General features: G+C 64.5%; 101 protein-coding genes, 1 tRNA gene and 1 pseudogene (2 of these 103 cut by a window edge). 51 read left to right on the plus strand and 52 right to left on the minus strand.

What is annotated here, in order from left to right; all coding sequences use genetic code 11:
* The 5 genes from allB to RF638_RS02050 form a co-directional block, all read left to right on the plus strand.
* Positions 1 to 837, plus strand: the 3' portion of a protein-coding gene (gene allB / locus RF638_RS02030; RefSeq protein ID WP_344223728.1) for an allantoinase AllB. 516 nt of this gene lie to the left of the window's left edge; only the last 837 of its 1,353 coding nucleotides appear in the window; its start codon lies off the left edge, out of view; the stop codon is at positions 835 to 837.
* 159 nt (positions 838 to 996) lie between these two features.
* A complete protein-coding gene (locus RF638_RS02035) occupies positions 997 to 1,800 on the plus strand; it encodes a metal-dependent transcriptional regulator (RefSeq protein ID WP_368841310.1) in 804 nt (267 codons plus the stop codon).
* Positions 1,801 to 2,185: 385 nt separating this feature from the next.
* Positions 2,186 to 3,451, plus strand: a complete 1,266-nt coding sequence (locus tag RF638_RS02040; RefSeq protein WP_368841311.1) for a M24 family metallopeptidase — start codon at positions 2,186 to 2,188, stop codon at positions 3,449 to 3,451.
* A 4-nt stretch (positions 3,452 to 3,455) separates the two neighbouring features.
* Positions 3,456 to 4,742: a PLP-dependent aminotransferase family protein gene (locus tag RF638_RS02045; RefSeq protein ID WP_368841312.1), complete on the plus strand. Its 1,287-nt coding sequence runs from the start codon at positions 3,456 to 3,458 to the stop codon at positions 4,740 to 4,742.
* 127 nt (positions 4,743 to 4,869) lie between these two features.
* On the plus strand, positions 4,870 to 6,084 hold the full coding sequence (locus RF638_RS02050) for a M20 family metallopeptidase (protein WP_368841313.1): 1,215 nt from the start codon (positions 4,870 to 4,872) through the stop codon (positions 6,082 to 6,084).
* Positions 6,085 to 6,101: 17 nt separating this feature from the next.
* Here RF638_RS02050 and RF638_RS02055 read toward each other — a convergent pair whose 3' ends face one another.
* The gene (locus tag RF638_RS02055; RefSeq protein WP_031272991.1) at positions 6,102 to 7,493 is read right to left on the minus strand and encodes an MFS transporter; all 1,392 of its coding nucleotides are present in this window, start codon (positions 7,491 to 7,493) and stop codon (positions 6,102 to 6,104) included.
* Between the two features lie 171 nt (positions 7,494 to 7,664).
* Between RF638_RS02055 and RF638_RS02060 the strand changes: the two genes are divergently transcribed.
* A complete protein-coding gene (locus RF638_RS02060) occupies positions 7,665 to 8,327 on the plus strand; it encodes a GntR family transcriptional regulator (RefSeq protein WP_368841314.1) in 663 nt (220 codons plus the stop codon).
* A gap of 116 nt (positions 8,328 to 8,443) precedes the next feature.
* Here the strand turns inward: RF638_RS02060 and RF638_RS02065 are convergent, their stop codons facing one another.
* From RF638_RS02065 to RF638_RS02075, 3 genes are read right to left on the minus strand one after another with little or no spacing between them, the layout of a single operon-like run.
* A complete protein-coding gene (locus tag RF638_RS02065; protein ID WP_368841315.1) occupies positions 8,444 to 9,934 on the minus strand; it encodes an NAD-dependent succinate-semialdehyde dehydrogenase in 1,491 nt (496 codons plus the stop codon).
* A 33-nt stretch (positions 9,935 to 9,967) separates the two neighbouring features.
* A complete protein-coding gene (locus tag RF638_RS02070) occupies positions 9,968 to 13,102 on the minus strand; it encodes an FAD-binding and (Fe-S)-binding domain-containing protein (protein WP_368841316.1) in 3,135 nt (1,044 codons plus the stop codon).
* A gap of 8 nt (positions 13,103 to 13,110) precedes the next feature.
* Entirely contained in the window at positions 13,111 to 14,388 is a 1,278-nt protein-coding gene (locus RF638_RS02075) for an aspartate aminotransferase family protein (RefSeq protein WP_368841317.1), read from the minus strand.
* A 225-nt stretch (positions 14,389 to 14,613) separates the two neighbouring features.
* On the opposite strand from RF638_RS02075, the gene RF638_RS02080 reads away from it, so the two are divergent.
* The 3 genes from RF638_RS02080 (at position 14,614) to RF638_RS02090 (ending at position 16,752) form a co-directional block, all read left to right on the plus strand.
* Complete coding sequence (locus RF638_RS02080; protein WP_368841416.1) at positions 14,614 to 15,564, plus strand: D-2-hydroxyacid dehydrogenase; 951 nt, start codon at positions 14,614 to 14,616, stop codon at positions 15,562 to 15,564.
* Positions 15,565 to 16,057: 493 nt separating this feature from the next.
* On the plus strand, positions 16,058 to 16,237 hold the full coding sequence (locus tag RF638_RS02085) for a hypothetical protein (protein ID WP_095797624.1): 180 nt from the start codon (positions 16,058 to 16,060) through the stop codon (positions 16,235 to 16,237).
* Positions 16,238 to 16,278: 41 nt separating this feature from the next.
* Positions 16,279 to 16,752, plus strand: coding sequence for a peroxiredoxin (locus RF638_RS02090; RefSeq protein ID WP_303381815.1), 474 nt, complete (start codon positions 16,279 to 16,281; stop codon positions 16,750 to 16,752).
* A 192-nt stretch (positions 16,753 to 16,944) separates the two neighbouring features.
* Here the strand turns inward: RF638_RS02090 and RF638_RS02095 are convergent, their stop codons facing one another.
* The 4 genes from RF638_RS02095 to RF638_RS02110 all read right to left on the minus strand — a co-directional run bounded on the left by RF638_RS02095 (position 16,945) and on the right by RF638_RS02110 (position 20,867).
* Positions 16,945 to 17,889: a glycine betaine ABC transporter substrate-binding protein gene (locus tag RF638_RS02095; protein ID WP_368841417.1), complete on the minus strand. Its 945-nt coding sequence runs from the start codon at positions 17,887 to 17,889 to the stop codon at positions 16,945 to 16,947.
* 110 nt (positions 17,890 to 17,999) lie between these two features.
* Entirely contained in the window at positions 18,000 to 18,677 is a 678-nt protein-coding gene (locus RF638_RS02100; RefSeq protein WP_368841418.1) for an ABC transporter permease, read from the minus strand.
* 101 nt (positions 18,678 to 18,778) lie between these two features.
* Positions 18,779 to 20,164 (minus strand): ABC transporter ATP-binding protein, encoded by a 1,386-nt coding sequence (locus RF638_RS02105; protein WP_368841318.1) that lies wholly within the window; start codon positions 20,162 to 20,164, stop codon positions 18,779 to 18,781.
* Positions 20,165 to 20,168: 4 nt separating this feature from the next.
* Positions 20,169 to 20,867: an ABC transporter permease gene (locus tag RF638_RS02110; protein WP_344223725.1), complete on the minus strand. Its 699-nt coding sequence runs from the start codon at positions 20,865 to 20,867 to the stop codon at positions 20,169 to 20,171.
* A gap of 351 nt (positions 20,868 to 21,218) precedes the next feature.
* Between RF638_RS02110 and RF638_RS02115 the strand changes: the two genes are divergently transcribed.
* Complete coding sequence (locus tag RF638_RS02115; protein WP_344223672.1) at positions 21,219 to 21,773, plus strand: type 1 glutamine amidotransferase domain-containing protein; 555 nt, start codon at positions 21,219 to 21,221, stop codon at positions 21,771 to 21,773.
* A gap of 143 nt (positions 21,774 to 21,916) precedes the next feature.
* Here the strand turns inward: RF638_RS02115 and RF638_RS02120 are convergent, their stop codons facing one another.
* Together RF638_RS02120 and RF638_RS02125 are read right to left on the minus strand one after the other, a co-directional pair.
* Positions 21,917 to 23,014: an alanine--glyoxylate aminotransferase family protein gene (locus tag RF638_RS02120; protein WP_344223671.1), complete on the minus strand. Its 1,098-nt coding sequence runs from the start codon at positions 23,012 to 23,014 to the stop codon at positions 21,917 to 21,919.
* 48 nt (positions 23,015 to 23,062) lie between these two features.
* Positions 23,063 to 24,301 (minus strand): MFS transporter, encoded by a 1,239-nt coding sequence (locus RF638_RS02125; protein ID WP_368841319.1) that lies wholly within the window; start codon positions 24,299 to 24,301, stop codon positions 23,063 to 23,065.
* 207 nt (positions 24,302 to 24,508) lie between these two features.
* On the opposite strand from RF638_RS02125, the gene RF638_RS02130 reads away from it, so the two are divergent.
* The gene (locus RF638_RS02130; RefSeq protein ID WP_368841320.1) at positions 24,509 to 24,928 is read left to right on the plus strand and encodes a hypothetical protein; all 420 of its coding nucleotides are present in this window, start codon (positions 24,509 to 24,511) and stop codon (positions 24,926 to 24,928) included.
* Between the two features lie 257 nt (positions 24,929 to 25,185).
* Positions 25,186 to 25,410 carry a hypothetical protein gene (locus RF638_RS02135; RefSeq protein ID WP_368841321.1) on the plus strand — a complete coding sequence of 75 codons (225 nt, stop codon included), beginning with the start codon at positions 25,186 to 25,188 and terminating at the stop codon, positions 25,408 to 25,410.
* Positions 25,411 to 25,575: 165 nt separating this feature from the next.
* Here RF638_RS02135 and RF638_RS02140 read toward each other — a convergent pair whose 3' ends face one another.
* The 4 genes from RF638_RS02140 to RF638_RS02155 form a co-directional block, all read right to left on the minus strand.
* Positions 25,576 to 26,040: an SRPBCC family protein gene (locus RF638_RS02140; RefSeq protein WP_368841322.1), complete on the minus strand. Its 465-nt coding sequence runs from the start codon at positions 26,038 to 26,040 to the stop codon at positions 25,576 to 25,578.
* Between the two features lie 79 nt (positions 26,041 to 26,119).
* Positions 26,120 to 26,887 carry a glycosyltransferase family 2 protein gene (locus RF638_RS02145; RefSeq protein WP_368841323.1) on the minus strand — a complete coding sequence of 256 codons (768 nt, stop codon included), beginning with the start codon at positions 26,885 to 26,887 and terminating at the stop codon, positions 26,120 to 26,122.
* Entirely contained in the window at positions 26,884 to 28,221 is a 1,338-nt protein-coding gene (locus RF638_RS02150) for a bifunctional PIG-L family deacetylase/class I SAM-dependent methyltransferase (RefSeq protein WP_344223663.1), read from the minus strand. The genes RF638_RS02145 and RF638_RS02150 overlap by 4 nt, the downstream gene beginning before the upstream one ends.
* Positions 28,215 to 29,282, minus strand: a complete 1,068-nt coding sequence (locus RF638_RS02155) for an acyl-CoA dehydrogenase (protein ID WP_368841324.1) — start codon at positions 29,280 to 29,282, stop codon at positions 28,215 to 28,217. Before RF638_RS02155 ends, RF638_RS02150 begins: the two co-directional genes overlap by 7 nt.
* A gap of 115 nt (positions 29,283 to 29,397) precedes the next feature.
* Between RF638_RS02155 and RF638_RS02160 the strand changes: the two genes are divergently transcribed.
* Positions 29,398 to 29,784 (plus strand): GntR family transcriptional regulator, encoded by a 387-nt coding sequence (locus RF638_RS02160; protein ID WP_344223660.1) that lies wholly within the window; start codon positions 29,398 to 29,400, stop codon positions 29,782 to 29,784.
* A 126-nt stretch (positions 29,785 to 29,910) separates the two neighbouring features.
* Here RF638_RS02160 and RF638_RS02165 read toward each other — a convergent pair whose 3' ends face one another.
* Positions 29,911 to 30,525, minus strand: a complete 615-nt coding sequence (locus RF638_RS02165) for a TetR/AcrR family transcriptional regulator (protein WP_368841325.1) — start codon at positions 30,523 to 30,525, stop codon at positions 29,911 to 29,913.
* Positions 30,526 to 30,621: 96 nt separating this feature from the next.
* Between RF638_RS02165 and RF638_RS02170 the strand changes: the two genes are divergently transcribed.
* Both RF638_RS02170 and RF638_RS02175 read left to right on the plus strand, forming a co-directional pair.
* Complete coding sequence (locus RF638_RS02170; protein WP_368841326.1) at positions 30,622 to 31,575, plus strand: NtaA/DmoA family FMN-dependent monooxygenase; 954 nt, start codon at positions 30,622 to 30,624, stop codon at positions 31,573 to 31,575.
* 11 nt (positions 31,576 to 31,586) lie between these two features.
* On the plus strand, positions 31,587 to 31,943 hold the full coding sequence (locus RF638_RS02175) for a hypothetical protein (protein WP_368841327.1): 357 nt from the start codon (positions 31,587 to 31,589) through the stop codon (positions 31,941 to 31,943).
* A gap of 159 nt (positions 31,944 to 32,102) precedes the next feature.
* Here RF638_RS02175 and RF638_RS02180 read toward each other — a convergent pair whose 3' ends face one another.
* The 5 genes from RF638_RS02180 to RF638_RS02200 form a co-directional block, all read right to left on the minus strand.
* Complete coding sequence (locus RF638_RS02180; protein WP_368841328.1) at positions 32,103 to 33,356, minus strand: nitrate/nitrite transporter; 1,254 nt, start codon at positions 33,354 to 33,356, stop codon at positions 32,103 to 32,105.
* A gap of 93 nt (positions 33,357 to 33,449) precedes the next feature.
* Entirely contained in the window at positions 33,450 to 34,256 is an 807-nt protein-coding gene (narI, locus tag RF638_RS02185) for a respiratory nitrate reductase subunit gamma (protein ID WP_344223656.1), read from the minus strand.
* Positions 34,253 to 34,948 (minus strand): nitrate reductase molybdenum cofactor assembly chaperone, encoded by a 696-nt coding sequence (gene narJ / locus RF638_RS02190; protein WP_344223724.1) that lies wholly within the window; start codon positions 34,946 to 34,948, stop codon positions 34,253 to 34,255. Before narJ ends, narI begins: the two co-directional genes overlap by 4 nt.
* Positions 34,948 to 36,690, minus strand: coding sequence for a nitrate reductase subunit beta (gene narH / locus RF638_RS02195; protein WP_344223655.1), 1,743 nt, complete (start codon positions 36,688 to 36,690; stop codon positions 34,948 to 34,950). The genes narJ and narH overlap by 1 nt, the downstream gene beginning before the upstream one ends.
* Positions 36,690 to 40,421, minus strand: coding sequence for a nitrate reductase subunit alpha (locus RF638_RS02200; protein ID WP_368841329.1), 3,732 nt, complete (start codon positions 40,419 to 40,421; stop codon positions 36,690 to 36,692). Before RF638_RS02200 ends, narH begins: the two co-directional genes overlap by 1 nt.
* Positions 40,422 to 40,704: 283 nt before the next feature.
* On the opposite strand from RF638_RS02200, the gene RF638_RS02205 reads away from it, so the two are divergent.
* From RF638_RS02205 to RF638_RS02215, 3 genes are read left to right on the plus strand one after another with little or no spacing between them, the layout of a single operon-like run.
* Positions 40,705 to 41,097: a hypothetical protein gene (locus RF638_RS02205; protein ID WP_344223653.1), complete on the plus strand. Its 393-nt coding sequence runs from the start codon at positions 40,705 to 40,707 to the stop codon at positions 41,095 to 41,097.
* On the plus strand, positions 41,098 to 41,679 hold the full coding sequence (locus RF638_RS02210; RefSeq protein WP_344223652.1) for an NTP transferase domain-containing protein: 582 nt from the start codon (positions 41,098 to 41,100) through the stop codon (positions 41,677 to 41,679).
* Between the two features lie 22 nt (positions 41,680 to 41,701).
* Positions 41,702 to 43,078 (plus strand): molybdopterin molybdotransferase MoeA, encoded by a 1,377-nt coding sequence (locus tag RF638_RS02215; RefSeq protein WP_368841330.1) that lies wholly within the window; start codon positions 41,702 to 41,704, stop codon positions 43,076 to 43,078.
* 129 nt (positions 43,079 to 43,207) lie between these two features.
* On the opposite strand, the gene RF638_RS02220 is transcribed toward RF638_RS02215, so the two are convergent.
* Entirely contained in the window at positions 43,208 to 43,711 is a 504-nt protein-coding gene (locus RF638_RS02220; RefSeq protein ID WP_344223650.1) for a DUF456 domain-containing protein, read from the minus strand.
* A gap of 74 nt (positions 43,712 to 43,785) precedes the next feature.
* Here RF638_RS02220 and RF638_RS02225 point away from each other — a divergent pair, with 74 nt between their 5' ends.
* Entirely contained in the window at positions 43,786 to 46,551 is a 2,766-nt protein-coding gene (locus tag RF638_RS02225; RefSeq protein ID WP_368841331.1) for a multicopper oxidase domain-containing protein, read from the plus strand.
* A 250-nt stretch (positions 46,552 to 46,801) separates the two neighbouring features.
* On the opposite strand, the gene RF638_RS02230 is transcribed toward RF638_RS02225, so the two are convergent.
* From RF638_RS02230 to RF638_RS02245, 4 genes are all read right to left on the minus strand, one after another.
* Positions 46,802 to 47,593 (minus strand): LysM peptidoglycan-binding domain-containing protein, encoded by a 792-nt coding sequence (locus RF638_RS02230; RefSeq protein ID WP_368841332.1) that lies wholly within the window; start codon positions 47,591 to 47,593, stop codon positions 46,802 to 46,804.
* Positions 47,594 to 47,718: 125 nt separating this feature from the next.
* Positions 47,719 to 52,770, minus strand: coding sequence for an NAD-glutamate dehydrogenase (locus RF638_RS02235; protein ID WP_368841333.1), 5,052 nt, complete (start codon positions 52,768 to 52,770; stop codon positions 47,719 to 47,721).
* Positions 52,771 to 53,225: 455 nt separating this feature from the next.
* On the minus strand, positions 53,226 to 53,696 hold the full coding sequence (locus tag RF638_RS02240; protein ID WP_368841334.1) for a histidine phosphatase family protein: 471 nt from the start codon (positions 53,694 to 53,696) through the stop codon (positions 53,226 to 53,228).
* Between the two features lie 180 nt (positions 53,697 to 53,876).
* A complete protein-coding gene (locus RF638_RS02245) occupies positions 53,877 to 54,320 on the minus strand; it encodes a YsnF/AvaK domain-containing protein (RefSeq protein ID WP_368841335.1) in 444 nt (147 codons plus the stop codon).
* 106 nt (positions 54,321 to 54,426) lie between these two features.
* Between RF638_RS02245 and RF638_RS02250 the strand changes: the two genes are divergently transcribed.
* The 3 genes from RF638_RS02250 (at position 54,427) to RF638_RS02260 (ending at position 56,766) form a co-directional block, all read left to right on the plus strand.
* Positions 54,427 to 55,080 carry a DUF2225 domain-containing protein gene (locus RF638_RS02250; protein WP_344223643.1) on the plus strand — a complete coding sequence of 218 codons (654 nt, stop codon included), beginning with the start codon at positions 54,427 to 54,429 and terminating at the stop codon, positions 55,078 to 55,080.
* Positions 55,077 to 56,033 (plus strand): aldo/keto reductase family oxidoreductase, encoded by a 957-nt coding sequence (locus RF638_RS02255; protein ID WP_368841336.1) that lies wholly within the window; start codon positions 55,077 to 55,079, stop codon positions 56,031 to 56,033. The genes RF638_RS02250 and RF638_RS02255 overlap by 4 nt, the downstream gene beginning before the upstream one ends.
* A 178-nt stretch (positions 56,034 to 56,211) precedes the next feature.
* A complete protein-coding gene (locus RF638_RS02260) occupies positions 56,212 to 56,766 on the plus strand; it encodes a DUF2617 family protein (RefSeq protein ID WP_368841337.1) in 555 nt (184 codons plus the stop codon).
* Between the two features lie 95 nt (positions 56,767 to 56,861).
* On the opposite strand, the gene RF638_RS02265 is transcribed toward RF638_RS02260, so the two are convergent.
* Positions 56,862 to 57,338 (minus strand): acyl-CoA thioesterase, encoded by a 477-nt coding sequence (locus RF638_RS02265; protein WP_368841338.1) that lies wholly within the window; start codon positions 57,336 to 57,338, stop codon positions 56,862 to 56,864.
* 106 nt (positions 57,339 to 57,444) lie between these two features.
* On the opposite strand from RF638_RS02265, the gene RF638_RS02270 reads away from it, so the two are divergent.
* The 10 genes from RF638_RS02270 (at position 57,445) to RF638_RS02315 (ending at position 65,955) form a co-directional block, all read left to right on the plus strand.
* A complete protein-coding gene (locus tag RF638_RS02270) occupies positions 57,445 to 58,074 on the plus strand; it encodes a YdcF family protein (protein ID WP_344223638.1) in 630 nt (209 codons plus the stop codon).
* 7 nt (positions 58,075 to 58,081) lie between these two features.
* The gene (locus RF638_RS02275; RefSeq protein ID WP_368841339.1) at positions 58,082 to 58,405 is read left to right on the plus strand and encodes a hypothetical protein; all 324 of its coding nucleotides are present in this window, start codon (positions 58,082 to 58,084) and stop codon (positions 58,403 to 58,405) included.
* A gap of 96 nt (positions 58,406 to 58,501) precedes the next feature.
* Positions 58,502 to 59,344 (plus strand): metal-dependent hydrolase, encoded by an 843-nt coding sequence (locus RF638_RS02280; RefSeq protein ID WP_368841419.1) that lies wholly within the window; start codon positions 58,502 to 58,504, stop codon positions 59,342 to 59,344.
* A gap of 103 nt (positions 59,345 to 59,447) precedes the next feature.
* Positions 59,448 to 59,534: transfer RNA gene (locus RF638_RS02285), tRNA-Leu, on the plus strand.
* A gap of 96 nt (positions 59,535 to 59,630) precedes the next feature.
* Positions 59,631 to 60,530, plus strand: coding sequence for a macrolide 2'-phosphotransferase (locus tag RF638_RS02290; protein WP_368841340.1), 900 nt, complete (start codon positions 59,631 to 59,633; stop codon positions 60,528 to 60,530).
* 11 nt (positions 60,531 to 60,541) lie between these two features.
* On the plus strand, positions 60,542 to 61,321 hold the full coding sequence (locus tag RF638_RS02295) for a hypothetical protein (RefSeq protein WP_368841341.1): 780 nt from the start codon (positions 60,542 to 60,544) through the stop codon (positions 61,319 to 61,321).
* 273 nt (positions 61,322 to 61,594) lie between these two features.
* Positions 61,595 to 62,323 carry a trypsin-like serine protease gene (locus RF638_RS02300; protein WP_368841342.1) on the plus strand — a complete coding sequence of 243 codons (729 nt, stop codon included), beginning with the start codon at positions 61,595 to 61,597 and terminating at the stop codon, positions 62,321 to 62,323.
* Positions 62,324 to 62,516: 193 nt separating this feature from the next.
* Complete coding sequence (locus RF638_RS02305) at positions 62,517 to 63,224, plus strand: DUF899 family protein (RefSeq protein WP_368841343.1); 708 nt, start codon at positions 62,517 to 62,519, stop codon at positions 63,222 to 63,224.
* 68 nt (positions 63,225 to 63,292) lie between these two features.
* Entirely contained in the window at positions 63,293 to 63,958 is a 666-nt protein-coding gene (locus RF638_RS02310) for a hypothetical protein (RefSeq protein WP_368841344.1), read from the plus strand.
* A 125-nt stretch (positions 63,959 to 64,083) separates the two neighbouring features.
* On the plus strand, positions 64,084 to 65,955 hold the full coding sequence (locus RF638_RS02315) for a BCCT family transporter (RefSeq protein WP_368841345.1): 1,872 nt from the start codon (positions 64,084 to 64,086) through the stop codon (positions 65,953 to 65,955).
* 150 nt (positions 65,956 to 66,105) lie between these two features.
* Here RF638_RS02315 and RF638_RS02320 read toward each other — a convergent pair whose 3' ends face one another.
* Positions 66,106 to 67,509 carry a hypothetical protein gene (locus RF638_RS02320; protein WP_368841346.1) on the minus strand — a complete coding sequence of 468 codons (1,404 nt, stop codon included), beginning with the start codon at positions 67,507 to 67,509 and terminating at the stop codon, positions 66,106 to 66,108.
* Positions 67,510 to 67,718: 209 nt separating this feature from the next.
* The gene (locus RF638_RS02325; protein WP_158222955.1) at positions 67,719 to 68,546 is read right to left on the minus strand and encodes an arylamine N-acetyltransferase; all 828 of its coding nucleotides are present in this window, start codon (positions 68,544 to 68,546) and stop codon (positions 67,719 to 67,721) included.
* 191 nt (positions 68,547 to 68,737) lie between these two features.
* On the opposite strand from RF638_RS02325, the gene RF638_RS02330 reads away from it, so the two are divergent.
* Positions 68,738 to 70,942, plus strand: coding sequence for a multicopper oxidase family protein (locus tag RF638_RS02330; RefSeq protein ID WP_368841347.1), 2,205 nt, complete (start codon positions 68,738 to 68,740; stop codon positions 70,940 to 70,942).
* A 266-nt stretch (positions 70,943 to 71,208) separates the two neighbouring features.
* Here RF638_RS02330 and RF638_RS02335 read toward each other — a convergent pair whose 3' ends face one another.
* On the minus strand, positions 71,209 to 71,487 hold the full coding sequence (locus tag RF638_RS02335; RefSeq protein ID WP_368841348.1) for a chorismate mutase: 279 nt from the start codon (positions 71,485 to 71,487) through the stop codon (positions 71,209 to 71,211).
* A gap of 105 nt (positions 71,488 to 71,592) precedes the next feature.
* Here RF638_RS02335 and RF638_RS02340 point away from each other — a divergent pair, with 105 nt between their 5' ends.
* On the plus strand, positions 71,593 to 72,333 hold the full coding sequence (locus RF638_RS02340; protein ID WP_368841349.1) for a DNA alkylation repair protein: 741 nt from the start codon (positions 71,593 to 71,595) through the stop codon (positions 72,331 to 72,333).
* Positions 72,334 to 72,361: 28 nt separating this feature from the next.
* Here the strand turns inward: RF638_RS02340 and RF638_RS02345 are convergent.
* The 5 genes and pseudogenes from RF638_RS02345 to RF638_RS02365 all read right to left on the minus strand — a co-directional run bounded on the left by RF638_RS02345 (position 72,362) and on the right by RF638_RS02365 (position 77,017).
* Positions 72,362 to 73,585 (minus strand): annotated as a pseudogene (locus tag RF638_RS02345) (amidohydrolase).
* A gap of 12 nt (positions 73,586 to 73,597) precedes the next feature.
* Positions 73,598 to 74,341 (minus strand): hypothetical protein, encoded by a 744-nt coding sequence (locus tag RF638_RS02350; protein ID WP_368841350.1) that lies wholly within the window; start codon positions 74,339 to 74,341, stop codon positions 73,598 to 73,600.
* 31 nt (positions 74,342 to 74,372) lie between these two features.
* Positions 74,373 to 75,125 carry a DUF5058 family protein gene (locus RF638_RS02355; protein ID WP_368841351.1) on the minus strand — a complete coding sequence of 251 codons (753 nt, stop codon included), beginning with the start codon at positions 75,123 to 75,125 and terminating at the stop codon, positions 74,373 to 74,375.
* 139 nt (positions 75,126 to 75,264) lie between these two features.
* Positions 75,265 to 76,350: a DUF808 domain-containing protein gene (locus RF638_RS02360; RefSeq protein ID WP_368841352.1), complete on the minus strand. Its 1,086-nt coding sequence runs from the start codon at positions 76,348 to 76,350 to the stop codon at positions 75,265 to 75,267.
* A 55-nt stretch (positions 76,351 to 76,405) separates the two neighbouring features.
* Positions 76,406 to 77,017: a class I SAM-dependent methyltransferase gene (locus RF638_RS02365; protein ID WP_368841353.1), complete on the minus strand. Its 612-nt coding sequence runs from the start codon at positions 77,015 to 77,017 to the stop codon at positions 76,406 to 76,408.
* A gap of 203 nt (positions 77,018 to 77,220) precedes the next feature.
* Here RF638_RS02365 and RF638_RS02370 point away from each other — a divergent pair, with 203 nt between their 5' ends.
* Genes RF638_RS02370 through RF638_RS02410 form a run of 9 tightly spaced genes read left to right on the plus strand, consistent with a single transcriptional unit; the run spans position 77,221 to position 84,316 of the window.
* A complete protein-coding gene (locus RF638_RS02370) occupies positions 77,221 to 77,523 on the plus strand; it encodes an urease subunit gamma (protein WP_368841420.1) in 303 nt (100 codons plus the stop codon).
* 10 nt (positions 77,524 to 77,533) lie between these two features.
* Entirely contained in the window at positions 77,534 to 77,842 is a 309-nt protein-coding gene (locus RF638_RS02375; protein ID WP_368841354.1) for an urease subunit beta, read from the plus strand.
* A 12-nt stretch (positions 77,843 to 77,854) separates the two neighbouring features.
* Positions 77,855 to 79,582 (plus strand): urease subunit alpha, encoded by a 1,728-nt coding sequence (ureC, locus tag RF638_RS02380; RefSeq protein ID WP_368841355.1) that lies wholly within the window; start codon positions 77,855 to 77,857, stop codon positions 79,580 to 79,582.
* A gap of 60 nt (positions 79,583 to 79,642) precedes the next feature.
* Positions 79,643 to 80,128 carry an urease accessory protein UreE gene (gene ureE, locus RF638_RS02385; RefSeq protein ID WP_368841356.1) on the plus strand — a complete coding sequence of 162 codons (486 nt, stop codon included), beginning with the start codon at positions 79,643 to 79,645 and terminating at the stop codon, positions 80,126 to 80,128.
* Between the two features lie 8 nt (positions 80,129 to 80,136).
* The gene (locus RF638_RS02390) at positions 80,137 to 80,871 is read left to right on the plus strand and encodes an urease accessory protein UreF (RefSeq protein WP_368841357.1); all 735 of its coding nucleotides are present in this window, start codon (positions 80,137 to 80,139) and stop codon (positions 80,869 to 80,871) included.
* A 57-nt stretch (positions 80,872 to 80,928) separates the two neighbouring features.
* Entirely contained in the window at positions 80,929 to 81,540 is a 612-nt protein-coding gene (gene ureG / locus RF638_RS02395) for an urease accessory protein UreG (RefSeq protein WP_016996236.1), read from the plus strand.
* A complete protein-coding gene (locus tag RF638_RS02400; protein WP_368841358.1) occupies positions 81,537 to 82,457 on the plus strand; it encodes an urease accessory protein UreD in 921 nt (306 codons plus the stop codon). Before ureG ends, RF638_RS02400 begins: the two co-directional genes overlap by 4 nt.
* 31 nt (positions 82,458 to 82,488) lie before the next feature.
* The gene (locus tag RF638_RS02405) at positions 82,489 to 83,556 is read left to right on the plus strand and encodes a HoxN/HupN/NixA family nickel/cobalt transporter (protein ID WP_368841421.1); all 1,068 of its coding nucleotides are present in this window, start codon (positions 82,489 to 82,491) and stop codon (positions 83,554 to 83,556) included.
* 10 nt (positions 83,557 to 83,566) lie between these two features.
* The gene (locus tag RF638_RS02410; protein ID WP_368841359.1) at positions 83,567 to 84,316 is read left to right on the plus strand and encodes a TSUP family transporter; all 750 of its coding nucleotides are present in this window, start codon (positions 83,567 to 83,569) and stop codon (positions 84,314 to 84,316) included.
* Positions 84,317 to 84,383: 67 nt separating this feature from the next.
* Here the strand turns inward: RF638_RS02410 and RF638_RS02415 are convergent, their stop codons facing one another.
* The 13 genes from RF638_RS02415 to RF638_RS02475 form a co-directional block, all read right to left on the minus strand.
* Entirely contained in the window at positions 84,384 to 85,592 is a 1,209-nt protein-coding gene (locus RF638_RS02415) for an MFS transporter (RefSeq protein WP_368841360.1), read from the minus strand.
* Complete coding sequence (locus RF638_RS02420) at positions 85,589 to 86,200, minus strand: GntR family transcriptional regulator (RefSeq protein WP_368841361.1); 612 nt, start codon at positions 86,198 to 86,200, stop codon at positions 85,589 to 85,591. The genes RF638_RS02415 and RF638_RS02420 overlap by 4 nt, the downstream gene beginning before the upstream one ends.
* Positions 86,201 to 86,268: 68 nt before the next feature.
* Positions 86,269 to 87,063, minus strand: a complete 795-nt coding sequence (locus tag RF638_RS02425; RefSeq protein WP_368841362.1) for a rhomboid-like protein — start codon at positions 87,061 to 87,063, stop codon at positions 86,269 to 86,271.
* 83 nt (positions 87,064 to 87,146) lie between these two features.
* Positions 87,147 to 88,628, minus strand: a complete 1,482-nt coding sequence (locus RF638_RS02430; protein ID WP_368841363.1) for an aldehyde dehydrogenase — start codon at positions 88,626 to 88,628, stop codon at positions 87,147 to 87,149.
* An 8-nt stretch (positions 88,629 to 88,636) separates the two neighbouring features.
* Positions 88,637 to 89,284, minus strand: coding sequence for an HD domain-containing protein (locus RF638_RS02435; protein ID WP_368841364.1), 648 nt, complete (start codon positions 89,282 to 89,284; stop codon positions 88,637 to 88,639).
* On the minus strand, positions 89,281 to 90,561 hold the full coding sequence (locus tag RF638_RS02440) for an NAD(P)/FAD-dependent oxidoreductase (protein WP_368841365.1): 1,281 nt from the start codon (positions 90,559 to 90,561) through the stop codon (positions 89,281 to 89,283). The genes RF638_RS02435 and RF638_RS02440 overlap by 4 nt, the downstream gene beginning before the upstream one ends.
* 2 nt (positions 90,562 to 90,563) lie before the next feature.
* Positions 90,564 to 90,884, minus strand: a complete 321-nt coding sequence (locus RF638_RS02445; protein ID WP_368841366.1) for a 2Fe-2S iron-sulfur cluster-binding protein — start codon at positions 90,882 to 90,884, stop codon at positions 90,564 to 90,566.
* 44 nt (positions 90,885 to 90,928) lie between these two features.
* Positions 90,929 to 91,684, minus strand: coding sequence for an SDR family NAD(P)-dependent oxidoreductase (locus tag RF638_RS02450; RefSeq protein ID WP_368841367.1), 756 nt, complete (start codon positions 91,682 to 91,684; stop codon positions 90,929 to 90,931).
* Complete coding sequence (locus RF638_RS02455; RefSeq protein WP_368841368.1) at positions 91,681 to 93,555, minus strand: PEP-utilizing enzyme; 1,875 nt, start codon at positions 93,553 to 93,555, stop codon at positions 91,681 to 91,683. Before RF638_RS02455 ends, RF638_RS02450 begins: the two co-directional genes overlap by 4 nt.
* 50 nt (positions 93,556 to 93,605) lie before the next feature.
* On the minus strand, positions 93,606 to 94,685 hold the full coding sequence (locus tag RF638_RS02460) for a PEP/pyruvate-binding domain-containing protein (RefSeq protein ID WP_368841369.1): 1,080 nt from the start codon (positions 94,683 to 94,685) through the stop codon (positions 93,606 to 93,608).
* A gap of 3 nt (positions 94,686 to 94,688) precedes the next feature.
* Complete coding sequence (locus RF638_RS02465; protein ID WP_368841370.1) at positions 94,689 to 95,960, minus strand: cytochrome P450; 1,272 nt, start codon at positions 95,958 to 95,960, stop codon at positions 94,689 to 94,691.
* Between the two features lie 134 nt (positions 95,961 to 96,094).
* Entirely contained in the window at positions 96,095 to 96,892 is a 798-nt protein-coding gene (locus RF638_RS02470) for an IclR family transcriptional regulator (RefSeq protein ID WP_368841371.1), read from the minus strand.
* Between the two features lie 38 nt (positions 96,893 to 96,930).
* Positions 96,931 to 97,641 carry an HD domain-containing protein gene (locus RF638_RS02475; RefSeq protein WP_368841372.1) on the minus strand — a complete coding sequence of 237 codons (711 nt, stop codon included), beginning with the start codon at positions 97,639 to 97,641 and terminating at the stop codon, positions 96,931 to 96,933.
* A 148-nt stretch (positions 97,642 to 97,789) separates the two neighbouring features.
* On the opposite strand from RF638_RS02475, the gene RF638_RS02480 reads away from it, so the two are divergent.
* From RF638_RS02480 to RF638_RS02505, 6 genes are all read left to right on the plus strand, one after another.
* Positions 97,790 to 98,827 carry a LacI family DNA-binding transcriptional regulator gene (locus RF638_RS02480; RefSeq protein WP_368841373.1) on the plus strand — a complete coding sequence of 346 codons (1,038 nt, stop codon included), beginning with the start codon at positions 97,790 to 97,792 and terminating at the stop codon, positions 98,825 to 98,827.
* Positions 98,828 to 98,888: 61 nt separating this feature from the next.
* Complete coding sequence (gene uxaC / locus RF638_RS02485; RefSeq protein ID WP_368841374.1) at positions 98,889 to 100,298, plus strand: glucuronate isomerase; 1,410 nt, start codon at positions 98,889 to 98,891, stop codon at positions 100,296 to 100,298.
* Positions 100,295 to 101,719, plus strand: a complete 1,425-nt coding sequence (locus RF638_RS02490) for a mannitol dehydrogenase family protein (RefSeq protein ID WP_368841375.1) — start codon at positions 100,295 to 100,297, stop codon at positions 101,717 to 101,719. The genes uxaC and RF638_RS02490 overlap by 4 nt, the downstream gene beginning before the upstream one ends.
* A 262-nt stretch (positions 101,720 to 101,981) precedes the next feature.
* Positions 101,982 to 103,514, plus strand: coding sequence for a glycoside-pentoside-hexuronide (GPH):cation symporter (locus RF638_RS02495; RefSeq protein WP_344223607.1), 1,533 nt, complete (start codon positions 101,982 to 101,984; stop codon positions 103,512 to 103,514).
* Positions 103,515 to 103,555: 41 nt separating this feature from the next.
* Positions 103,556 to 104,785 carry a D-mannonate dehydratase ManD gene (manD, locus tag RF638_RS02500; RefSeq protein WP_344223606.1) on the plus strand — a complete coding sequence of 410 codons (1,230 nt, stop codon included), beginning with the start codon at positions 103,556 to 103,558 and terminating at the stop codon, positions 104,783 to 104,785.
* Entirely contained in the window at positions 104,782 to 105,330 is a 549-nt protein-coding gene (locus RF638_RS02505; protein WP_368841376.1) for a gluconokinase, read from the plus strand. Before manD ends, RF638_RS02505 begins: the two co-directional genes overlap by 4 nt.
* 167 nt (positions 105,331 to 105,497) lie before the next feature.
* On the opposite strand, the gene rlmC is transcribed toward RF638_RS02505, so the two are convergent.
* Positions 105,498 to 106,637 (minus strand): 23S rRNA (uracil(747)-C(5))-methyltransferase RlmC, encoded by a 1,140-nt coding sequence (rlmC, locus tag RF638_RS02510; protein WP_368841377.1) that lies wholly within the window; start codon positions 106,635 to 106,637, stop codon positions 105,498 to 105,500.
* Positions 106,638 to 106,761: 124 nt separating this feature from the next.
* Between rlmC and RF638_RS02515 the strand changes: the two genes are divergently transcribed.
* Complete coding sequence (locus RF638_RS02515; RefSeq protein ID WP_368841378.1) at positions 106,762 to 107,715, plus strand: hypothetical protein; 954 nt, start codon at positions 106,762 to 106,764, stop codon at positions 107,713 to 107,715.
* A 215-nt stretch (positions 107,716 to 107,930) separates the two neighbouring features.
* Positions 107,931 to 109,682, plus strand: coding sequence for an alpha/beta hydrolase (locus RF638_RS02520; RefSeq protein WP_129699745.1), 1,752 nt, complete (start codon positions 107,931 to 107,933; stop codon positions 109,680 to 109,682).
* Between the two features lie 162 nt (positions 109,683 to 109,844).
* On the opposite strand, the gene RF638_RS02525 is transcribed toward RF638_RS02520, so the two are convergent.
* The 4 genes in view from RF638_RS02525 to RF638_RS02540 are tightly spaced (at most 5 nt apart) and all read right to left on the minus strand, a layout consistent with a single transcriptional unit that may run on beyond the window.
* Positions 109,845 to 112,610, minus strand: a complete 2,766-nt coding sequence (locus tag RF638_RS02525; RefSeq protein WP_238663033.1) for a glycoside hydrolase family 2 protein — start codon at positions 112,608 to 112,610, stop codon at positions 109,845 to 109,847.
* A 5-nt stretch (positions 112,611 to 112,615) separates the two neighbouring features.
* Positions 112,616 to 113,725 (minus strand): DUF1839 family protein, encoded by a 1,110-nt coding sequence (locus tag RF638_RS02530; protein WP_129699749.1) that lies wholly within the window; start codon positions 113,723 to 113,725, stop codon positions 112,616 to 112,618.
* The gene (locus RF638_RS02535; RefSeq protein ID WP_368841379.1) at positions 113,722 to 114,663 is read right to left on the minus strand and encodes a hypothetical protein; all 942 of its coding nucleotides are present in this window, start codon (positions 114,661 to 114,663) and stop codon (positions 113,722 to 113,724) included. Before RF638_RS02535 ends, RF638_RS02530 begins: the two co-directional genes overlap by 4 nt.
* Positions 114,660 to 115,343: the 3' portion of an acyl-CoA dehydrogenase family protein gene (locus tag RF638_RS02540; protein WP_098053639.1), read on the minus strand. Its footprint extends 522 nt past the window's final position; the window shows 684 of its 1,206 coding nt (coding positions 523–1,206); its start codon lies off the right edge, out of view; the stop codon is at positions 114,660 to 114,662. The genes RF638_RS02535 and RF638_RS02540 overlap by 4 nt, the downstream gene beginning before the upstream one ends.

Consider the following 115,343-nt stretch of genomic DNA (forward strand, 5'->3'; position numbering starts at 1 on the left):
GAAATGGAAGAGGCGCTGGCCGAGGTCAAGACCTTCGACTCGCTACTGATCGTGCACGCTGAGGACTCGCGCACCATCGACAAGGCCCCGCAGCCCAACGGTGACGTGTACGAACACTTCCTCAAGTCCCGTCCGCGCGGTGCCGAAAACATCGCGATCGCCGAGGTCATCGAGCGCACCCGCTGGACCGAGGCGCGCTCGCACGTCCTGCACCTGTCTTCCTCGGATGCGCTGCCCATGATCGCCTCCGCCAAGCGCGACGGTCTGGACATCACCGTGGAGACCTGCCCGCACTACCTGACCCTGCTCTCCGAGGAGATCCCCAACGGTGCCACCGCGTTCAAGTGCTGCCCGCCGGTGCGCGAGGTCTCCAACCGGGAGAAGCTGTGGGAGGGCTTGCTGGACGGGACCATTGACTTCATCGTCTCGGACCACTCGCCGTCGACCCTGGACCTGAAGGACCTGGGCAACGGTGACTTCGGCGTGGCATGGGGCGGCGTCTCATCACTGCAGTTGGGCTTGTCACTGATCTGGACCGAAGCACGACGCCGCGGTGTTGGCCTGGACAGGGTCCTGCAGTGGATGTCCACGCGCCCGGCCGAGCGCGTTGGCCTGCGCTCCAAGGGTCGCCTGTCCCTGGGCTACGACGCCGATATGGCCGTCTTCGCACAGGACGAGAGCTTCGTGGTGGACGCCAAGTCCCTTAACCACAAGAACCCCATCACCCCGTATCAGGGCAAGGTGCTCTCCGGTAAGGTCCGCAAGACCTTTGTGGGCGGCAAGGAAGTCGACTACAAGAAGCCCTCGGGTCGCCTGCTCAACCGCGGCCAGGTGTGATTCACACGCGTTAGTGGCCCGTTGGTCGCTCGTTAGTGGCTTGCCCGGGTTTCACGGTTCATACTGTGAAGCCCGGGCACACTATTGATATTTTCCACGTATGACCCGTCCGGCAGGTTTGGACACGGGAAGGAACGGTTCCGCAGTTAGGAGCGCGCCATGACTGATTTGATCGATACCACCGAGATGTACCTGCGCACCGTGCTGGAGCTCGAAGAGGAGGGCATCCCTGCCCTGCGCGCTCGCATTGTGGAGCGCCTGGGCCACACCGGCCCCACCGTGTCCGAAACCGTTCAGCGACTGTGTCGCAAGGGGCTCACGGAGCTCTCCGAGGGAGACATTCGGACCCGCACCGTGTCCCTGACCGCGGAGGGTCGCGAACAGGCCACATCCGTGATGCGCAAGCACCGGCTGGCCGAGCGCTTGTTGTCTGATGTCATCGGTCTGGAACTGCCCTACGTGCACGAAGAAGCCTGCCGCTGGGAACACGTGATGAGCGACCGCGTGGAAGTCCTGCTCGAGAAGCTGCTGGCCTCCCCCACGACATCCCCCTACGGCACCCCGATCCACGGGGCATTCACGCAGAACCCGGAAGGTGTCTCGTTACTGGATGCGGTGGCACAGGCCAGCGCTACTTCTGATACTGCCGGGTCGGGTACTGCCGGGGCTGATTCGGTTCAGCCCGGGGACCCGGGTGCCGGTGCCGGGGCATCCCGCCCCAACGGCGAGCGCCAGTACACCTTGGAGCTGATCCCGGAGTCGGTACAAACCCATGCGGACGTGCTGCGTTCCCTCTACGACGCCGGGTTGATGCCGGGCGCCACCGTGGTCATCAGTGGCTCAGCTCCCGCTGACACGGATGCCCACTCGGCTCACCCCGGCCCCGTGACCCTGCGCTGCTCGGACCGCTCAGAGTCCGTAGAACTACCCGCCGAGCTGGCGGCGTCGATCTTGGTGTCCTGACCGACATAGGGGCAGGGGCCGACACGACAGCAAGCTTGTCTAGCCGACCGGGTGTCCGTCATGTATCCGTGGCGCAGCCTGATAGCCCGGCCTATCCACTCTGGTGTAAGGAACCTGCAGCACGGGAGTCTCATGTGATGAGAATGCGGAAAACGTGCCCACTTCTTACCTTTCCCTCCCCTGAGACTTCGCTCCTGCTTTTCCCTCACATGAGGCTCCCCGGCCGGCCATCCTGCCCCGCCTCATCCGGTCCGATGTGCCATGACCCGCAACACCCCAACTGCGCGTCAATGTCTCACGCACGCTATTGATCGCGTGACCACCCCGCCTTTCGCACAGATCGCTTGATTGTTGACAATAAGCGGATTTCCTTCAATCATGAACCATGAGCACATGGGACGTGTCTGAGGGTCATCCCTCCCCCGATCCGGCCCCCGCAACGGAGGCCGTGCCCGACCCTGCGGATGTCCGCTCGCCGCTTTTCACGGCCCTGGAGTACGAGCAACGGTTGAGATGCGTCCGCGAGAAGATGGCTCAGCAGGGGTTGTCCGCGCTGATCGTGACGGATCCGGCCAATCTCTTCTACCTGACCGGCTACGACGCCTGGTCGTTCTACGTTCCGCAGATGCTGTTCATCCCCGCCGAGGGAGACATCCTGCTGTTCCTGCGCGAAATGGATGCCCAGGGAGCCTTCCGCACTTCGTGGCTGCCTCCGCATCAAATCATCGGCTACCCGGAACGCTACGTTCAGCGCCCGCACCTGCACCCCTTCGACTGGGTGGCCTTCGCCCTACGACGGCGCGGTCAGGTCGCCCCGGCCGCCCACGGGTGCGTGGGATTGGAAATGGATGCGCACTTCTTCTCGCCCAAGGGCTATCGCTCCTTGATCAACGCCCTCCCCGAATGGCTCCTGGTCGACTGCTTCGAACTGGTCAACTGGGTGCGCTCCGTGAAGTCGGAGGCCGAGATTTACTACATGCGTCTCGCAGCGAGGGTAACCACCGCGGCCATGCAAGCGGCGATCGATGCCATCGAACCCGGTGTCCCCCAGAACAAAGTGGCCGCCCGAATCGCCGCGGCGCAGGCTGAGGGCGACGACGACGCCTGGGGTGACTTCCCGGCGATCGTCCCCATGATGCCCACCGGCGCCTCCGCAGACACACCTCACTTGACGTGGTCGGACAGGATCTTGAAATCCGGCGACGCCGTGGTGGTCGAGTTGAGCGGCGTCCATCGGCGCTACCACGTACCCCTGGCCCGCACCGTGACCCTGGGCGAACCCAGTGCGGAGATGCTCCGGCTGGAAGAAGCAGTGGCCGCAGGTTTGCAGGCCGTCTTGGACGCGATCGCCCCGGGGGTGCCCGTCCGCGAACTGGCCAGTGCCTGGAACTGGAAACTGGCCGCCTACGGGCTCGAGAAACACAGTCGTCTGGGCTACTCCGTGGGCATCGGTTACCCGCCCGACTGGGGCGAACGGACCATCAGCATTCGCTCCGAGGACGAGACCGTCCTCGCGGAAAACATGACCTTCCACCTCATCTGCGGCATGTGGATGACGGGGTACGGCTACGAAGTTTCGGAGACCATCCGAGTGACCAGCACGGGGGTGGAAACGTTCACATCCTTCCCCCGCCAGATCATCAGGAAGTGAGCTCATGACCAGCGCCACGCCACACATCACCACCGTCCGTTCCTTGGACCCCAACCCCACCGCGGGTATCTCCGGCCCGGCCGACGAGGGCTTGTTCCCCCTGGCCTCCCGCGCCGACGGACTCGTGGGGTCTGTGATTGATTCCTCCACGTCCTTGCTCGCGGCACAGACCCACGACATCGTGCGCTTTGCGATGGGCGCGCCCGCCGCGGAAGTGATTCCCACAGAAGAGTTCCGGCAGATCGCTGGCGAGGTACTCACGGACGCGAGCTTCACCTACGGTGCCACCGAGGGAGAACCGGATCTGATCACCACGGTCACCGAGCAGTTCTCGAGTGGGTCCACCGACCCCGAGCGCATCGTGATCACCTCCGGTGGCATGCAGGGACTGGACCTGGCGTTCAAACTGTTCACGGATCCCGGTGACCTGGTGGTCGTGGAGAGCCCCACCTACACCAACGGCTCCGGCACCGCTCTGAGCTACGGCGCGGACGTCCTGGAAGTCCCCGTGGACGACAACGGCATGGACATCGACGCGCTCGAGACCCTGGTCGCGGAGACCGGCCGCACGCCCCGCATGATCTACACGATTCCCAACTTCCAGAACCCGTCCGGCACCACTCTGAGCGAGGACCGGCGACGCCGCTTGCTCGACCTCGCGCACCGATGGGGCGCCATGATTCTCGACGACGATCCGTACGGAGCCCTTCGCTTTTCAGGAGACCCGGTGCCCGGCTTCCGAGAGATCAACCCGGATGACCCCTTGGTCTTCTCGGTGCGGACCTTCTCCAAGATCCTGGCCCCGGGCCTGCGCGTGGGCTGGATCAACGCGGATCCCCGCCTGCGCAATTTGCTGATCGCCGGCAAGCAGGCCATGGACACGTGCGCCAATGTCCCGGCCCAGCACATCATCAACGCCTACATCGCGCGCGGCGGCTACGGCGAGCACCTGGCCGGGCTGCGCACCGAGTACAAGCGGCGCAAGGAAGCCATGGACGCATCCATCGCCAGGCACCTGGGCGATCGCGTGCGCACCACCGATCCCGACGGCGGCTTCTTCCTGTGGGTCACTCTCCAGGGCGACGACGCTCGGGTGTCTTCCTCGCGCTTGTTCGAGATTGCGCTGGCCGAGGGCGTTGCGTTCATCCCCGGTCCCGCGCTCTCGCCTTCGGGACAGTTCGAGGACGCGTTCCGCTTGTGCTTCGCCTCGAGCACCCCGGAACGCACGGAAGAAGGCTTGCAACGACTCGCTCGAGCCCTCGACATCGCCCGCCAGGAGGTCGACGGGTAAACCTGCCCCGACCGCTCACAGGCAAACCGCCGCCGTGACCGGAGCCGAGCGCGCACAGAATCAGGGATCCACGAGACTACGAATCGACGCGGCCCCGGATAGGCACCACATATGAACGGAGATCCTCATGACCAGTGACGATGTTCAGTGCACCCCGCAGGAACGGGCCGTGCTCGATCTCATCGACCCCGATGAGCTGATCGCGCTCACGTGCACCCTGGTGAACACCGCCGGTGAGAATCCCGGGGGCAGTGAGGAACCGACCGCCCAAGCCTTGGAGCGCGCAGCCGAGGAGCGAGGGTTACTGGCCCGCAGCGACGTCGTCGCCCCTGGGCGACCCAATGTGGACGTGGACCTGCCCGTGGGCGGCCCCGTAGCAGATGGGCCAGGGTTGTTGTTCCTGGGCCACTCCGATGTGGTGCCCGCCGGACCCGGGTGGACTCGGCAGCCCTACAACGCGGAGGTCGAGGGCGATCGGCTGTACGGCCGCGGCGCCACGGACATGAAGGGTGGATTGGCTGCGGTACTCGTCGCGATGGACGCGCTGCGCCGTTCGGGTGCGGAGCTCTCCGGGCCGGTGCGGTTGTCGTCCACCGTGGATGAGGAGGATCTGGGCCTCGGAATCCGTCACCTCACCGCGCGCGGGCTGGGCCGTGAATTCCGCGGCTGCATCGTGGCCGAACCGACCGATCTGCAGACCGTGATTGCGTGCCGTGGGGATTCCTACCTCAAGGTCGAGATCACCGGCGTCCCCGCCCATTCGGGGCGTCCCGCCGATGGACGCAACGCGATCGACGCCGCCGCGGCTCTCCTCACGCTGATCAAGCAGGACCACGAGAAACACATCCGCGAGCTGGATCCATTACTGGGATCCCCCACGTGGAACGTGGGCAAGATCGAGGGTGGCCGAGCTACGTCCATGGTGGCGCCGTCGTGCCACGTGTGGCTGGACCGACGGCTCATGCCGGGCGAGGACCCGGAGCAGATCGTCTCCCAACTCCGCACCGCCGTGGACCAGGCCGGAATCACCGGCGACGGGATTTCCATGGACATCGAGATCACCATGTCCATGCCGGGCTTCCGCACCGACCGCGATCATGTGCTGGTCAGCACCGTGCACGGAGCGGTCGCGGACGTGGGCGGAGCGGCGTCGATCGGCGGCTGGACGGCCGCGTGCGACGGCGGATTCATCGCCCGCGACCACGGAGTACCCACGGTGGTCATGGGCCCGGGCGGACTCAACGACCAGGCCCACCAGGTGGATGAGTCCGTGAGCGTTCGCGAGTTAACGCAAGCGGCCAGGGCATACACCCTGGCCGCGTTGCGATTGCTGTCGCGCTGATGTCTCCGCGAGAGCGCTTACCTGTTGACCACGGGCATCTTGCCCGTCTCCGGGATCTCCGTACCGCGCAGTGACGCGCCCACGGTCTCCTTCATGAACTTGGCGGCGATCAAACCGATGACACACGCACCCATCATGTAGAACGCGGGGATCAGCGGGTTGCCGGTGGACTCGATCAGTGCCTCGTTGACCAGCGGTGCGGTGCCGCCGAAGATCGCGGTGGACACGTTGTAGGTGATCGCGAAGCCGGCGTAGCGGACCTGCGTGGGGAACATCGCCGGGAAGGTGGCCGAGATGCAGGCCAGCTGCGGGATGTAGAGCAGACCCAGCACCGCGAAGCCCAGCAGCGCCCACCAGAAGCCGTTGGCCATGAGCATATACATGGGGATCGACATCACGATCAGGCCGATGAGCGAGAAGTACCACATGGGTTTACGGCCGAACTTGTCGGACAGCGTTCCGGCGAACGGAATCACGAGCATCATGGCGAACTGCGCGATGAACATGATGGTCAGCACCGTCTGTGCGGACATCTCCGTCTGCCCCTCCAGGTAGGTGGGCATGTAGCTGAGCAGGGTGTAGTTGACCACGTTCACGGACACGACCAGTCCGGCCATGATCAGCATGGGCTGCCAGTAGGTGGTGATGAGTTCCTTGAGGGCCATGCCCGCGGATTCCTCCGAGTGACCGGCCTCTTCCAGTTCCAGGAACACGGGCGAGTCGGCCAGCTTGGACCGCAGGTACAGACCGATCAGACCCATGGGTCCAGCCAGCAGGAACGGAATGCGCCAGCCCCACTCCATCATGGCCTCGTTGCCGAGGATGACCTCGCCCATCAGCACGATCAGCGAACCAAGGGCGAAGCCACCCAGGGTGCCGAACTCCAGGAAGCTGCCCAGAAAGCCTCGCTTCTTGTCCGGGGCGTACTCGGCCATGAACGTGGCCGCACCGCCGTACTCACCGCCGGTCGAGAAGCCCTGGATCACACGCAGCAGCACCAACAGGATGGGGGCCGCCAGGCCGATGGTCGCGTGAGTGGGCAGGATGCCGATACAGAACGTGGCACCGGCCATCAGGATGATGGTCAGCGCCAGGATCTTCTTGCGGCCCAACCGGTCACCGAGCGGGCCCCAGAACAAACCACCCAGGGGGCGGACCAGGAAGGACAGGGCGAACGTACTCAGCGCCAGCAGGGTGCCGGCTTCACCCGGGAAGAAGTTCTGGGTGATGTAGACGACCGACACTGCATACACGCCGTAGTCGAACCACTCGGTGGCGTTACCGATCGCAGAGGCAGCCACCGCACGGCGAACCGTCTGGGCGTCCGGTTCCGGGTGGTGGGCGGCTCCGTCTGGAGTATTGGCGCCGCGTGGATCGTGCGGCGGATCAGCCTGGTGTTGCGAATTCATGGAACCCTCCATGGTGAATTCAGCGGGCACCTGATGGCGCACCGGCGCTCTACGGCCGTGACGCAAAAGACGCCCAAACCGTTTGATTGTCGACAATCCTACCCCTAGGCTTATCGGTACGTAAGACGTTGACCTGCAAACCCTTGTGTTTGCCCCGGACCGGAGGCCGCCATGCCCGGCAATCTGCTACGACCCGTGGTGCAAGAAACCACACCGTCACTGATCGCCCGGCAACTGCGACGAGCCATCGGTGACGGCGAACTGGCACCCGGCCAGCAGCTCAATGAAATGGAATTGAGCCGCTCCCTGGGCGTGAGCCGCGGCCCACTGCGCGAAGCCATGCAGCGCCTCACACAAGAAGGTCTCCTGCTCAGCGTGCGTAACCGCGGCGTGTTCGTCATCGAGGTCACCGACGACGACGTTCGCGACCTCTATCTCGCTCGGAACGCCGTGGAGCGCGCGGCCGCCGCGCGGGTCATCGCGGGCGACCCCGAGGCCGGTGCGAATCGACTGCTGGAAAAGGTCGACGAGATGTCCGCGGCCATCGAACGCGGAGACACTGCCGCGTTGACCGAGGCGGACGTCGCGTTCCACGAACTGCTCGTGGAGCTGTCCGAAAGTCCCCGTCTGATTCGCATGCACGACACCCTCATGGTGGAAACGCGCATGTGCATGACCGCGCTCGAAACCCGGTACGTGTCCCACAGTTTCCGCCTGGACGAGCACCGAGAGATCACCGAAGCCATCCGCGCGGCGGACGAGGCCCGAGTGGACCTGTTGCTGCTCGATCACATGCGCGACGCCGTGATGCGCCTGACCACCGAGGATGCCTAGCTCGCAAGCCTCGAGGCGCTCACCATGCACAGGAGCTACACCCCATAATCCACGCATGACCCGACGCTGCCCCGCGGTTTCGGGGCCCAGCGCCCCGGAACCGCAGAGCACCAGCCTCAGGTGCGCGGCGCAGCCACGTACTTGTACTCCAGGAACTCTTCGATACCTACACGGCCACCTTCGCGGCCGAGCCCGGAAGCCTTCACACCGCCGAACGGCGCGGCGGGGTTGGAAACGATGCCCGTGTTGAGCCCGACCATACCGACCTCCAGAGCGTCGCTCACGCGGAAGCTGCGGTCCACGTCCTGTGTGAACAGGTAACCCACGAGTCCCCACGGGGTGTCGTTGGCCATCTCAACCACTTCATCCTCTGAGTCGAAGGGGATCATGGGCGCCACGGGGCCGAAGATCTCCTCGGTCATCAACTGCGATCCCGGGTCCACGCCGGAGAGCACGGTGGGGCTGTAGAAGAACCCGGGGCGATCCGGGCGGGAGCCACCACATTCCACGGTGGCTCCCTTGGCCACGGCGTCGTCCACGAGTTCTTGAACCTTGTCGAGCGCCTTGGCTTCGGCCAGGGGCCCCACGTCGGTGCCGTCCTGAGCGCCGTCGCCCACCGACAACCTGCCCAGTCGCTCCGCGAGCTTTCTGGAGAACTCGTCCATGACCGAACTGTGGACGAACAAGCGGTTGGCCGCGGTGCAGGCCTCACCCATGTTCCGCATCTTGGCGGCCACTGCGCCGTCGACCGCGCGATCCAGGTCAGCGTCCTCGAAGACGATGAACGGCGCGTTACCGCCTAGTTCCATGGAGGAGCGCATCACGTGCTGCGCTGCTTGTTCCAGCAGGCGGACGCCCACATCTGTGGAACCCGTGAAACTGACCTTCCGGGCAATGCCGCTGGCCATCCACGGGCTCACCACCGAGGAGGCCTTCTTGGTGCACACCACGTTGAGCACACCGGCCGGAAGCCCCGCCTCGACCAGAATGTCGACCAGCGCCAGAGAGGACAGCGGCGTAAGGTTCGCGGGTTTGAACACCATGGTGCAGCCGGCGGCGATGGCCGGCCCGATCTTGCGCGTACCCATGGCCAGCGGGAAGTTCCACGGCGTGACCAGCACGCACGGACCCACGGGTTGTTTGGACACCATGATGCGATTCTTGCCGTCCCCGGTCATGGTCTGGTCCCCGCCGATGCGCACGGCTTCTTCGGAGAACCAGCGGAAGAACTCGGCGGCGTAGGCCACTTCTCCCTTGGCCTCGGGCAGCGGCTTACCCATTTCCGTGGTCATGATGAGAGCCAGCTCGTCCTGGCGTTCCATGATCAGGTCGTAGGCGCGGCGCAGGATCTCGCTGCGTTCCCGTGGCGGCGTAGCGGCCCATTCCTTCTGGACCCGTCCTGCGGTTTCAATGGCGCGCTGGGCGTCCTCAGGTCCGCCGTCAGCCACGGTGGCGATGACTTCTTCGGTTGCCGGATTGAGCACGTCAAAGCGAGCCCCGGAGGCGGCCTCACCCCACTGGCCGTTGATGAACGTGCCCGTGTTGACCGTGGCTACCGCGTCCAGGGCCGCCTGCGAGGTGCGGTGTTCGGTGGTGTGTGTGCTCATGGGAGTTCCTTCGTTCGAAGATGGCCAGTCATGTCAGGGCGAGCCCGGTGGTTGTGATTCAGTTGCCCCGGAGCTCGTATACCGAGGCTCACCGTCCGCTGCGGCTCGGCTGAAGGACCCGGGGTCCAGGATTTCGGCGATGTGAGTGCCGCGCGCGCTGGGATCCAGCTGGTTCACCTGCATCGCGCACGAAAACCCGTCCGTGAGCACCGCGGTGTCCGGTGCCGCCGCGCGCAGGGCCGGGGCCAGAGACGTTTCCGCGACCTTCATGCTGACCTCGTAGTGTTCGGCCTCGAAACCGAAGTTGCCGGCCACCCCGCAGCACCCGTTCGCCTCGCTTACCTCAGCCACTCCCGCGGCTGCCAGCGCCTTGCGTTGGGTCGCGGGGCCGAACACCGAGTACTCGTGGCAATGGGTCTGCACGACGGCGCGCTGCGGCAGCGGCCGCGCCGGCTCTGCCAGCCTGTCCTGACCCGCCAGAGAAGTAATGTGCGCCGCGAAACTCGTGACCCTGCGCGACACCCGCTGCGCTTGCTCGGTGTGCACGAGTTCCGGCAGGTCCTTACGCAGGGCCGCCGCGCAACTGGGTTCGATGACCACGATGGGGTGGTCAGTTCCGTCATCCAATACCGACGCCGCGCGATTCAACATCTTCTTGGCGATGCCCAACTGTCCCGTGGAGATCCACGTGAGCCCGCAGCACACGTCCGCCGAGCACTCCACCGACTCCCCCGCGCCCGCCAGAACCCGGGCGGCCGCACCCACCACCTCTGGTCGGAATCCACGGGTGAAGGTGTCCACGAACAGCACGGCGCCACGGGAAGGGTCGCCGCCGGTCGAGGAACTACTCGATGTGGCACTGCTGGGAGAGGTGGTGCCGGACGTCCCACCGTCGGACGTGGAATCCGACAGGCCTCCGGAACCGTCGCGTGGAAGGGTGCGAGCGGCGTCGTTGGTCTCGCGGCGCGACCGCCCGGTGCGAGCGGCATCGTCGACCTCGGTGCGCCACTGCCCAGCACGCGCGAACTTCGGCAGCGCGCGGCGCGTGGTGAGACCCCCGAGCCACGCGGCAGCCTTGCCCAGCGGCGTGGTCAGGACGGCATTGACGAGCGGTGCGATCCTGCCCGCGATCTTGAGCCAGCGCGGCAGCCACCCCAGGGAGTAGTGCGAGCGCGGACGGATCCGGCCCGCGTAGTAATGGTCGAAGAATTCGGACTTGTAGGTGGCCATGTCCACGCCCGCGGGGCAGTCCGTGGCGCAGGCCTTGCAGGAGAGGCACAGCTCGAGGGTCTCGCGCACGTCGTCGGACTTCCACCCTTCGGACACGGTGGCGGCTCCGCGCACCATGTCCTGGAGGACTCTGGCCCGCCCGCGCGTCGAGTCTTTCTCGTCATGGGTCGCGCGGAAGCTCGGGCACATCACGCCGCCGCTGTCCGCGCGGCACCGCCCCACACCAATGCAACCTTGGACCGCGTGCACCCAGGGATCGGGTTGGGCAGCGTGCCCGGACTCGCGGGCGGTTTCCGCCGCGCCCGCGGGTTGCAGATCGAAGCTGGTGTGCCATTCCCGGTCCGGCACACCTTGGAGGGCCAGGTGCGCGTCGATGGGTTCCGGATCCACGATCGATCCTGGGTTCAGCAGCCCCGTGGGGTCCCACGCGCGCCGGAACGCAGCAAAGGCCTCGAGTACCTCGGGCGAATACATGATGGGCAACAACGCGGAGCGGGCGCGGCCGTCGCCGTGTTCCCCGGACAAAGAGCCGCCGTGGCGAACCACCAGGTGGGCGGCATCCCGGGTGAACTTCCGGTATACCTCGCGCCCGGCTTCGGTGCGCAGGTCGAACGTGATGCGAATGTGCATGCACCCCGCACCGAAGTGCCCGTACATCACGCCGTCCAGGTCGTAGTCGCCCATGAGAACGCGCAGGTCAGCAAGGTAGTCGGCGAGTTTCTCCGGGGCCACGGCGGAGTCCTCCCAGCCCGGCCAGGATTCACCGCCCGTGGCGAGTCGGGACGAGAGTCCCGCGCCGTCCTCGCGGACCCGCCACAGGTTGGCACGCTCCTCGGGGTCGGGAACCGCGATGCCCTCCACCAGGCGGCCATTCTCGCTCAGCCGCTCCAACAACTCATCCGCCTGCGCCTTGACGGCTTCCTCCGTGTCGCCGTCCAGATCCACGAACAACCAGGCGTTGCCCTCCGGCAGCGCCCTGACGGAGTCCGGCCCGCGCCGCCAGCGCATGGTTTCGACGATGGCCTTGTCGGTCCCCTCGACGGCCGCGGGCGAGAACTCGAGGATCGTGGTCACGTCGCGAGCGGCGTCTACCACCGTGTCGTAGCCCAGGCACACCAGCAGGGCGCTGGCGGGTTTGGCCACCAATCGCATGCGAGCGCCCACGACCAGCGCGCACGTCCCTTCCGAGCCCACGAGCGCGCGGGCCACATTGAAACCCTTCTCGGGGAGCAGATTCTGCAGGTGGTATCCCGAGACCTGGCGCGGAATCTGGCCGAGCTCCAGCCGGAAGGCGGCCAAGTGCTTGTGGGCAAGCGCGCGCAGTTCACGGCTCAATTCCTCCGCACGCATCACCGATGCCCTGTCGGTCGGGTCCGTGGCGCGCAGCTCGCTCGCGGTGGCCGTCAGCCGTGCCCCGTCCGAAGTCACTACGTCGATCTCGATCGTGTGATCGCTGGTCCGTCCGTACCGCACGGAGTGGTTGCCACACGCGTCGTTGCCGATCGCGCCGCCCACGGTAGCGCGATTCTTGGAGGACGGATCCGGGGCGAAGGTCAGCTTGCCGCCCGTCGCGGCCTCGACCTCGCGGGTCAGATTCGCCAGCACCACACCGGGTTCCACCGCGACGGTTCCGGCCTCCCGGTCCACCTCCAGGATCCGGTCCATGTGGCGGGAAAAATCGACGACGACGCCGCGCCCCACCGCATTGCCCGCCATGGACGTTCCGCCGCCCCGGCTGACAACGGGGGTGCGAGTTGCCGCGCAGGCGCGCACGGTAGCGACCACGTCATCCACGGCGCGCGGAAAGACGACGGCGAGGGGTCGCACACGGTAGTTGGAGGCATCGTAGGCGTACTCGGAGGTGCGGCGCTCGGAGGGGTCGACCTCAATTCCCACTTCGCGAAGTCGGGTGACCACCGGAATTGCTGCGGGCGTCATGGGCGCCCTCAGTTCCCGGCAGCCGAGCCAGCAGACGCCGTGACGGCGGCCAGAGCGGCGTCGAACCGTTCGAGGCCCTGCTCGATCTCGCGTTCGGTGACCACGAGCGCGGGGATCAACCGAACCACGTTGCCCGCGGGCCCACAGGTGAGCGTGAGGAGGTCCTGGTCGGTTGTGGCCTGCTGCACCGCAGCTGCGGTGGCGGCATCCGGTGAGCCGTCCGGGGCGGTGAACTCGATGCCCTGCATCAAGCCCACTCCACGCACGTTGCCGATCACCGGATAGCGGGACTGGATATCCAGAAGCCCGGCGTGGAGCTGGTCGCCGCGGACCCTGGAGTTCTCCACCAGACCCTCGTCCTCCACAACCTGGAGTGTCGCCACACCCGCCGCCGCGGAGACCGCGTTGCCTCCGTAGGTGCCGCCCTGCGAACCGGGCCAGCCCTTGGACATGAGCTCGGTCGAGGCTGCGATGGCGGAGATCGGGAAACCCGAGGCAATGCCCTTGGCCATGACCTGAATATCCGGCAGCGCGGTGGAGTGTTGGTGTCCCCAGTACTTTCCGGTGCGCCCCACGCCGGCCTGCACCTCGTCGAAGATCAGGAGGATGCCGTGGCGGTCGGCTCGTTCGCGCAGTCCCTCGAGGAAGCGCGGGGGCGTGGGGATGTAGCCGCCGTCCCCCAGGGCCGGTTCGATCAGGAACGCCGCGGTGTCATTGGGTGCGGTGCGCGTGGTCAGCAGGTAGTCGAGCTCCTGCAACGCGAAGTCCACGGCGGTCTCCTGATCCCAGCCGTAGCGGTAGGCGTAGGGGAACGCGGACATGTGCACGCCCGACATGAGCGGCGAGAATCCGGCCGAGAACTTGGTTCCGGCGGTCGTCAGGGACGCCGCCGCCACCGTGCGACCGTGGAACCCACCCTGGAACACCACGATGTTGGGGCGGCCCGTGGCCATGCGAGCCAAGCGCACCGCGGCTTCCACAGCCTCCGAGCCGGAGTTGGCGAAGAACAGAGAGTCCAATCCCGCGGGCAGCACCTCACCCAGTTTCTCCGTGAACGCCAACAGCGGCTTGTGCAGCACGGTGGTGTATTGCGCGTGGATCACCTTGCCCACTTGCTCCCGGGCCGCTTCCACCACCTTGGGGTGGCAGTGACCGGTGCTCGTCACCCCGATGCCCGTGGTGAAGTCCAGGTACTCCCGGCCGTCCGTGCCATAGATCCAACTTCCCAGGGCGTGATCGACCACAACGGGAGTTGCCTGCTTCAGGAGAGGACTCAGAGATGTCATGGGTCACATTGTCCCGGCGTAATCGAATGATTGTCAACAATCAGAGGATTGCTCTAGGGTGCAAGTGTGGAGCCGAAAAAAACACCCGAAAACCGCCCGGACAACACATTAGTCAGGGCCGGAGCGCCAGATTTCGCGGCCCAGGGCGCCGGCGATACGAGCCGGGCACCCCAGGCAAGCAACGACGCCGCAGGGACCGAGCGACGTCGTAGCCCCAAACTCGTGGTGCTCACCTCCCCCGGCGCACCCGACCTGCCCAATGCGCGGGAGATCGAGGAGCTCGCCGAGGTGATCTACGCGGACGCCGAGCAACTCTCGGAAGCCTTACCCGGCGCACAGGCACTACTTCTCTGGGATTTCTTCTCCACAGCCTTGCGGGATGCCTGGCAGTCCGCGACCGACCTTGAGTGGATTCACGTGGCGGCGGCGGGTGTGGACTCGCTGTTGTTCGACGAACTGCGGAACTCGGATGTCACGGTGACCAACGCCCACGGCGCCTTCGACGTGCCCATTGCTGAATTCGTGCTCGCCTCGATTCTGGCTCACGACAAGCAACTGCACCGCAGCAAGGAGCTGCAACGCGAGTCGCAGTGGCAGCACCGAGAGCTCCAACAAACCGCCGGTCAGCGCGCACTGGTGGTCGGCACCGGAGGTATCGGGCGAGCTACCGCCCGATTGTTGCGCGCGGCAGGACTGAAGGTCTCGGGCGCCGGACGCACAGCCCGCGAACGCGACGAGGACTTCGGCACGGTGATCGCCAGCTCGGAACTCGCGGAGCACGTGGGCGAGGTCGACCATCTGGTGCTGATCGCGCCCCTGACCGACGCGACGCGGGGCCTGCTGAACAGTGAAGTCCTCCAGCGCATGAAATCGTCAGCGCACGTGATCAACGTGGGCCGCGGGGCGCTCGTGGACGAACCGGCGCTGATTGACGCGTTGCGAGAAGAACGGATCGCGGCGGCGTCGTTGGATGTCTTCGAGCACGAGCCACTCCCCCGGGGCCATCCGTTCTGGGCCATGCCCACCGTGCACATCTCCGCGCACATGAGCGGCGACGTGATCGGCTGGCGCACCACCCTGGCGGAGCAGTTCGAGGACAATCTGGGCCGCTGGTTACGCGGGGAGACCTTGGCGAACGTGGTCGACAAGCACCTGGGCTACGTGCGCGGCCACTAGTCAGATCAATACATCATCAGATCGGCGCGTCATCAGGTCTGTTCATAGTCACGGCAATGCAGATGTGGGCCCCGATCACACCACCACGCGCCCTCCCGGCAGCCTGATGGGAGGAAGCTGCAGCCCCGCAGTCTCATGTGATGAACATGCACAAAAGGTGCACGCTATGTGCGTTTTCCTCCCCTGACACTTCGCGGCTGCTTTTCCCTCACATGAGGCTCCGCTCGTGCAGAAACCTCACGCCACACCGCCCGCACCCTCACGCATTGACCCCTCAGACACCGCTGCCGAACGCGGTCATCTCACCACCTGACACGTACATACCTCCCGGTCACGGCGGCAATGCCGTCCTTCGGGCAGCCAGCCGCGGGGTCGTTTCCGTGCGCCCGCGCAATAGCACGAAATTTTTCGGCAAACCTCTTGACCTGTGACCCAGCTTACAGTATATTTCATATTACGGAAATCAGCTTCCGGATGATGAAAGGAATGAGAAATGTCGAACGCACCTGCCACTGCAGCCCACGTGTCCTACTTCAAGTACACCGGCGATACGCTGGACCCGGATTTCTCCGCCGGTAGCAGCAAGATCGAGAACCGTTCCGCTGAGATGTGGACTCTGGCCGTATCTGCTGCTTGCATCGGAGCAGCACTGTCCCGGATCCTGACCCGCTGATCGCGGATCCCGCCGGAACCACCAAACACCTAGGAGCAACCATGTCCCGCGAACTCGCTACGGGCGACACCGCCCCCGCCCTCAACCTCACCGCACACGACGGCAACACCGTGAATCTCGGTGAACAGAACGAGCGCAGCGCAGTGGTGTACTTCTACCCCAAGGCGTTCACGCCGGGGTGCACCACCGAGGCATGCGACTTCCGCGACAACCTGGCCGCCATCAAGGGCCTGGGTTACGACGTGTACGGAGTCTCCGGGGACAGCCCGGAAGAACTCAACCGTTTCGTGGAGGAGTACCACCTCCCCTACACGCTTCTTTCCGATCCCGATCACGCAGCCGCCAAGGAATGGGGCGCCTGGGGTGAACGCACCATCAACGGTGAAACCTCCGAGGGCCCCCTGCGTTCCACGTTCGTCGTGAACGCAGACGGCACGCTCGCGAACGCCGAATACCGCGTCGATGCGAAGGGACACGTGGGTCGTCTCGTGTCCGAATTATCCAACGGTTCCTGAGAACCGTCACTAATCTCCGCCCGGACAGTGGCCTCCTGGACGGACGGAAATAGCGGCAGCCGCCTTCGGGCGGCTGCCGCCCCTTTTAACCGTTCATCTGTCTTACGACGACGCCGCGCCCTTGGCATTCAGACTCCGCCCTCAGACCCGGGCTGACCCCGGAAAGGTGATGGGAGCTCGGACCCGCGCCGATCAGTCCTCGGCAGTAATGAGGCCTTCGGAAACCATCCAGTCGTAGGCCACGTCCACGGGTTCCTGACCTTCCACATCCACCTTGAGGTTCAACTGGCGCATGGTCTCATCGGTCAACAGCGGTGAGACCTGGTCAAAGACTTCCTGCAGTTGCGGGTACTCCTCCAGAGTCTCCGAGTTGAACACCGGTGCCGCGTTGTACGCCGGGAAGAAGTTGCGATCGTCCTCCAGGACGGTCAGCTCCAGGGCGTCGATGCGACCATCGGTTGTGAAAACTTCACCGAAGTTGCAGTCGCCATCATCGGTCGCCGTGTACACAGCGCCCGTGTCGTACACGCCGATGTTGCCGTCCGGAATGCCGTTGGAGGATCCCCGCGGAATGTCGTAGGTCTCCAGCATGGGATCCAAGCCGTCCTGCCGGGAGTTGAACTCCGCCTCCACGCACAGCGTCCGCTCGGCCACGGGCAGGCTCCCGATCTGTGAGAGCTTGGAAATGTTGCCCAGTTCGGGCACCGCCCCGCTACGCACCGCGAATGCGTACGTGTTGTTCAGCGGCGCGGGCCTGCCCCATGTGAGTCCGTTCTCCAGGTCCGCGTCATGCACAGCCTGCCACTGTTCTTCCTTGTCCGGGATGCCGGTGGCGTTACCCATGTAAGTGATCCACGCGGTTCCCGTGTACTCGTAGGTGAAGTCCCCCTCGCCCGAAACCGTCAGTTCGCGCACCGGCTGGCTTCCGGGCACATTGGTGAAGTCCTCCACCTCGAATCCCGCGGCCTCTGCGGTCATCACGGCGATCTTGCCCAGGATGAGTTGCTCGGTGAAGTTCTTACTCACCACCGTCACCTGGGCGTCCTCGGGCAGTCCCTCCACAGGTTGGATCTCGCCCGGTTGTACCTCCGGCACGAACGACGTGGCCGGTTGCAGCCCACATCCCGCCAACAACATCACAGACAGGGCCGCACCGATTCCGGCAACGGCGCGCGTCGGCTTACTTTTCGACGACGCCGCCCCGGCCACCGGTTGTTGCGCTCCTCGCGTTCGTTTCGACGTTGCCATCACAGTCCCTTCGGGCGCGCGACGTGTTCCACGAAGCGCCCCAGCCAATCCACGAGCAGTGCCAAGAGTGCGACCAGCAGAGAGCCCGCGATCAGCACCTTGATCAAGTTCAGGTTTACGCCCGTGGTAATCAGAATTCCCAGTCCACCGCCGTTGATGAACGTGGCCAGCGTTGCGGTTCCGACCAGCAACACCAGAGCGGTGCGAATACCGGAGAGCATGACCGGCACCGCCAGCGGAAGTTCCACTCTGAAAAGCACAGCCGCCGCGCTCATACCCATTCCGCGTCCGGCCTCCACGAGCCTCTGGTCAACCTGCTGCAGACCCACCATGGTGTTCCGTAGCACCGGCAGGATCGCGTAGGCCACCAGCGCGACGACCGCCGCCGTGAAACCGAATCCCAGCCAGAAGGACAACAGCACCACCAGGCCGATCGCCGGAGCTGCCTGACCGATGTTCGCGACCACCAGTACGGGTCCGGTGAACTTTCGTAGCGGACCGCGAGTCAACAAGATGCCCAACGGAATCGCAATGATCAGGACCAAGGCCGCGGCGACACCGGTGAGTTTCAGGTGCTCCCATGTGTAGCCCCACAGGGCGTCGGGTGCCAGGGTCGCGCGTTCCGTCTCCGTGAGATCGCCGAAGGCCAACCAAGCGAACAACGCAACGATGGCCACGAGGATCACAGCCAGCTGGATCCACAACCCCTTGGACGAGCCACCCGCGACCGCCGAGGTGGTCGAGACGGCATCGGGATTCTGCACTCCGGTTGTTGCGCTCACGGCCGATCCCTCGTCTCCGTCACGTTGTCTCCGCCGACGTCGCCCAGAGACGTTTCGCTCGCGTCGCCTCTGCTCCCGTCCCAGGGTGCGTGCTGACCGTTCGCGGTGGCGCGCCCGTTCGCCGTGTGGCGGTCCGCGACAGGGTGCTCGCGATCATCGTCATGCGGCGGAGAAGCGTTCTCGGAGGTGGCGGCCGCCGTGGAACCGGCCGCGTCGGCGTCGGCATTGTTATCGGACGTCTGTGGGATGGAACCCGTGTTGAGGCCGACCGGAGCATCGCCGCCGCCCTGGGCTGCGGCTTGCCCGGTGGAGATGGCGTCCATCACCGTGTTGACCGTGATCAGGCCGGTGAACACGTCTCGTCGACCAGCGACCAGTGCGGCTCCGGTGCTCGCGACCAGCATCGCGTCCAAGGCATCGTTGAGCGTGGACTGTTCGTTGACGAGAGGCAGGTTGGGGTCCGTAGCGTCCGAGATGACCTGCATGCGTGAGAGCTGGCGCTGCGACAACCATTGAATGGCGCGCCCGCGGGAGTCCAGGATCACCACGTTCTGCTGACTTGCTCCCTCAAGTCGAGCGATGATCGTTTCCGGTGACTCGCCGGGGGTAGCGGTGACGGCTTCCTGCTGCTCGACTTCGTGCACCCGGTTGAGCGTGAGTTGCTTGAGACCCGCACCGGAGCCGATGAAGTTCTCCACGAACTCGTTGTTCGGATTCGCCAGGATACGTTCGGGAGAGTCGTACTGCTCGATCTGGGCGCCCTCGTTGAAGATGGCGATCCAGTCGCCGAGCTTCACGGCCTCGTCAAAGTCGTGGGTTACGCAGACGATGGTTTTCTGCAGCTCCGCCTGGATGTTGAGCAACTCGTTCTGCAGGCGCTGCCGGGTGATGGGGTCCACTGCGCCGAAAGGCTCGTCCATGAGCAGGACGGGCGGATCGGCGGCGAGCGCACGGGCCACGCCAATGCGCTGCTGCTGGCCACCGGAAAGTTCTTTGGGACAGCGGTTGCGGTAGGTTTTCGGGTCCAGGGACACCAGTTCAAGGAGCTCGTCGACGCGGGCGGCAATGCGGTCCTTGTCCCATCCGAGCATTTTGGGGACCAAACCGATGTTGGCCGCCACGCTCATGTGCGGGAACAGGCCGCCGGCCTGGATCACGTAACCGATCTGACGGCGGAGCTTGTCGCCGTTCATGTCCGTGACGTTGTCCCCATTGATCACGATGGACCCGTCCGTGGGCTCGATCAGACGATTGATCATCTTCAGCGTGGTGGTCTTACCGCAACCGGAGGGACCCACGAGCATCACGATGCTGCCCGCGGGGATTTCCATGGTGAGACCGCCCACGGCCGGCTTGGCCTGTCCGGGGTACTGCTTGGTCACCTGATCAAGCAGGATGGACGCGCCGCTGACCTTCTCGGCGGAGTTCTGGATGGTTTGTGTTTCGGACGCGGATACCTCGCGAGGTTGTCAGACGGCTCAGGACCACCAGCAGGAGGTCCAAGATGATGGCCAGCAGGATGACACCGACGACTCCCACCACCACGGATTCGAAGGCGTTGGCCCCGCCCAGGCGGGAGAGACCGGAGAAAATGAAGCCACCCAGGCCGGGGCCCAGGGTGTAGGCGGCCACGGCGGCAATGCCCATGACCATCTGGGCAGACACGCGAATGCCCGCCAGGATGATGGGCCACGCCATGGGCAGTTCCACCGTGGCCAGGGTGCGGAAACGGCTCATGCCAATACCGCGAGCGGATTCGACCACGGAGGCGGGAATGCTGTTCAACCCCACCACCGCGTTACGGAGGATGGGCAGGGTCGCGAAGAACGTGACCACGATGACCGCTGGAACCACACCGAACCCGAACGGCGCGATCAGTAGACCGATCAGAGCGAAGGACGGAATGGTGAGGCCCATGGCCGAGACCCCGTTGGCCAGCGCACTGGCCGTCCTACTCCGGTAGACCAATGCGGACAGCACCACGGCCAGAACGGTGGCCAGCACAAGGCACTGCACCACCAGGCTGAAATGCTGCCACGAGGCGAACAAAATCTGTTGTTGACTATCTCTGACGAAATCCCACACGCGCGTACCGTCCCCACCCTCCCCGCAGGCAGAGGGCTGCATCGTCCATAGTGGTCAGATTGCTGTTGATTCCCACGCAGGTTAGGGCCGATTTAGCGCATTCTTGTGTATTACGACATACGTTCTTCGTATCGTGACCCGTTCGTGACCTTAAGGGCCGGGGTCCTGAATGAGGCCGAGCCTCCTCGACGAGATCGCACCGGCAGACAGCGAGGTCGCCGGCAGCCTTCGCAATCGAGTGTTCTCGGGGCCGGCCGTGTCGCTCATAGCGGACAGCCCGCGAATCTTCTTGCCAACGTCGCCGCGCGGTGGAACCGTAGAACCATAATCACATTGAAAGGAGCCTTACCAATGGCTGACTTGACCGGTAAGAAGATTCTCTCGCTGCAGACCAACCGCGGCGTGGAGCAGGACGAGTTGAAGGTTCCCCTGGAAAAGCTGCGCGAAGCGGGTGCCACCGTCACCGTTGCATCGCAGGAGACCGGCGAGATCCAGAGCCTCGTGGGCGACTGGGATCTGGGTGAGACGTTCCCCGTGGATCAGACCATCGCGGACGTGAACGAGTCCGAGTACGACCTGTTGCTGCTGCCCGGCGGCACGCTCAACGCGGATACCCTGCGCCTTGATGAGGATGCCCAGAAGATCGCCAAGGCGTTCGCTTCCTCTGGCCGCCCCGTCGCGTCCATCTGCCACGGCCCGTGGTTGCTGGTGGAGACCGGCCTGGTGGACGGCAAGACCCTGACCTCCTACGACTCCGTCAAGGTCGACATCACCAACGCCGGCGGCACCTGGGTGGATGAGCCCATGAAGCGCTGCCCCGCCAAGGACTGGGTGCTCATTACCTCGCGTAACCCCGGTGACCTGGAACCGTTCGTCCAGGCCATCAAGGATGAATTGAGCGCCTGAGGTCACTGACCGGATCACCTGGCTGAGCCCTAGTCAGAGTTGATCCAAATCAGAACCAAAGCTGCCCCGGCCGCGTCACGCGACCGGGGCAGCTTTCTTGGTCATGATTGTGCCGGACAGGATCTGGCCGGCAGTCGCCCGCGCTACTTGCCGAGCACGTCCTTCAATGCGCCCAGGATGAGCGCCACGGAATCCGGCGCGGCATTGGGGCCCATCAGTCCGATACGCCACACGGTGCTCGCGAACTCCTTGACGCCGGCACCGATCTCCAGGTTGTACTTCTCGAGGAGCTCCTTACGGACCGCCGCGGAGTCCACGCCTTCCGGAACCTTGACGGTGGTCAGCTCGGGCAGGCGATACCCCTCCGCGGCGAACAGCTCGAGGCCCATGGCCTCGAGTCCGTCCTGGAGCGCCTGGCCTGCGGCGTAGTGACGGTCGCGAACGGCGTCGAGACCCTCACCCAGAATGCGCTGCAGCCCCGCGTCCAGGGACGCGATCATGGCCACCGGAGCGGTGTGGTGGTAAGTGCGCGAGGCGCTGCCGGAGGTTTCCCCCACGTAGCCGCCCAGCATGCCAAGGTCCAAGTACCACGAGCGCGGGTTCTCCACGCGGCGCTCCCACGCACGGTCGGACACTGTGAAGGGCGCCAGACCGGGGGCCACACCCAGGCACTTCTGGGTGCCGGCGTACCCGATATCGATGCCCCATTCATCAGCCTTCAGCTCGATGCCGCCGATCGAGGTTACGGCGTCCACGAGGAGCAACGCGTCGCCCTTGATCGCACCGAGGGCAGCGATGTCAGAACGCGCACCCGTTGAGGTCTCCGCGTGAACGGCGGCGATGATCGCGGGGTTCGGGTGCGCCTCGGCCACCTTCTGAGCGTCCACGGGCTGGCCGAATGGGAAGTCCACCCGAACCACCTCGGCACCACAGCGTGCTGCGACATCGCACATGCGCTCACCGAATAAACCATTGACCGCGACAACCACCACGTCACCGGGGTTCACGAAGTTCACGAACGCCGCTTCCATACCCGCCGAGCCGGTGGCCGAGATCGGCAACGTGCGGCGATTGGAGGTTCCCCACACCTGGCGCAGACCATCGCACGCACGGTCCATGATCTCCAGGAACTGCGGGTCCAAGTGGCCGATGAGCGGCCGGGCGAGGGCCTCGGTGGCTTCCGGGTACGGGTTGGACGGGCCGGGGCCGAACAAGTGGCGAACGGTCAACGTGTTGGTCATGCGGGGCCTCCTCAGGCTGTCCACGTGTGGGTTTTGTCTCGTTCAACCCTAGTCGGCGCTGGGCTGCACGGTTTCCGGTGTGACGGGGCGGCGCAGGAACAGCACGGTCAGCGCGAGCGCCACCACGATCAGCGCGCCCACGAAGGCCACCACACCGTTCCACCCGAAGTTGGTGAGGAACAGCCCGGCCGCGTAACCAAAAACGGAGGAGCCACCGTAATAGAACAGCGTGTACAACGAGGACGCCTGGGCGCGCCCCACGGCGGCTCGCGCGGGCACCCAGCCGTTAGCCACGGAATGGGCGGCGAAGAAGCCCGCGGTGAAAATCAGCAGTCCCACCACCACTGCGGGCAGCCAAGGAATCAGCATCATGAGCAACCCGCCCAGCGTGATCAGGGACGAAATGATCAGGACCTTCCTGCGGCCGTGACGCGCGGCAATCCGCCCCGCCTCGGTCGAGGACCACGTGCCGGACAGATACGACAGGAACAGCACCGACACGATCGACTGGGGTACGTTGTACGGCTCCTCCCCCAGGTGGAAACCGATGAAGTTGTACACGGCCACGAACCCGCCCATGAGCAAGAATCCCTGCATGTACAAGGACACGAGTCCGAGGTCCTTGAGGTTGACCAGCAACCGTTCGAAGAGTCCACCTTGCCCACCGAGGCGAACCGATTGCGGGGTGAACCCTCGTTGCCTGGGTGCTAACAGGATGAAGGCCACAGCGGCCCCGGCGGCATAAATCGCCACGACCATGGTGCCGGCACGCCAGCCCCAGAAGTCAGCGACCGGTGCGGCCACGATACGACCCGAGAGCCCTCCCAGGGTGGTGCCCGAAATGTAGCTGCCCGCCGCAACCGCGGCGTGCAACGGGTTCACTTCCTCCGCCAGATAGGCCATGGCCACGGAGGGAATACCGCCCAGCGCCATGCCCTCCAGGAATCTCATTCCCACGAGCAGTTCGAAGCTCGGCATGAACGTCATGGTTACGCCCAGAATGGTTGCCGCGATGACTGCCGCCACCATGGTGGTCCGGCGGCCGAACCTGTCCGACATCAGCGACCACGGGATCACCGCGACCGCCAAACCCAGTGTGGCCGCCGAAACCGCCAAGGATGCCTGCGCGGCGTCGATGTGCAGTTCTCTGGCCATGATGGGGAGGACCGCCTGCACGGAATACAGCTGCGCGAAGGTTGCGATCCCCGCGCAGAGCAACGCGATCAGAATCCTCTTGTACCCGGAGCTGCCTCGCTCATAGCCTTCCCACACTCCGCCGGCCTGCATGCTGAGGCGCTCCCTTTCACATTGATGCCGCTGCAAACTTCCTGGACCAGGGTACGCCTCGTTCCGTGGGCCCCGGGCGCCCAGCACCGGACAGAGCAACACATCTGTTTCCCTCGGGTAGCCACAGCCCCTACAGTATGAACACATCATCTAGTTCAACTTGGGGGAGTCGAACTCATGAGATCTTCACGGGGACCATTCTGGGCTGTGACAGTCATTCCACTAGTCATGGGCACGGTGCTGTTCACCGCGGTGGGGGCCGCGGTGGCCGCACCCACGACCACACCGGACGTGTCGGACACACCGGATGCGGAGTCTGATCTGGCCTCATCCGCGTCTCCGAGCCAAGACCCCTTGCGGGAACGCACGGGCATCTCGGCCGGGATTCCAATCTGGGGCAACTGGTGCGGACCCGGTCACGGCGGTGGGGAGCCTCAAGGCACCTTCGACACGCTGTGCATGCGCCACGACCGGTGCTACATCGACAGCGGCTACTTCGACTGTCTGTGCGACGCGCACTTCCGCGCCGAAATCCACCGGTTCGGGCCTCAAATGGAAACCGACGAACGCGTGGTCGCCGCGGCCACCACCGTCTGGTTCACGGTCTCACCGTGTGTGCCGCGATGAGCCACTTCGCTGCGCAACCAAACGCGAGGTCTCGTGCCGCTCGAGCCGCTGAACCTCTGTCAGATCAGCCCCGCCCCGCCACGTCCCGGCGAGAAGCCCGCGAAGCATCACGGCAGGCAGCATCCCCGCCCGCATCCCGACCGGCTTCCCGGCGTGCTGCACGGCGTGATTCCGGTTCCGGACCTCGCCACTCGGCGCGTAACCACCGTCCAGCTCACGGCGAGCGCGGTCATTACTCGTCGCGGCTCACGGTGATCATGTTCTTCGTGGCGGTGGGGATCACGTTGATCCTGCCGTTCGGCCAGTACATGGGTCCGTGGTTACCGCTGGTCCTGCTGGGGGTTCCGTTCCTCGCGGGCGGGTGCGGCACGGGGTGCGCCGTTCTTTGCAATCGCCCGGGGTGGGGCATCGCCAATTTGGCCGTCGCGATCCTCTACCTGCCGCTGTTGTTCGTGCTGATCACGGTGATCAGCGGCCCCTAGCCGGGTCGCCCATGGAGACCGGCCCGTGGGTGCTGCGCCTCGCGACGCCCGAGACTTCGCGCGGTCAATGAGCTGAAGCACAAGGACGACGCCGCCCGGCCCCCGCGCTGTGCGGGCGACCGAGCGGCGTCGTCATCTCGTCTCAGGAACTGCGGAAGTGGAGCTTTACTTGTCGCTCACCGCAGCGGCGAGGTTCTCCAGGGATTCCTCGAGTACGGACTCCGGGAACACCGGGAAGCTCAGCTTCTTGAGCAGCTTGTGGTGCACGTCCGACCAGGAGTAGGTCAGCGTGACCTGGGTGGAATCCGGTCCCTGCGGCTGGAGTTCGTACATCCACTCCCAACCGTTGTGCTCGATGGGGGTGCCCTCCTGGCAGGGCTTCCACGCGATCAGCTTGTTGGGATCGAAGCCGGTGACGTGGTTCTCCATTTTGTAGTCACCGCCCATGGCTTCCGCGTTCATGTTCATGACGAACACGTCCCCGGTCTGCTGGATGTGCTGGTCCGTGCCGGACACCACGGTGCCCGATCCATCCACCTGCGGGTGCTTGGCGGGCAGGGAGAGTACTTCGAAGATGTCCTCTGCCGGGGCGTCGATGACCCGGCTGGCGCTGATGCTGGTCTCGCTCATGAAAACCTCTTTCTGCGATGGGTTCTGCGACTAACTGGTTTCAACCCTAGGCGCTGCCCGCCCCGCCACCGCAAGGACTTCAGCGATCGGCGAAGCCCTCCACCGGTCCGCGCTCAAGTGCGTCACGGGTGCCGTCCTGAGCCGCCAGGTTGCGCAAGTGATAGGCAAAGCCCAGGGCGGCCCGGCCCCGCAACCGCCCGGAGGTGATGGCCCGAATGCGGTCCGTGGACTCGACGCGAGCGCCGTGCGCGCGAAGCACACCGACCACCGCCTCGTCCTCGCTGCATTCCACGTTCGGAAAGCCACCGGCCGCTTGGAACGCGCCTGCTCGCACCCCCATGTTCGCGGCATGGATATAAGGGTGCCCCTCGGTCAGATCGTGCTCCAGGTGCCACAGTCGGAACACCTGTTCGGGGCATTCGGCGGGGTCCGGTTCCACGGTACCGAGCACAGCATCCACACCGGCCAGCGAGCGTTCAACCTGATAACTGAGCCAGTTCTGCGGTACCGCAGTGTCCGCGTCCGTGGACGCGATCCAGTCCGCCCCGAGGCGCAGCGCATGGTTTGCGGCGGCTTGTCGCGCTCCGCCGGCGCTCGCCCAGTCACCCTCCAGAACGGTCAGGTCCGCCCACTGTTCCAGGCCCCGTGACGACGGCGCAGCCCAGGCCTCCCGGGTGGCCGCCACCGTGCGGTCGGTGCAGCTGTCAGCGGCCAGGATTACGTCAACGGTGGTCTCCGGTTCGGCACGCACGAGCGTCCGAGCGGCCCCCGCGACCGACTCGATGCACCTGGCCACGCGTTCTTCCTCATTGCAGGCGGGAATCACCACCGCGATCCGTGGACTCATGCGCGGCCGCGCCGAGTGCGTGTGTAGATGTCGATCTCGAAGTCCGCCTCGCGGTGCTCCACCAACCGGGTCAGGGTGCGCCGCCGCCGGGCCTCACGGTGCACGTCGTCCCCGTCCAACGGCCAATCCTTGATGGGGTGGCGCCAGTGGCACAACACCAGGTGGCCGTCCGGTGACAGCGCCTTGGTGCACAGTGTCAGCAGCTCTTTCCACTGTTCGGGCGAGCAGAAGTAGCCCACCTCGCTCACCACGATCAGGTCCAGACCGGTCCACTCCGGATCCCATTGCTCGGGCAGCACCGCGTTGCGCAATTGCACGTTCTTGAGACCCCGCTCGGCGAGGCGCGCGCGGGCCTTGTCCAGGGCGACGTCGCTCGCATCCACCGCCGTCATCACGTCAACACGCGCGGCCAACTGCGCGGTGAGCGCACCGGTGGAGCAGCCGATGTCCAGGGCGCGGGGGTACAACTCCCGCGGGAGGCTGGCGGTGAGCACATCGCGTTTCCGGTGCTCGTAGCGGGAGCTGTCCACGTTCCACGGATCCTCGGATTCGGTGTGGACACGGTTGAAGACCGGAGTCTGATGGGGTGCGGCCAGGATGAAGTATTCGCGGTCCCGTTCAAAATGTTCCAGGATGTGCGGCCCGAGCAGCACCTCGTCCCCAGGCTGGTCCGAGAGCGGGCGCACCTGGGACGCGTGATGTTCCAGCGCCTGTTGTTTGGCGTCCCGGTCCTCGTCAGAGAGCGTTACATGCACCAGCCCGCGCGGCAGTTTGTTCGGGGTGCCCCAGTGCCACCACCAAATGGGGTACTGAACGCAGCGAACGGCGGCCGCACCGGCGGTCTGCCGAACCTGTTCCGCGAGGACCTCGTGATCCGGGTGACCGTCCTTGACCCACGTGACCACGGCCAGGGGCTGGTTCCCGTGAGCCGCCCAGGCCACGGCGTCGTTGATGGGGCCCGCGAGCGCCTCGGCCGTGAGCCCGCCGTCGGGTAGCGCGAGGTACTCGGGGGTGACACACCCGGCGGTGATGGCACCGACCGCTTCCGCCATTTCCTGGTGGCGCACGCGTGACAGCGATTCCTGGGTGTGCGTGGGGGAATCCGGGTGGGACTTCTCCCCCAGCGTGGCCACGATGACGCGTACGGCCGCACCGTTTTGGATCAGTCGGTGCACGGTGCCGCCCGCGCCCAGGGTCTCGTCATCCGGGTGCGCGGCGAAGACGACGGCGCGGTCCACGCCCTCCAAGTCCAGCTCGGGAACTACACGCAGGGCCTTACTGTCGGCCCATTCCTGCTCCGGAGTTCCAGGATCCCGGTGATCGAAGGTCACCACGGTGTTCCCTCCTGAGTCGTGTCACCCACGGGTTCTGCGGTCAGCAGCAGTTCTCCCAGTGCCGCGTTGTCCCGTTCGGCGTGGTCCTGGCGGATGTACACCTGCAACGAGGAGACCCGGCGGATGTGCGCGGCGTCCCCGGTCAGCGGCCCCGGTCCGGTGGCCCGTGAGACTTCTCGGAGCACCGTTTCCGCGGCTTCCGCAACCGTTCTACGAACGCGCAACGCCCACAGCGCGCCTCGCTCCCCCGTTGCCTCACCACGGTCGACGGCGCTCGCGGCCCGATCGAGCACGGCCGAGGCCGCGGTCAGGGCCAGGTCCACGCGACCGAGGTGGGCGCGAGCGGCGTCGTCGAGGGGCTTGCGCAGTTTCTTGGAGCCCTGCCACAGGAGGTCCGCCACGGATTGCGCCCCGCCCAACCAGATCGCGGCCACACCCATGCCACCCCAGGCGAACCCGGGGCGGGTCAGGTACCACTCGTCCTCGCCGAGCGGTTCGGCGGGCACCGAGCGGAAGTTCACCGCGGTAGTGGGGACGTCCGAGAGCCCCTGAGAAACCCACGTGTCGAGGGGCTCGAGCTGGAATCCGGGGTGATCCGTCGAAATCACGAACGCACGGCGGTGACCGGTGCGCTCACCCGACTCGTCCGTGACGTGCGCGGTCACCACGGCGCGGCTCACGAAGTCCGCCAGCGAGCACCACGGCTTGGTGCCGGTCAGTGTCCAGCCGGTCGCGGAAAGTGATGCGGTCAGTGGCGTTCCGGGGCCTTCCGCAGCCCACACGGCCCAGGTGTCTCCATCGGTCAGGAGGTCGCCGCGACCGGCCTGATCGATGATGGCCACGGCATCCAGGTGCGGTTCAATGATGCGTGCGTGGGCGAGATCCTGCCGCCCCAAGTGGCTCAAGGCGGCCCAGAGCTCGCGCGTATCTCCCTGACCCGGCAGGGGAAGCTCACGTGTCAGTTCCCCCGCCCTGTTCAGGCTGTGGCGGACGAACTCCGCCACCTGCCCGGCAACGGGTCGAGGGGCCTGCGGGATCGGCAACATCGACTGATCAAACACAGTAATAAGCCTACGTGTCTTGGGGGCTTGGCCGCGTCCACCCGCAGGGCCGTGACCGGATTTGTATCATGTTTAGTAACACGCGCCTCATTTAACCGTTCGAAGGGGTCCCATCATGTCCACCACCCAGGCAACGTTCGCCGTGGACACCACGTCCCCGGTCCCCGTGTACGAGCAGCTGGTCCAGTGCGTCACGAACGGAATCGCTTCCGGATCGTTGGAGGCCGGCGACCGGATTCCTCCGGTGCGTGCCCTGGCCACCGAATTGGGCCTGGCCGCCGGAACCGTGGCCAAGGCCTACCGCACCATGGAGGCCAGCGGTGTGATCGAAACCCGCGGCCGCAAGGGCACTTTCATCGCGCAGTCCTCCGACGACCGGCACGCTGCGGCGTGCCGCGCTGCCGCCGAGTACCTGGACCGCGCGGCGGGAGACCTGAACTACTCCCCCGAAGAGTGCCTGCAGATCGTGCAGCGGATGCTGGATCAGCGCGCGGCGGACTGAGAACCCGCGCCCCCAGGGGCCCCGAGTCATGCGAAGGTCGCGCATCATGTGTGGCCGCCTTACTGCACAGTAGGGCGGGCTACCTTGCAGTAAACCGGGATGAAATGGCCACGGGCAGCGCTCGACCTACAGATCGGTCCGCCAACCGGACCGGAGCAGATCGTTCAGTTCCTCTCGGGTCGAACCGTCCGCGGACGGGGCGCCCAGCGCCCATGCCATGGACAGGGTTGCGAGATACAGATTCCTCCCGGTGAGGCTCTCGCGCGCATGGCCGTCGCCCTGGGCCGCCTCCAAGAACGCTCCGGTCGTGTCGATGACCTCTTGGCAGGTGAGGCGCAGCGGGGAATCCTGCTCGCCCAATGCGGTCCGCAGGGGTTCGGGCAGACCCTCGTAGGCCCTCATCCACCGGCTCACGGCATCGAGCCAGCGTTCGAGCGCGGCACCGGAGTCGCCGGACTCCTTCTCGATAGCGGCTGCCTCGGCGGACAGATCCGGCTGACGTCCTTCAAGGACTCCCGCGACCAACGCATCTCTGTTGGGGAAATGACGGTAGAGCGTCCCCGCGCCCACCCCCGCCCGCTTGGCGATGGCGTCCATGGACACCTCCAGACCATCCGAAGCGAAGACCTGTTCCGCCACATCCAGGATGTGCGCCCGATTGCGCCGGGCATCGGTGCGGGTGGGGCGCGTGTTCCGAGAGGGGCGCGCTGATGAGGGGCCTCCGCCCACGGCTGAAGTCATGAGGGGAACCACCTTGTCGGTTGATTAACGGAAACTCTCTCCGTATTTTGGTGTTCAAACCGGAGAGTGTCTCCTAATATCTCGCAAAGGACTGCCATGAGCAAGCGCACCATGATCCTCGGAATGCAGCTGGGCAACGGCTACGGTTCCCAGCCAATGGCCTGGAAAGCACCGGGGGTCGATGCCACCAACTACGCCAACTTCGACGCTCACGTTCGATACGCCCAGGCCGCCGAACGGGGAAAGTTCGCGTTCTTGTTCCTCCCCGATTTCGCCGGGATGAGCAAGGCCCCCGAGCAAGAAGCTCCCATGCTCACGTTGGATCCCCTGATAACTCTGGCGGCGATTGCCCGCGGCACCGAGCGCATCGGCCTGGTAGCGACCGGCTCCACGACCTTCAACGAGCCGTACAACACGGCCCGCCAGTTCAAGACCTTGGATGTCATGAGCCACGGTCGCGCCGGGTGGAACGCTGTGACGACCAGTGATCCTCTGGTGGCCGCCAACTACGGTCAGGAGATCGCGGCCCGACCCGAACGGTACGAACGCGCCCACGAAACCATTCAGATTGCCCAGGCGCTGTGGGGCAGCTGGGAAAAGGACGCCTGGATCAAGGACCAGCGGACCGGCCAATTCGCGGACCCGGACAAGATCCAGCCGATCAATCTGCAGGGACGACACGTGGCCTCACGGGGACCGCTGCCGATTCCGCCGTCCGAGCAGGGCCAGCCGGTGGTCTTCCAGGCGGGCGGTGGCGACTACGGACTGGGACTAGCAGGTCGCTACGCCAACGCCGTCATCGGTGCCACGTTCACCATTGAGGATGCCAAGGCTCAGCGGAATGCCGTCCGGAAGGCCGCCGTGGATGCTGGCCGCGATCCCGATGAGATCAAGTACTTCGCCGGGGTCATGCCCGCCATCGCGGGGAGCAAACGGGAGGCCCTGGATCGCCGTGTGGCGCTGGGCCGCGAGGTCTTCCCCGCCCGCGTTCCTTACCTGGGTGCGATGCTCGGTCTGTCACTGGACGTGTCCCAGCTGAACCAGCCCTGACGCGGGAACAGTTGGAAGCCGCCCGTCCCAGCCCGTTCGATCCCCGGTCACAGCGGGCCTACGAAGTCGCGCAAGAGGGCTGGAGCATCCGGGACATCCTGGCCCACGGCGTGATCGACTACCACCCCACCCCCGTGAGTACCGCAGAAGACACCGCGGACCACCATCAGGAATGGTTCGAGGCCGGTGCTGCGGACGGATTCTGGGTCTCCATTGACGTCTACGAGGACGGCATCGACACCTTTGTGGATGAAGTGGTGCCCATTCTGCAAGAACGCGGGCTCTACCCCACCGATTACGAGCGCACCACGCTCCGCGATCACCTGGGCGTCCCCGAACAGTACGGCCAGGATCCGCGCCTCGGCTGAGCGGACGGGATTCACTAACGACGACGGCGCGAGCGGGCTGGGTGCCCGCTCGCGCCGTGTGGTGTGGAGCGCCGTCGTCGATCGCGCGCCGTGGTGAAAACCCGCCGTCGTCCTTTCGTGCATCTTCGTAGGTGAAGCGCGGCGGAACGAATGCGACGGTTACTTGGCCGGCGTCTGCTCGACCGGCTTGTCGTTCTCGTTGGTCTTGCCGCCGTTGCGCACCACGAGGGCCAGTAGAAAAGCCACCGCGGCGAACACAGCCAGCAACGTGAGTCCCACGAAGTACGAGCGGTTGTCCGGGTTGTAGGTGGCGCCCATGACCAGGGGCGGGAAGTAACCGCCCAGGCCACCAGCGGCGGCAATGATGCCACCAATGGTGCCCACGTCCTTGGCGGGAGCCGCGCGGCCCACCCATCCGAACACACCGCCGGTGCCCAGGCCCAAGAACACGGCCATGGCCAGGAACAGCGGGCCGTAGACGTGCTCGGCGTCCGGCTGGAAAGCCACGAACATGGCCAGCACGATGGTGCCGCCGAACGAGGTCAGAGTGACGATCTTGGGTCCGAACTTATCCGCGAGCGTGCCGCCAATGGGGCGGGCGATCACGGCGGCCAGCGCGAACCCGGCGGTGCGGGTGCCGGCCCCGGTGGGGTCGTACTCGTACACGTTGACCAGGTAGGTCGGGAGGTAGTTGGAGAAGGCCACGAAAGCTCCGAAGACCACTGCGTAGAGGAAGCACAGCTGCCACGTAACCTTGAGGGTGAAGGCGTGCTTGAGCTTGGGCATCATCGGCTCGACCTTGCGCCCGGCACGCGCCGGGGAATCACGCAGCATCAACCAGCACAGCAGGGCACTGACGGCCACGATCGCGGCAATGATGATGTGAGTGGCCATGTACCCGGTGGCCTCAACGAGGCGCGGGGTGAAGAACGCGGACACCGCGGTACCCACCATGCCGGCACCGAACACACCGGTCGCGAAGCCCTTGCGATTGGATTCGTACCAGGCGGAGCAGAACGGGATGCCGATCGCGAACACCGTGCCGGCAATACCCAGGAAGAACGCCACCACCACGAGCAGCGGGAAGTTGTTGAGCTGACCCACCAGGCCCGTGAGCAACACGAGCGGGGCAGTGATGCCCAGAATCACGGTGAACATGAGTCGCCCACCGTACTTATCGGTGAGTGCACCCACCGGAACACGGGCGATCGAGCCCACAAAGATGGGCATGGCCACGAGAATGGCCGTCTGCCCCGGGGTCAGCGACATTTCACCCGCATAGCGTTTGGACAGCGGCCCCACGATGGTCCACGCCCAGAAGCCCACCGTGGACGCCAGGGTGGCCAGGACGAGGTTCTTGAGTTGACCCTGTTTCAGGTTCGGTGCCGCTGAGGCGGCTTGAACGGAGGACATGACACTCCTTCTGCGAGGTCTGCAAAAGCTACGAGTTGGTGGGCCTGGCTCGAAAGGCGTTCTTGCGGGAACGCCTTTCGAGCGGAGAGCCGATTACTTGACGCGCGTGGAACCGGAGTGTTCGCGGGGAGGCCGGGTGCGGCGTCGTCCGCTGTCGCGGTCGTGCGTACCGATCGGCTCCCAACCGCGGCGCACCGGAGCGGAACCGGTGCGGGGGCTGGAACCGCGGGTGCGGTACACGATGTACGGGCGGAACAGGTAGTGCAGCGGTGCGGTGAACGCGTGCACCAGGCGGGTGAAGGGCCAGATCGCGAACAGCGCCATGCCCCACAGCACGTGGATGTGGAACGAGGTGGACGCCGCTGCCATGGCCCCAACATCCGGCTGCAGGATCCACAGCGAACGGAACCACGGGGACACGGTCTCGCGGTAGTCCACGGTGTTCGGGTCGAAGACGGCCAGCACGGTGGTGGCCAGGCCAGCCAGAATCGCTCCCAGCAGCATCACGTACATGAATTTGTCGTTACCGGTCGTGGCCATGAAGACCGGGCCGGTGCGGCGTCGGCGAACGATCAGCATGACAATGCCCACGAGCGTTCCCACACCGGCCACCGTGCCGATGGACAGCGCCAGGAAGTGGTACGCGTGCTCGGACATGCCCACGGCCTCGGTCCAGGATTTGGGAATCACCAGGCCCACGATGTGTCCGACGAGCACCGCCAGAATGCCGAAGTGGAACAGCGGTGAGGCAATCCTCAGCAGTCGGGATTCGTAGAGCTGGGACGAACGGGTGGTCCAACCGAACTGGTCGTACTTGTAGCGCCAAATCACCCCGCCAATGAGTACCGCCATCACCACGTAGGGCAGCACTCCCCACAGAAGAGAGTCGAGAACGTTCACTGGTTACCTCCGGTCATGGGCAGGAGTCGGGGGTCGTAGGCATCCAGACCCACGGATTCGGTGGGCGGACCGTAACCCGCCATACGCGCCACCGCTGACTCGTCCTCCGGGGACGGTCCGGGCAGCGTTGAGCACACCAGTTCCACCACGCACGCGTGGGGCAAATTGTCACGCAGCAGCGCCAGTCGCAGTAGCTCGAGCGAGGGTCGGTAACGCTGCAGCAGCTCGAACCCGTCTTCCGGGGAGACGCGCGCCGCGAACTCCAACACGACGGGCAGGTGGTCCGGCAGTTCTTCGTCCCCGAACACGCAACCGTGCGCGCGGTAGACCTGCTTGAACGCTGATAACGCCTCACCTCGACGGCGCGTGTCACCGTCCGTCCAATAGGTCAGGTGCAGGCTGTGACGGCGCGAGAGGTCGTATTCCTGGACGTAGTCGCCTTGGATTTCCCGCAGGTCACCCTCGCGCAGCCAGCGGGTCAGGGGTTCGACGGCGCTCGGGGCCACCCCGACCTCGGTCAGGGCGTCCTCGAGCACGGGTAGCTGGTCGATGAGTTCCCGGTCCGGATAGCCCAGAAGCACCGCCGCAGCCTGGCGGATGACCGCCGAGCGTTGCGGATGACGGTCCCGGTACTCGGGAACATCCACGGTGCCTTTGGCGGCCTTACCCAGCAGGGTGGAGAGCAGACCCATCATCGCCCCCCGCTGGCACCGGCGGTGCCCTGATCAGGACGAGAACCCGAGTTCTCCGCGGTGGTCGACATAGTCGCCGCGTCCTCCTGATTCCGGGCGGGGAACAACCCGTCCGGGCTGCCGTTGCCGTCCCAGTTGAGCAGGTTCACGCGCCCGGCCAGTTGCTCGTTACCCGTGGGGTCATCCCCCATTTGGCGCGAGCGCAGCGCCTGGAAGTTCTCCACGGCCACCGGCATCGGGCGGCCCGAGGCCTCACCGAACACACCGGTCTGACCCATGCCGGGCCCGCCGTCCACATCCAGCGAGCAGCCGATCTCTTCCAGGTTGTGGGCGTCCTCCACGTGGGCCGCGGGAATCACGTAGCGCTCGTCGTACTTGGCGATCGCCATGAGACGGTACATCTGCTGGATTTCGGAACCGGTCATGCCCACGGCCTCCGCAATGGACTCGTCAGGTTCGTCACCCAGGGTGATGTTGCGCATGTAGGCGCGCATCGCGGCCAGCTTGCGCAGCACGTTGGTCACGAGCTCGGTGTCACCGGCGGTGAACAGCTCGGCGAGGTACTCCACCGGGATGCGCAGACTCTCGATGGCACCGAACAAGTTCTCCGGGTCCTCGCCGTCGTGGCCCTGTTCCTTGAGCAGATCCACGATGGGAGACAGCGGCGGCACGTACCAGACCATGGGCATGGTGCGGTACTCGGGGTGCAGCGGCAGCGCCACGCGCAGTGTCTTGGCCAGCGCGTACACCGGTGACTTGCGAGCGGCGTCGAGCCAGTCCTCCGGGATGCCCTCCTGACGAGCGGCGGCAACGACCTCGGGGTCGTTGGGATCGAGCATGAGGTCCAACTGGGCCTCGTACAGATCCTGCTCGTTGGGGGTCGCGGCGGCCTGGGTGACCTTATCGGCGTCGTACAGGAAGATGCCGATGTAACGCATGCGGCCCACGCACGTCTCCGCGCACACGGTGGGGATACCCACTTCGATACGGGGGTAGCAGAACGTGCATTTCTCGGCTTTACCGGACTTGTGGTTGTAGTAGATCTTCTTGTACGGGCAGCCCGTCACGCACTGACGCCAGCCGCGGCACTGGTCCTGGTCCACCAGCACAATGCCGTCCTCGGCGCGCTTGTAAATGGCGCCGGATGGGCAGGCCGCCATGCAGGACGGGTTCAAGCAGTGCTCGCACAACCGCGGCAGGTAGAACATGAAGGTCTGTTCGAACTCGAACTTGATCCGGTCGTTGGCTTCCTTGTGAAGCTTCTGGATGATCGGATCCAGGTGACCCATTTCCGTGGCGCCGCCGAGATCGTCGTCCCAGTTGGCCGACCATTCGACCTTGGTGTCCTCACCCGTGATCAGGGACTTGGGGCGAGCCACCGGGAAGTCATCACCGGCGGGTGCGTTGACCAGGTTCTCGTAATCGTAGGTCCAAGGCTCGTAGTAGTCCTTCAACTCCGGCTGAACCGGGGAAGCGAACAACTGGGCGAGCTTTTTGAGCTTGCCGCCGGACTTCAACTTGAGGTTGCCGCGCTTGTTGAGTTCCCAGCCACCCTTCCAGGTTTCTTGGTCCTCGTAACGGCGCGGGTACCCCTGACCCGGGCGGGTCTCCACGTTGTTGAACCACACGTACTCGGTACCGGCACGGTTGGTCCATGCTTGTTTACACGTCACCGAACAGGTGTGACACCCGATGCACTTGTCGAGAGTCATCACCATGGCGACTTGAGCCATGACACGCATCAGTACTGAACCTCCTGCGAGCGCTTGCGGACAACGGAGACGATGTCTCGCTGGTTTCCGGTGGGGCCCATGTAGTTGAAGGCCCAGGACAGATGGGCGTAGCCGCCGATCATGTGGGTGGGTTTGACCAGGATTCGCGTGACGGAGTTGTGAATGCCGCCGCGTTTACCCGTGGCCTCGGACTTGGGAACGTCAATGGTGCGTTCCTGTGCGTGGTGCACGTACACCACCCCTTCGGGCATGCGGTGGGAGACCACTGCGCGTCCGACGAACACGCCGTTGGTGTTCACGCACTCGACCCAGTCGTTGTCGGAGACCTCGATGGCCGTGGCGTCCTGCGGGGACATCCACACCGAGGTGCCACCGCGGGACAGCGACAACATGAACAGGTTGTCCTGGTACTCCGAGTGGATCGACCACTTGTTGTGCGGGGTCAGGTAGCGGACCGCGATGGACAGCTCACCCTTCTCACCGAGCTTGGGCTCCCCGAACAGCCGGTGCATGTCCAGCGGTGGCCGGTAGGTGGGCAACATCTCGCCCATGTCCTTGAGCCAGTCGTGATCCAGGAAGAAGTGCATGCGGCCACTCAGGGTGTGGAACGGCTTGAGCCGCTCGATGTTCACCGTGAACGGTGCGTACCGGCGGCCTCCGGTTTCCGAACCGGACCACTCCGGTGAGGTGATCACCGGGACGGGTGCCTGCTGGGTGTCCTTGAACGTGATGCGCTTTTCTTCCGAGCCGCGCGCCAAATCGGAGAGTTCCTTACCCACGCGCTTCTCGAGCGTTTCGAAGCCCTGCGTGGCCAGCTCGCCGTTGGTGGTGCCGGACAGCATCAGGATGGCCTCGGCCATGCGCTGATCGGTATCCAGCGCGGGACGTCCCTCCGCGGCGCCCGAATCGAACACACCGTGCAGGCGACCCAGCTGGTCCACCTGGTGCTTGACATCGAAAGTGACGTTCTTGGTGGTCAGCCCCAGCTTGTCGGCCAACGGGCCGAGTGCCACGAACTTGTCACCGATGGCGGTGTAGTCGCGTTCCACGATCTTCAGGTTGGGCATGTTCTTTCCCGGAATAGCGGGAAGGTCCGTGCCCTTCCATTCCGGTGCGTGACCGCCCGGTTGGGCGATCTCCCCCGGGGTGTCGTGGGTGAGCGCGGTGGCCACAACGTCCTTGCGCACGCCCAGGTGGTCACGGGACTGCCGTGCGACCTCGTCGGCCAGCAGCTGGAACAGCTTCCAGTCCGTCTTGGCTTCCCAGGGCGGGGAGATCGCCGGGGTGAACGCGTGCACGAACGGGTGCATATCGGTGGAGGAGAGGTCGTACTTCTCGTACCAGGTGGCCGCCGGGAACACGATGTCCGACAGCAGCGTGGATGAGGTCATACGGAAGTCCGCCGAGACCAGCAGGTCCAACTTTCCTTCCGGAGCGTCCTCGTGCCAGCGCACGTCGCGCGGTTTGGCGGCCTCGTGGTCCTCGCCCATCACGCTGTTGTGGGTTCCCAGCAGGTGCTTGAGGAAGTACTCCTCACCCTTGGCCGACGACCCGAACAGGTTGGAGCGCCACAGCACCAGCGTGCGCGGCCAGTTCTCCGGGGCGTCCGGGTCCTCCACGGCAAAGCTCAGTTCGCCGTTCTTGAGCTTGCTCGCGATCCACTCGGGTTCGCTGCCGGCCTCACCGCGTTCGACGGCGCTCGTGGCAGCATCGGCCACATCGAGCGAGTTCTCGTGGAATTGCGGGTAGAACGGCATCCAGCCCAGGCGGGTGGACTGTGCGATCACGTCCGCGGTGTGCATGCCCTTGAGGTGACCGTCCGCGAGTGGGGACTGCAGCGAGTCCGATGAGTAACCGTCGGAACGGAACTGGTCGGTGTGCATGTACCAGAAGGCCGTGCCGATCATGAAGCGCGGCGGACGCACCCAGTCGCTACCGGAGGCCATGGTGGCCCAGCCGGTGATGGGGCGCGCCTTTTCCTGGCCCACGTAGTGGGCCCAACCGCCGCCGTTTCGGCCCTGGCAGCCGCACAGCATGAGCATGGCCAGGATGGCGCGGTAGGTCGCATCACCGTGGTACCACTGGCAAATACCGGCGCCCAGGATGATCATCGACCGGCCCTCGGACTTCTCCGCGTTGGCGGAGAACTCGCGGGCGGTGCGGATCACGGCCTCGGCAGGGACGGAGGTGACCTCTTCCTGCCAAGCGGGAGTGTAAGCGGTATCGACGTCGTCGTAACCGGTGGCCCACTCCCCCGGCAGACCCTCGCGGCCCACGCCGTACTGGGCCAGCATGATGTCGAACACCGTAGTGACGGTGCGACCCGCAATCTCGGTCACGGGTACGCCCCGGCGGATCACCGAGCCCACACCGGTGGGGTCGGTGAAGGCCGGCAGCGCCAGATCGCTCACCTCACCTTGGTAACCGGAAGCGTCCGCGATCGACAACGACGGCGTGACACCCTCCAGATCGAGGTTCCACTTGCCCTCGTCGTGCTCGTTGTAGCGGAAGCCCATGGAGCCGTTGGGAACCACCGGCTGATTGGTGTCCCGGTCCAGCAGAACAGTCTTGAACGCGGGATCAGCCTGCGAAGCGGCGTCGTCCCCGGCCTTGCCCAGATCCTCGGCGGTGAGGAACTTGTCCGCGACCACCGTGCCGTCCTCGCGGCGCGACAGCGAGACGAGGAACGGAAGGTCCGTGTACTGCGAGACGTAATTCTCGAAGAACGGGACGCGGCGGTCCACGAAGTTCTCCTTGAGGATCACATGACCCATGGCCATTGCCAGGGCCGAGTCGGTGCCGGCCTGGGCGGGCAGCCACTCATCCGCGAACTTGGTGTTGTCCGCGTAGTCAGGGCTGACCGAGACCACCTTGGTGCCTCGGTAGCGCACCTCGGCCAACCAGTGGGCGTCCGGGGTACGGGTCACGGGAATGTTGGAGCCCCACATCATGAGGTAGGTGGCATCCCACCAGTCACCGGATTCGGGAACGTCCGTCTGGTCTCCGAACACCTGGGGCGAGGCCACCGGGAGGTCCGCGTACCAGTCGTAGAAGCTGTTCATCACACCACCGATGAGGTTGATGAACCGGGCACCAGCTGCATGCGAAACCATGGACATCGCGGGAATCGGCGAGAACCCGATGCAGCGGTCCGGGCCGTACGCCTTGATGGTGTGCACGTGAGCGGCGGCCGACATTTCCACGGCTTCCTGCCAACTGGAGCGCACCAGTCCGCCCTTACCGCGGGCCTTCTGGAAGGCCTCACGCTTGACGGGGTCATTGACAATGGACTCCCACGCGAGCACCGGATCCGAGTGGATCTGCTTGGCCTCGCGATACATCTCCAACAGCACGCCGCGCACGTACGGGTAGCGGACGCGGGTGGGTGAATAGGTGTACCAGGAGAATGCGGCGCCGCGAGGGCAACCGCGCGGTTCGTATTCGGGGCGATCCGGGCCCACCGACGGGTAGTCCGTCTCCTGGGCCTCCCACGTGATGATGCCGTCCTTGACGTACACCTTCCACGAGCAGGATCCGGTGCAGTTCACGCCGTGGGTGGAACGGACAACTTTGTCGTGACTCCAGCGGTTGCGGTAGAAGGCGTCGCCCGCGCGACCACCCTCCCGGAACACGGCGCGGCCGTCCTCCGTCTCGTCCCAGCGGGAGAAGAATTTCCCGAGTTTCAATAACGCGTTCGACGCCGGGCCATCGACCCCGGCGGGGGTTTCGGTGGTAGCCATGGAGCCACCGTACCCCTAATTCACATTCAAAATGCCGATTTAACGCGGCAGTAACCAAAAATCCATCTTTCCGGGCCTGACCTGGGAATATGGTCAGATATTCGTGCGCTAATCGACCGTTTGGTTGGCACTAGTGGGATGACCTGGGGTGGCGCATCAATTGGTCGGACCTTACTGTCCGGTAGGGGGCCATACCGGGCCGCACCTCCTCAAGAAACCGCTCCGTTCCCACCACGACACCCGGTTCGTACGACACGCCGTACCCGACCTAGACTGGTGCCCCATGAAGTCCATGATTGCGCCGATCCTGCTTGTCGCCACCGCCCTGATTCAGTCAATGGGCCTGTTCCCCTATCACGGTGACGGCATCACGCTGGCGGGGCAGCTGTTGTTCCCCATCCTGTTCGCGCTCATGGCCATGTACCTGTCGACCAAGGGGTTGCCGGGCGCCTTCGCCACGGTGCACCTGGTCATCCTGATCGGGTCCGTGATCCTGCTGATCCTCTCGTTGGTGGGGATGAGCATGAGCCTCCCGCAGCTCTACCCGACCATGATCCTGTACTACATCGCGTTCGTGCTGGTGGCTGTGGAGTGCGGTCTGCGGATCGCCGGAATGCCCAAGAAACGCCGCGCGAATGACCCTGCTGAGCTCAACGATTCCGAGACCACGGTCTAGGTGCTGCGCTTCGACAGCGTGATCGTTGCCGGCGGCAGATCTTCCCGCTTGGGCGGCACACCCAAAGCCGGACTTCGCCGGGGCGCAGAAAGTCTGCTGGAGATCACGGTGCGCGCCGTGAACGAGGCTGGGTGCGCCGTCGTCGTGGGGCCCGACGACCTGGCCGTACCGCCCGCGACCCTGCGGACCCGCGAGGATCCACCGTTCTCGGGTCCCGCCGCCGCGATTGCCGCGGGCCTGGATCATCTGGCGCGGCAACCGTCCCGCGCGGCATGGACGGCGGTCTTGGCCTGCGACATGCCCGACGTGGCCGCGGCCGTCCAATCACTCGCCGACGCCGCGGCAAACCTGCCGTCCGACACCCAAGGGTTGATCGCAACGGCGCCCGACGGCCACCGCGAGAACTTGGCCGTCATGATCCGGACCGAACCGCTCACCACCGTCTTCTCCGAGTACCCCTCGCGAGACCGCTCCGTCCGGTCATTTTGGAAACACTTGCGTCTGATCGAGGTAGCAGTTCCGGCGGGCAGCACCCAGGACGTGGATACATGGGAAGATGTGACCAGGTTCGATCTGCACTGAATCCACACGTCGAGGAGATGGCATGCCCGGACTTCCCACCACGCACGAACACTTCAACCAGGACGCGGACCAGACTCCCCCGGAAACCGAGGGCCAGGAACCCACGCGCCGTTGGGTTGACTGGGATGAAGCCCGCGAGATCGCCCACCGCATCCCCGAACCGCTGCCCAGCAGGTTGCTGCCGCTGACCGACGCCCTGGGTGAGACCCTCGCGGAGACCATCACCGCGATCATGCCGGTCCCCCACTACGCGTCCGCAGCAATCGATGGCTGGGCCGTAGCAGGCGAGGGCCCGTGGCGAATCCGCACTCCCCAGCCCGCCGAGACCGATGAGCGACTCCTCCTGACCCTGCCGCCGGATGAGCGCATCCTGCCGGTAGTTGAGCTCCGCCCGGGTGAGGCCACGCAGGTGAGCGTGGGTTCGGCCGTGCCGGTGCACACCAAGGCCGTGCTGTCCAACCACCGCGGCCACGTGGTGCCCACTCAGGCGCCGGTTGACCACATGGAGGACTACCAGCCCGTGGAGGGCGACATGCTGGAGGATGCCACTCCGGCTGCGTCGCTGATCCAGAATCAGGACGTGCGCGCCCTGGGGCAGGAAATCTCCGACGGCGACGAGTTGCTGCGCATCGGCTGCCATCTCAATCCCGCTCACATCGGCCTGGCCGCAAGCGCCGGTCACGACATGCTCCCGGTGCTGCGCCGTCCGCGCGTCACCGTGCTGCTGGGTTTCGCGCACGTCGTGGAGGACGGCATTCCCGGACCCGGTGAAGTCCGGGACGTTCTGGGGCCCCAGATTCCGGCCATTTTGCAGGACCTGGGCGCCAATGTGGATCAGGTTCGCCGCGTTCCAGACGGTGCGCAGGGCGTACTCACCGCCCTTACGGAGTCGCCTTCGGGTGCAGGCTCCCTGCTGGACGCCCGCGCGGAGATCGTCGTGACCACCGGCGGCACCGGCCACGGCGAGGATGATCACGTGCGTGAAGCGCTCACCGAGTTGGACGCTCACCTGATCATCGACGGTCTGGCCCAAGAACCCGCGCACGGCGTGATCGTGGCGCAGTTGCCGGAGGACGGTCCCGTGGTGCTGGCGCTGCCCGGTAGTCCGTTGTCCGCGGTCACGGGCTTACTGAGTGTTGGACACGCCTTGATCGCCGGTGCCACGGGTCAGCCGCTGCCCCAGGCTCGTTCGGCCACCTCCGGCGCCGAGATCGAGCAGACCGGCAGTGTGCGCGTGATTCCCGCCTATTACCAGGAGGGCCGTGTCCTGCCCGAGCCCGCGGTGGGCCCCGCCATGCTGTCCGGCATGGCTCACGCTGACGTGCTCATGGTGGTCCCGGCCGAGGGCCTGCGCCCGGGCCAGGACCTCAAGGTACTGGGTCTGCCCTGGCGCCGATGACCGGACTTTAACCGCCGACGACGCCGCTCCGGTTGGAGCGGCGTCGTCGCGGTTTAAGAGTGGCTCGGTGAGGCGCCGGCCGGTCGAGGCGGTGGGGCGGAACCGCCCACCCGGGGCAGGAAGCGTACGTCAGGCGGCCGTGACGAAGAAGACGATGGCCCCGATGATGAACACGCTCGCCGCCAGTAGCGCGCAGGTCAGCTCCAGAATGATGCCGATACCCGCGGCCTTAAGAGCGACCCATGAGGTGTCCAGGGCTGTGCGGAAGTTACGGTTGCGCACGGTTTCAGACGCCAGTAGCCCCACGATGAAGCCGATCACCAAGCCCACCACGGGAATCACGAACATGCCGATCACGGCACCTATGACACCGAACAGCAGCGTGCGGTTGGGGATGGCGCGGCGTTTCAAACGCGTCCCGGTGAGCACCAAGCTCGCGGACATGCCCGCCAGCAGCAATGTGCCGCCGAGGGCGAGGACGACCCAGCCCTCCACGGACTGCACAACCACCGCCCAAATGATCAGACCGATCAGTGCGGTGATGGACCCCGGCAACACGGGGATGATGATGCCCAGGCACCCGATGATGATGAGTACCGAGGTCGCAATGGTGGCAATAATCTCTGGGGTCACCGTCACATCGTACGGGTACCGCGGGCGAACTATACTTGCATCTAAAGTGCCAATATTTGTGGATCGGATGGACGGTGCCCACTCTCAGCAAGCCCCAGGACCCAGCGCCCGCCACGAAGAAGCACGGGAGGTCGTGGCACCGCACCGCCGGTAAGCCCGTGCGCTGGTGGATGACCGCGCTGATCCTGGTGCTCGGCTTCCACCGGTGGATCCCCGACACCCGCTGGCTCATGGTGCACATGGTCACGCTGGGGCTGATCACCACCTCGATCATGGTGTGGTCCCAGCACTTCACCGAGGCGCTACTGCATCACCGGCTCCCCGACCACGAGCGCCCTCGCCAGATCCTGCGCATTTACGGGGTCACAGCGGGCACCGTGCTACTCATGGTGGGCATGCTCGCGGACTGGTGGTGGCTCACCCTGGTGTCCGCAACGATCATCGGCGGCCTACTCACGTGGCACGGGTTGTCGCTCCTTTCTCAGTTGCGCACCGCGTTGCCCGCCCGGTTCGGCATCACCGTGCGTTGGTATGCGGTAGCGGCATTCTTCCTGCCGGTGGGCGCAATATTCGGGGCGATTCTGGCCCTGGATCTGGCTGACCCCTGGCATTCTCGGTTACTCCTGACCCACCAGGCAGTCAACGTTCTGGGGTTCGTGGGTCTCACGGTGTCCGCGACACTGCTGACCCTGTGGCCGACCATGGTGCGCACGCGCATGGAAGAGACAGCCACGGCCCTGTCCCGCATCGCCCTGCCCGCCATGGCCGCGGGAAGTTTGGTGGCTGCCGGTGGTGCCTTGGGTGGCTGGGTTCCCGTGGTGGTCCTCGGGTTGTTCGGTTACGCGGTGGGCGTGGGCCTGGTCGGCCGCATCATGATCCGCACGGGCATGCGCAAGCTGCCCGAGGGCTACATGGGATGGTCCGTGGCCTCCGGCATCGCCTGGCTGTTCGTCACCGTGGTGATCGCGCTGATTCTGGTGGCGGTCCAGGGCATTCAGACAAGTGTGATGGGCGCACTGACCATTCCGTTCGTGGCCGGATTCCTGTTGCAGACCCTGCTGGGCGCCATGAGTTACATCCTCCCGTCCACGATGGGCGGCGGGCCCGCCACGGTGCGCGCTTCGCTGGCAGCCATCAACCGCGGTGGCGTCTACCGGGTCACGGTCTTGAACCTCTGCATTGCACTGTTCGCGCTACCCGCCGGCATGCTGCCTTCGTGGGTGCGCGCCGTGGTCTCGATCGTGGGCGCGGTTGCGTTCGCGGCGTTCATCCCATTGATGATCTCCTCCGCCAAGGTTTCCGTTGCCGGACGGCGCCGCCTCATGGCACAGCGCGCGGCTGGCCAAGCTCCCGCAACAGATACGGCCGGCGGTTCCAGCTCTGCGGCAGCCAGCACTGGGGCACCCGACCGAAAGCCCAACCCCCTGCGGCAAATCGTGGCGGGGGTGCTCACGGTCTTACTGGCGGTGGGGGCGGGCATTGCCGTGGCACCGCAGTCAGCGGGGATCGGTCTGAGTTCTGGTACAGAGAACACAGTGCAGGCCACCGGTAACACCACCGAGATCACGATGCATGCCAACCAGGACATGCGTTTCGACCCCGGAGACATCGAAGTCCCCGTGGGCGATCGCTTGGTGATCACGCTGATCAACGACGACCCCACCAACGTGCACGACCTGGTCTTCGCCAACGGTGCGACATCCGGTCGAGTTGGCCCCGGCGATTCCGCCGTGGTGGATGCCGGCATCATTACGGAACCGCTTGAGGGCTGGTGTTCCGTGATCGGTCACCGCTCCATGGGCATGACGGTCACCGTGATTCCGGTGGACGAACAAGGCAACCCCGTGGGTACTGCAGGCCATGAGGAACACGGGGCGGGTGGGGCGCCCCCGGCGATCGACTCGCAGGATCCTGCCGCGGACGTGGACTTCAATGCCGCGCCTGGCGAGGCCTTCGAGGCCCGTGACCCAGCGCTGGATCCGGCACCGAACGAGACGGTGCACGAACTGACCCTGGACGTTCAGGAGGTCGCCCGGGAAGTCGCACCCGGTGTAACCCTGGACGCGTGGACCTTCAACGGCGATTACACCGGGCCCACGCTGCGCGGAAAAGTGGGCGACGTGTTCGAGGTGACGCTGACCAACAGCGGCAGCATGGGCCACTCGGTCGATTTCCACGCGGGAGACGTGTCGCCGGACGAGACCATGCGGACCATTGCCCCGGGAGAGTCCCTCGTCTACCGCTTCGAGGCGGTACGGTCCGGGATCTGGTTGTACCACTGCGCCACCGCCCCCATGAGCACACATGTCGCTGCGGGAATGTTCGGCGCGGTGATCATCGATCCGCCCGACTTGCCCGAGGTGGACCGCGAGTACCTACTGGTGCAGAACGAAACCTACGTGACAGTCCCGCCCGCGGAGCAACCGGACCTGCCGGACGGCGTGAACGCGGTGGTGGATCCCGCGGCGATTGCGGCTGGAACGCCGTCGTTGACCATGTTCAACGGACATGCGACTCAGTACATGCACGATAAACTGCCCGCGCGAACTAACGAGCGCGTTCGGATCTGGGTGCTCGCGGCCGGCCCGTCCAAGGGCACGAGTTTCCATGTGGTGGGCGGGCAGTTCGACACCGTGTACAAGGAGGGTGCGTACCTGTTGTCGCCCTCCAGCCCCGGCAATCCGAGTGGCACCGGCGGAGCACAGGCCCTCGATCTTGCGCCGGCGCAGGGTGGCTTCGTAGAAATGTCATTCCCGGAGGCCGGCACGTACACGTTCGTGAACCACTCGTTTGCAGAGGCTGAGCGCGGGGCGAGGGGTCAGATCGAGGTGACGGAGTAATTCCGGAACTGCAAACCCGGGTGACTCGTTTCAAGTGCATCCTGGTCGACAGCACGACCGACCCTGCCAAACACCGTGCACTCTGATGGACGCTGGGGCCTTCGTACCGAGGCCCGACGTAGATCAGTCGACGTTGCGTCCCAGGAACGGGGATTTCCGGGTTGCAACGTCGACTGATGTGCAGAGTTGGCTGGGCCTGGGGCGGACCGTCGACGAGACTGCAGACTCCGCTCGACCAGGTCCCGCCGGGTCAGCGCTGGGGGATCGTGATGCTCTGACCCGCGCGAATCAGGTGCAGTTGAACCTTGTCGCGATTGGCTGCGTAGAGCTCATCGACCGTCACGCCGGAACGCTGAGCGATGGAACCGAGGGTGTCACCTGACTGAACCGTGTATTCACCGGCGGGGATGATTCCCGTGCCGTTGTCGATCGGCTGGAAATCGGAGTTGCCACCAGCGCCAGCACCACCGCCGGCTCCCGCGCCCGCCCCGGCACCGGCCTCAGCCGACCCGGAGCTGTCGCCGCCGGAGCCCGAACCTCCACCGGCTGCGCCACCCGAGCTATCAGCACCTGCACCGGAGCCGTCAGCGCCGGCTTCACCTGAACCGCCACCACCAGTCGCGTTACCCGCACCGAAGCCGCCGGCCGAGCCATCCGTTCCGTCACCGGCACCGCCAGTGCCTTCAGTCCCGGAGCCACCGGAGCCGTCACCACCCGCTCCGGCTCCTTCGCCAGAGCCGGATCCTTCTTCCGAGCCTGCTTCTCCCGCGGCCGCGCCACCGGCACCGCCCGCGGCAGCACCCTCGGCTCCTGCGGTGGCATCGTTGCCCGCGCCCTCGCCCGAACCGTCGGCCGCACTCTCCGACGCCCCGTTACCGGCACCTTCAGAGGCACCGCCCGTGGCGCCACCAGTAGCCTCGGCGGTCGCAGCGGCGCCGGTGTTCGTGTCCTCCGCGTTCTCCCCGCTGCCACCGCACGCGGTCAGTGCCAATGCTGTGGCGAGCGCAAGTGGTGCCAAGCCCTTGTAAACCTTCTTCTGCATGATGTCTCCTATCCCTCGATCGAGGGGTCATCAGTACCAGTTGTGATGCAACTCACGCTACCGGAGAATCAAAGAAAAACCCGGGCCGACGCACACGCGCCAGCCCGGGTCTCTCTGGTTATGAACTACTCTGTCAGCGCACTGCGCATGGTGCGCAGGGCCACCGAGAGCGCCGCGAGTTCGGCCCCGGCATCCCCGCCGGAGGACATCCCCTCGATCTCTCCCAGCACGTCACGCAGGCGTTCCAAGCGATCCTGGTTCTCGCGCTCCCACGCAACGACCTTCTCCTCGGCGTTCTCACCGGGGGACTCGAGCGCCTGTGCCGCGAGAGCAACCAGCGTGGAGTACAGGTCCTCACGCATTGAGATCCTGGCCATGTTCTCCCACCGAGTGGTCTGCGGAAGCGCGGTGATGCGATCCAGCAGGTTTTCCAACCCGTACCGGTCGAACAGGGCAAAGTAGACCTTGGCAATGGTCTCGACGGTCACGTGCTCTTCGCTCTCGGTCGACGACGCCGCGTGCTCGCCGGCCCGCTCTCCTGCTACCTGCACTCCGCCGGCCTGAGCCAAGCGTGCGACGTCCAGCAGTGCGAAAGCGTCCAGCAACTCTGCCCATTCGACGGCCAGGTCCTTGGGCACCGACTGACGCTCGGCCAGCTCGGTGTCCGCGCTGACGCGTTCCTGGGACTGGGCACTCATGAGCTGCTGTTCGCCGAAGCGCAGCTGCACGGTGGGCTTGTAAGCATCCACGAGTTCCTGAATGGTCGCCTCGGATTCACTGCGATTGAGGAACCAACGCACCACTCGGTCCAACAGACGCCGCATGCGCAGGGTCAACTTGTTCCACATCTCCAGCGGAACATCCGTACCCAGCTGAGCGTGACGAGCCACGTAGGGCTCCAGGTCGAAGATCTCCACGGCCGCCGTGAAGACCGCCGCCAGATCCGCCAGATCCGCACCCGAATCATCCACCACGCGATATGCAAATGCGATGCCGCCGTAGTTGATGATCTTATTGGCCACCATGGTGGCGATGATCTGCTTACGCAGCGGGTGGGACTGAATATCCTCGCCGAACTTCTCACGAATCTGCGTGGGGAAGTAGTGCTCCAGCGTGGCATCGAACCATGGGTCATCCGCCAGGTCGCTGTGGGTCAGCGCCCCGGTCAGCTGAATCTTGGTGTACGCGGTGAGCACCGACAGCTCCGGCCCGGTCAAGGACTCACCGTTCTCCGCACGCTCACGCAGTTCCTCGTCCGTGGGCAAGAACTCGAGCTCCCGGTCCAGGTCGGCCTCTTCCTCGAGCCAGTGCATCAGCCGGATGAATGTTTCCGCGAACTCCGGGCCGCGAGCGCGCTCGGTCGTGAGCAGCACGTTCTGCGCCACGTTGGTGCGCAGCACAAGGTCCGCAACCTCGTCCGTCATGGATTCAATGAAGTCAGCACGTTCGTCCCGGTCCAACTTGCCGGCCTCGACCATGCGGTCGACCAGGATCTTGATGTTCACCTCGCGGTCGGAGGACTCCACACCGCCGGAGTTGTCGATCGCGTCCGTGTTGACCAGGATCCCGTTGCGCGCTGCTTCGATACGTCCCAGCTGAGTAGCGCCCAGGTTGCCGCCCTCGCCGATGACCCTGACCCGCAGGTCTTCACCGTTGACTCGGATCGGATCATTGGCCTTGTCGCCCACGTCCTGGTTGGTTTCCAGCGAGGACTTGACGTACGTGCCGATGCCACCGTTGTAGAGCAGATCCGCCGGGGCGAGCAGGATAGCGCGCACCAGTTCCTGCGGAGCCATGGACTCCACACCTTCATCGAGCCCCAGTGCCTCGCGCACCTGCGGGGTAATCGGGATGGACTTCTCCCGGCGCGAGTAGACACCGCCACCTTCAGAAATCACTGATGCGTCGAAATCCTGCCAGGACGTACGCCCGGCGTTGAACAGTCGCTCTCGTTCCTTGTACGACGCCGCTGTGTCCGGGGCCGGGTCCAGGAACACGTCGCGGTGATCGAACGCCGCAACCAGCTTGATGTACTCGGACAGCAACATGCCGTTACCGAACACGTCACCGGACATGTCACCAATGCCCACCGCGGTGAACGCCTCGGATTGGGTGTCCACGCCCAGCTCGAAGAAGTGCCGCTTGACCGATTCCCACGCACCGCGGGCCGTGATACCCATGGCCTTGTGGTCGTAACCGACCGAGCCGCCGGAAGCGAAGGCATCGCCCAGCCAGAAGTTCCGATCCAGGGAGATGGCGTTGGCGGTATCGGAGAACGCAGCCGTTCCCTTGTCCGCGGCGACCACCAGATATGAATCGTCCTCATCACGACGGATCACTCGATCCGGGTGCAACACCGTGTCTCCCTGGGGAGTCTCGGGTGCCTCGGCGGCGTCCTTGGAGCCGTCATCCGAGACCTCCGCGTTCGGCTCGGCGTTGGACTCATGGGTGATGTTGTCAGTGACATCCAGCAGCGAAGCGATGAACAGCTTGTACGCCTCACGGCCTTCCTCCAACCAGCCCTCACGATCCTGCTGCGGATCCGGAAGCTGCTTGGGGAAGAAGCCGCCCTTGGCGCCGTCCGGGACGATCACTGCATTCTTGACCATCTGAGCCTTGACCAGGCCGAGCACCTCGGTGCGGAAGTCTTCCCGGCGATCCGACCAGCGCAAGCCACCGCGTGCCACATGTCCGAACCGCAAGTGCGTTCCCTCCACGCGCGGGGACCACACCCAGATCTCGAACTTGGGTCGAGGGTAGGGAGCCGCATCGATTGACTGCGGGTCCAGCTTGAACGCCATGGTGGGGCGCTCCTGGTACACGTTGGTGCGAAGCGTTGCCCCCACCACGTTGGCCAGCGCCCGGAAGAGACGGTCCGCGTCCAGGGAGGGGACCTCGTCCAAGACTTTGTCGAGGCGTTCCCGGGCGGCATCACGCGCTTGAGAGCGTTCCTCACGGCCCTGCTCCGTGTCCTCGAACCGCTCCGGGTCGAAACTCGAACGGAAGAACTCCGAGAGTTCCCGAGTGGCCTCCGGGTAGTCGAGCAAGGTATCGGCAATGAACTCGAACGAGTTCGCGTAGCCCAACTGCAACAGGTAGCGAACGTAGGAACGCAACACGACAACCCCACGCCAGCTCAGGCGTTCGGTCAGCACCAAGCGGTCCAGCGAGTCGGATTCCGATCGCCCGGAGAGGATGGCACAGAGCGTGTCCTCGATGAGGTCCTCGGTCTTGGCGCTATCAGGCCCCTGAGCATCCACCCCGGTGGGGAGTTCCACACCGAAGTCGTACAGCTGGAATTCGCGGCCGTCAGACGGGGTCACCGTGTACGGACGCTGGTCCAACACGGTGAGTCCCATGTTGTGCAACAGCGGCAACAGCTCGGTCAGAGACAGCGCTTGGGTCAGGTAAATATTGAGGCGTACCTGCCCGTCGTGTTCGGCCACGCGGACCTCTGCCGGCAGATTCGGGTCGCGGCCCCATAGTTCCTCGCAGCGCTGCAGGTCCTCCACTGCCTCTTCGATTTCGTAGTCCTCGCGGTAGGCACCCGGGAAGGCGTGGGTCCACAGCGGGGTGAGGCGAGCGGCGTCGTCGGAATCGAAACCCAACCGAATGGCGCGCGCCAGAGTGTCCGGCCACGAGCGAACCGCTGCGCGCAACCGGTGCTCGAGGTCTGCCTGGTCGAATTCGCGCACTTCGCCCGTGTACGGCAAGCGGATGCGGAAGAACAGTCGTGCCAGGGAGGAGGATGTCAGGCGCACCTCGAAGTCGATGGCCTCGGAGTCGAAGACGTCCTGGAGTTGTTCTTCAATGCGCTGGCGTACCGAAGTGTTGTAGCGGTCGCGCGGCAAGAACACCACGGCCGACATGAAACGTCCGAAGGTGTCCTGCCGGAGGAACAACCGCGTTTGACGGCGTTCGTTCAGGCCCAGCACACCGCTGGCTGTGTCGTAGAGTTCGTCGGCTGTCATGTGGAACAACTCGTCGCGCGGGTAATCCTCGATGATCCCCAGGAGATCGCGCGCGGAGTGGCTGTCCGGCAAGAAACCGAAGCGCTCCACCACGGCATTCACCTTTTCGCGCACCAGCGGAGTCTGGTGGGCGGGCACGGAATGAGCCCTACGCGAGAACAACCCGAGGATCAGATACTCGCCGGTGACCGTACCGTCCTGCGCGAAGGTTCTGATGCCGATGTAATCGAGGTACTCACGCCGGTGAATCGAGGAACGGCGATTGGCCTTGGTCACGAACACCACTTCGCGGTCCCTGGCGTGCAGACTGCCCAGGCCGGTGAGGCGTTGTGTGTGCCCTTCTGTGCCCGCTTCTCGCAGCAATCCCAACCCGGTTTGCGGGCGGGAATGCAGTGCGGCGTCCTCGCCTTCATCGGTGAGGTCGTAGCGCTTGATACCCATGAACACGAAGTTGCCTCCGCGCAGCCAATCCAGGAATTCTGCGGCGGAATCCACATCAGGTAGCTGGGAACCGTCCTCGAAACGAATCTGATGCAAGCCGTTCAGGGAACGGGCCAGCTCATCCGCCACGGAGTGCATCTGATCCTGGTCCTCGTCCACGCGGCGGACATCCGGAATCAGCCTCTCACCGAGGTAGCTCTTCAGCTCTTCCCGCTCTTCATCACTCAGGCTGCGGTGCAGGACGATCCGGATCCACGATTCGATCACGGATTCAGTGCGGCCTCCCCCACCGCTGGAACGCGGGGTGGCATTGGGGCTGAGCGGCACCAGTGGGATGGCAGTGGTGTCACCGGATGAAGCGGTAGAAATATTGGGGACCTGCGCCAGCGATTCCAGTTCATGCGTTTCGGCATCCCGAGTGGCCAGCAACAACGGGTGCAACACCAACTCGGCACCGCCCCACTTGGCGGCGATTTCCGTGTTCAACGTGGATACCAAGAACGGCATGTCGTCAGTGACCACGTAGAGGACGGTGTTGTCCTGATCCTCCCGAACGTCCACGCACACGTCACCCTTGGAGCGGGTCTTGCCCACCTCTCGATGCGCCTGAGCTCTGCACGTGAGCCGCTCCTCCTTGGCTGCGGCAACATCCGCATCCGGGACAGACCGGTAGTACTCGTTGATCCACTCTTGCTCGCCGCTCCATTGGGGGCGTTGCCACGTTACGGGTATGACCTGGGTGTCGGTCGCATCGGGAGGGGTCACGTCTGCATCACGCCTTTGCTCGCAGTCGATTCGAGATAGGAACGCACGGCCACCGAAAACCCAAACGCGCGCCTGCCCTGTGTGGCGGCAGTACGCGCGGTCGGCCACGTTGCCGAGTCTGCCCCCAGCCTATGACTCCCCGTGAGCAAGAGCCACCATTCGGGTTGAGCGGGGAGTGAACGCCAGAAATCCTCCCGTCGCTCCCCTCCAATTCCTAAGGGAAACTAATTAACTATCGAGTAACATTTCTTAACGCAAAAAGATTTATTGATAATTGATCGTGAGTTATACATGCAATCAAGAATGCATGGTTAGGTATCCCAATTTTCCGCTCATTACGCGGGATAGGTCACCTTATGTCGTAGCTCCGCCGAGAGGCGCCGATGCCGCCGCAACCACCTCATCCGCGGTCAGGGTCACCACTTCCCCGTTCTCCAAGCTGCGGAGCTTCCGGTTCAGAATGTGCCCCGCAGTGAGACGAATAAGGAACCGTGGCTGACGATCATCACGTTCTGTCCCGGGTAGTCGGCGAGGATCTGCTGTAACAGCGCCACACCTCGAGCCACGAGATCCGCAGTGTGTTCGCCGTGCTGTTCCATGAACGCATGGCGCTCTTCCTCGGTCATGTGGCTGCAGTCGTAGCCTTCGATCTCTCCGAAGCTGCGCTCGATCAGATCGTCGTAGGTGCGCGACAGTTCCAGACCGACTTCTTCACCAATGATGACCGCGGTTTCGCGGGCACGGGACAGCGGTGAGGAAACGAGGACGTCCCAGTGCTCCCCAGACGCCGCCAGCTCGCGCCCCACTTCACGGGCCTGTTCGCGCCCGGTCGAGTTGAGGGGGATGTCGGTGCGGCCCTGGAGCCGGCGAGCGAAGTTCCAGTCGGTCTGCCCGTGGCGGATGAGGGAAAGAGAAGAGTCAGTCACGCTTCAACGCTACCCGCAGTCACGCAGTTCTTCTGTCGTGGTGCCCGCCACCCGCGGGCAGCACCGCACACACGCATTTCAATGCGTCCATCCCCCGCCATGCGCGGAAAGGTTCAGAAATGAGTGAGGCCCGGAACCTCCGATATTCGGAGGCTCCGGGCCGCTCAAGAAGGCCAAAGGTTATGCGCGGTTCTCATCCGTCTGGATGTCGACGCGCTCCTTGCGGAGGGTGTCCTCGATGACTTCGGTGCGCTCGGTGCGCTGAGCCACCAGACGGACACGCTGGTAAGGAACGCGCACGGTCTGGACCACGGCTTCGGTGCGGTACAGGATCATTTCGTCGTCGCCCACGGGCAACTCGCTGCCGTCGAGGAAAGCCTGGCGTTCCTCTTCGGTGATGGGGGTGTGGACCACGTCGGGCTCATCGTGGCCCACGGTCACTTCCTGACGGACTGGCTCTTCAACCACGTATTTGCGGAGCCGGAGCCTTCCGGTTTCCTCCTGTTGACGGTTGATCACCAGACGCTCTTCATGACGAACCACGGATGCGGCCTGGTCATCGAGCATTTCTTCACGTTGCGGATCACGCGGGCCCTGCCCGGGAGCGCTGTTCTGTACTGCCATCCTGACCTCCTGAAAGAGTGTGTTCTAGAGATTATCAGCCGGGTTATGTTGCAACCTACCGTGTAGCATTTGGAGCTACCCCGGTGGGTCCCGAAAGGATGAGCTGATGAGCTATTCGGATGATGGCAACGGTTATTTCACACGTGCCCTGGACGCCGAGGATCGGGGTGAACTCTCCCAGGCCGAGACCGCTTATCGACAGGCGATCGAGTTGTTCAAAGAGACCCAGCAGACTCAGCGCGAACTCGCGGCGTGCCACTACAACTTGGGTCACCTGTACGTGGTCATGAACGCGCGGGACAAGGCGATCACCGAGTACCAGCGCTGCTTGGAGTACTTCGGACAGATCCCGGACAGCAGTAAGCCCAAGGGCCGCGCCCACCTGATCGTCGGTTCATTGCTCGTGGAGGACCGCGACTACCCGCGTGCGGAGTCCCATTTGCTGGATGCGCTCGGGCAGTATTTGGACGCCCCGCACGAGCCCAAAGATCAGGCCGAGTGCTACATCAATCTGGCGCGCGTTTACAACGCCACCAAACGCCGGGCCCAGGCCATCACGGCCTATAACCGAGCGTTGGATTTTTACCAGGAGACCCCTGGTTCTCAGCGTGACCAGTCCGATTGCTACACCGAGTTGGGCATCGTCTACCAGTACCTGGGCAAACTGGACGAGTCCGCTGCCGCCTATGGTGAGGCCGCACGCTTGCGCCAACAGGTCTCCCACCACCGCCACCACAAACACAAGGGTTCCGAATCATGAGTTCACCGCTGATCTACGGTTGCATGGCCCTGGGTGGGGCCTGGGACCGTTCCGAGATCACCAGCGCCCAGTTCGACGCCGCTCACACCGCCGTGCGCGCGGCTCACGACGCCGGGTTCGACCTTTTCGACCACGCTGACATTTACGCGGCGGGTAAGTCGGAGACGGTCTTCGGTCGCATCCTGGCCGAAGATCCGGAACTCCGCCAAGGGATCAAGCTGCAGACAAAGTGCGGCATCCGTATCCCGGGTAATACCGGACCCGACAATTCCCCGGTGCACTACCGGTTGGACCGGGACACCATCCGCGCGAGCCTCGAGGGCTCTCTGCAGCGCTTGGGCGTGGACAGCGTGGAACGACTGATTCTGCACCGCCCGGACCCGTTGACCACCCTGGGTGAAACAGGCCAAACCCTGGACGACCTGCGTTCTGAAGGGTTGATCAACTCCGTGGGGTTGTCCAATATGACTCTGCGCCATGTGGCAGCGTTCCAGCAGGTGTTGTGCACCCCGCTGACCGCCGTTCAGATTCAGATGAGCCTGGCCCACCGTGACTTCGTTGAAGCCCAGGTGCTGGGTAACCAGACCGAGGGCACCGAGTACAACTTCCCCGAGGGTTTGCTCACCCATTGCGCGGCGGACGAGATCGAGGTTCAGGCATGGGGCGCCATGGCGGACGGCATCTACTCCGGTCGCCAGGCACCCGAAGGTGACACGACCGCGGAGGCCACGAGCGGCGTCGTCGATCGGCTGGCGGAACGCATGAATGTCACCCGTGAGGCCGTGGTGGTCAGCTGGTTGCTGCGCCATCCATACGGCATTCGCCCAGTGGTCGGCACTATGAATCCGGAGCGCATCCGTGCGTGCGCCCAGGCACCCCAAGCCGCCGAGCTCATGACCCACACGGATTGGTACGAGCTCTGGACCGCCGCGCGCGGGCATTCATTGCCCTGAGCGCCATCACCGCGAGAATGCCTGCAAAAGAGTATTCTCCGAAGTGAGTCCTGACTAGGGCACTAGGTGATCGTCACCAAACGGTGACCTTCATAAGCTTGCTCCGGACCGCCCACATGGCTATTTTCTTTTGTAAAGAAACCGTCGCGGGCTGCGACGGTGGACAGGGAGAGTAACCATGAACCGACCTTGGCTTACACGCACGCCCGGGCACGTGGTGTGCCAGCCGGACGAGTTCAGTTATCGCACCGACCTACCCGTGGTTGAGGCCACGGCTACCAGGTCACTCGCGATCGACGAACTCACCATCGTTGAATTGCGGGTCACCCCCGGCCAGCATCAATTGGTGATTCAGTACGGCGACGACCATTGGGTGGAGACGATCGGTCTTTTCGACGACGCCGCCCCGGACTTGCCGATTCTTCGGCGCCTTCCCAACCCCACGGGCTTTGCCACCGATTTCGAAGTGGGCTGTACCGTGACTTCACATTCGCCGCGAGGACTTGTGAAGACACTGCAGCATTTGCTGGACCGGCTGGATAACGCACCGCTAGCGTTGTGCGTCCAGGATCCCGAGGAGCCCTCCGCAATCACCGCGGCCTGCTGTCACATGGACCCGGTGGAGAACACGCTCATGTGGTGGACGTGGCGAACGCTTCCGGAGTCCGGTTGCGTGGTCCGCACGCGCGCGCAATTACACCTCACGGCCGTGCCACAGAGCATTGCGGCATAGCTAGCAGCCACCGTAAACCAGCGCGGCAAATAATTGCGGGCCCTGTCCCACGGACCGGACCGCAGAGGAGCAGCACGACAAGTAGTCGCGCGTGCTCAGAACGGCGACGGCGCGGTGTACGGCTCCAGCAGTTCGCGCTGGTCCTTGGTGATGCGCAGAACCGTCTGCGTTTCCGGGACGAACAACGCGAGCTGGGTCTGCGCGCGAACGCAGGGCGCGCCGTCGGCGGCGTCGACGATTTCAAAGCCGAGTTCCAACGTGGCTGCCTTGGCCGAGACGACCCACACGCGAACCTCCGTGGGGACGTTGCGGTAGGCCAGCGGGCGCAGGTACTTGACGCGGTGTTCGGCAATGAGCGCCTGGGTGCCGTTCGGGAGAACCGAGAACAGCGGGATCTTGGCCGGGGCAATTTGCTCGCCCGTGCCCACGGGCACACCGAAGGTCGCGATTCGAGCCTCTTCAAGAACGCGGATGACCTCCACGTTGTTCACGTGCCCGTACGGGTCCATGTCGCCCCAACGCAACGGGACCTGACAGGTGACGGAGCGTTCCAGGTACTCGTTCGATCGCATATCGGCGCTCCTCACGTGCAGATTTGTCATGGTCGCCGGCAGCTCACGGGATTGCCGGGGATGAATGAGATGATATCCGCGTCCATGTTCTGATGGGGGTATTTGGGTGACGGTTCAGGAGCCTGCCGAGACCAAGCGGCATCGTTGGCTCACCCTGCTGGTTGCGGCGTTAGCAGTGGCCGTGGCCGGATGGCTAGCCGTCTGCTGGGCCGTGCTGGAGCACCCCCGCACGGAGGAACCCGCGATGTCCGATGCGCTGCTGGTGCTCGGCCCTCCGGATACCCAACGCATGGCCACAGCGCAGGGATTGATGGAGCGTGGCATCGCGCCCGTGCTGGTCATTGCGACCCCCGACGCTCAGCCCGATGATCCGCCCGCCATGGTGCAGTACTACGAGGATAAGGATTTCTGCACCCCGCGCACCGATTACGAGGTCATCTGCTTCCAGCCCAATCCCTCCACCACCCAGGGCGAGGCCATGCAGTTGCGCGACCTGGCCGCTGAGCGCGGTTGGGACACCGTGACTGCCGTGACGTTCAAACAGCACGTGCCGCGGGCGCGCATGATCCTGGAGCGCTGCTATCACGGTGAGTTACGGATGGCCGCGACCGACTACGAGTTCACACCACTGCGCACCCTGCGGCAGTATGTGTATCAGAGCGGCGGATACGTGAAGGCCTGGCTCACTCCCGGTTGCGAACAGCAGTTGCCAGGCAACCCGAAAGAGTTGGATTGAGGTTCTCGTGAGTGATCTCCAGTGCCCCGCAACGATAGTTTTCGTCGCCGACGCCGCCGCGGCCGATTCCCTGCCCACCTCGCGTTTTCGTGTGGCCCAGGTGATGTCTCCGTATGTCCGCACGCCTATGGATTTGGTAGGCGCCGTCGAGAACGCAGCAGATGAGTACCGCGGCGAATGCGTGGCAGTGGTGGCCCCGCGATCGCTGGTGATCGAGGCCTTGGATGAGGTCTCCGCTGGTGGGTCTTCAGCAACTCCGTCCCCGGATGACCCGTGGGTCGCGGTGGACGTGGATTCCGCCGGCTGGACGCTGTTGCCCACCGAGCCCTGAGGGTCCTTATGCGTGTCTGACCACGTTCCTAACGTGGGGCTTTATGACTAGCGAGCCCGCGATCGGAGAGTGCGTGTTGACCGTGATGTCCCGGTGATGGGGCCGAGCCATGCTGCGTGTGGTGCCGCTGCATGGGTGGCGCTGACCGCCGACTACACCCTGCAATTTTCCGACTTTTCTGTGCCGATCGGCTTCGGTGTACTCCCCGTGGGTGACGCGGGGGTGGTGACCGGCGCCCTGATCTGCGCGGGCGCCGCGCTGTTGCCGGATATCGATCACCCCAACGGAACCGTGGCGCGCTCTCTGCCGCCATTCTCGGGATGGTTAGCGCGGATCGTCTCTCGGTTGTCGGGCGGCCATCGACGAGGAACTCACTCTCTGATCGGGCTACTCGTGTTCGCCCTGCTGGCCTGGTTGTCACAAAACGCCGCCCTTCCCGTGGGCGACGGGCTGCGCTGGTTGGCGGAGTCGAGTGGCGATGATTCTGCACCCGCCGTTGTTGCGGCGCTACCCGGGCAGGTGTGGCCGTTGGCCGCGGTGCTCTCGGTGTTGATGATCGCGTTCGCGGTGAAGGTCCTGGCGTTTCTTCCGGACCGGATTTCGCATGCCAACTGGCTGGTGGCCATCGGCCTGGGAATCGTGGTGGCCACCAATCCCCCGGACCATCCGTGGTGGTTCGTGATTGCCGTGGCTTTGGGGTGTGCGGTGCACATGATCGGCGACATGGTGACCACGCAGGGGATTCACTTGCTGTGGCCGTTGCGCCCTCGTTTACCGGTGCCGTCCACGTTTTACCGGGGCAGATCCTTCGTGCGATTTCCCGTTCTGGGAAAGGCCGGGTCCGGCATGGAACTGGCTGTGCTGACGCCCATCAGCGTGTACGCGATGGTCGGTCTGGCGTGCGCCTTGGCAGCATGGGGTGGCATGACTCTGGGGTGATGCAGTTGCGACGGGAGGCCGTGCACGGCGATTCGCCAAACGCATCAGGCATCGGGTAGGCTACTCAACGTTGTTCACCGGCGGAAGCCGAGTGAATAAACAAGCGCGAGTGGCGGAATAGGCAGACGCGCACGGTTCAGGTCCGTGTGCCCGAGAGGGCGTGGGGGTTCAACTCCCCCCTCGCGCACCACACTGTAACCGGCTGTTGACAAGGTAAAACACCTTATCGACAGCCGGTTTTTCGTTGTCTGCCTACGTGTACGGACCCGGGTGGGAGAATCGTGCCATGAACACACTCGATGACGCCTTGGGCCTGGCCGCCTCTCATGGTCTGCGCCTATCCGCTGATGGCGCCACCGTGGTGGAGGCCGGCTTGGACTACCGCGTCATCATGGCAGCTGACGAAACCGCACACCGCTGGGTGCTGCGGATCCCGCGCCGCCCGGACGTCTCCGAAGGCATGGCCGCCGAGGTCCGCATCCTCGATTTCGTTGCGCCCGCGCTCCGCGCGGAGAAAGTTTCGGTTCCGGACTGGCAGATTCGCACTCCGGAGCTGATTGCTTACCCGGCCCTCCCTGGCACTCCGGGCCTGACCCTGTCTGATTCCGGAGAACCCATCTGGCATATGGACCCGGCCAGTCCGCAGTACGCCGCCCGCTTGGGACACCTGCCGGCACGCCTGCACTCACTCAATGCCGCGGATGCCAAGGCTGCTGGCATGGAGGTCCGGTCGCGCGATCAAGTCCGTCAGACCTGGCAGGACGACATCAACCGGGTGACCAACGAGTTCACCGTGGCTCCCACTCTCGCCAACGCTTGGCGGGCCTGGATAGATGATGACATTTGCTGGCCCGACCGGACGGTGATGACTCACGGGGAGATTTACCCCGCTCACGTCCTCCTCGACAACGGCGGAGCGATTACCGGCATCCTGGACTGGACAACCGCCCGTGTGGACGATCCCGCCCGCGACTTCGCCTTCCAATACGGCGCCGCCGGTGACGAGATTCTGCAGGCCACCCTGGACGCCTACGAACAGGCCGGTGGTCATGTACATCCGGGCCTGGCCGCTCAGGCCCGCCACCTATGGGAGGCTTCACCGCTCGGTTACGCGATCTATGCTCTGACCACTGGCTCCGAGACCGATCGCGCCACTGCCGCAGCGATGCTCAATCCGAAGGCCTGATCCTTCCAATGATGTCGACGAGATCGAACAACCAGGCCCCGATCAATCGAGGGAGATCCTGGCGAGCACCCCTGATCTTCCTCGTGGTCATTGCATTGATCATTGGAGCACTGGTCTGGCTGGGGCCCACCATCGCGAAGAACGTACGTGTCGGAGAGGGCCGGCTTTACGTCGGTGCAGAATGCGGTGTTGAGGCCCCGGACGGCACCATCAACCTCGAGCGTGATGAGGCCAAACTCGCCACCACGGCGGTTGCGCTATCCGCTCGCCGCGCCGAAACCCCGGATACGTCCGGCATCGACCCGGCGGTCATCCAGCGTCTCGCGGATGGGCCTGCCGACGACGCCGGGCCAAGCCTTCGTTGCGAAGGCACCGCTGCTGATGACTTACCCGAACAAGAGCTAACGCCAACCGGCCTCACGCCGCGCGCCCAGCAACTACGTGACGAAATGACCGAGGTGTTCGGTGATCAGCCACTGGGTGGGTTCGCACCCGGAGGTGTCAGCCAAGGCCATGGAGCCGAATCGACCCATTACAGCGGCCGCGGCATCGACGTCTTCTTCCGCCCGATCACCGAAGAGAACCGCCGCGAGGGGTGGGTTCTCGCCCAGTGGCTGATCGCCCACGCAGATGACCTGGACATCCAGTACGTGATCTTCGATGACAAGATCTGGAGCGCCCACAGCTCCCGTGGTCATTGGCAAACCTACGATGCCCCCGAGCCTGCCAACGACATCTTGCGCCACCGCGATCACGTGCACGTGGATGTTCTCCGGGGCGAACCCCGGTAGCGAATTTCCATGTTGTGCGAGCTCCGGTTCAACCTCTGGCACGTCAGTTCGAGGAAGTATGGACATCACGTTCGTCTTACATCTATCGAGTGATAGAACCCTTGACTTTCCGGTCGTTATTAAATCGTAACCCTCTTACTTAGTCCGCTAATCGAATCGAAACCTGGTCGATCTAGGCATCGTTCCTAGTCAGACACGTTCTTCCTGTGTAGTTTGAGTCTCGCTCAGATCAGGGGGTTGGCATCCCCACCTACACGAGAAGGAGCTATCGACATGAAAACCTCCCTTTTCCAGAAGATCGGCATCGCGTTATTCGCATCCGCCGCACTGGCCACACCGATGACGGCGCAGGCCGCACCCGCGGCGGAAGAAACCAACGAGTACATCGTGGGCGGTGAACCCGCGCAGAACCGCGCGGTGGTCCAACTCAAGTTCACACAGAACGGCGGCCAGTATGGCTGCTCGGGCTCGCTCATCAGTGAGGAATGGGTCCTGACCGCCCGGCACTGCACCGAAGACGCGAGCAACATGAACGTGTTCACGTCCAACTCCACTCAGAACCCGGGCCAGCCCGTGCGTGCGGCGCAACTCGCGAACTCGCCGCGCGGCGACGTCGGCCTGGTGCGCTTGTCCCAACCGGTGAACGTGGGCGAGACCATGGACCTCACCGACAGCACCATTCCGCAGCGCGGACAGCAAGGAACGGTTCAGGGCTACGGACTGCGCGCCAATTCGACGCCGTCCACCGGTTTGTTCCAAGCGGACGTACTAGTCACCGGCCCCAGCCGCGACCTCCACGGTGGCCCCGCAAGCAACATTCGCGGCATCACGGGTGCAGCCAACCGGGGCGACTCAGGTGGTCCGCTCATCATCAATGGCCAGGTAGTGGGTGTCTGCTCCACCGGCGATACGCCCGATCCCGGCGCGAACATCAACTCGGGCTCGAACTACTCCAACGTGGCCGCCCACCGGGACTGGATCAGACAGACCGCGGGGATCTGATTCACTGAAATGAGACCGTGGATCGCGGGACGCGTCGTCACCTGACAAGGGCCGGCGCGTCCCGCACTGCACGTCCCAAATTTCGACGGCGTGGATTGCTGCCCCCGGCCAGCGACCTCTTCCATTCAAAGCTCATCAGGCGTTGACTGAGTCGTAGCAGGAACAGCCGAAACACCTCTTCAGGAGATCGGTCATGAACCGCGAAGACCCGGAACGCCTTGCCGCCCAACCCAAACTGAACCAGCCCGATGCCGCGCCTCCAGTGGTGGGCCGGGACGCTTTCGACGCCGCACTCGCGCAACAAGTCGCCCGCGAGAAGGAAGTGACGCGACACAACGATCGGGTCTCGGCCGAGCGGCGTCGGCTCCCGATGGTCGAGGTCGAGAACTATACGTTCGAGGGCCCGGGCGGGCCCGTGAAGCTGACCGACTTGTTCGGTGAGCACTACCTGTTACTCGTGCAGAACGTGATGTTCAGCCCCGACTGGGAGGCCGGCTGCCCCAGTTGCACGTGGGCCGTGGACAATCTGCCGGCCAACATGGGCCGGCTGACGGAGAACGGGATCGCGTTCGCACTGATCTCCCAGGCGCCCATCGACAAGCTCGAGGCCTGGCGGGAAAAGAACGGCTGGCCGCACCTGTGGGTCTCCTCGCATGACACCAGCTACCACTATGACTGGGGCTGGACCCGCACGAATGACCAGGGCGAGGAAGGGCAACTACCCGGGTATTCGTACTACCTCCTCAAGGACAGCGTGCCGTACCTGACCTACATGACGACGGCGCGCGGCACGGAAGCCATCCTGCCCACCGCCCACATCATGGACCGCACGATTTACGGACGACAGCAAGACTGGGAGGACAGTCCCGAGGGCTGGCCGCAATACCCGACCTACGGCTGACTCTGAGCGGCAGCGACCGATTCACGGGATTACCAGGACAGGAATTGTTCGCGACTTATAGTTGTCCCGTGGCTCCCCTCCCCCGCGCGCTCCGATTCCTGATCAGCCCCAATCGTGGTTTACCCATACTGGTGGCCCTGGTAGCCATATTGCTGTGGGTGGTTTTCAACGCAGAGGTTGCTCTGCTCTGGGTTTCCGCCGCGCTATTCGTGCTGTTGATCGCGTTTATCCTGATCAGCGCGGTACTGCCGCCGCCCAAGCCGTTTCGCGAGAGCCGAATTCTCACCAAGTTCATTTATCAGATCCTGCTGACCACGTGGAAGGGCCTGATGGTGGGTGTGGCCGCGTACCTGGGCGCGTTGGTGAGCATTGAGATTCAGCAAGCCTCGTCAAAACCCGAAAATACGCTGGAGGCATTCGCCACGAGCATCACCGGCACCCTGCCTCTGGTGTTGACCATTGCCCTCACCGGCGGCCTTTTGACCTTCCTGCTCGCCGCCTCATTCGATGTGCACCGCACACCGCGCGGCGTTAAGCGTCAGGCCATGACAGCTGCTGCGAACAAGGCGCGGGGCATGTTCGTGCGTGGTCGATCCGGGGCCATACCCGAGAATTCGCTCGCCATTCGGTGGTGGGATGCCGCCACCTCCGGGTTGTGTTTGGCTATCACGGCTTTTCTGACCGCTCCTGTGTTTCTGTTCACATCGCTCTACCGGTTGGATGTCTTTTCCTAGCCGCCGCACCATCAGGCAGTAGCCAACCAATTCCCAGCAACTTGAAAGTTTCAATGCTCGGGGCCATCCTGAAAGACGGGTAATGCCGTTCGATCCAGACTCAGTACCGACTTTGAGGGAAATTGATGACTCCACCAGAAGACAAGACGACATTGCATTCAGAAGACGGGGGCCCTGCCTCCTCGAGCCCCGAATCTAGCTCTGTGGACCACCCGGAACAGGACTCCGGGCCTTCCGCTGAAGAACTGCGCGCTCCCAAGAGCAAGCGAGTCGATGACCAAGACAGCGACCGCGAGATCACCGAAAAGCTCCGTGCGCAGGGTGTACGTATTGGTAAAGGCGGCATAGCGCCCGCCGTCTTCTGGCCGTCACTTGTGATTATCGTGGCCGTGGGCCTACTGGGTGTGCTTGCACCGGACTTCACCGGTGAAGTTTTTGAAGGCACTCAGAGCTGGATCGTCACCAACTTCGGTTGGTACTACATGCTGGTCATCGGCGGTTTCGTGGCGTTTACCCTGATCTTGGGGCTCTCCCGATTCGGCAAGGTGAAGCTGGGCCGTGACACGGATGAACCTGAGTTCGGAATCTTCTCCTGGTTCGCCATGCTTTTCGCCGCGGGCATGGGCATCGGCCTGGTGTTCTACGGCGTGGGCGAACCGCTCATGTACGCCACGGTGAGCCAGAAACCGGGCTTCGAGAATCTCTCCGAGTCTGAGCTGCAGGGCATGGCCATGGCCCAGACCTTCGTGCACTGGGGCTTGCACCCCTGGTCCGTGTACGCGGTGGTCGGCCTGTCGGTGGCTTACGCGGTGCACCGCCGCGGCCGCCCCGTCTCCATCCGCTGGGCACTCGAGCCCGTTTTCGGCGATCGGGTCAAGGGTTGGATCGGCGACGTCATTGATATCTTGGCGATCTTCGGCACCGTCTTTGGTGTGGCCACCTCGCTGGGCCTGGGTGTTCAGCAGATCTCCACGGGCATGCAGTCCATCGGAATCGTGGACAGCGTGGACAACACCCTGCTGGTCATCCTGATCATCGTGATCACATTCTTGGCGCTTTTATCCGTCCTGTCCGGTCTGGGCAAGGGCATCCGTTGGCTCTCCAACGCGAACCTGTCGCTGGCAGGAATCCTTCTGATCGCGGTTCTCTTGCTCGGCCCCACGATCTTCTTGCTGGACAACTTCGTCCAGTCCCTGGGCACGTACCTGGCCAACATCATGAACATGACCTTTGACGTGGGCGCCTACACGCGTACCGAAGATGCCACGTCCTGGTACTCCAGCTGGACCCTCTTCTACTGGGGCTGGTGGATCGCTTGGTCCCCGTTCGTGGGTGTGTTCATCGCCCGCATTTCGCGAGGCCGCACCGTTCGTCAGTTCATTGCCGGTGTGCTCCTGGTCCCCACCCTGGTGGGCTTCCTCTGGTTCGCCGTCATGGGCGGTTCCGGTTTGTTCCGCCAGTTCTTCGGCGAGGGCGACATGGTGCAGGACGGCTCCGTTGGCGCGGAGGCAGCCCTGTTCCAGGTCCTCTCCGATCTGCCGCTGGGTTCGATTCTCTCCGTGGCAGCCATCCTGCTGGTGGCCATCTTCTTCATCACCTCGTCCGACTCCGGATCGTTGGTCGTGGACATGCTGGCCTCGGGTGGCCACCCGAACCCGCCGTCGTGGTCCCGTGCTCTGTGGGCCATTGTCGAGGGTCTGCTGGCCATCGGCCTGCTCCTCGCGGGCGGTCTGACGGCGCTTCAAGCGGGTTCTTTGATCACCGCGCTTCCGTTCAGCGTGGTCATGATCCTGATGTGCGTGGCCACCGTGCGCGGACTCTCCAAGGACACCCGCGAGCTCGAGGCACGCCGCCGCGAACTCGCGCTCAGCGAGGTGCGCCAAGGCATCACCGGCGACATCACGCACAGCCCCGAGTTCGAGGAGTACGTGGACAACCGCATCGACTACCGGATTTCCCGGACCAAGGGTGTCTTCAGCCAAGATCGCGAACGCTGACTTGAGTAGTGCAGCTCCTGTACTGAGCTGCGACTGATTCGGAACTTTCAGGTCCCTCTCGTCTCACTATTGGTGAGACGAGAGGGACCTGAAGTCATTCTGGACAACCCCGGCACGCATCGGCTGGCGTACGTTATCGGCTCTCCCAATTCAACCTTTCGAAACAGTCACTCGACCGGTGCTGCGATCCCACGTGGCCACGCGTCCATTGGAGAATTTCTGCTGGACACCGCGCGCCACGGTGTATTCGTTGGTCACCGGGTAACCCCAGTTCCGTTCGTAGCCGGCGGCCCGCCAAGCCGCGCCGATACCGCCAGTCATCTTTACAACCCGGGCGCCGGTCTTGGGGGACCACATCGCACGATTGACGACGCCGCCGCGGCGGTAATCTTGATAGGCACCGCCCGTCACAGACCGTTCCGCATGCGCGGGGTAGCCCCACCCTCGTTCGTATCCGGCGTTCTTGAAGGACGCCCCGATGGCACCGCCCCATTTCACGGGATCCGCAGCGGTCTGCGGACTCCAGTAGTAGGTGTATCCGCGGGTAAACCCTTGGTACACGCCACGGAGGAAGCCGGTCTTGCGTTCCGCCGAGGTGGGCTGACCGTACTTGGCGGACCCACCGGTGTTCAGGTAACTGGTGCGGATAGCACCTTTCAGAAGAGAACTGGTCTGAGTCCCTGCCGCGGTACCGCTCACGTTGGGCGCGGCTTTGAGGTCTTGGCCGATCAGGGCAGGCTGGTTGTAGCCGTAGTGATCCACCCCTTGCAGCGTGTGCAGGGCTGCCCGGCCAAAGCCTGCATTTTTGTAAACCTTCTGGCCTTGGGCTGCGGCTGCCTTGGCAGACCATTCCGGTGGGTTGGTATCGCCCACCACGTCCTTGGATCCGGCGTGCCACGTCAAGGGCATCTTCCGGACGGCTGCGTTGGGAGCTGTCTGCATCCCGTTCGCGCCGCCACCACCGATGATCGTGGCACCGCCACCGCGGATCCAGTTCTGCTGATCGGCCAACACCTCGTAGGTGATGAACTCGGCACCGCCGGAGTAACCGGCCAGCCACACGCGAGTCGTGTCCAGGCCATAGCTGTTGACCAGCGAATCCTTGAGCGAACGGAAGTACTGACCGTTCTTGTCGATGTCCTCCCACCAGGTGATGCCATCGCCGGTGGTTTTCTTATCGGGAGAGATCGGGACCACCAGAATCATGTTCTTCTTCCGAGCCTCGGAGGCCATGGCTTTCAACTGGGATCCACCGGGGTTGTGAACCCAGGTTTCCGAAGTTTTCCAGTAGTCACCGCCAAAGTAGAACATCACGCCAACGGGTTTGGAGCGATCAATGCCGTCCGTGTAGATGTGGTAGCTGGACTTCATGCCGTGGGCGGAGAAGGGTTTGAAATACGTGGTGGCCGGTGGATTGGCTGTGGCCACCTGCACCACGGGAGCCTCCGCGATGTGCGGAGAGGCGGGAGCTGCAGTCGCTGCGGGGGCCAGCGAGACCACGAGACCCAAAGACAAGGCTGCAGAGGGCAGCACAAAAGAGCGTAAGAAGCGCATGGGGGAGATGCTTTCTAACGAAGGGATATGAAGTTGTAACGGACCACGTGCCCCGGGGGAGGACACACTGGTGGCAAGGCGTTATCAGGGGGAATCGGCCGAGCCAAGAGCAAATCTTGCCAGGTCAGAGGCCCCCTGAGAAGAGGTTGAACGAACTTTAATTACCATTCAGTAAGTAATCTCACAGCGAACACCGCGCCCGGGTCCTGTCAGCCCCTGAGCCGCGCCACAATCTGAATCAGCTGCTCCGCTTCCTGGTCGGTCAGCGCGACTCCCAAAGCGCGCACGTTTACCACCACCTGGCCCGGTTCTAACGACTCCTGAACCGTGGGTTTTCCGGGTACTCGGACAGTCATGCCCGTCTCGGTGACCGTCACGTGTCCCTCCGGCGTGTGCTTCATGACCATTAGGTGGTTGAGGAACACCGATTCCGGGTCCGTGGAGGTTTTCAGATGCCCCATACTCACGTCAGCGGCATGAACGGTGGATTCATCCAGCACGTGCTCCATCTCGCCATCTCGTTGGAAGGCCCACAGTGGCCAGCCCTCATCCTCAATCCGACCGATGGAGAACTCCCGGTCCCCTTCGTCGCGCACCGCCCCTTCGACCAGTGGAATTGGGCCGGTCACGCTGAACCCGAACCCTGGGTCGCACAGGTAGCGAACGCCGTCGACGTCCACGAGCACGGTCATGTGCGTGCGCGGGCTCGCCAAGGCGCGCACGCGGCCGAGCGCGCGCCGCACGCTGAATCCCAGCGTTTCGAGCGCGGCGGCGAATAACTGGGAGTGCTCGAAGCAGTAGCCCCCACGACGCCGCTCCACGAGTTGGGTGCCCACGGTCGCCGGCTTCACGCCCGGGTGGTCACCGAGCAGGACTTCCACGTTGCTGAACGGGAACGTGAACATGTGGGCGCGGTGCAGTTGCTCGAGTAGGCCCAGGCTCGGTGGCCCCGGGGTGATGTCAAGAGCGCTGAGATAGCCGGGAATGTCGAACTCGTCGATTTCCCAGTCTGAGTTCGTGGCGCTGCTCTTCGACATTGGAATCTCCTCGTTGAATCGTCCCGACTGCACATTTGCCCAACCCCTGACCAGACCCATTTTGTGGCCATATGTGCGCTCCCCTGGCCCTGCTCTGCGTGTCCCCCAGACCCTAAAATTCATGTGGGCAGTTTGATCCGCTGCCAATTCTGGGGGAGAAACTACAGCACTGATTGGGGAGGGGCTTTCTCATGGAATTGTCTCGTCGCTTGTTCTTCAAATCCACCGCGGCCGGTGGTTTGGCGCTTTACGTGTATGGCGCCAACGGTATGCCGGAAGCTGTGGGCGCGGAGATTCCGGGAGGCAGCCTGCCCGCTACGAACATCCGGCAATTCGTGAACCGGTTGACGGTTCCGCAGATCCTGCCTCGTAAGGGCACCCGGTCCACTCCGTACGGAACGGCCGATTACTACGAGATCTCGATGAAACAAACGACACAGCAGATGCTTCCGACCGGAATGCCCAAGACCACCGTGTGGGCCTATGGGCCGACAGGTGGTTCCGATTCCGCTTTCACGTCACCTGGTCTGAGCATCTCGGCGCTGCAGAACCGGCCCGTACAGATCAAGTGGACCAACGAACTGGTCGATCGCTACGGCCGTTACCTGCCGCATCTCTTTGCCGTGGACCGTTCCCTGCACTGGGCCAACGTGCCGCAGGAGCCCGGCCACGAGGGCCTGGTCAGCACGGACATCAAGCCCACGCTCGAGGGCCGCCGCTATGTCACGCCGGACAAGTACACGGACCCGGAAACCCAGTACACGGACTACACCGGGCCGGTCCCGATCGTGACCCACTTGCACGGTGCGTTGGCGGTCAAGGACCACTCCGACGGCTATTCGGAGGCCTGGTACCTTCCCCGTGCCAATAACATTCCCGCTGGCCACGCAAAGTACGGCCGGTGGTGGGACTTCCTGAAGGAAAAGCACCGCCGCGAAACCGGCGTGGACTGGGGCGAGGGACACCAGACGGTGACCTACCCCAACACCAACCGCGCCACCAGCCTGTGGTTCCACGACCACGCGCTGGGCCTCACCCGTCTCACCGTCTACGCGGGTGCTGCAAGCTTCTACCTGATGCGCGGTCTGGAGTACGAGGTGCTGGATTCCCGCACCGGACGCACCGCCCGCGCACCAGCCGGCCCCAGCAACGTGTACGGACAGAACTCGCCGAACCCCGGTGCGGACCTCGCCCTGGCCATTCAGGACCGTTCGTTCAACAACGACGGCTCCCTGTTCTACCCGTCTTCCAGGTCGTTCTTCGACGGCTACCAGGGACCCTTCTACCCGGAGGAGCCGGGCATCCCGCCCAACTGGGTGCCCGAGTTCTTCGGCAACACCATGGTGGTCAACGGTCAGACGTGGCCGTACCAACGTGTGGAGCGGCGTCGTTATCGCATGCGTTTTCTGAACGCGTGTGGTTCGCGCACCCTGTACCTGGATTTCCGGGGCATCCCGGGCGTGGAGGTGTGGCAGGTCGCCAACGACGGCGGTTACCTGGACGAGAAGGTCAACATCATGCAGCTCGAGGGCTGGCGCCGCGGCCGCGTGATTCTGGCCCCGGCCGAGCGCAACGAGCTGCTCGTTGACTTCACCAACGTGCGCACCGGTCGCTACACGCTGCGCAACGTTGGGCCCGACGCGTTCTTCCCGGGCGGTCGCCCCGCGGAGAACGGTGAGGAACCGCGAGTCAAGCTGTACCCGTTCGAGGAGCGCGACGTGGTGTTCCCACCGGCAGATCCGAACACCACCGGCAAGGTCATGGCCTTCGATGTGGTTCCGTACTGGGGTGTCGACACGTCCACGCCAGGTCGTTACCTCAAGATGAAGCCTCAGCCCAAGCTCCCGGCGCCCGTGCGCACGCGGCGCCTGGCCACGACCATGAGCTTCCACAACGTCAACGAGGACCCCGCACCCTACGCCTCGCACACCATGCTGGGGGTGCTGCACGGTGAACCCGGCGGCAAAATGCACATCCAGGACACCATGTGGAGTGATCCCGTCACGGAGAACCCGCAGCCCGGTGACGTGGAGGATTGGGAGATCTACAACCTGGTCCAGGACGCCCCGGTACCCCACCCCATCCACATTCATGAGACCGCTTTCGAGATCCTCGAGCGCCGCATGATTTGGTACAACTGGGACACCGGCCTCATGGAAATGGGACCCGAGACCCCGCTGCTGCCGGGTGAAACCGGTCGCAAGGACACCGTGTTCGTCTACCCGGGCGAAATGATCCGGCTGCGCATGCGCTTCACCACCCCGGGCCAGTACATGTGGCACTGTCACCTGCTGGAGCACGAGGACAACGAGATGATGCGCCCGTTCCGAGTCGGCCCCGAACAGCCCGGCCAGCCCGAGGACCTGCCGAGTCACGACATGCCCCACGCGCACTAGGATCGACCTTCACGACGACGCCGCCCGGCCCACCTCGCGCTCCCTCGCGCGGGTGGGCCGGGCGGTTTCGTTGCCGGTGGTGACCGCGGTTGAGCCCGGGTGCACTCTGATTGACGCTACGACCCGCCTTTTTGGGCCACCGTAATCTGATAGACGTTGCGACCAAGATCTTCGATCTTTTCGACATTACCGTCGATCAGGTTGCAGCCCACAGTCAGGGATGGCTTTACCGTGCAGAAGACTGCACGATCCGGAGGGAGTTGCGTTCAGCGCCCGGCGTTCTGCTCGTAGTCGGTAAATGCCGCGATGAGTTCCTTCCAGATCCGCTCGGCAACCTCAGGGTCCAGGCCTGCATCGAGTGCCTGTTCGCGGCGTGCTCGCAGAATCGACTCCACGCGTTCAGGGTCGTGGGCGTCCTGAATGCCCTGACCGGCTTTGACTTCTCCGGCGCGAGTCACGAAGGACTGCCGCTCGGCGAGAAGTGAGATCAGCTGCGCGTCGATGTTGTCGATCGCGGCGCGGACCTGTTCGATGTTGTGAGGCATTTGAGCGTCCATAAAGCCACACTAACGGCTCTCCCACGTGCTCGAACAGAACTGTTTCAAGCGGAATTGGCTCCAGTTAACTGGGGAACCGCTACGCTCCTTTGCGTGAACACTCTCTCGGCTGATCTGCCCACCCAACTGATCGTGACGCTCATCAGCATGGGCAACGAACGGGATGCCCAAGCCAAGGCGAAGTACCTCCAGGCAGTGCCCGGCGGCTACGGCGAAGGTGACCAGTTCGTAGGAGTCCGAGTTCCCGCCATCCGATCACTGGCCAGGGAGGCTAGGAAGCAAGCCACCTTGGACGACGCCGCTGTCCTCCTCGATCATGAGATTCACGACGTGCGCCTGCTGGGCGCGGTCCTGCTCGTTGAGCTGTTCAAGCCCACGCGGGCCGACAAGAACGCCGTCATCCAACTGCTTCTGGCCAAGGCTGATCGCCTCAACAACTGGGATCTAGTGGACACAGTGGTTCCGTACACGTTGGGTCCCTGGCTACTCGCGCAGCCGGCAGACAAGGCGACTGCGATTCTCGACGACTTAGCAGACTCTCCCGTTCTCTGGCGACGTCGCATGGCCATGGTCTCCACGCTCGGCCAGATCCGCTTGGGCCACCACGACCAGGCCCTCAGGTTGGCGACCAAACTCCAGACCGACCCGCACCACCTCATGCACAAGGCTGTCGGTTGGATGCTGCGGGAGGTGGGCAACAAGAACCACTCTCTCCTAGACGCATTCCTTGACGACCATGCCGCCACTTTGCCTCGCACCGCCCTTCGCTACGCGCTGAAAAAGCACGACGACGCCGCCCGCACCTACTACCTGGCCGTGGCCCAGGAAAGGTGACGAGCGGCGTCGTCGACATGCGGGACCGCTACTTCCCCACCCGCGAGGCCAACGCGGTGACCGCTGCCTTGACCCCGGTGGACAGCGTGGGCTCCATGACCGGCGCGAAGAACGGCGAGTGGTTCACGGGAACGGGACCGTCGCCCTCCATGACCTCAGCGGGGTGGCCGCCGAACATCCAGAACACGGAGGGTACGTCGATGGCCTCGGCCAGCGCGCCGAAGTCCTCTGAGCCCATCATCGGCTCCACCTCGACCACGTTGTCCTCACCGAGCTCGCGCTTGAAATCGCCAATTACCGCAGTGGTGGCCTCGGGATTGTTGTAATTACGAGGAAATTGCGACAGCACCTCAATGGTGGGCTCGGGAGCACCGGATGCCGCAGCCTCCGCGGAGATGATGCGCCGCAAGGATGCCAGCACCTTCTCGCGAATCGCCGGATCGAATGTACGCACGTTCAGGGTGAACTCCGCGGACGCCGGGATGATGTTCTCTTTCAACCCGCCGTGGAACGTGGCGATCGTGACCACCGCGGCCCGGCGCGGGTCGATCTCGCGCGAGACCACGGTTTGGATGCGGGTAATCATGTGCGCGCCCAACACGATGGGATCGGTGGAATCCTGCGGCTGCGACGCGTGCGCACCCTGCCCGTGAATCGTGATCTTCCACGAATCCGCCAGGGCCATGGCGTCGCCCACCGAGTAGTTGATGGTTCCCGCCAGAATGGGCATCACGTGCTGGCCGTAAACCACCTCGGGCTTGGGTGCCTTGTCTCACAGCCCGTCATCGAGCATTGCCTTGGCGCCGGCCGCAGTTTCCTCCCCCGGCTGGAAGATCCACACGATGGTCCCGGACCATGCGTCCGTGGCGCCAGCGAAGATCTCTGCCGCCGCGAGTGCCGCGGACATGTGCGTATCGTGCCCGCACGCGTGCATCACCGGCACCTCGGTGCCGTCGTCAAGCTGGCCCGTTGCCGTGCTCGCGTACTCCACGCCGGTGTCCTCGGCCAGGGGCAGGGCGTCCGTGTCCGCGCGGAAAGCGACCACGGGCCCGTCCCCGTTCTTCAGCACGCCGACGACGCCGCTCCCGCCACAGCGGAAATTCTCGATTCCCAGCGCGGTCAAGCGCTCCTCGATCAACTCCGCGGTGCGGTGTTCTTGCATGGACAGCTCCGGGGCCGCGTGAAGTTCGCGGTAGAGCTCATGCATGCGGTTCCGGAGGTCATCGGTGAGTTCGAGTGACTGGCTGGTCATAAGGTGCACTTCCTAACGATTACGGGGTTCCGCGGGTTCGGTGCCCTCGGGATCCTTCACGAGGCGCGCGGACTTTTCCCTCAGGAACCAAGCCAACACGGCAGTGGCGATCACGGCAATGGCCGTGCTGAAGAACGCCAGCGCCGGGATGGCCGGAATCAGGAGGAACACGACCGAGGCCGACACCACGATGGCGATGATGGTCGCCCTCAGCTGCTTGAGCGAGACGATGGCCTGGACGACCACGGCACCCAGCACGGAGGCCAAGATGTAGGTCTGTACCACCTTGGTGACGTCCTGCGGGATCACGCTCACGAGCCATGTACCCATGAAGCCAACAAAGATCAGCAGCGAGAACAAGTGCACCATGGCCGCACCGCTGATGGCCATAACCGCGGCCAACTCGCCCCGGCGGGTACCCGGCTTGGCGTTCACCGCGGACTGCGCGATCAGCGCGGAGGGCAGCAACTTGTTGGAGATGTTGCCGATCATGAAGGCCTGGTACATCGAGGCCTGCCCGAGGATCGGGTAATAGGTCAGCGGTTCCACGATCCAGATCACCGCGAACGTTCCGGCAATCGCCAGGAAGGCGGTGAGGATCTTGGTCTGGTCCACTTCCAAACCGCTGAAAAACACCAGATAAACCGGGCCGGCGAGCGAGAAGATGAGTCCCACGATCATCGTGAGGCGACCCCACCGGGAGGTGGTGCGGTCGAAAGTCTGGAGAGCGGCGTCGTGGCCGGTCACTGTAGTCATGAGTTAGTCCTTTGGGATCTCAGAAACCGGTTCAGGCCGCGAACAGCCCGGATGAGACAGCCACGTAAGTCAGCACAAGGGCCGTCAGGATGGCGATGCCCAGGGCCCATTCGCGCAGCCACTTGAGATTGAGCTGCTTGGCCAGGAACAGGCACGCACCCATCACGGCCGCCGAGGAGAAGAACGCGACCACGTGATAGCCGGACTTGGGCAGCTCGGCGAATCCGAGGGCGAAGAACGCGGCGAGCATGGCCGCACCGGGAACCACAGTCATCACGGCCGGGTTCACGCTGCGCAGCTTGGCGTCACCGCGCTTGAGGATGGGCGTGAAAATCAGTGTGGCGAGCATCCACATGGCGCCGCCCAAGCTCATGGCCATGAATGCCATGGCGAACACGCTCTGCGTGTAGGTGGGCCCGCCCAGCTCGGCCTCCAATGTTCCTGCGGCGATACTGGCGGCGGCGGTTTCGTAGGAGACGGAGCCGATCAGGCCGATGCGTACCAGGACAGCGGGCGTGCCGAACACGGTCAGCAACGCAACCGCCACGAGTACCACGGCCAGCGACGGCCCGATGGCCGAGACCGCGCCGGCGCGGAACGAGGTCTTGAGTTCGTCAGAGGCCATGCCCACCGCGGGTGCGGCCTGCCGGACCGCACGGACGTAAATCAGGGTCTGAACGATGATGACCGCAAAGACACCCAGGGCGCAGATCCACAAGATAGGTGTGTTGGCTGCGGCCAGGATGTCCGTTGAACCGCTGTCGAAAGCAGTGGGGATGTGCATGGGGACTCCGAAGATCGGGCAAGTTGAACGCCCCCATCAAAACACAAGGCGTGACCCGTGTCACGAAGAATCTCATGTTTTCGTTCTACGGGCCACGCCTTGCGTGGAGTTTTTTACATGACCGCGGTGTTCTACGTGATCAATCCTTCACGGGCCGGTCCCCGCCCGAATCCGCACGATAGGCGCTCGAGCCGGCGCCAGCGGCGTCGTCGTTGATCGTGTCGACCTTGGGTGCGTCCTCAGTGTGCGAATCCGCGTGCTTGTCGGAATCCTCGTGGCTGTTCGCGTGGCCGTGGCCCTTCTTGCCGAAGGGCAGCAGGTGCATGATCACCACGATGATGGCGCCCCAGATGAGGCCCAGCAGGAGCGAGAAGAACGTCTCGATCAGCCACGCGAGCGCGCCGCCGATGCCCGCGACGTGATGGGCCGGCTCCGCCAGGTGGTGAACCCACTCGTAGGGGGCGGTGAGGCCCAGCTCGTCCATGCCCACCAAGATGATGTGGCCGCCCACCCACAGCATGGCGAAGACGCCCACAATGGAAATCACCTTGAGCACAATGGGCATGGCCTTGACCAGCGCCATGCCGAATTTCTGCGCACCTTGGGATTCGCGCTCGGCCATGGACAGGCCGATGTCGTCCATCTTCACGATCAGCGCGACAAAGCCGTACACGGCCACGGTGATGCCGATGGCCACGACAATCAGGATCGCGGCGCGCGCCCAGATGCTTTCGGCGGCGACCTCGTTGAGGGCGATCACCATGATCTCCGCGCTGAGGATGAAGTCCGTGCGGATCGCGCCGGACGTGACTTCCTTCTCCGCTTCTTTACCGCGCTTGACCGCCGGTTCATCCGGGGCGTGGTCCTTCTTCGAGAAGTGCTCGTAAACCTTTTCCGCGCCCTCGAAGCACAGGTACGTGCCGCCGAGCATCAGCAGGGGCGTGAGCAGGAACGGCGCGAACTGGCTCAACAGCAGCAATGCCGGAAGGATGAAGAGTAGTTTGTTGCGCAGCGAACCCTTGGTGATCGTCCAGATGATCGGGAGTTCCCGCTTGGGATCCACGCCGTGCACGTAGCGCGGGGTCACCGCAGCATCGTCCACGACGACGCCCGCGGCCTTCGCGCTCGCGCGACCGGCCGCCGCAGCGACGTCGTCAACGCTTGCCGCCGACAACTTCACGAGAGCGGCAATATCATCCAGTAATGCGGCCAACCCAACAGCCATGACCGTTCCTCAATTCGGTGGGAAGCAATGTGTCTGGAGTAAGGGTAAGGCCAGATCAGCCTGCCCGCTTACCCAACACCGCCACCAAGAACTCGCTGTCATCACTGAACGGACGCAGGTCCCAGGTCGACAACCGGAGCTGCGGCTGGAGACCGGCCGCGGCGGCGTCGTCGAAGAATTCTTGGAACGGATAGCCGCGGCCCGCGCCGAAGCCGATCACCGCGCGACCGTCCTCGGCCAAGTGGGATGCGAAGCGACGCAGCACCTCGACTCGCGTGCTCGGGGCGAGGAACGTCATCACGTTGCCCGCGCAGAGGATCGCGTCCACGGGTTCGGTGATGCCGTGGGTCGGCAGGTCCATTTCCGCGAGGTCGGAGACCACGTAGTCGGGGCCAGGATAGTCCTCACGCGCGGCCTCGATCAGTGCCGGGTCCACGTCCACGCCGACGACGCTGTGCCCCACCGCATGCAGGTAACCCGCGTTGCGTCCGGGGCCGCATCCAGCGTCCAGAACCCGGGAGCCGCGGTCCACCATGGCGTCGATCAACCGGGCCTCGCCCACGATGTCGTCACCGGCGGCAGCCATCTGCCGGAACCGCTCGATGTACCACTGTGAGTGCCCGGGGTTGGCCTCGACCTGTTTCATCCACTGACTCTGTTCAACCACACGGCCAGCGTACCGATCGGGAGGGCCCGCTGCTGCATCCCCTATTGAAGGACCGGCCGCCTTTTAACACGCACGAAACACAACGGTGCTTTTCCTGACTCACGGGTCTAACAACATGGTCATCGAACCGAGCGGTAGGTGGAGCTCACAACGTGAGCTCGCCGCGCTCGACCCTTAAACCACGGATGAACCACGGAGCCACCATGCACCTGCTACCGCGCGAGCACGAGAAACTCATGATCGTCGTGGCCGCGGACCTCGCCCGACGCCGCCAAGCGCGCGGTCTCAAACTGAACCACCCCGAGGCCGTGGCGGTCATCAGCTACGAGCTGCTCGAGGGCGCACGTGACGGCCGCACGGTGGCGGACCTCATGAGCTGGGGAACCACCATCCTGACCCGCGAAGACGTCATGGAGGGCATCCCGGAGATGATCCACGACGTCCAAGTGGAGGCCACGTTCCCGGACGGCACCAAGCTCGTGACCGTCCACCACCCCATCCGATAAGGACTCCCCCGTGATCCCCGGCGAATACCTGCTCTCCGACGAACCCATCCAGTACAATCCGGACCGCCCCACCGTGGACCTGGAGGTCACCAACACCGGTAACCGCCCGGTGCAAGTGGGTTCGCACTTCCACTTCTACGAGGCCAATCCGGCGCTGGACTTCGACCGCGAGGCCGCTCGCGGTTTCCACTTGGACATTCCCTCCGGCACCGCCGTGCGCTTCGAACCCGGCGATCAGAAAACCGTGCGCCTGGTGACCATGGCGGGCGCACGCGCCGTCCACGGTTTCCGCAATGCGGTCAACGGCCCCCTCGACTAGGCAAGGATCCCCATGAGTTTCGAGATGTCCCGGCAGCAGTACGCCGGGTTGTACGGCCCCACCACCGGGGATGCCATCCGCCTGGCTGACACCGAGTTGTTCCTGGAGATCGAGGCGGATCACACGGTCCGCGGCGACGAAACGATCTTCGGTGGCGGCAAGGTCATGCGCGAGGGTATGGGTCTGAACGGCCAGGCCACGCGCGACGGCGCTCCCGGCGACCATCCCGTGGTCGACACCGTGATCACCAACGCGATCGTGCTCGATTACACCGGTATCTACAAGGCGGACATCGGCCTGCGGGACGGCCACATCATGGCCATCGGCAAGGCCGGGAACTCCAACATCATGGACGGGGTGGACTTCACGATCGGCCCCGCCACGGAAGCCATTTCCGGCGAGGGGAAGATCCTCACCGCGGGCGGGATCGATTCGCACATCCACTTCATCAGTCCGGAGCAATTCGGCACGGCGCTGAATTCCGGGATCACCACCATGATCGGTGGCGGCACGGGCCCGGCAGAAGGCACCAAGGCCACGACCGTCACACCGGGCGCGTGGCACTTGGCCAACATGCTGCGGGCAGTGGAGAACTTTCCCATGAACGTGGGCTTCCTGGGGAAGGGGCACGCGAGCGCCGTCGAACCCCTGGCGGAACAGATCGAGGCCGGGGCGATCGGACTGAAGGTGCACGAGGACTGGGGTTCCACGCCGGCGGCGATCGACAACTCGCTGCGCGTGGCGGACGAATACGACGTTCAGGTGGCCATCCACACGGACACCCTCAACGAGGCCGGGTTCGTGGAGCACACCATCAACGCCATTGCCGGGCGCGTGATCCACACCTACCACACGGAGGGCGCGGGCGGCGGGCATGCCCCGGACATCATCAAGATCGCGGGCATGCCCAACGTGTTGCCCGCGTCCACCAACCCCACGCTGCCGTTCACGCGCAACACCGAGGAAGAGCACCTGGACATGCTCATGGTGTGCCACCACCTCAACCCGGACATCCCGGAGGACGTGGCCTTCGCGGACTCTCGGATCCGCCCTGAGACCATTGCCGCGGAAGACGTCCTGCAGGACATGGGCGTTTTCTCCATCACCAGTTCTGACTCACAGGCCATGGGTCGGGTGGGCGAGGTGGTGCTACGGACATGGCAGGTCGCGGACAAGATGAAGAAGCAGCGCGGCAAGCTCCCCGGTGACAGCGAGCGCGGGGACAACGCTCGGCTCAAGCGCTACATCGCCAAGTACACGATCAACCCGGCGCTCACCCACGGGATTTCGGAGCACGTGGGCAGCGTGGAAGTCGGCAAGCTGGCGGATCTGGTGCTGTGGGAACCCGCTTTCTTCGGGGTGAAACCCACCCTGATTCTCAAGGGCGGTCAGATCGCGAGTTCGGTCATGGGCGATCCGAACGCCTCGATCCCCACGCCGCAGCCGCAGCTGATGCGCAACGCCTTTGGCGCGTTGGGCTCGGCGGTGTATTCCTCGTCGATCACGTTCATGTCCCAAGCTGCCATGGACGCTGGTCTGCCCGAACGGTTGGGGCTGCGGAAGATGGTGGAGCCCGTGCACGGGATTCGATCTCTGCAGAAAGCGGACCTCCCCTTCAACGGCGAAACCCCGCAGCTCGAGGTGGACCCGGAAACCTACGAAGTGCGCGTGGACGGCCAGATCATCACGTGCGAAGCATCGGACGAGTTGCCCATGGCGCAGCGCTATTTCCTCTTCTAGCCCCTCCTTCCAGCCCTACTTTTCAAGCCTCTTCCCTCCTACTTTCGAAAGGAACCATCCATGATCGTTGAACATGTAATCGGCAACGTGGCCGACCTGCCACCCGCCGAACACGAGACCCTCCACGTGGAGAAAGTGGTCCTCCCCAGCGCCGACCTGGTCAAGCGCATCCAACGCGTCACCACGGATCACGGCCGCACCCTGGGGCTGCGTTTGAACTCCCCACACGGCCGGGACGGTGACCTGAAGGATGGCGACATTCTGCTCCGGGACGAGTCCGGCGTGGTCGCGGTGTCCGTGGAAGCCACGGATGTGCTGGTCATCGCGCCGCGCTCCATCACCGAAATGGGCGTGACCGCCCACGCGCTGGGCAACCGCCACTTGCAGGCCCAGTTCTTCGACGCCTCATCGGAGTACGGCGCCCAGGTCATGGTCGTCCAGTTCGATCACACCGTGGCCGACTACCTGGACGCCCAGCAGGTCCCCTATCAGCGCCAGGACCGCGTGATGCCCGTTCCGTTCCGGCACGCCGAGCACACGCACTAGGACTTTTCATGCTCAGTTCGACGACGCCGCACGAGCCCTTACTCACGCTCCTCCAGTTGTGCGATTCCGCCCTCCCCACGGGCGCGTTCGCGCACACCTTTGGCATGGAGACGTATCTGCAGCGCGGCACCGTGCACGACGAGGCCACGTTCCAGGAGTGGCTCGCGCAGTTCGTGGATCACCAGTTGGTCTACGCGGACGGGCTGGCCGTGCGATTGACGGCGGAGGCGTGCGCTGCGCCTGGCACTGGCACTGGCGAGGATGCTCAAAGTGGCATCGACTTTCTGATCGAACTGGACGACCTCATGTACGCCCAGGCCCTGCCCTCACAGGTCAGGCAGGCCGGACTGACCATGGGTAAGCGGCTGCTCGACATCGGCCGGCTGTCCCTGCCCGGTCCCTGCCTGGAGAAATACGCCGCACTGGTCGACGCCGGACCATGCCACGGTCACCAGGCCATTGCATTCGGGCTGATTGGCACGGACCACGGCGTTCCCGCTACGTCACTGGTGAGCGCCTATTTGTTCTCCACGGTCACTGCATTGATGCAGAACGCAGTGCGCGGAATCCCCATCGGCCAGAACGCAGGGCAGCGGGTCCTGGGGGTCATGCGTAGTCATGTCACCCGAGCGGAGGCCCGGATTGCCCAGCTCACGCTCGACGATCTGGGGGCCGTCTCCCCCGGACTGGAGATCGCCCAGATGCAGCACGAGACCCAGCGAGCCCGCATGTTCATGAGCTGATCACCGACTCACCACCCACCCAGCACTTCGCAGACCCATCGCAAGGAGATTTTCACCATGAACGCCATCAAAGTCGGCATCGGCGGACCCGTCGGAGCGGGTAAGACTCAGCTGATCGAACGCCTGACCCGTGCCCTGAGCGATGAGATGTCCTTGGCCGCGATCACCAACGACATCTACACGATCGAGGACGCCAAGATCCTCTCGCAGAACAGCGTGCTGCCCCTGGACCGCATCATCGGTCTGGAAACCGGCGGCTGCCCACACACCGCTATCCGCGAAGACACCTCCATGAACCAGGCGGCCATCGACAAGCTGGAGGCCGAGCACCCTGACCTGGACGTGATTTTCGTGGAGTCCGGCGGCGACAACCTCTCCGCCACGTTCAGCCCCGAGCTGGTGGATTTCTCCATCTACATCATCGACGTGGCCCAGGGTGAAAAGATCCCCCGCAAGGCCGGCCAGGGCATGATCAAGTCCGACCTGTTCATCATCAACAAGACGGACCTGGCACCCCATGTGGGCGCGGATCTGTCCGTCATGGAGTCGGATTCCAAAGACTTCCGCGGTGACAAGGCCTTCTGCTTCACCAATCTCAAGACCGACGAAGGTCTGGAGCATGTCATCCAGTGGCTGCGTCACGACGTACTCATGCTGGATTTGGCATGAGTTCCCCGACTCTTGCCGAAGATCTGAACGCACCGCCCACGGACCGGAACGAACCCGAGGACCCGGCGCGAGCGGCGTCGTCGTCCGTGGAAAATGGCACCTGGCGTGGCGAGCTGGACTTGACCGTGGCCCCGCGAGCCGGGCGATCCGTGGCCGTGCGGCAGTTCCACCGGGGCTCGCTGCGGGTGCTGCGGCCGCACTATCTGGACGCGTCCGGGCAGGTCACCTACGCGGTGGTCAATCCCGGTGGCGGGTACCTGGACGGCGACCGCTACCGCACGACCCTGGTTCTCGAGCCGGGCGCGGACCTGCTGCTGACCACGCAATCGGCGACCAAGGTTTATCGCTCGCCGCACGACCACACCCTGCAGGAAACGGACGTGCGGCTCAGTCCCGACAGCCGGCTCGAATACCTGCCGGACCAGCTGATCGCCTATCGGGAGACGCGCTACGACCAGATCACGCGGGTGGCCATGGAGCCGTCGGCGAGCCTCGTTCTCGCGGACGTGGTCACGCCCGGCTGGTCCCCCACCGGCGAGCCGTTCCGCTACGACCGCGTCCGCCTGCGCACCCGCGTGAGCATGGCGGGGCGGCCCGTGGCGGTCGACAACTTGGTGCTGGAACCCGGCGCTCAGGGGCTCGACGGTCTCGGATTCTTCGAGGGCTACACGCACGTCGGCTCGCTTTTGGTGATCGATCCCCGCGCCGACGACGCCGCTCTGGCCGACGTCCGCACCCTGCTCACCGAACGCTCCGGCCACCTTCGAGCCGGTGCCACCGCAACGCCCGTGCCCGGTATGGCCGTGCGTGTCCTGGGCCGTTCAACGCCCGAGGTCTCCGAGGCCATCGAGGCCGTGGGCAATCTGCTGCGCGAGCGCTGGTTCGGGCAGGGCGCCGTCAATCTTCGTAAGTACTGAACAGGAGAATTCCGTGTCTGCACTCTCGACTTTGAACCCCGCTGTGGGCCGCCCATCGGTGGACGATTGGCCGTTCCGCACGCGTGTGCTGTGCACTATGGGTGCCGTGGCGCTGCTTCATTTGGTAGCGCTGGGGCTATGGGGGTTGGGAAGCCTGGGCGGCTCGGTGCCCCTGGCCATCGGCCTGGTCATCACCTGTTACCTGACCGGCGTGAAGCACAGCTACGACTGGGACCACATTGCCGCGATCGACAACTCCACGCGGCGCTTCGTCGGTCAGGGAAAACGGCCCGCGAGCGTGGGCCTGGCCTTCAGCATGGGGCACAGTTCCGTGGTGATTCTGGCCGGAATTCTGGTGGTGCTCGGCGCGACGTTCGTGTCCTCGTTCATTTCCGAGGGGACCGCGGCGAACACGGCTCTGGGGATCATCGGCGGCACGGTGTCCGGGGTGTTCCTGCTGCTGATCGGCCTGTACAACGCGGGTGCGTGCGTTCACAGCTGGCGGCTGGGGCGGCGGGTTCGCGACGGATTCGCGGTGGGGGAGGAGGATCTGCAGGCTCAGGGCCTGGTCTCGCGGGTGATGGCCAAACCGCTGGCCCGGGTGCAGCGGCCGCGCAACATCTTCACGCTGGGGTTCTTGTTCGGACTCGGTTTCGATACCGCCAGCACCATTTCACTCTTAGTCCTGACAGTCTCCGCGTCCGTGGCGGGAGTGTCCGGGTGGACGCTGTTGTCGCTGCCGTTCTTCTTCGCCGCGGGCATGTGCCTGTGCGACTCGCTCAACGGGCTGGCGGTGCTGCGCATGTACCGGTCGGCCTGGCGGGATCCAGCCCGCAAGCTGGGCTTCAACACCGCCATCACGGGACTCTCTGCGGCCGCCGCGCTGTTCATTTCGGTCATCACACTGGGCGGGGTGCTCAACACTGCGTTCGGGCTGAGCGACCCGGTCACCTCGTGGCTCGCGGACATCGACTTGGGCGACGCCGGACTGCTGCTGGTTGCCTCGCTGCTAGCTGTTTGGGGTGGGTTCGTCCTGGTGCGGAAGGCACGGAGCGGCGCAAACTCAGATGTAGGCTCGAAGCAGCCGATTCACCCGTAGAAAGTGCCCCATGCTCATCCTCACCGCCGCACTGATCGCTGTCCTGGTGGGCAGCATCCTGCAACGGGTCTCGGGTATGGGCGTGGGGTTGGTCGTGGCTCCGGTGTTGTCCCTGCTGATGGGTCCGGCCACGGGCGTGCTGGTGACCAACGCGGCCACGGTGTGTTCGGGGTTCATGATCACGTTGTCCGTGCGGCGGATGGTCGAATGGAAGCACGCGGCCATCCTGATCGCTGCGGCCCTGCCCGGAGTCATCCTCGGGGCGCTCGTGGTCAGTTGGGTCTCTGCAGAGTGGCTTCAGATCGGAGTGGGCGCAGTGGTTCTGCTGGCCCTGGCCATCACCAAGTTCTCCCGGAGCACCGGTGACGTGCAACAGCGCAAAGCCGTGGTACCGGCCGGCCTGATCGGTGGATTCTTCAACTCTACGGCGGGCGTCGCCGCTCCGGCAATGGTCGTGTACTCACGCATCACCAATTGGGATCAGCTGCGATTCGCCGCCACCATGCAACCCGTGTTCATGTCCCTGGGCGCATTGTCCGTGGGTTCCAAACTGATCGCGGGGGTGCCGTTTGTGCTCCCGGTCCCGGTGTTTGTGGCCTTCGGCTCCCTCATTGCCACGATCTTCGTGGGCATCACCGTTGGCACGTGGCTTTCATGTCGCTTGGACAAGGCCGTGGCCTCCAAACTGGCGATGACGCTGGCGGCGGTGGGCGGCGTCGTCGTCATGGCGCGAGGCGCGTTGGCTCTGATTCTGGCGTGAGGATTTAGGGTTCCCTATTACCGAATCCGAGACGGAAATCAGTAATAGGGAACCACAAATCACCCCGCTACCGCCGGGCGGGCAACTCCCGCACCTCATGGCGCTTGCCGTACGCCATGATGCCCAGGCAGACGACGGCGATAACCGCGCCGGAGAGGAACAGCCACGGGTAGGTGGTGACCTCGGAGATCACGGCGAGGACCATGGGCACGAAGAAACCGATGTAGGTCAGTGAGTAGAAGACGGCGGTGAGCCCGGCCAGGTCGTCCACGCGCGCGATGCGCTGGACTTCCTGCAGGCCGGAGACCAGCACCAGGCCATAGCCGCAGCCCAGGATGGCCGCGGAAATCAGCACGACCGGCAGGGACAGCGTGGCGGATGCGAAGACGGCGCTGAGCATGCCGATGACCACGGCGATCATGCCGACCACCAGGGAACGGATGGAGCCGTCGCGGTCCAGTCGCTTGCCCAGCGGCTGGATGAAGAAGCCGAAGGTCAGGCACACCAGGCACAACAGGCCCGAGAAGGCGATGCCGTAGTCCGGCCCCACGACCTCCGCCATGAGGGCCGGAAGGATCGCGTAGCCAGAGGCCGCACAGCCAAAGACCCACGGGGCCGACGGTGCCACCACGAACCAGAAGCGATGCTGTTTGGCCGCCGGGATCTTCAAGTCGGACCACAGGGAACCGATGTGGCGGCCCGTAGTACGCGTCTCCGGCGCACCGGCCACAAGGAACACCGTGGGGATGCAGATCAAAATGTTGATCAGATAGGGCAGCACCGTTTGCAGCGGAGCGAACTGGGCCAGCGTGGCAGCCACTGCGGCACCCAGGGCAAAGCCCGCGGTCAAGGACAGCGAGGCTCGGCGCGCGCCGGACACCTTTTCAGGGTGAGGTTCGTACGGGCGCCCGGAGAGTTCCTTGACCCACGATGTGCCCACGGCCATTCCCAAGCCGAGAGCCACGCCTGACAGAACCCGGCCGATGAACAACAGGGTGAGGCTGCCCGATCCCAGCGCCAACAGGCCGCTGCCCAGCATGGCGATAATGGGCGCGGGGATCATCAGTGCCCGGCGTCCGTGGCGGTCCGACAGTGGCCCGCCGATCAGCAGCGCCGGAACGATGCCCAGCACGTATGCTGCCAAAAGCATATCCACGGCGACCTGGTCGAACCCCTCCACATGGCGATACATGACCAGTAGCGGCGTGAATTCATTGCCGCCCCAGGCCACCGCGAACAATCCGGCGGCCACCCGCGTCCAGGGTTTGATCCTCATTCGACAATTCCTTCGTAGACGTGGCGCAGGTGTTCTGACAGCAGCGCTCGCACTTGCTCCGCGTCACCGTTTTCAACGGCGCGAACGATGTCGCGGTGCTGATCCAGAATCTCGGAGGCTTTTTCATCCACGGTGCGAACGGCCGTGGCGATCAGCCGCATCTGTCGGTCACGCAGCCCCGAGTAGAAGGAGCTGAGCAGTGAGTTCTCAGCGGCCTCGACGATGGCCGTGTGGAAGGCGGCGTCCAGCTCGGTGAACCGTTCCGTGCCGACCGCGTTGGATTGCTTTTCCAGTAGCTCATTCAGGGTGGCCGGCAACGCAGGGTCCCGCAGTGCCGCGGCCACGCAACCGCATTCGACGACCCGGCGGGCTTCGATCACTTCGCGCGCCTCGGACGGACCCACCGGAACCACCAAGGCACCCCGCTTGGGGTAGAGGCGCATGAGATTTTCCGCCTGAAGCCGGAGGAAGGCTTCGCGGACAGGCGTGCGTGAAACACCCAGTTCCTGCGCGACGATTCCCTCGGACAGGAGTTCGCCGTCCAGTTCTCCGGACAGGATGCGCGCTTTCGCGTGCGCATACGCGCGTTCTGCTGCGTTGGTCGGCACGGTTCTCCCCGGTCATCGGCGCTTAGATACAAGATGCATGCTAAGTGCGGATAAGGTGGATCACCAATTCATCGGCCCGCCGCAGGCGGTTCAGGTGGCAACGGCGGCAGCCGGTCCTCCTCCGCAGCCGCAATGCGGCGAGCGCGAACCACGGCCATGTGGCGGCGTCGTGCGGCCGGACGCACCAATGGATAACAGGCGAAACCCAGGAGTGCGGCGATGGCGTGCCCCAGTGCGGTGCCGTCGAAGAACCAGGCCAGGTTCGCGGCAACCACCAGGACGACCACCGCGGCCCAGATGAAGCGACGTCGGCGAGAGCCCAGGTACGTGAACAAGGCCGCGAGGGCGGCGAACCCGTAGCTGGCCCCCACGTCGATACCGCCGGCCGCGGATTCACCGACCTGGCCCGTGGAGATAGCGCCCCAGGTCAGCAGAGCGACCGCCAAGGAAGCCCCCACGTGTCCTATGGCGAAGCCAGCCATGATCCGCGCACTGCCGAAGCTGTGCTCCAACCTGGCCGCGACCAGCGTGAACAGCACCCACCACACGATCAGCTCCAACGGGGAGACGTACAGGGCGCTGCGGATCAACACCGTCACCGGTGAAGTGGCCAGTTCGCGCAGAGTCGTGGATTGCTCCGAGAGGAAGGCCACGCGCAGGCGACCGTTGGCATTGGAAAGCAGCCACGTGGTGAAGGTCAGCAACCCCAGGTACAGGTAGGTCGCGGGGGCGCCTTTGAGCCACGCCCGCACCTTGTACCCGTGTGCTTCTCGCCACCGGGTGAACCATGCGGTTCCGGGCCAATGATGTTCCACGGCGTACCACAGCACTATCACCAGCACTATGGCTGCCAGAGTGATCACGGAGTCATTGTTCTCCGCCCAACCTGAATTCAGCCTGTGCACACACGGGCGATCTCTTTGACACTGTGCCTGACCACTCCCGTCTATCGGCCTCTGGGGAGTCGATGCACTGACTGCGGAGTGAGATATGCGCTCAGCCCTTCAACACCAAATTCCACCCCCAACCCCGAATCACCCCGTCCGCCGAACGGTGCCGAATGATTGGATGCGAAGAAGTTAATGCCCACGGAGCCCGTGTTCATCCGCCGGGCAACTTTGCGAGCCTTTTCCTCATCCGCGGAAAAAACGATTCCACCGAGCCCGAACGGCGTATTGTTGGCCAACTCCAGTGCGTGATCCACATCTCTGTAACGCAAAATGGTGATGATCGGCCCGAAAATTTCCTCTCGCGCAACCGTCATTTCCGGGGTCACATCGGACAAGACTGTGGGTTGAACGAAGAACCCGGAGTCCATCTCTGCGCGGTGGCCGCCGGTCGCAATGGTAGCGCCCTCCTGGTGAGCTGATTCGAGATACTTCAAGACCGTCTCGTACTGCGGGCGGTTAGCCATCGGGCCGAATACGGTAGCTTTATCCAGAGGGTCCCCCTGCGGGGCTTCCCCCACGGTGCGAGCGACCATTTTCACCACGTCCTCGTACCGAGACTCCGGGGCCAGGATCCGCGTTGAGATGTAGCACGTCTGCCCGGTATTTCGCATACACGAGCGGATCAGCACGGATGACATGTGGTCGAGGTCTGCATCGTCGAGGACTATGGCTGACGATTTGCCGCCCAGCTCCAACGTGACCGGCTTGAGGCTCTCACCACAAGCTGCGGCAATTTTTCGACCAACGGGCGTAGAACCTGTGAAGGCGACTTTTCGCACCTTGGGGTGTCGCACCAACTGGTCCCCCATCCGGCCGCTGCCCGTCAGAACGTTGACCGCGCCGGCCGGAACACCTGCTGCCGCGAGGGCATCCACAATGAACCGAACCGACAATGGAGTCGGTGAGGCCGGTTTGATGACCACGGTGCATCCGGCCAGAAGCGCCGGGGCCAATTTGGCCACAACCAGATTGATGGGAAAATTCCATGGAGCGATCAGCGCGCAGACCCCTACCGGATCCATGTAGACGGAGGTTTCACCCACACCGTTGGGGAACGGGCGAGTATCCTCCTGATCCATCCAATCTGCAAGTCCGGCAAAGTAGCGGAAAATGCCGGCGGCGTTGGAAGCAGCGTTCATGGTTTCGGAAACAGGGGAGCCATTCTCCCGGGTGTTCGTGAACCCCAGTGGTTCACGCCGAGCCTCGATCTCGTCCGCGGCCCTGAGCAAGATCGATGCACGCTCGTGCGCTGTCAATTCAGCCCAGCCCGGGAAGGCGTTGTCTGCCGCTTCGACTGCGCGTTCAAGATCCTCCGGGGTCGCATCAGGTACAGAGGCCCAAATTTTTTCCGTGACCGGGTCCACGACCTTGATGCGCCGGTCGCCCGTGGACGGTACATATGCGCCATTGATGAAGTGGTCATCCTGGTGCGAATACGGAAGGTTCAGCCCCTCCCGCGCATCATTCACTTGGCTCATCTGGAGTTTCATACCAGGATGCTTCCCTTCAGCAAGGCTCGCGAACGAGCCAGATCCGCTTCCGCCATGAGCCTCGCGGCAGTGGTCTGGAGTTCAGGAACGATCTCTTCTTCAAGCCGGTCCATATATGCCGCGGGAGTCAATTTGAACCACGTCGATGCCAAGGCAATTCCCACGTGATCAAAACGCCATAGCCGGTCGGCATCCCGAACCAAGGCGTCCTCGAGCGACTTGGCGTCCGGGCGGGTGTCATGGCCGTCGATGATCTCGGTGATACGGCGAATGAAGTCATCCCCGTAACCAAGTTCGGGAAGTACTTCTTCTGCTATGAGACACCCTTGCCGCTCATGCTCAAATCGGATGTCGGCCTTTCTCCAATCACCCGAGAATCCCTCGGTCAGGATCCGTTCCTCATCAACACGACCCCATCCCGTGTCATGCAACAGGATGGCCACACGGACAATAAGGTCGTCCGCATCCGGATACACGTCGCAGAGTCGCTCCGCGTAAGCCAGCGAAATAGGCAAATGAATGTCATTTCCGCGGGCCCGTGTTTCCGGGATGACTCGTTTCCAAATCGGATCCAGGTCGGTCAATTCCGAAGGGGTGGTGCTGATGGGCGCGGTGTTAACTTTCAATTCGGTCTCAATGGTCATGGATTCAGTTCCTGTTCTGTGATGCGAACGGCTGATTCTTTGAGCCGTTTCTCGGTATCAGCTGCCTGGTCTGCCCCAATGGTCAGTCCCTTGGACAGGGCGGATTTCACATCCATAAAATCCACAGGGGAGTTCACGCAGTCTGCGGCAATGAGACGCCCTCCCCGGTAATAGAGCACAGAGAATTTACCGTCAGAACCATCCCGACGCACAACAGTGTGATCGTGCCCCGTGGATAGTCCCGCAATCTGCAATTTATGTGAACCTTGGTTTGACCAGAACCACGGAATCGATTGATATTCCTCACGACGGCCTGCTAACGAATAGGCCGCCACCTTTGCGTGTTCGACTGCGTTGTTGACGCTTTCCAGCCGGAGCCGTTCGCCTTCCGGAGAGCCGGGTATCGGGTTGGGTATGTTCGCGCAATCGCCTATAGCCACGGTGTGACCATCAGACGCCAGCGCGTACTCATCCACGTGAATACCGTTGTCGCAGTGCAATCCCATGGTTTCCGCCAGTTCGGTGTTCGGAATGACCCCGATACCAACCAGCACAATGTCTGCTGGCACAACGTCACCGTTGTCCAGGCGAACTCCTGTGACGCGACCCTTTTCGCCGTCGATACGCTCCAGACTCACGCTCAACCGCACATCTATTCCCTGCTCACGGTGGGCCGTGAGGAAGAACTCTGATGTAGCCTCGCCCACTGCTCGACCGATCAGGCGGGGCCCCACCTCCAGCACGGTGACGTTCTTACCCATTCCGTGCGCACTCGCGGCGGCCTCGAGCCCGATGAACCCACCACCGATGACCACCAGATTCTGTGCTTCCGGCATTCGGGCCTTCAGGTCCAGCGCATCATCTGCATTGCGCAGATACAGAACCCCGTCAAGATCGGTACCATCCAGGGGAAGACGACGGGCCCGCGCACCCACTGTCAGCGCGAGTTGTTGGAACGGGAAGTTCTCTCCCGAAGTGGAGACTGCGATCCCAGAGCCATCAAGGTTCTTCTCGATGTTCCCGATCCGCTGACCTTTAACCACGTTGATGTTGTGCTCTTTCCAGTATTCGGGCGCGCGGAAGATCAGCTTTTCCTTGGAGATCTTGTCCTGCATGAATTCTTTCGAGAGTGCAGGGCGTTGATACGGGCGGTGGTCCTCCTCCCCCAACAAGGTGATCGGGTCCGAATACCCCAGAGCGCGTAATGATCCTGCGAGTGCCACCCCGGATTGGCTGGTGCCGACTATCAGAAGTCCGTGATTGTTCTCCATAGCCATGTTTACACCTGCGTCTCAGGAGTGGTCACGTGCAAGTCCGTGTCTTCCTCGATCGGCAACTGGCAAGAGAGCCTGGAGTTTGGCTGGCGATCTTCGGTTGTCCCATAGAGCATCTCGTCCTCCATGTCCTCCATCTCCGGAAGCTTGTCCAGGTCCTCGTTGTCCACGAACACATGGCACGTGGCACAGGAGAGCGAACCTCCGCACTCTGCGACGATCCCCGTCACACCGTTGCGAACAGCAGTCTCCATTACGGAGTCTCCCGCGGTTGCATCCACGGTGCGCTGGGCGCCTTCTGAATCGGTGAAAGTAACGGTGGGCATGAGTTGGTCCTTTCTGCTGTCACCCGTGGGTGATGCGGAATTTGTTAAATGAACTGTCGTCCGCCGTCCACGACGAGCGTTTGTCCGGTGATGTAGTCGGAGTCCTGGCCCGCCAGGAAGAGCGCGGCGCCCACGATGTCCTGTGGCTGACTCGCCCGCTTGATGGCACCACGATCAACCCCGTACGTAGCGGCGTCGGACATCAGCCCGTAGCTTGCTTCGGTGAGGGTGAACCCCGGGGCGATGGCATTGACGGTCACACCCCGCCGCCCCAATTCTTTTGCCATGACTCGGGTCATTCCGATTACGCCGGATTTGGAAGCCACGTAGTGCATCCAGTTCTCCGAACCTGAATAGACCGTGGCGGAGGACAGGTTGATCACGCTGGACCCCTCGTTCAGGAGGGCGCTGCACGCCCGGACACAGAGCCAGGGACCCTTGAGGTTCACGGCCATCACCGCGTCCCATTCCATTGGGTCGATCTCTTCCATAAGTGACCTGGTAACCGTGGCGTAGATCGCAGCGTTGTTGATCAGGACGTCGAGAGCTCCTTCGCCAAAGTCACTCACTTCCTTGGCCATGGCTTCCGTAGAAGACACCGAGGTGACGTCCACTGTCGTCGCCATTGCCCGAACGTCCTCGTCCTCGACGAGTCGAGCCGTTTCCTGGGCGCCTTCGAGATTGAGGTCCGCCACAGCCACGTCGTACCCACGACTCGCGAATCCGAGCGCGAAAGCGCGGCCTAAACCTCCGGCTCCACCGGTGACGAGAACAGTGGGTCGATGCGCTTTCTCGTTCATGCAACTGCGTCCTCAACTTTGGGGGCCGCCGCGCTCGAGTTCCCTGCGTCGTCCAGGACGGTGACCGTTCCGTTGGTACCGTCCACGCGCAGAATCTGACCCGTACGGATCTCGCGGGAGGCCGAGCCGGCACCGGTCACCGCGGGAAGACCGTATTCGCGGCAGACGATCGCCGCGTGGCTCATCATGCCGCCGATGTCCGTCACAGTGGCGGAAATCTTGCCAAAGACAGGGCCCCAGGACGGCGCGGTATTGGGTGCTACGAGGATTTCGCCGTCCTTGAGCGTGCCCAGCTCTGACGCAGAGGTCACGACTCGCGCAACACCTTCAACCACGCCGGGTGATGCAGCCATGCCCTTGAACACGCCCTCGATCTCTTCGCCATCGCCCAACCACTGAGCCACCTGCTCGGTCGTGATGCCGTAAAGCATGGTAGTGAACGGCTCGGTGATGAACTCCGGCGGTGTATTGAATGCAGGCTCGGCACGGCTCGATTTCAGGGCGTCAATGATGCCAGCACGACGTTCGATCTCGACCGGCCAGTAGTCAGGGCCGATTGCTCTGGAACCGATGCCCCACCCGTTGACTAGGTCGAAGATCACTGAGCGGACTTCATCACGACCCAGATACAAGATGTCTGAAGGGTCCTTCCAGAAGCCCGCGTCCACGAACAACTGGGACAGTTCGCGGACCTTACGCCAGAAGGTTCCCATGGTCCAATGCTCGATGTAGAAGTTGTGGTTTTCCACATACGGGTACGCGAGCCGGGCCAAGGCGATTTTGGCGTCGAAGATCTCCTGCATCTCTTCGTCCAGTAAGTCCCGGTATTCCCCGATGATGCGCTCTCGCTCCGCCACGAGTTCATCCACGGAGCGAGCCAGTTGCGCACCGTCCTTGGCGCGTCGAATGTAATCCGCAATAAAGCTGAGCGGGATCTCCATGTGCTCGATCCAGTACTGGTCGTGCCCGTAGAAACCGTTGCCCGTGGTGAAGTTGAACCACGGATCCTTGGACTCCTCCAGCGCATCCAGCCACTTCTGACCGTTCTCAGCCGCACCGATGCGGGACAGCGTCAGTTCAGCATCATTCGACTGGTCAAAGAGCTGATCCAGGCCCAGCTCAATAGCGAGAAGCGAAAGTTTTTTGAGCTCGTCATCTGGGCGGAACAGTTCCATGTCCTCGCCCTGAACCATAGTCGCAATGTTTTGGTCCGGAATGCTGGGGAACGCTTCCTTGCAGAACCCAAAGAAATCCAGGTAAGCGATATAACCCAGGTTCAAGAACTCGAAATGGTATTGCCAGTTCTGATAGGCCAGGTCGATGAGCTTGTCGTAAGAGCGGAAGAGTTCCTCCGAACCGTCACGCCCCTTGCCCGAGGTGATGTCTTCGAGAGGCACCACGTCAGGTAAAGTCCGGAATTCGATCTTTTCCATGTCCCGGATGGTTCCCTTGACCTTGGTGTACCAGTTCGCAAGCAGGCTTTCCCAGTTCTCGAAGTAGTAACCGGCGCGCTCCTCGAACTGCCCAACGCGGTCGGCCACCTCGTCCTCGGGAACTGCAATAGGACTCATGTAGAGGTAACCCTGGTGAATTCTGTAGTCGATTCCGTTGGCGGTCGGAATCATCAGGTGCCGTGAGTTAAATTGTCCGAGCTGTCGGATCGCGAATTCGCAACCAATGGTCTCGAAGGGTTTGACCACCACCGGCCATTGCTGGGAGTTCTGGAACCAGAATTCCTGGCCGTCCACGTGCTGACGGTTCTCCTGGAAGGTGAGGTAGTACGGGTAAAGCTTCTCCCAGCCGTCGGCTCCCTGGGGAGTTTCAACGCTGAACGGGCTAGGGAATGACTTGATCTCGGGGGTGTTATCCACGTGAATGTTCCTTCGTTTATACTCCGTGCGGTGCACGGAGGTGGATGGATCTACTTGGAGTTCTTCGACAGAAGAGCTGCGGTCAGACCGCCCATCCCGGTGGCGTGTTTCTTCTTAGCGGGTGCGGCACCGTCCTTCTTGGACGAGTGCACGGTTTCGGGGCGTGACTGCAACAGCAGGAGGTTCTCCCCGTCCGGGAGGTCCTTGTCGAAGGCCCATTCAATGTCCTGCGGGCACTTGTAGTGCTTCTCGGCGAGCTTCGCCATCTGCGCTACGGCCTGCAGTTGATCGTCGTTCAAACAGCGACGCGAGCGACGTTCTTCGTCTACTTCTACTTCCTTGAGAGCAGCGGCCTCAGGATCGGGGATCAACTCCGCGTGCTTGTCGCCGATGTGTTCACTCACAACCACCAACGTGACCTTGTCGAGTTGGAGATTGTCCGGCGTGACTTGTCCGGAGACGACCATCTCGCCCACGCCGTACGACGCGTCGATAGTGATCTTGGAACGGTCGCCCGTTGCGGGGTCCATGGTGATGGCCACACCGGAGGTTTCCGAATTGACCATCTTCTGGACAGCCACCGCCATTGAGAGATCATCCTCGGGAATGTTGTTCTTAAGGCGGTAGAGGATCGCCCGGGATGTGTAGAGGGACGCCCAACACTTGCGAATGTGCTCCAGGACCGTGTGCTGGCCCGTTAGCCAGAGGTAAGTGTCTTGCTGCCCAGCGAAACTCGCGTCCGGCAAATCTTCGGCGGTCGCCGAGGAACGCACAGCCACGGGAGCGGGCCGTTCGAAACCTGATTGCAGGGCTTCGTACGCGTTGATGGTCTGCTGCCTCAGATCCTCCGGCACCGGTCGGGAACAGATCTCCTCACGGATTTGCTGGGCCACCTCCTCCACGTGGTCCACGTCCTCCACATCGATGCCAGAGAGCAGTCGGCGGATATCTTGTTTGATTCCTGCCGCCTCAATGAAGGCGTCGAACAAATCGGTGGTAACTGCAAATCCGGGAGGTACAGGCATTCCGGCTGCGGTCATCGACACCAGAGAAGCGCATTTACCTCCCAAACGCTCAAGCTTGGGGTCGCCCCCGCCGTCAAAAAATTCGATGTATTGAGTGTTCTCCATGGTTCAGGACTCCCAGGTGACAGGCACCGCGATGGGTGCGCGGAACGACAGGTTTTCGCCGAATTGGATCCGGTCCGGATCGCTCAGTTTCAGGTGGGGAGCGATGGTGAGCGTTTCCTCGAGAGTGATCTTCGTCTGCAACTTGGCGAGCATGTTTCCCAGGCAGTAGTGGATCCCGAATCCGAAAGCCAGGTGTTCGCGCGAGTTTGATCGCTCGATGTCAAAGGACTTCCCGTTCTCGAACAGGGCTTCGTCTCTATTCGCGGATCCCATGACCAGAAGTAGCTGAGACCCTTCGGGAATCTCCGTTCCGCCCACTGTGGCGTCCTTCAGAGCCTTACGTCGCCAGGCGACAATGGACGGGCTGTAGCGAAGAACCTCATCTACGGCCCCCGCGATCTTCTTCGGGTCGTCCTGGAGTTTTTGCCACTGCTCGGGATGACCCAGCAGTACTCGCAGAGTGTTGGCGATCAGAGTGGTGGTCGTCTCATGCCCTGCGAACAGCAAGCTGTAACACACGGATGCGATCTCGTGATCGCTGATCTCCGCACCGTCGTTTTGTGCCTTGACCAAGTCGGCAACCAAATTGTCGCCACCTTCGCGATGTGCCTTCTCGACCATGCTCAGACACTTTTGCCAATAGTCCACCAAGTTGTGAGCGTGGGGAATCTGCTCCTCATCACTGAGATCTGCCCAGGTCATCGCTCCCCGCGAGTTGGACCATTCCTTGAACTGGTCGATCTGGTCAATGTCCTCACCGAACAAGGTGAGAATCGTGATGGTGGGGATGTCATACGCCAGATCTTTGAGTAGGTCCCCACGGTTGTCGGGATTCTCCAACATACGTCCCAGTAGCGTCTTGACGTTGTCGCGGATAAAAGGCTCCAGCACCTTGTACCGACGCGGGGTGAAGGCCTTCTGCACGATGTTTCGGATGCGCGTGTGCTCGGGTGGCACTCGAGCAGAAAGACCGGAGTACGCCGTGAATCCGCCGTCCTTCATGATCTTCTTGGCCTCTGGGCCTCGTTCTCGTACGGGGGCCTGGGCATTTTCGGAGCTGAACGTTTCCCAGTCCCCGAACACTTCCTTGATATCCGCATGCCGGGTTACGACCCAGCATCCGATCCGCTCGTCGTACATGACGGGTTCTTCGGAGCGAAGCTTCTCGTATGAGGGAAATGGATCATTCTGTTGAAAAGGCTCGTAGCCGTGGTGGGCCACCGGGCAACCACTCATAGCTGCCGGCTCAGCGGTCTTGTCCTGTGAGGCACTCATCGCGATCCTTTCGAACGTTGCGGATGTGAGTGCCAGCTTGTCCCATGACGCAGATCACACCAATGATGCTTATCCACTGAGTGGATATGAGAAACGACTTCGCCGAGCCACTTCCCATTGCCGCTGGTGAGCGGTCACTTACCGCCAGGGGTCATGAAACGCAAGATGGTGCTGAGCGGTATGTGATCGGTGGCCAGCTCGATCTGGCGAGACGCACCTCGCAACGTCTGCAGGTGGCGGGTCATGTTCCCGGAGTTGGCCGATGCCATGACCAGGCCGATACTGGCACCAACGGGCCCGTCCCGGTGGAATACGGGCACCGCGATGGAGCAAACGCCCGCCCGGACTTCTTCCGTGGTTGTGGCAAAGCCCTGTTCTTTCACGGTCGCTAGTTCTTCCGCCAGACGGCCCGGATCTACGTGGGTTCGAGAGGACACCGCTCGCAGTCCGTGCTGCAAGATGGCTTCGCGAACCCAGTCTTCCTCGTATGCCAGCAGAACTTTGCCCACGGCAGTGGCGTGCAGGGGCAGTCGACCGCCCACTCGAGAGGCTCGCGGCACGCGCTTGGAGCTGTATACCCGTTCTATATACAGGGCATCGGAGCCATCTCTGATGGCCAACTGGGCGGTTTCACGAGTCAGAGAATGGAGATCCTGGATGAACGGGCGAGAAAGTTCGCGCAGTTGCCTGCCCGCATGTTGGCCAAGCTCCCACAACCTCATGCCCACTTGATATCGCCCATTGTCATCCCGGTACAACGCGCCCCACGTGACGAGTTCGGAGAGAAGTCGATGGGCCGTGCTTTGGGGGAGCCCAGTAAGTTCCACGATTTGGCCTTGGCTCAAAGGCCTGAGATGTGTTTCGAAGACTTCCAGGATGGAGAGCACCTTGGAGGTCACGGACCGTCCCGGCTCGGACGCGCCTCCTGCCATGTCCCCTCCCTGGAGCCGCTTACATCAAGTCCTACTCGTCACGTCAACGCATGCAGCGCGGGCGAATCATCCATGGACGCAATGCCAGCGAACCCGGCCGCCATGATTCTCCCCTGCTCGGTGAAAAGATGATCATGAACACGATAACCGCAGAGTCGGTGAGCTTGACTATTGTCCAGTCCGAACCACCCCATCACTGTGCTTAATCCGTGAGGAGTCAGACGCCAGATCTTGTCGGAGTCCTTGACCACGGCATCATTCACGGACAGGGCAGTGGTTCTCGAGTCATGGCCGTCAATGATGCCCGCGATTTCTTCCACGTCTGCTGCGTCATATCCCACCTCGGCGAGTATGCCCCTGGCGATCCTCGCTCCCGCCACTTCGTGCTCTCGCACCAGATCTGGTCGCCCACCACCGGGAGCGATAGCGGAAAGCACCAGATCCTCGGGCACTTGTGACCAACCGGTGTCGTGCAGCAGGATCGCGGGCAGAACAATCTCGGCCCTCGCCTCGGGGATCAGCTGGGTCAGTTGCCGAGCAATGCCGTACGCATACAAAGAGTGAACGTCATTGCTGCGGACTTTCAAGAAGTCCTTGGCTCGGTCCCAGATCCGTTGCTCCCTGACCGACAGTCCAAAGACGCCATGGACCTCCGATGCATCGGGAATCTTTGAGTCGATATCAGGAGTCGGCGAATCGGGTGTATTGCGTTGTGCAGTATTCATAACCACATTGAATTCGCTCATCATCCGTAACGGGAGTCAATCGACCCACTGAGTGGATAGAGATCTTCGCAGTCCGCTTCCGAAGGGTTCATGGAGGTGTCCCCGAAACGGCATCTCCTCGGCCACCCTCCGGCCTTTGACACCCCCGCGGCGACTCATGACAATCGAGAGTATGAGCGCAGATCATCGGGACCCACAGGCATCTCCGATCATCACGCCCACTATTTACGACGTCGCTCGGCACGCGGGCGTCGCACCCTCCACCGTTTCGCGCACCTTTGCACGCCCCGGCCGGGTTTCGTTCGATACCGCTCAGAAAGTTCGCGCGGCCGCCGAGGAACTGGGTTACCGCGTCAAGTCCGCCAACCGTGCGGGACTGGACGGCGAGCGCCGCACCAAGATGATTTCGTTAATGCTCGCGGACATCTCCAACCCCGTGTTCTTCGAGCTGATTCGCGGCGCGGAGGAAGCGGCGTCGGAGGCCGGGTATCTCGTGCTGCTGAACAACACGCACGAGGACGACCGCACGGAGCGGAACATTATCGAGCGCACTCTTCCCATGGTGGACGGTGTACTGCTGACGAGTTCTCGCATGTCCGATTCCGCGATCCGCATGATGGCCAAGCAGAAGCCCACGGTGGTGGCCAACCGGTCGGTGAACGGAGTGGCGTCCGTGGTGCCGGACAATGCCCGGGGAATGCGCCGAGCCGCCGAACATCTCGCTTTATGCGGGAGGCGGAATATTCTCTACGCCGCCGGCCCGGAAGCCTCCTGGTCGGACGGTATGCGGTGGCGGGCGCTGCGTGAATCCGCCCTGGAACTCGAGCTGAAAGTCCACCGCATGGGACCGTTCGAGCCCACCTCGGAGGGTGGTCGTAAGGCGGCCCAGCACTGGCTCGACCACCGCGTACCCGCTGTGGTCCTCTACAACGACCTGATGGCCATGGGGTTCCTGCGCGAGCTGCGCCGACACAACGTGCGGATCCCGCAGGACGTGGCCGTGGTGGGTTTCGACAACGTTCAGGAATTGGACCTGATCAGCCCGTCACTCAGTTCCGTTGCCGCACCCATGCATGCGATCGGTGCCAAGGCCGTGCAGAATCTCCTGGCCATGGTTCGAGGAGCCACGCACACGGCGTCGAAACCCGTGGTGGTGCCGTCCCGACTGGTCGTCCGCGAATCCAGCGCACTGCCCCTGCTGGGCGGCTGAAAAACTCAGCAACTCACGGCAACCCATTGCCCGAGCCGGTTTTCGCGGCTGGGATGGGGGTATGTCAACGTCGATAGCAGCCCACCCTGACCGATTGTTGCCGGCTGACCCGGGCACCCGGGACATCGCCCGTAACCTTCTGAAGCAGGTCGAGGACCTGCCGATCGTCTCTCCGCACGGGCACGTGGATGCCCGGATCATCGCGGACAACATCCCGTTCCCGGATCCCACGGAACTGCTCATCAGCCCGGACCACTACGTGACCCGGTTGCTGCACGCCAACGGCGTCAACCTCTCCGACCTCAATGTGGGCAAGAGCAACGGCGCCGACCCGCGTGAGGCATGGCGGATTTTCTGCCGCAACTGGCACCTCTACGACGGCACGGCCTCCGGCTACTGGCTGCGCTCCGAGTTCGTCAACGTGTTCGGCATCGACGACTCCAAGATCAATGAGGCCAACGCGGATGAGATCTATGACCAGCTCCAGAAGATCGTGGAACAACCCGATTTCCGCCCGCGCGAACTGTTCGAGAAGTTCAAGCTCGAGGTCATGGCCACCACGGACGACCCCCTGGACGATCTCTCCGCTCACGAGCAGATCGCTGCGGACAAGTCCTTCTCCGGTCGCGTGCTGCCCACTTTCCGCCCGGACGCCTACGTGAAGTTCCAAGGCGCCGGCTTCGAGGACAAGGCGCAAAAGCTCATCGACACCGCCGGCGACGGCCGCACCGGCTACGAGGGCTACATCCGCGCGATGGAGAACCGCCGCACGTACTTCATCGACCGCGGCGCCGTCTCTGCCGATCACGGCACGCTCAATGCCAACACCCTCAAGCTGGATCCGGCGGAAGCCGCCCGCTTGTTCGAGAAGGGCCTGCGCGGCGAAGCCACTGTCGAAGAGGCCAACGCGTTCGAGGCCCACATGACCTACCAGTTCGCGCGGATGTCCGTGGAGGACGGCATGGTCATGACCATTCACCCGGGTGTTTACCGCAACCACTCCCCCGAAACGTTCGACAAGTTCGGTGCGGACACCGGCCACGACATCCCCTTCGCCATGGAGTACACCCGTGGCCTGCAACCGTTGCTCGGGGATTTCGGCAATCGCGAGGACTTCCACTTCGTCCTGTTCACGATCGACGAGACCGTCTACTCCCGCGAGATCGCGCCGCTGGCCGGCTTCTACCCGTCCGTGTACGTGGGCGCGCCGTGGTGGTTCATCGACGAACCGGACGCCATGTTCCGTTGGCGTTCCGCGATCACCGGCACCGCGGGCTTCTCACGCTCGTCCGGGTTCATCGACGACACCCGTGCCTTCTGCTCCATCCCGGCCCGCCACGACGCCTCCCGCCGCGCCGAGGCCTCCTTCCTGGCCAAGTACGTGGCCGAACACCGCATCAGTGAGGACCGCGCCGCCGAGATCATCGTGGATATCGTCGACGCCGCTCCCAGAAGGGTTTTCAAGCTGTGACCACCTCGAACACCACCGAACCGCGCCCCTTCAACCGCACCACCGTGGACGCGCCGCGGGCCCCGCAGCCGCGCCTGGTCCACATTGGCATGGGTGCCTTCCACCGCGCGCACCAGCTCTGGTACACCCAGCATTCCGAGAACGACGCCGCTCGCCCCCAATGGAGCTATGCCTCCTTCTCGGGGCGTTCGGCAGATCTCGCCAACTCACTCGAAGCGCAGGACGGGCTCTACACCCTGGTGGAACGCGGTCCCGACAGTGACGAGTACGAGGTCATCAACGGCATCGTTGAGGCCCACCCCGCGGAGAACGTATCCCGGTTGTGGGAACTGCTGGCCGCACCCAGCACCGCGGTGCTCACCATTACCGTGACCGAGGCGGCCTACAACCTGGCCGAGGGCCTCGCGTTCGACGCCGCGCAGTCAGCGGTTGCCGAGGATCTCGCGTCTCTCAAGGCCGCATTCGCCGACGGCGCGTTCGGCCTGTCCGAGGCAGGCGTCCCGGCCACGATGGCCGGCAAGGTGGTCGTGGGACTGGCCGAGCGACGTCGTCAGAACGCCGGCGGCCTGGCCGTGGTCTCGTGCGACAACTTGTCCGCCAACGATGTGGCCGCGCACAACGCGATCCAGGGACTGGCCGCCGCCGTTGACCCGGAGCTAGGTGCTTGGGTCGAGGAAAACGTGTCCTTCGTGGCCACCTCGATCGACCGCATCACCCCGCGTACCGAGGATTCGGTGCTGGCGGACGTGGCTCGGGAAACCGGCTACACGGATCAGGTGCCCGTGGTGACCGAGCCGTTCCGTAGCTGGGTACTACAGGGCGAATTCCCCGCGGGCCGCCCGGACTGGGAGAAGGCCGGGGCGGAGTTCGTGGCGGACATCGAACCCTTCGAGCGACGCAAACTGTGGCTGCTCAACGGCTCGCACTCGCTCATGGCCTACGCCGGGCAGCTGCGCGGGCACGCGACCGTGGCCGAGGCCATCGGCGACCCCGTGTGCCGCGCGTGGGTTGAGGAATTCTGGGACGAAGCAGCCCAGCACCTCACTACGCCGGGACTCGACATCCCCGACTACCGCGACGCATTGCTGGACCGGTTCTCCAATCCGCGGATCGCGCACAACCTGGCGCAGATCGCGATGGACGGCTCCACCAAACTGCAGATGCGCGCCGTGCCGGTGCTCAAGGCCGAGCGTGAAGCCGGTCGTCCCGGAACCGCCGCGGCCCGCGCCATTGCGGCATGGCTCGCCTACCTCGACGGCCGCACGGAGGTGTCCGATGCCCGTTCCGAACTCGTGTTGGAGGCGAGCCAGAAGCCCGCGGATGAGCGAGTTCGCGCGCTCATTGCCGTACTGGATGCGGAACTCGCGCAGCAGGAGGACGTGGTGGATCAGATCAACGGATTGGTGAACGAGCTGCGTTGATCATTCGTTCTTACAGTCGACGCTGACCAGTGAAAGGTCGCACCGAGACGGCCCCGGCACGTGCCGGGGCCGTTTGGCTGTCGAGGCGACCGAGCGGCGTCGTCAAGCCACCAGGGGCGTGGCTCTGGCAACTCCCGGAAACCACGCGTGCTCCCCGGCCCCGCGGGTGGAAGCTGGGTGTAACCAAGGGTGAAAAACCCCTCGCTGACCTTTGAACCAGCGCCGCAGGGCGCGGATCGGCACACAGGCAAAGGAGCCTTAAATGTCAGTCCCAGCAACATCGCAAATACCGGCGATCAACAAACCGCACCTCAAGCCCAAGACCCTCTTCGGTTACGGCCTGGGCGACGCCGGATGCAACATCGCCTTCCAGATGACCGGCCTGTTCCTCTTGCTCTTCTACACCAACGTGGTGGGCATTCGTGCAGATCACGCGGGTGTGATCCTCATGATCGTGAAGGTCTGGGACGCGTTCGCGGACCTGTTCGCCGGTCGCATGGTGGACCGCACCATGACTCGCTGGGGCAAGTTCCGCCCGTTCCTGATCTGGTACTCGATCCCGCTGTTGCTCTCCAACCTGCTGTGCTTCTGGATCCCCGTGGACGGCTACGGTGCCAAGCTGGCGTGGGCCACCATCAGCTACGCGCTCATGGGTCTGCTCTACTCGATGGTCAACATTCCGTACGGCTCGCTGGCCGGCGCGATGAGCCAGAATCCCGTGGACCGTTCCCGTTTGGCCTCGGCCCGCATGGTCGGCTCCGGTGCGACCATTCTGCTGCTCTCCCTGTTCCTGGCACCGCGCATCAAGGGCGCAGAAAACCTGGCCGCGACCTTCCTGATCACCGCTGTGGCGTTCGTGATCATCGGTGCGCTGTTCTTCTTCACCACGTTCGCGACCTCCAAGGAAGTCGTGTACCGCGAGGTCGAACGTGTGACGCTCAAGGAAACCATTGCGACCGTTCGTCAGAACGGTCCGCTGATCCGCCTGTGCAGTTCGTCCCTCTTGTACCTGATCGCGCAGAACGTGATCGGTGCGCTGACCATTTACCTGTCCACCTACGTGCTGACCCGCTACTCAGAAGCCGGATGGGTGGCCACCATTTCCATCGTCATCACCACGGGCGCAGTGCTTTACGTGGGTCCGTTCGGCCCCACCGTGACCCGTGTGCTCGGTAAGAAGCGCGGCTTCATGTACGCGGCTGTTCTGGCAGCCGTTGGTGGCGTGTTGTTCTCCCTCAGCAACTTCCTCTGGTACTCCTTCGCACTGAGCCTGCTGGGCCTGTTCTTCATGGGCGTGGGCATGGGCATCCTCAACACCATGACCTGGGCCCTGGAAGCAGACACCGTGGAGTACGGCGAGTACAAGACCGGCATTCGCACCGAAGGTGCCACCTACTCTGCGTTCTCCTTCACCCGCAAGGTGGGCCAAGCAGTGGGCGTGGCCGTGGCCGGTTACATCCTGACGTGGAGCGGATTTGACGCAGCCAACACCGTTCAGTCCGAGGACACCGTTCGCGGTATGGCATTGGGCGCCGGACTGGTTCCTGCCGTGATCTTCCTGGGGGCCATGCTGATCATGGCTGCTTACCCCCTGACCGAAGCCAAGTTCAAGGACATCATGAAGTCCATCGAGGCCAACCGTCAGCTGCGTCATGAACAGTTGCAGCACGGTGACATCCCCAACTCCGTTCCCACCCGTGAGGACCGCGTGGGCCCCACCGCTCGCGACTCCCACCCCATGACCACCCAGTCCCCCGTTGTCCCGCCCAAGGATGACGACGCGCCGTCGGCCTAGAAACCGACGACAACCATTTGATTTCCGGAGAGGATAAATCCATGAAGATCACCTCGGCCAAGGTCATCGTGACCAGCCCCACCCGCAACTTCGTGACGCTGAAGATCACCACCGACGAGGGTATTACCGGCATCGGTGACGCCACCCTGAACGGCCGCGAGCTGTCTGTCGCCACGTACCTGTCCGACCACATCGTGCCGCTGTTGATCGACCGCGATCCCGCGAACATCGAGGACACCTGGCAGTTCCTCTACCGCTCCGGGTACTGGCGCCGCGGTCCTGTGACCATGGCGGCGATTGCCGCCGTGGACATGGCCCTGTGGGACATCAAGGGCAAAGTGGCCGGCATGCCGGTGTACCAGTTGCTCGGCGGCGCGTCCCGCCGCGGCCTGGCGACCTACGGGCACGCCTCCGGCCGCGACACCGAGGAGATCTTCGACTCGATCCGCTCCGAGCAGGAACACGGCTACACTGCCATTCGCGTGCAGTCCTCCGTCCCGGGCATCACCGCCCTGTACGGTGTGGCTGCCCAGTCGCAGTCCTCCGGCGAGCGCTACGACTACGAACCCGCTCAGCGCGCAGCCCTGCCCGCAGAGGAAGATTGGGACACCCGTGCGTACATGCGCCACATCCCCTCGGTCTTCGAGGCCGTGCGCAACGAGTTCGGCCCGGAGTTGCCGCTGCTCCACGATGGTCACCACCGCATGACGCCCATTCAGGCGGCCAAGCTCGGCAAGTCGCTGGAGCCCTACGATCTGTTCTGGCTCGAGGACTGCACCCCGGCCGAGAACCAGGACGCTCTGCGCCTGGTCCGCCAGCACACCACCCAGCCGCTGGCCATTGGCGAGGTCTTCAACACCATTTGGGACATCAAGGACCTGATTTCCGAGCAGCTCATCGACTACGTGCGTTGTGCCTCCACGCACTTCGGTGGCATCTCTCCGCTGAAGAAGGTCATGGATTACGCCGCGATGTACCAGGTCAAGTCCGGTTTCCATGGCCCCACGGATGTGTCCCCGGTGGGCTTCGCCGCCCAGATGCACGTGGGCATGGCCATCCACAACTTCGGCCTGCAGGAGTACATGCCGCACTCGGAGAAGACCAACCAGGTCTTCCTGCAGAACATGACGTTCGAGAACGGCCTGCTGCACCCCTCCGACACCCCGGGACTCGGCGTGGAGATCGACGAGGACGAGGCGGAGAAGTACGAATACGCCAACGCCTACCTGCCGTACAACCGCCTTGCCGACGGCACGGTCCACGACTGGTGAGCCCCGCCGTGACGTCGCTCAACAAGGTGGAACCGCTCGTGGTGGTCATGGGTGTGTCGGGGTCAGGCAAAACGACCATCGGAACCCTCGTAGCCCACGAGCTGGGAGTGGAGTTCATCGACGGTGACAGCCTGCACCCCATCGAGAACGTGCAGAAGATGGCCTCCGGCACCCCTCTCAACGATGACGACCGGTGGCCCTGGCTCGAGATCGTGGGCCGCACACTGCACGAGCGGGGTGAACAGCACGAGGGCATGGTGATCGCGTGCTCCGCGCTCAAGCGCAAGTACCGGGAACGGATCCGCTCGCAAGCGCCGTCGGCGTTGTTCCTGCACCTGGACGGGTCCGTGGCGGTGCTGACCCGGCGGATCGAGGGCCGCAGCGGGCACTTCATGCCGGCCACGCTGTTGCAGTCCCAGCTGGACACCCTCGAGCTGCTCGCGCAGGAGGAGGGCGGCTACAAGCTCGACATCGATCAGTCCGTGCCGGACATGGTGAACGAGGCGGTGACCAAGCTGCGGGCCATCGCGGCGGCGAACTCGTAGTCCACGCCTTCGCGGTAAGCATCCGAAGCGTCCCAGGGTGCTCGACAGGGCACCCCGGGACGCTTCTTCGATGCGCGTGCCCATCCGCGATCCGGGACGACGGCGCCGGGCCCGGCGCCGTCGTCAGCCTCGTCGGGTCGCCGGCATCGAACCGGTAGTCCCGCCCCTCACCCTCTGCGCAGCAGGACCGCGACCTCGTAGTGTCCGGTGTGGGGAAACATGTCCAGCAGTCGTGCTTCCACGGGCCGCAAGGACGGCATCCGGCCCAGGTCCCGCGCGAGCGTCGTGGCGTTGCACGACGAGTACACGACATGATCCACCGATGAGTTCTCGAGCCACGCGCACAGGGACGCTTCCAGCCCGCGGCGGGGCGGGTTGACGATCGCGAGCTCCGGGGTGCCGGGCAGATCCGCGGGGGTCGCGGCGGCGTCGTCGGCGAGGAAACGCACGGAGCCCGGACCCTCATCCGGTAGCCCCATGGCGCGGGCGGTGTCCCGGGCGGAGGCCACGGCCTCGGCGGAGATCTCGGTGCCCGCGACCTCGCGCGTGGGAGCGGCGACATGCAGCGCGAAACCCCCGACCCCGCAGTACAGGTCCCACACGCTCGCCGGGTCCACCGCGTCCACCCAGTCCGCGACCTGGCGGTACAGCTGCTCCGTGACCCGTGTGTTCGTCTGGAAGAACGAGCGCGGCCGGACTCGCAGGTCGATGCCGTTGACCGGCATGATCAGCTCGCCCTGCCGCGAGAGCAGGATCTCCTCGGCGCCCTCGATCACGGCCTTGTGCTCGGGCTGGATGTTCACGGAGAGCACGTCCGCGTGCGGCACGAGCTCGCGCAGCAGATCCGTGTTGTCCCGGATCTTGGCCAGCTGCCCGGTGCTGCGCAGGACGAACCGGATCATGAGCCGCCCGTCCGGGTTCCCCGTGACGATCAGGTGTTTGAGCTCGCCGCGCCGCTTGGCCACGTCGTACGGCAACAGCCGCACCCGCGCGATGAACTCGGCGAGCGCGTGGATCGCGCGCGTCACGGGTTCGGGGTAGAGCGGGCAGTCGCGCAGGTCGATCCCGCGGCCCCCGCGGTCCAGGATGCCTAGGGTCGGTGCGCCGACCTTCCCGGCCACGACCATCTTGGCCTTGTTGCGGAACCCCGCCTCCACGGACGCGACCGGCTCGAACCACCGCGGCCCACCGTGTGAGTCCACGAGGTCGCGCACGAGCTGTTGTTTGCGCGCGAGCTGCCGCGCGTAGGGTACCTCGATCACCGTGCAGGATCGGCACAGGTCCCGGTCGTAATATCCGCATTCCACCCGCTCGATTCTACGACGACGCCGCACGCGCCCCTTCCCCGCTCGGGCCGCCCACCCGCTGGCAATCCCGGCGGTATCGTGACAGCGTGGCACGGACACCGCCCCTTCCGCCCGAGGACCTGCCATGAGCACCCCACACCCCTCCCCCGCCGCGATGCGCGGCCGCAAGGACCCCGCACTGGACGTCCGCCCGGTGGACTACACCTCGTGGCGCCCTTCCGAGCGGCAAGGGGACGCGGACGCCGTCGGCGATGACTCCGAACCTCGGGCCGGAGCAGCGCCGGACGGGACGCCTCGGTCAGGTCCCGGGCCCCGAACAGTTCCCGGCGCGGGCGGCACCCGTGCTGTTCCTGCCGTGGGCGGGGCACCCAAACCGGGCCCCGGGCCGCGCACGGTCCCCGCCGGGGAACCCACCACGCCCATCGCGTCCGAAGCACCACGCGAGCTCACGGTGGACCCGCAGCTCGCAGAGTTCGTTCGCCTGTTGCGCGCGGGCATCACCCCCGACACCACTGCCCCCGAGCGTGCGTTCTACACCGTGGACTCCGATCTGTCGGGGGCCCCGGCGCTCGAGGTACCCGCGGACGGCGTCGTCGTACAGGGCGTGTGGGATGTGAGCGAGAGCGCGCTGCAAGCCGTCGTGGCGGACCCCGAGGACACCTGGACTGCGGACCTCGGGCGCACCGACTACTACGTGCGCGGCCGGCTGTGTGTGCAGGTGACCCGGGCGGAGCACCGCGTGGTGGGGATCTACCGCAGCGGGTGGGCGATCGCCCGGCGCCCGGACGAGACCTGGGCGGACACCCCCGACTCCCTCGACCACACCGGCGCGAAACCCGGGGGCAGCGGCACCCGCTATCCCACCAACCGCAGGGAACTGCTCGAACGGTTGCGCGGGGCGGGCTTCGAAGTCACCACGTCCGGGCCCACCCACGGGAAGATCACCCACCCGGACGTCCCCGGTAGGTTCCTGCCGTTCTCCTCGACACCGTCCTCGCAGCGCTATGGCCGCCACGTGACCACCGCGGTGAAGCGGGTCTTCGGGATCGACCTGCGGGACCCCGCGAAAACCCGGTAACTGCCCTAAGTACCCCCTAAAGGGAGGGCAGGCATTTCCCCTCGGGAACCCCGGAATCACGTGCCAAAGGCGTATGCTTTTGCACAGTTCACTCCGCCCGTCCCGGGGAAAATGGTTAGTCTGGGCAAAAGTTCGTCAGGGGGCAAGCGCGCCGAGGTTCTTGGGGAAGAACCGGACGCCCGCGGCGGAGACACGTATTACTTGGGGGATCATTCATGCTCACGTACTCGCAGCTGCGCCGTTCCAGGCCCGGCCACCGCTCACGCGTTCGCGAGGAGGACTCCGTACGCCACGGGTGGGTGCCTGCCGGGAACCGGTGGATCGCGGTGGACGTGCACGAACCCACGGCCACCGAGCGCGGCGAGACCGTCATCATCGTGGGGTCCCCGGGACGCGATCGCGTGACCCTGACCCGCAGCATGATCCACACGGCCCGGGCGCTGGCCGCTCACGGGTGGCGTGTGGTGCGCCTCGACTGGTCCGGGACCGGTCAGAGCCCCACCGCCGAGGAAGCCGTGGACGCCGGACTGTGGGTCGACGACCTGACCACCGTCCGCGATTGGGCGAGCTCCCACGGCCCCGTCCACGGGGTGGGCTTCAGCCTGGGCGGCACCGTGCTCGCCGCCACCGAGGATCATGGCTGGGCCTCCCGGCTGGTGCTGGCCCCCGTGTCCGGTAAGCAGTGGGTGCGCCACCAGAGCGCGCTGCGCCGCATGGGCGGGCCCGACCTACCGCCCCGCGTGAGCGAGGGCACGGAACTGATGAACCTGCAGCTGTCCTCGCACGGCGCGGCCGCGCTCAAGGCGCTTCCCGAGCCCGCGGACGGTCCCGATCGTCGGATCCGCATCCTGTCCGACGAAGAAGCAGGCGCACTCCCGATCAACGTGCACCCCCGCGCGGCTGCCGTCCCCGCCCGTCTGATCGCCACCGTGCGCACCGCGCTGGACGCCGCCCCGGCCGGGACGACGCCGGATGACACCGCTCGTCCCGGCGGGGACGGCCTGGTCCCCGAGCAAGAGATCACCGTGGACGTGGCCGGGACATCCGTGGTGCTGCGGCGCTCGACCAGCGGGGCCGCCCGACGCCCGGCCATCATCACCGAGCCGGTGACCCGCGACCACGACGCCCCCGGGCTGGCGTTCATCTCCCCGGGTTCGGAGGTCATGGAGGCCTCCGGCGGTCTGTGGCTGCGCACCGCGCTGCTCGCGTCCGCGCGCGGCGCCGTGTGCTTGCTTGCCGAACGCTCCGACACCGGCGAGCTCGTGCGCTCGGACATCACGCAGGACTCCAACCCGTACGCGCACCACACGCTCACCGAGTCCCGGGAACTCGTGATGCACCTGAGCGAACTCACGGACGGTCCGCTCCTGGGGGCGGGCATCTGTCTGGGCGCGTGGGGCCTGGTGGCCTCGGCCCACGAACTGCCCGCAACCGTGAGCGAACGACTCACGCTTATGGTCATCAACAACGTCGCGTGGCAGCGGGCACCGTGGCGCTACTGGCGCCAGGGCCTGCGCGGCGGCCCCCTGGCCCCTACCCTGCCCGGGCAGGATGAGGCGGCGGCAGCGCCGTCGTCCGCTCCCGCCGCCGACGACGCACCCGCCGGCTCCCGCTGGGATGCCGTCCTGGCCGGGCTCAACGCCTACGTGGGGACGACGGCGCGCACCGTGGTACGCGGCACCCGTCACCGCGCCCGCAACGCGTCACCTCGGGTCAATGCGCTCGCGGCCGGGGTGGGGGTCATCGACGTCCCGCAGCCCACGCTGCGCCGGCTCGCCAAGATCCCCGGACTCACGGTGGACGCGGTCTTCGGACCCGCCGATGCCAAGCACTGCGGGGTCACACCCCAGCGCCTGGGCCCGCGCAGCACGCTCACCGTCCTGGACCCGTTGGACCACTCGCTGTTCGCCACGGAATCGTGCCGCCGGATGGTGGATTACGTCCTGGCGTACGTGCCCGAGGTGTGAACCGCGGCGCGTACGGGACAGCGGGCCGATGACAGCCGCCGGCAAATGACTCAGGAGCCCCGCACGGGTGGCGTTACCAGCACGTGCGGGGCTCTCTCGTCGATACGGCTCATGGGGCCGTCATGAGGTGACGCTTCACCCGGCCCGTTGAGAGATCGTCGGCTACTCGGACTCGGCGCCCACCGGTACCGATGGGACGCCCAGCGCCCGCACCCGCGCGGCCGCACGGCCCTCGTCGGCGAGGGCTCCGCTGACCGGAACGTGCACCGTCTCACCCGGGAGTACATGGACGTAGCCGTCCTCGGCCACGGCCCCGCGGGGCAGGTCCAGGGCCACGAATCGCGCAAGTCCGAACGCCGTCACGGCCACCGACCACTCCCCCTGTTCCGTCCTGACCCAGTGAGCGTCGAGTCCCGGATCGGGTGCATCGTTGCGTCGCGGTCCGCCGGTCAGGTGGACGTCCCGGGCGAGCACGCGACCGGAGGGGTTCACGAGCTGGGCGGACACGGCGTCGTACTCCCGCTCGCCGAAACCGTACGCGTGGTCGAGGTCCCGGAACGTACCGTCCGCGAGGTCCGCGCGGATCACGGTCTCGCCGCGCGCGGGCACCGTGACCGGGATGTCGAGGGGTTGCTGGCAGCCGCCGTGCACCGTGGCCACGGTCAGTCGCAGTGTGGCCGTGAGCGGGGTCGGGCCGTCGTTCCAGACATGGACGGGTAGTCCGTCGCCGCCGGCGGGGAGGAAGGACACGGCCACGGGCGCGCACGCCCGGCGCATCCCGTACCACGCGGCGGTGGGCCGCCCGGAAGCATCCAGGACACCCCACCCGGGCCCCGCGGCCATGGACAGCGCCGAGAGCACGAGCGCTCCCCGGCACGGCGACTCCTCGCTACGCCACTGGGCGAAAGTCCGCTGGAACACGTGGGCGAGCGCGGCGCGCTCGTACTCGAGGCGCTCGACGTGACCCGTCCCTGCGCCGTCGGACGCGGGCTGCCCCGGGGTCGCCAGACCGGCGTCCGGATCGCTGTCCCGGTCCAGGAACAGTCGGTGGACATAGATCGCGGTGGTGTCCTCGAAGGTCCATTCCGCCCCCGGATCGTGGGCCACACCGGCGCGCCACGCGTCCGCGGAATCCCCATCGTCCAGCGGACCGTCCGTCCCGAATTGCTCCCGCACCGCGGCGGGTTCCGGCGGCACCGCGAAGGCCAGCGCCTCCGCAGCGAACCGCACCCCGCGGGTCACCGCGTCCTCGAGCGGTCGCCCGTAGGCCCCCACCCCGAAGTAGTGGGACACGCCATCGGCCGCGTCCGTGGGAGCGACGGTCGGCACCGACGACGACGCCCGCTCCCCCGAGGCCTCGCCCGTCTCGTACGCGTGCTGCGCGGCGTCCAGGTCCGCGTCCGAGCACGGAGAGGACGGGACGACCACCACGTCCGCATCGGCCTCCCCGACCGCGCGGGGAACGTCCCGCAGGACCACGTCCGTGCGCCACTGCTCGGCGGGCCGGCCCGCGAGCACGGGGGCCTGGATGACCTCGGTGCCCCCGGAGATCACGACCGTGGACGGATGAGAGGCCAACCGTGAGGCGAGGTATCGGACCTCGTGGCGCAGCCCGGCGCGCCACTCGGGATCGTCCGGCGGGTCCTGAGGCCCCAGGGCCACGTCTTGCCAGACCATGAGACCCAGCTCGTCGCACGCGCGGTGGAAGTCCTCGGTCTCGTAGCACGCCGTTCCCGGGACGCGGATCATGGTGCTGCCGCCCGCGTGCAGGCGTTCCAGCACGTCGCGGGTGCGCTGCGGGTCCGCGGCCACCTCGAAGGGGTCCGCACCGGCCCACACGGCACCCCTCGCGAACACGGGGACGTCATTGATCCGCAGGGCCAAACCGCGATGGTCCCGGTCCCGCGGTTCGGCACACACCGACCGGAACCCCACGGCGTACGTGCATTCCCCCTGCCCGGTGCGCACCCGCACCCGGTACAGCGGTTGCTCGCCCATCCCGTGCGGCCACCACAGCGCGGGGTCGGGCACGGCCACGTCCACGGTGAACGTTTCGCGCGATGTGGCATCGGACGCGGTCACGACGCACTCGGCGGTCACCGGCTGCGCGTCCACCTCATAGGGAGGCTCCACGGTGATGTGTACGGTTTCACGCGCATGTTCCACCGCAGCGCCGCGGGCCACCAAAACATCCGGGTCCGCTGAGCATCCGACGCACGCCAGCTCCGCGGCCGCGCCCGCGCTCCCGGCCGTGTCCGCGTAAAGATCCGGGGTCGTACCCGTGGTCGGGCCGAGTTCCACGGTCACGACGCCGCTACCGTCCTCCCCGACCCGCGTGCGCACCGCGCGCGGTACGAGTCCGAGCGAGGGGTGGGGAGTGTCGTCGTCGGCGGAAGAAGGAAGTGGGACAGCGCGCAGGCCGCCCCACGGACCCAGGACGGGCAGCGCACCGGGCCAGTCGATCGAGCCGATCAGCGGGGTGCGGCGCCACCGCAGGGAGCGGTCGGACACGAGCGGCGACAACCAGCGGGCGCGCGGCTTGCGCGGCACGCTCACAGACGCCAGGGGCAGGACCCGCAGGGCGATCTCACACGGCCCGGACGGCAGCTCCACGATCACGTCCCACGGTGCGAAGGCACTGTGGGACTCGTGCACGACCCGGTCCGCGACCAGCAGCTGCGCCACGGTGGCCACGCCCGTGGACATGAACCGGTGCTGACCACCGGCGGTGGTGACCCGGGTGCGGTACTCCCACACGGTGTCGGGACCGTCAGTGGCCAGCACGGTGGCCACGCGGTCCTCCCCGAGGGCGTCCCGCAGGGCACCGGACACCGTCCCCGGGACCCGCGCGGGAATCCCACGAGCGAGGGCATCGCCCGGGTCCTGCGACGGGTCGAGGCGCCGGAGCGTCCACGCGGCGTCGCGCACCCCGGTCACTCCCCCAGGCCCAGGGCCTCACGCACCGCGCGCATGCCCGCGGTGTGCCCGGCCACGAACGCCTCCGCGGACGACTCGATGCGCGGTGTCCTGCCCGAGGCCGCCCGGGCGAGCTTGAACTGCAGGGCCTTGGCGGCGCCGGCGGCGGCGTCGAACTGCTCGGCGGCCTCGATCAGCTGCTCCGCGTCCAAGTCGCTCGGCCACTCCTGCGCACCGCGGGACAGGTACCGGCACGCGTGGGCGGCGAGCCCGGACGTGAGACCGGCCTGGCGCGTCGTCGCGAACGAGTACTGGTGGAAGTACTCCATACCCCGCTCGGCGAGCACCGGGACGTGCTCCCGGATCGCGGCCACGAGCCGGTCGGCCGCCGGATCGGGGTGCGCGGTATTGCCCGTCCCGGCGTCCGGGGCGCGGCGCACGTGCCCCCGCGCGGTCTCGACGGCGCGCTGCCACAGCGCCTCGGGCGCCAGGGACCGGATGCCGTCCAGGCGCACGAGTTCCACGTACGGGTACGGGACCCACCCGGAACCCACACCCGTGCCCAGCGCGTTGTCGAGGTCCTCCCCGTGCAGCACGTGGACACCGTCGTTGTGCAGGTAGACGAGTTCCCCCGCGACCGGATCCAGGCGCAACGGCACGATGGACGTCTTGGTATGGGCCCGCCCGTAGGACACGCCCTCGGTGTCCGGGAGGTGGTAGGCGTCCACCTCCACGATCAGGGCGTCCCCGCGGGACATCACCAGCTGCACGTGTTCGGCCAGGGGCCGCCACGTGTCATACTCCCCTACCGTGAGGCCGTAGAGCGTCTCGAGGTCCTCCTGCCGGGGCTTGAGGAACTCCCACTGGTCCCCCAGGAAGTCCGCGCTGAACGCGGCCCCGAGCATGGGCAGCGGGTCCAACCCGAGGGTCGCGGTGAGACCGATCCACACGTCCATGTAGCAGTTCGTGGGTGACCACGGTTCCGCCGGGTCGTGCAGGACGGAGCGCGGTGCGTTCGCCACGGTGAGCGACTCGCACCCGCGCACGGCCAGGACCTCGTGGCCGAAGGGCTCCCGCACGGACGCGGTACCCGCCGACCCACCGTGGTTCACGGTCACGGCGGTCATGGCAACCCCAGTTCCTGACGCACGGTCGCGGGCCACGCGGCGGTGTCGAAACCGTGGCGCATGGCCAGGGCCAGGGCCACCCGCTCCAGACCGAAGCCGAAGCACGCGGAGTGGGCCACGGCACCGTCGGCGGTGTGCATGCTGAAAGCCTCGCCGAAGTGGTCCTCGTGCAGGTTCGCCGAGGCGATCGCCGTGGGGTGGCCCGGGTAGACCTCCGTGAGGATCTCGAACTTCAGCTGCGCCTCACGCTGACCCGCGCTGAGCAACTTGCCCGCGCGGCCGAAGAACGGGTCGTTGGCGGTGTCCGCCTGGACCTCGAGCCCCAGGGAGCTCAGCAGGTTGGTCCCCGCCTCGAGCCACTTCTCGCGGTGCTCCCGGGCCTCCTGCGGCGTGCCCAGGCAGACCGCCTCGAACATCCGGAAGGTCACGAAACGCATGGGGTCCGGGCTGGGCTCGTGGCGGTAACACTCGCCCACGAGCTCGAACACCGAGCCGTCCACCTGCGAGCCCTCAAGGTACGCGTACAAGGGGTGGCACACCGCGGGGACCAGCGCGTGGCCGGCCGGGGTGAGCTGGGCGGACCAGTCACCGTGCTCCTCGTACGTGGCGAGCAGCTTACGGTGGGCCTTGTTGTCGCCCTCGAACGCGGAGATGGTCCCGAGTAGTTGCGGGAAGGACGCGACGTAGTCGGTGCGCTCGAGCAACCGGGTCCCGTTGACCGGTGGGAAGCGCAACCGGCGCGTGCCGGCGTCCGGGGACAGCCGCGCCGCGACCTTGCGGGCCGCGGCGGCGATGCCCTGCACGACGTCCTCGGCCTGCGGACCGAGCCCGGTCACGCCGTTCCCGAGGGTGGGCAGGAACCAGCCGTGGGCCTCGAGGCCCTCGCGGAAGGTGTCCTGCAGCTGGGAGAGGTCCTGTGTGGTGTCCGTGGCGCTCATCGTTGCCCCCTGGAAACGAGTTGGAGTGTGGCGGTGTGGAGCAGGATGCGGTCGTTGTTGACCATGACCGAGGGCCCGATGCTGTCCCGGTACAACCGGGCCAGGCTCACGGGCGAACGATTGGCGAAAGCGGTGATGCCCACGATCACCATGGCGTCCCCCACGATCCGGCGCACTGCTTCCGCGCCCGAGACCTTGAGGGTGTTCATGGCGATCGCGAACTGCATGGACTCGGTCACGGCCGGATCGTCCCACGCGGCCTCGTAGCGGGCCACGCTCGCACGCACCACGTCCGTCATGGACTGCAGCTGCACCTCGAGTTCCGCGAGTCGCAGCGCGGACGGCGGTGTGGTCCCCGGGGTCTTACGCGCGGCCTTCTGCACCACGGACCGGGCGGTGAGCCCGGCCTGGGTAGCCATGCCCAACCACGCGGAGGCCCACAGGCAGTGGGCCGCCGGGAGCATGGTCTGCGCGGAGATCGTCTCGAACAGCACCGTGAACATGGCGTCCGCGGGCGTGGTGGCGTCCAGCTCGAAGGACTCGGAGCACGTGCCCCGCATCCCCAGGGCGTCCCAGCCACGCTGGCGGTCCAGCTGCAGGTTCTCGGCCTCGACCACCAACAGCACCTGGTCGCTCGACGCCGCGTCCTCGCTGCGCCGCGCGGTTACCAGGATCGCGTC

Source organism: Kocuria sp. CPCC 205235 (assembly GCF_040980905.1).
Taxonomy (GTDB): domain Bacteria; phylum Actinomycetota; class Actinomycetes; order Actinomycetales; family Micrococcaceae; genus Kocuria; species Kocuria carniphila.

Coding starts and splice junctions, on each gene's coding strand:
- RF638_RS02035 (WP_368841310.1), top strand. CDS start 997: ATGACTGATTTGATCGATACCACCGAGATGTACCTGCGCACCGTGCTG.
- RF638_RS02040 (WP_368841311.1), top strand. CDS start 2,186: ATGAGCACATGGGACGTGTCTGAGGGTCATCCCTCCCCCGATCCGGCC.
- RF638_RS02045 (WP_368841312.1), top strand. CDS start 3,456: ATGACCAGCGCCACGCCACACATCACCACCGTCCGTTCCTTGGACCCC.
- RF638_RS02050 (WP_368841313.1), top strand. CDS start 4,870: ATGACCAGTGACGATGTTCAGTGCACCCCGCAGGAACGGGCCGTGCTC.
- RF638_RS02055 (WP_031272991.1), bottom strand. CDS start 7,493: ATGAATTCGCAACACCAGGCTGATCCGCCGCACGATCCACGCGGCGCC.
- RF638_RS02060 (WP_368841314.1), top strand. CDS start 7,665: ATGCCCGGCAATCTGCTACGACCCGTGGTGCAAGAAACCACACCGTCA.
- RF638_RS02065 (WP_368841315.1), bottom strand. CDS start 9,934: ATGAGCACACACACCACCGAACACCGCACCTCGCAGGCGGCCCTGGAC.
- RF638_RS02070 (WP_368841316.1), bottom strand. CDS start 13,102: ATGACGCCCGCAGCAATTCCGGTGGTCACCCGACTTCGCGAAGTGGGA.
- RF638_RS02075 (WP_368841317.1), bottom strand. CDS start 14,388: ATGACATCTCTGAGTCCTCTCCTGAAGCAGGCAACTCCCGTTGTGGTC.
- RF638_RS02085 (WP_095797624.1), top strand. CDS start 16,058: ATGTCGAACGCACCTGCCACTGCAGCCCACGTGTCCTACTTCAAGTAC.
- RF638_RS02090 (WP_303381815.1), top strand. CDS start 16,279: ATGTCCCGCGAACTCGCTACGGGCGACACCGCCCCCGCCCTCAACCTC.
- RF638_RS02095 (WP_368841417.1), bottom strand. CDS start 17,889: ATGTTGTTGGCGGGATGTGGGCTGCAACCGGCCACGTCGTTCGTGCCG.
- RF638_RS02115 (WP_344223672.1), top strand. CDS start 21,219: ATGGCTGACTTGACCGGTAAGAAGATTCTCTCGCTGCAGACCAACCGC.
- RF638_RS02120 (WP_344223671.1), bottom strand. CDS start 23,014: ATGACCAACACGTTGACCGTTCGCCACTTGTTCGGCCCCGGCCCGTCC.
- RF638_RS02125 (WP_368841319.1), bottom strand. CDS start 24,301: ATGCAGGCCGGCGGAGTGTGGGAAGGCTATGAGCGAGGCAGCTCCGGG.
- RF638_RS02135 (WP_368841321.1), top strand. CDS start 25,186: ATGTTCTTCGTGGCGGTGGGGATCACGTTGATCCTGCCGTTCGGCCAG.
- RF638_RS02140 (WP_368841322.1), bottom strand. CDS start 26,040: ATGAGCGAGACCAGCATCAGCGCCAGCCGGGTCATCGACGCCCCGGCA.
- RF638_RS02145 (WP_368841323.1), bottom strand. CDS start 26,887: ATGAGTCCACGGATCGCGGTGGTGATTCCCGCCTGCAATGAGGAAGAA.
- RF638_RS02160 (WP_344223660.1), top strand. CDS start 29,398: ATGTCCACCACCCAGGCAACGTTCGCCGTGGACACCACGTCCCCGGTC.
- RF638_RS02165 (WP_368841325.1), bottom strand. CDS start 30,525: ATGACTTCAGCCGTGGGCGGAGGCCCCTCATCAGCGCGCCCCTCTCGG.
- RF638_RS02170 (WP_368841326.1), top strand. CDS start 30,622: ATGAGCAAGCGCACCATGATCCTCGGAATGCAGCTGGGCAACGGCTAC.
- RF638_RS02180 (WP_368841328.1), bottom strand. CDS start 33,356: ATGTCCTCCGTTCAAGCCGCCTCAGCGGCACCGAACCTGAAACAGGGT.
- narJ (WP_344223724.1), bottom strand. CDS start 34,948: ATGGGTCTGCTCTCCACCCTGCTGGGTAAGGCCGCCAAAGGCACCGTG.
- narH (WP_344223655.1), bottom strand. CDS start 36,690: ATGCGTGTCATGGCTCAAGTCGCCATGGTGATGACTCTCGACAAGTGC.
- RF638_RS02200 (WP_368841329.1), bottom strand. CDS start 40,421: ATGGCTACCACCGAAACCCCCGCCGGGGTCGATGGCCCGGCGTCGAAC.
- RF638_RS02205 (WP_344223653.1), top strand. CDS start 40,705: ATGAAGTCCATGATTGCGCCGATCCTGCTTGTCGCCACCGCCCTGATT.
- RF638_RS02215 (WP_368841330.1), top strand. CDS start 41,702: ATGCCCGGACTTCCCACCACGCACGAACACTTCAACCAGGACGCGGAC.
- RF638_RS02230 (WP_368841332.1), bottom strand. CDS start 47,593: ATGCAGAAGAAGGTTTACAAGGGCTTGGCACCACTTGCGCTCGCCACA.
- RF638_RS02245 (WP_368841335.1), bottom strand. CDS start 54,320: ATGGCAGTACAGAACAGCGCTCCCGGGCAGGGCCCGCGTGATCCGCAA.
- RF638_RS02250 (WP_344223643.1), top strand. CDS start 54,427: ATGAGCTATTCGGATGATGGCAACGGTTATTTCACACGTGCCCTGGAC.
- RF638_RS02255 (WP_368841336.1), top strand. CDS start 55,077: ATGAGTTCACCGCTGATCTACGGTTGCATGGCCCTGGGTGGGGCCTGG.
- RF638_RS02260 (WP_368841337.1), top strand. CDS start 56,212: ATGAACCGACCTTGGCTTACACGCACGCCCGGGCACGTGGTGTGCCAG.
- RF638_RS02265 (WP_368841338.1), bottom strand. CDS start 57,338: ATGCGATCGAACGAGTACCTGGAACGCTCCGTCACCTGTCAGGTCCCG.
- RF638_RS02280 (WP_368841419.1), top strand. CDS start 58,502: ATGGGGCCGAGCCATGCTGCGTGTGGTGCCGCTGCATGGGTGGCGCTG.
- RF638_RS02290 (WP_368841340.1), top strand. CDS start 59,631: ATGAACACACTCGATGACGCCTTGGGCCTGGCCGCCTCTCATGGTCTG.
- RF638_RS02295 (WP_368841341.1), top strand. CDS start 60,542: ATGTCGACGAGATCGAACAACCAGGCCCCGATCAATCGAGGGAGATCC.
- RF638_RS02300 (WP_368841342.1), top strand. CDS start 61,595: ATGAAAACCTCCCTTTTCCAGAAGATCGGCATCGCGTTATTCGCATCC.
- RF638_RS02305 (WP_368841343.1), top strand. CDS start 62,517: ATGAACCGCGAAGACCCGGAACGCCTTGCCGCCCAACCCAAACTGAAC.
- RF638_RS02315 (WP_368841345.1), top strand. CDS start 64,084: ATGACTCCACCAGAAGACAAGACGACATTGCATTCAGAAGACGGGGGC.
- RF638_RS02320 (WP_368841346.1), bottom strand. CDS start 67,509: ATGCGCTTCTTACGCTCTTTTGTGCTGCCCTCTGCAGCCTTGTCTTTG.
- RF638_RS02325 (WP_158222955.1), bottom strand. CDS start 68,546: ATGTCGAAGAGCAGCGCCACGAACTCAGACTGGGAAATCGACGAGTTC.
- RF638_RS02330 (WP_368841347.1), top strand. CDS start 68,738: ATGGAATTGTCTCGTCGCTTGTTCTTCAAATCCACCGCGGCCGGTGGT.
- RF638_RS02335 (WP_368841348.1), bottom strand. CDS start 71,487: ATGCCTCACAACATCGAACAGGTCCGCGCCGCGATCGACAACATCGAC.
- RF638_RS02350 (WP_368841350.1), bottom strand. CDS start 74,341: ATGACTACAGTGACCGGCCACGACGCCGCTCTCCAGACTTTCGACCGC.
- RF638_RS02355 (WP_368841351.1), bottom strand. CDS start 75,125: ATGCACATCCCCACTGCTTTCGACAGCGGTTCAACGGACATCCTGGCC.
- RF638_RS02360 (WP_368841352.1), bottom strand. CDS start 76,350: ATGGCTGTTGGGTTGGCCGCATTACTGGATGATATTGCCGCTCTCGTG.
- RF638_RS02370 (WP_368841420.1), top strand. CDS start 77,221: ATGCACCTGCTACCGCGCGAGCACGAGAAACTCATGATCGTCGTGGCC.
- ureC (WP_368841355.1), top strand. CDS start 77,855: ATGAGTTTCGAGATGTCCCGGCAGCAGTACGCCGGGTTGTACGGCCCC.
- ureE (WP_368841356.1), top strand. CDS start 79,643: ATGATCGTTGAACATGTAATCGGCAACGTGGCCGACCTGCCACCCGCC.
- RF638_RS02390 (WP_368841357.1), top strand. CDS start 80,137: ATGCTCAGTTCGACGACGCCGCACGAGCCCTTACTCACGCTCCTCCAG.
- ureG (WP_016996236.1), top strand. CDS start 80,929: ATGAACGCCATCAAAGTCGGCATCGGCGGACCCGTCGGAGCGGGTAAG.
- RF638_RS02400 (WP_368841358.1), top strand. CDS start 81,537: ATGAGTTCCCCGACTCTTGCCGAAGATCTGAACGCACCGCCCACGGAC.
- RF638_RS02410 (WP_368841359.1), top strand. CDS start 83,567: ATGCTCATCCTCACCGCCGCACTGATCGCTGTCCTGGTGGGCAGCATC.
- RF638_RS02415 (WP_368841360.1), bottom strand. CDS start 85,592: ATGAGGATCAAACCCTGGACGCGGGTGGCCGCCGGATTGTTCGCGGTG.
- RF638_RS02430 (WP_368841363.1), bottom strand. CDS start 88,628: ATGAGCCAAGTGAATGATGCGCGGGAGGGGCTGAACCTTCCGTATTCG.
- RF638_RS02435 (WP_368841364.1), bottom strand. CDS start 89,284: ATGACCATTGAGACCGAATTGAAAGTTAACACCGCGCCCATCAGCACC.
- RF638_RS02440 (WP_368841365.1), bottom strand. CDS start 90,561: ATGGCTATGGAGAACAATCACGGACTTCTGATAGTCGGCACCAGCCAA.
- RF638_RS02445 (WP_368841366.1), bottom strand. CDS start 90,884: ATGCCCACCGTTACTTTCACCGATTCAGAAGGCGCCCAGCGCACCGTG.
- RF638_RS02450 (WP_368841367.1), bottom strand. CDS start 91,684: ATGAACGAGAAAGCGCATCGACCCACTGTTCTCGTCACCGGTGGAGCC.
- RF638_RS02460 (WP_368841369.1), bottom strand. CDS start 94,685: ATGGAGAACACTCAATACATCGAATTTTTTGACGGCGGGGGCGACCCC.
- RF638_RS02465 (WP_368841370.1), bottom strand. CDS start 95,960: ATGAGTGCCTCACAGGACAAGACCGCTGAGCCGGCAGCTATGAGTGGT.
- RF638_RS02470 (WP_368841371.1), bottom strand. CDS start 96,892: ATGGCAGGAGGCGCGTCCGAGCCGGGACGGTCCGTGACCTCCAAGGTG.
- RF638_RS02475 (WP_368841372.1), bottom strand. CDS start 97,641: ATGATGAGCGAATTCAATGTGGTTATGAATACTGCACAACGCAATACA.
- RF638_RS02480 (WP_368841373.1), top strand. CDS start 97,790: ATGAGCGCAGATCATCGGGACCCACAGGCATCTCCGATCATCACGCCC.
- uxaC (WP_368841374.1), top strand. CDS start 98,889: ATGTCAACGTCGATAGCAGCCCACCCTGACCGATTGTTGCCGGCTGAC.
- RF638_RS02495 (WP_344223607.1), top strand. CDS start 101,982: ATGTCAGTCCCAGCAACATCGCAAATACCGGCGATCAACAAACCGCAC.
- manD (WP_344223606.1), top strand. CDS start 103,556: ATGAAGATCACCTCGGCCAAGGTCATCGTGACCAGCCCCACCCGCAAC.
- RF638_RS02515 (WP_368841378.1), top strand. CDS start 106,762: ATGAGCACCCCACACCCCTCCCCCGCCGCGATGCGCGGCCGCAAGGAC.
- RF638_RS02520 (WP_129699745.1), top strand. CDS start 107,931: ATGCTCACGTACTCGCAGCTGCGCCGTTCCAGGCCCGGCCACCGCTCA.
- RF638_RS02530 (WP_129699749.1), bottom strand. CDS start 113,725: ATGACCGCCGTGACCGTGAACCACGGTGGGTCGGCGGGTACCGCGTCC.
- RF638_RS02535 (WP_368841379.1), bottom strand. CDS start 114,663: ATGAGCGCCACGGACACCACACAGGACCTCTCCCAGCTGCAGGACACC.